The 115343-nt window shown below is 58.3% G+C and carries 92 protein-coding genes and 1 tRNA gene; 26 read left to right on the forward strand and 67 right to left on the reverse strand.

From position 1 onward, the window contains the following. The first annotated feature begins 296 nt into the window (after nucleotides 1-296). A complete protein-coding gene (locus HMPREF2860_RS03825; RefSeq protein WP_239392948.1) occupies nucleotides 297-1661 on the forward strand; it encodes a hypothetical protein in 1365 nt (454 codons plus the stop codon). On the opposite strand, the gene gltX is transcribed toward HMPREF2860_RS03825, so the two are convergent. Both gltX and HMPREF2860_RS03835 read right to left on the reverse strand, forming a co-directional pair. Beyond that, complete coding sequence (gene gltX / locus HMPREF2860_RS03830) at nucleotides 1645-3132, reverse strand: glutamate--tRNA ligase (RefSeq protein WP_038628577.1); 1488 nt, start codon at nucleotides 3130-3132, stop codon at nucleotides 1645-1647. The two genes, HMPREF2860_RS03825 and gltX, sit on opposite strands and share 17 nt — an antisense overlap. Before the next feature lie 57 nt (nucleotides 3133-3189). Continuing rightward, nucleotides 3190-3903 (reverse strand): TIM barrel protein, encoded by a 714-nt coding sequence (locus HMPREF2860_RS03835; RefSeq protein WP_070432192.1) that lies wholly within the window; start codon nucleotides 3901-3903, stop codon nucleotides 3190-3192. Here HMPREF2860_RS03835 and HMPREF2860_RS03840 point away from each other — a divergent pair. Together HMPREF2860_RS03840 and HMPREF2860_RS03845 are read left to right on the forward strand one after the other, a co-directional pair. Further along, complete coding sequence (locus HMPREF2860_RS03840; RefSeq protein WP_070628603.1) at nucleotides 3902-4624, forward strand: SDR family oxidoreductase; 723 nt, start codon at nucleotides 3902-3904, stop codon at nucleotides 4622-4624. The genes HMPREF2860_RS03835 and HMPREF2860_RS03840 overlap by 2 nt on opposite strands. 56 nt (nucleotides 4625-4680) lie before the next feature. After that, nucleotides 4681-5913 (forward strand): isochorismate synthase, encoded by a 1233-nt coding sequence (locus tag HMPREF2860_RS03845; RefSeq protein ID WP_070628604.1) that lies wholly within the window; start codon nucleotides 4681-4683, stop codon nucleotides 5911-5913. On the opposite strand, the gene HMPREF2860_RS03850 is transcribed toward HMPREF2860_RS03845, so the two are convergent. From HMPREF2860_RS03850 to HMPREF2860_RS03860, 3 genes are all read right to left on the reverse strand, one after another. Next, a complete protein-coding gene (locus HMPREF2860_RS03850) occupies nucleotides 5910-6698 on the reverse strand; it encodes a fumarylacetoacetate hydrolase family protein (protein ID WP_005509430.1) in 789 nt (262 codons plus the stop codon). The genes HMPREF2860_RS03845 and HMPREF2860_RS03850 overlap by 4 nt on opposite strands. A gap of 65 nt (nucleotides 6699-6763) precedes the next feature. Further along, nucleotides 6764-7351: a 3'-5' exonuclease gene (locus HMPREF2860_RS03855; protein ID WP_038628573.1), complete on the reverse strand. Its 588-nt coding sequence runs from the start codon at nucleotides 7349-7351 to the stop codon at nucleotides 6764-6766. A 33-nt stretch (nucleotides 7352-7384) separates the two neighbouring features. Continuing rightward, nucleotides 7385-9259 carry a DUF294 nucleotidyltransferase-like domain-containing protein gene (locus HMPREF2860_RS03860; RefSeq protein ID WP_038628571.1) on the reverse strand — a complete coding sequence of 625 codons (1875 nt, stop codon included), beginning with the start codon at nucleotides 9257-9259 and terminating at the stop codon, nucleotides 7385-7387. A 61-nt stretch (nucleotides 9260-9320) separates the two neighbouring features. Here HMPREF2860_RS03860 and HMPREF2860_RS03865 point away from each other — a divergent pair, with 61 nt between their 5' ends. Next, nucleotides 9321-9974 (forward strand): mycothiol transferase, encoded by a 654-nt coding sequence (locus tag HMPREF2860_RS03865; RefSeq protein ID WP_070432188.1) that lies wholly within the window; start codon nucleotides 9321-9323, stop codon nucleotides 9972-9974. A 45-nt stretch (nucleotides 9975-10019) separates the two neighbouring features. Here HMPREF2860_RS03865 and HMPREF2860_RS03870 read toward each other — a convergent pair whose 3' ends face one another. From HMPREF2860_RS03870 to HMPREF2860_RS03880, 3 genes are all read right to left on the reverse strand, one after another. Continuing rightward, nucleotides 10020-11036: a 3-isopropylmalate dehydrogenase gene (locus HMPREF2860_RS03870; RefSeq protein WP_141737498.1), complete on the reverse strand. Its 1017-nt coding sequence runs from the start codon at nucleotides 11034-11036 to the stop codon at nucleotides 10020-10022. Nucleotides 11037-11111: 75 nt separating this feature from the next. Beyond that, a complete protein-coding gene (locus HMPREF2860_RS03875; protein WP_070628605.1) occupies nucleotides 11112-12635 on the reverse strand; it encodes an HNH endonuclease signature motif containing protein in 1524 nt (507 codons plus the stop codon). Between the two features lie 202 nt (nucleotides 12636-12837). After that, nucleotides 12838-14352, reverse strand: coding sequence for an acetyl-CoA hydrolase/transferase family protein (locus HMPREF2860_RS03880; RefSeq protein ID WP_070628786.1), 1515 nt, complete (start codon nucleotides 14350-14352; stop codon nucleotides 12838-12840). A 289-nt stretch (nucleotides 14353-14641) separates the two neighbouring features. Here HMPREF2860_RS03880 and HMPREF2860_RS03885 point away from each other — a divergent pair, with 289 nt between their 5' ends. After that, nucleotides 14642-15718 carry a GTP-binding protein gene (locus HMPREF2860_RS03885; protein WP_038628564.1) on the forward strand — a complete coding sequence of 359 codons (1077 nt, stop codon included), beginning with the start codon at nucleotides 14642-14644 and terminating at the stop codon, nucleotides 15716-15718. A gap of 151 nt (nucleotides 15719-15869) precedes the next feature. Further along, the gene (locus HMPREF2860_RS03890) at nucleotides 15870-17372 is read left to right on the forward strand and encodes an acetyl-CoA hydrolase/transferase family protein (RefSeq protein WP_038628563.1); all 1503 of its coding nucleotides are present in this window, start codon (nucleotides 15870-15872) and stop codon (nucleotides 17370-17372) included. A 98-nt stretch (nucleotides 17373-17470) separates the two neighbouring features. Here HMPREF2860_RS03890 and serA read toward each other — a convergent pair whose 3' ends face one another. From serA to HMPREF2860_RS03915, 5 genes are all read right to left on the reverse strand, one after another. Beyond that, the gene (serA, locus tag HMPREF2860_RS03895; RefSeq protein ID WP_038629526.1) at nucleotides 17471-19066 is read right to left on the reverse strand and encodes a phosphoglycerate dehydrogenase; all 1596 of its coding nucleotides are present in this window, start codon (nucleotides 19064-19066) and stop codon (nucleotides 17471-17473) included. Between the two features lie 239 nt (nucleotides 19067-19305). Beyond that, the gene (locus HMPREF2860_RS03900; RefSeq protein WP_070628606.1) at nucleotides 19306-21030 is read right to left on the reverse strand and encodes a hypothetical protein; all 1725 of its coding nucleotides are present in this window, start codon (nucleotides 21028-21030) and stop codon (nucleotides 19306-19308) included. A 281-nt stretch (nucleotides 21031-21311) separates the two neighbouring features. Further along, entirely contained in the window at nucleotides 21312-22328 is a 1017-nt protein-coding gene (gene ilvC / locus HMPREF2860_RS03905) for a ketol-acid reductoisomerase (RefSeq protein WP_038628558.1), read from the reverse strand. A 53-nt stretch (nucleotides 22329-22381) separates the two neighbouring features. After that, complete coding sequence (gene ilvN, locus HMPREF2860_RS03910; protein ID WP_038628556.1) at nucleotides 22382-22885, reverse strand: acetolactate synthase small subunit; 504 nt, start codon at nucleotides 22883-22885, stop codon at nucleotides 22382-22384. Nucleotides 22886-22919: 34 nt separating this feature from the next. Next, nucleotides 22920-24830, reverse strand: coding sequence for an acetolactate synthase large subunit (locus HMPREF2860_RS03915; protein WP_070628607.1), 1911 nt, complete (start codon nucleotides 24828-24830; stop codon nucleotides 22920-22922). 394 nt (nucleotides 24831-25224) lie between these two features. Here HMPREF2860_RS03915 and HMPREF2860_RS03920 point away from each other — a divergent pair, with 394 nt between their 5' ends. From HMPREF2860_RS03920 to ilvD, 3 genes are all read left to right on the forward strand, one after another. Continuing rightward, nucleotides 25225-26862 carry a mechanosensitive ion channel family protein gene (locus tag HMPREF2860_RS03920; protein WP_239392946.1) on the forward strand — a complete coding sequence of 546 codons (1638 nt, stop codon included), beginning with the start codon at nucleotides 25225-25227 and terminating at the stop codon, nucleotides 26860-26862. A 57-nt stretch (nucleotides 26863-26919) separates the two neighbouring features. Further along, nucleotides 26920-27453, forward strand: a complete 534-nt coding sequence (locus tag HMPREF2860_RS03925; RefSeq protein WP_038628550.1) for a PH domain-containing protein — start codon at nucleotides 26920-26922, stop codon at nucleotides 27451-27453. Nucleotides 27454-27587: 134 nt separating this feature from the next. Further along, nucleotides 27588-29432, forward strand: coding sequence for a dihydroxy-acid dehydratase (gene ilvD, locus HMPREF2860_RS03930; RefSeq protein ID WP_038628548.1), 1845 nt, complete (start codon nucleotides 27588-27590; stop codon nucleotides 29430-29432). A 15-nt stretch (nucleotides 29433-29447) separates the two neighbouring features. On the opposite strand, the gene HMPREF2860_RS03935 is transcribed toward ilvD, so the two are convergent. Both HMPREF2860_RS03935 and HMPREF2860_RS03940 read right to left on the reverse strand, forming a co-directional pair. Then, nucleotides 29448-30332 (reverse strand): hypothetical protein, encoded by an 885-nt coding sequence (locus HMPREF2860_RS03935; protein ID WP_224792292.1) that lies wholly within the window; start codon nucleotides 30330-30332, stop codon nucleotides 29448-29450. A gap of 75 nt (nucleotides 30333-30407) precedes the next feature. After that, the gene (locus HMPREF2860_RS03940) at nucleotides 30408-31778 is read right to left on the reverse strand and encodes a DoxX family membrane protein (RefSeq protein WP_239392945.1); all 1371 of its coding nucleotides are present in this window, start codon (nucleotides 31776-31778) and stop codon (nucleotides 30408-30410) included. A gap of 76 nt (nucleotides 31779-31854) precedes the next feature. On the opposite strand from HMPREF2860_RS03940, the gene HMPREF2860_RS03945 reads away from it, so the two are divergent. Then, nucleotides 31855-32931 carry a glucose dehydrogenase gene (locus HMPREF2860_RS03945; RefSeq protein ID WP_239392944.1) on the forward strand — a complete coding sequence of 359 codons (1077 nt, stop codon included), beginning with the start codon at nucleotides 31855-31857 and terminating at the stop codon, nucleotides 32929-32931. A gap of 12 nt (nucleotides 32932-32943) precedes the next feature. On the opposite strand, the gene gatB is transcribed toward HMPREF2860_RS03945, so the two are convergent. Further along, nucleotides 32944-34452 carry an Asp-tRNA(Asn)/Glu-tRNA(Gln) amidotransferase subunit GatB gene (gene gatB, locus HMPREF2860_RS03950; protein WP_049181176.1) on the reverse strand — a complete coding sequence of 503 codons (1509 nt, stop codon included), beginning with the start codon at nucleotides 34450-34452 and terminating at the stop codon, nucleotides 32944-32946. Nucleotides 34453-34505: 53 nt separating this feature from the next. On the opposite strand from gatB, the gene HMPREF2860_RS03955 reads away from it, so the two are divergent. Then, nucleotides 34506-35339, forward strand: coding sequence for a class I SAM-dependent methyltransferase (locus HMPREF2860_RS03955; protein ID WP_070628611.1), 834 nt, complete (start codon nucleotides 34506-34508; stop codon nucleotides 35337-35339). 26 nt (nucleotides 35340-35365) lie between these two features. On the opposite strand, the gene HMPREF2860_RS03960 is transcribed toward HMPREF2860_RS03955, so the two are convergent. The 7 genes from HMPREF2860_RS03960 to gatC all read right to left on the reverse strand — a co-directional run bounded on the left by HMPREF2860_RS03960 (nucleotide 35366) and on the right by gatC (nucleotide 43000). Continuing rightward, nucleotides 35366-36829 carry a YkvI family membrane protein gene (locus HMPREF2860_RS03960; protein ID WP_038628536.1) on the reverse strand — a complete coding sequence of 488 codons (1464 nt, stop codon included), beginning with the start codon at nucleotides 36827-36829 and terminating at the stop codon, nucleotides 35366-35368. A 143-nt stretch (nucleotides 36830-36972) separates the two neighbouring features. Beyond that, the gene (locus HMPREF2860_RS03965) at nucleotides 36973-38004 is read right to left on the reverse strand and encodes an ATP-dependent 6-phosphofructokinase (RefSeq protein ID WP_038628534.1); all 1032 of its coding nucleotides are present in this window, start codon (nucleotides 38002-38004) and stop codon (nucleotides 36973-36975) included. 53 nt (nucleotides 38005-38057) lie between these two features. Then, complete coding sequence (locus HMPREF2860_RS03970) at nucleotides 38058-39182, reverse strand: ABC transporter substrate-binding protein (protein ID WP_038628532.1); 1125 nt, start codon at nucleotides 39180-39182, stop codon at nucleotides 38058-38060. Between the two features lie 10 nt (nucleotides 39183-39192). Next, nucleotides 39193-39993 (reverse strand): ABC transporter ATP-binding protein, encoded by an 801-nt coding sequence (locus HMPREF2860_RS03975; RefSeq protein ID WP_038628530.1) that lies wholly within the window; start codon nucleotides 39991-39993, stop codon nucleotides 39193-39195. Then, nucleotides 39994-41061 carry a FecCD family ABC transporter permease gene (locus tag HMPREF2860_RS03980; RefSeq protein WP_370547363.1) on the reverse strand — a complete coding sequence of 356 codons (1068 nt, stop codon included), beginning with the start codon at nucleotides 41059-41061 and terminating at the stop codon, nucleotides 39994-39996. Between the two features lie 115 nt (nucleotides 41062-41176). Further along, nucleotides 41177-42691, reverse strand: a complete 1515-nt coding sequence (gene gatA / locus HMPREF2860_RS03985; RefSeq protein WP_049181171.1) for an Asp-tRNA(Asn)/Glu-tRNA(Gln) amidotransferase subunit GatA — start codon at nucleotides 42689-42691, stop codon at nucleotides 41177-41179. A gap of 15 nt (nucleotides 42692-42706) precedes the next feature. Beyond that, entirely contained in the window at nucleotides 42707-43000 is a 294-nt protein-coding gene (gene gatC, locus HMPREF2860_RS03990) for an Asp-tRNA(Asn)/Glu-tRNA(Gln) amidotransferase subunit GatC (protein ID WP_005509328.1), read from the reverse strand. Between the two features lie 227 nt (nucleotides 43001-43227). Here gatC and HMPREF2860_RS03995 point away from each other — a divergent pair, with 227 nt between their 5' ends. Together HMPREF2860_RS03995 and HMPREF2860_RS04000 are read left to right on the forward strand one after the other, a co-directional pair. Continuing rightward, nucleotides 43228-43893 carry an ACT domain-containing protein gene (locus HMPREF2860_RS03995; protein ID WP_038628526.1) on the forward strand — a complete coding sequence of 222 codons (666 nt, stop codon included), beginning with the start codon at nucleotides 43228-43230 and terminating at the stop codon, nucleotides 43891-43893. 127 nt (nucleotides 43894-44020) lie between these two features. Beyond that, complete coding sequence (locus HMPREF2860_RS04000) at nucleotides 44021-46387, forward strand: glycogen/starch/alpha-glucan phosphorylase (RefSeq protein WP_038628524.1); 2367 nt, start codon at nucleotides 44021-44023, stop codon at nucleotides 46385-46387. Here HMPREF2860_RS04000 and ligA read toward each other — a convergent pair. Next, nucleotides 46384-48504 (reverse strand): NAD-dependent DNA ligase LigA, encoded by a 2121-nt coding sequence (gene ligA / locus HMPREF2860_RS04005; protein WP_141752975.1) that lies wholly within the window; start codon nucleotides 48502-48504, stop codon nucleotides 46384-46386. The two genes, HMPREF2860_RS04000 and ligA, sit on opposite strands and share 4 nt — an antisense overlap. A gap of 95 nt (nucleotides 48505-48599) precedes the next feature. Between ligA and HMPREF2860_RS04010 the strand changes: the two genes are divergently transcribed. Continuing rightward, nucleotides 48600-49280 carry a 3'-5' exonuclease gene (locus HMPREF2860_RS04010; RefSeq protein ID WP_070628612.1) on the forward strand — a complete coding sequence of 227 codons (681 nt, stop codon included), beginning with the start codon at nucleotides 48600-48602 and terminating at the stop codon, nucleotides 49278-49280. A 49-nt stretch (nucleotides 49281-49329) separates the two neighbouring features. On the opposite strand, the gene HMPREF2860_RS04015 is transcribed toward HMPREF2860_RS04010, so the two are convergent. Next, nucleotides 49330-51540 (reverse strand): MMPL family transporter, encoded by a 2211-nt coding sequence (locus tag HMPREF2860_RS04015; RefSeq protein WP_239392943.1) that lies wholly within the window; start codon nucleotides 51538-51540, stop codon nucleotides 49330-49332. Nucleotides 51541-51723: 183 nt separating this feature from the next. Here HMPREF2860_RS04015 and HMPREF2860_RS04020 point away from each other — a divergent pair, with 183 nt between their 5' ends. Continuing rightward, the gene (locus HMPREF2860_RS04020) at nucleotides 51724-52410 is read left to right on the forward strand and encodes a TetR/AcrR family transcriptional regulator (protein ID WP_070628614.1); all 687 of its coding nucleotides are present in this window, start codon (nucleotides 51724-51726) and stop codon (nucleotides 52408-52410) included. Here the strand turns inward: HMPREF2860_RS04020 and HMPREF2860_RS04025 are convergent. The 8 genes from HMPREF2860_RS04025 to HMPREF2860_RS04060 all read right to left on the reverse strand — a co-directional run bounded on the left by HMPREF2860_RS04025 (nucleotide 52343) and on the right by HMPREF2860_RS04060 (nucleotide 61090). Beyond that, nucleotides 52343-53383 (reverse strand): uroporphyrinogen decarboxylase/cobalamine-independent methonine synthase family protein, encoded by a 1041-nt coding sequence (locus tag HMPREF2860_RS04025; RefSeq protein WP_049181168.1) that lies wholly within the window; start codon nucleotides 53381-53383, stop codon nucleotides 52343-52345. The genes HMPREF2860_RS04020 and HMPREF2860_RS04025 overlap by 68 nt on opposite strands. A 27-nt stretch (nucleotides 53384-53410) precedes the next feature. Beyond that, entirely contained in the window at nucleotides 53411-54532 is a 1122-nt protein-coding gene (gene mnmA / locus HMPREF2860_RS04030; RefSeq protein ID WP_038628517.1) for a tRNA 2-thiouridine(34) synthase MnmA, read from the reverse strand. Nucleotides 54533-54661: 129 nt separating this feature from the next. Beyond that, the gene (locus HMPREF2860_RS04035; protein WP_080972857.1) at nucleotides 54662-55858 is read right to left on the reverse strand and encodes a cysteine desulfurase family protein; all 1197 of its coding nucleotides are present in this window, start codon (nucleotides 55856-55858) and stop codon (nucleotides 54662-54664) included. A gap of 189 nt (nucleotides 55859-56047) precedes the next feature. Continuing rightward, a complete protein-coding gene (locus tag HMPREF2860_RS04040; protein ID WP_038628515.1) occupies nucleotides 56048-56992 on the reverse strand; it encodes an electron transfer flavoprotein subunit alpha/FixB family protein in 945 nt (314 codons plus the stop codon). A 54-nt stretch (nucleotides 56993-57046) separates the two neighbouring features. Further along, complete coding sequence (locus HMPREF2860_RS04045) at nucleotides 57047-57832, reverse strand: electron transfer flavoprotein subunit beta/FixA family protein (RefSeq protein WP_038628514.1); 786 nt, start codon at nucleotides 57830-57832, stop codon at nucleotides 57047-57049. A gap of 337 nt (nucleotides 57833-58169) precedes the next feature. Continuing rightward, nucleotides 58170-59354: a THUMP-like domain-containing protein gene (locus HMPREF2860_RS04050; RefSeq protein WP_070628615.1), complete on the reverse strand. Its 1185-nt coding sequence runs from the start codon at nucleotides 59352-59354 to the stop codon at nucleotides 58170-58172. 53 nt (nucleotides 59355-59407) lie between these two features. Further along, on the reverse strand, nucleotides 59408-60247 hold the full coding sequence (locus HMPREF2860_RS04055) for an NUDIX hydrolase (RefSeq protein WP_070628616.1): 840 nt from the start codon (nucleotides 60245-60247) through the stop codon (nucleotides 59408-59410). A gap of 6 nt (nucleotides 60248-60253) precedes the next feature. Further along, nucleotides 60254-61090, reverse strand: a complete 837-nt coding sequence (locus HMPREF2860_RS04060) for an ABC transporter ATP-binding protein (protein ID WP_070628617.1) — start codon at nucleotides 61088-61090, stop codon at nucleotides 60254-60256. 141 nt (nucleotides 61091-61231) lie between these two features. Here HMPREF2860_RS04060 and HMPREF2860_RS04065 point away from each other — a divergent pair, with 141 nt between their 5' ends. Then, nucleotides 61232-63262 carry an alpha-1,4-glucan--maltose-1-phosphate maltosyltransferase gene (locus HMPREF2860_RS04065; protein WP_070628618.1) on the forward strand — a complete coding sequence of 677 codons (2031 nt, stop codon included), beginning with the start codon at nucleotides 61232-61234 and terminating at the stop codon, nucleotides 63260-63262. A 180-nt stretch (nucleotides 63263-63442) separates the two neighbouring features. Continuing rightward, on the forward strand, nucleotides 63443-65638 hold the full coding sequence (glgB, locus tag HMPREF2860_RS04070) for a 1,4-alpha-glucan branching protein GlgB (protein WP_070628619.1): 2196 nt from the start codon (nucleotides 63443-63445) through the stop codon (nucleotides 65636-65638). Between the two features lie 128 nt (nucleotides 65639-65766). On the opposite strand, the gene HMPREF2860_RS04075 is transcribed toward glgB, so the two are convergent. Beyond that, on the reverse strand, nucleotides 65767-66939 hold the full coding sequence (locus HMPREF2860_RS04075; protein ID WP_070432178.1) for a serine hydrolase: 1173 nt from the start codon (nucleotides 66937-66939) through the stop codon (nucleotides 65767-65769). A gap of 335 nt (nucleotides 66940-67274) precedes the next feature. On the opposite strand from HMPREF2860_RS04075, the gene HMPREF2860_RS04080 reads away from it, so the two are divergent. Then, complete coding sequence (locus HMPREF2860_RS04080; RefSeq protein ID WP_038628495.1) at nucleotides 67275-67670, forward strand: TIGR02611 family protein; 396 nt, start codon at nucleotides 67275-67277, stop codon at nucleotides 67668-67670. A 35-nt stretch (nucleotides 67671-67705) separates the two neighbouring features. On the opposite strand, the gene HMPREF2860_RS04085 is transcribed toward HMPREF2860_RS04080, so the two are convergent. Further along, nucleotides 67706-68755 (reverse strand): co-chaperone YbbN, encoded by a 1050-nt coding sequence (locus tag HMPREF2860_RS04085; RefSeq protein WP_049181164.1) that lies wholly within the window; start codon nucleotides 68753-68755, stop codon nucleotides 67706-67708. 83 nt (nucleotides 68756-68838) lie between these two features. Next, on the reverse strand, nucleotides 68839-69144 hold the full coding sequence (locus HMPREF2860_RS04090) for a thiamine-binding protein (RefSeq protein ID WP_038628488.1): 306 nt from the start codon (nucleotides 69142-69144) through the stop codon (nucleotides 68839-68841). A gap of 31 nt (nucleotides 69145-69175) precedes the next feature. On the opposite strand from HMPREF2860_RS04090, the gene mce reads away from it, so the two are divergent. After that, nucleotides 69176-69628 (forward strand): methylmalonyl-CoA epimerase, encoded by a 453-nt coding sequence (gene mce, locus HMPREF2860_RS04095; RefSeq protein WP_005509354.1) that lies wholly within the window; start codon nucleotides 69176-69178, stop codon nucleotides 69626-69628. A gap of 364 nt (nucleotides 69629-69992) precedes the next feature. On the opposite strand, the gene nucS is transcribed toward mce, so the two are convergent. The 16 genes from nucS to rho all read right to left on the reverse strand — a co-directional run bounded on the left by nucS (nucleotide 69993) and on the right by rho (nucleotide 85594). Continuing rightward, nucleotides 69993-70685 carry an endonuclease NucS gene (gene nucS, locus HMPREF2860_RS04105; RefSeq protein WP_038628481.1) on the reverse strand — a complete coding sequence of 231 codons (693 nt, stop codon included), beginning with the start codon at nucleotides 70683-70685 and terminating at the stop codon, nucleotides 69993-69995. Nucleotides 70686-70762: 77 nt separating this feature from the next. Further along, complete coding sequence (locus HMPREF2860_RS04110; RefSeq protein WP_038629512.1) at nucleotides 70763-71266, reverse strand: DUF2550 domain-containing protein; 504 nt, start codon at nucleotides 71264-71266, stop codon at nucleotides 70763-70765. A gap of 217 nt (nucleotides 71267-71483) precedes the next feature. After that, nucleotides 71484-71855, reverse strand: a complete 372-nt coding sequence (locus tag HMPREF2860_RS04115) for a F0F1 ATP synthase subunit epsilon (RefSeq protein WP_038628479.1) — start codon at nucleotides 71853-71855, stop codon at nucleotides 71484-71486. A gap of 11 nt (nucleotides 71856-71866) precedes the next feature. Then, on the reverse strand, nucleotides 71867-73306 hold the full coding sequence (gene atpD / locus HMPREF2860_RS04120) for a F0F1 ATP synthase subunit beta (protein WP_038628477.1): 1440 nt from the start codon (nucleotides 73304-73306) through the stop codon (nucleotides 71867-71869). A 2-nt stretch (nucleotides 73307-73308) separates the two neighbouring features. Then, nucleotides 73309-74289, reverse strand: a complete 981-nt coding sequence (locus HMPREF2860_RS04125; RefSeq protein ID WP_070628620.1) for a F0F1 ATP synthase subunit gamma — start codon at nucleotides 74287-74289, stop codon at nucleotides 73309-73311. Between the two features lie 53 nt (nucleotides 74290-74342). Continuing rightward, nucleotides 74343-75986, reverse strand: a complete 1644-nt coding sequence (atpA, locus tag HMPREF2860_RS04130) for a F0F1 ATP synthase subunit alpha (protein WP_038628471.1) — start codon at nucleotides 75984-75986, stop codon at nucleotides 74343-74345. Between the two features lie 54 nt (nucleotides 75987-76040). Continuing rightward, nucleotides 76041-76859, reverse strand: coding sequence for a F0F1 ATP synthase subunit delta (locus tag HMPREF2860_RS04135; protein WP_049180803.1), 819 nt, complete (start codon nucleotides 76857-76859; stop codon nucleotides 76041-76043). Nucleotides 76860-76864: 5 nt separating this feature from the next. Then, complete coding sequence (locus HMPREF2860_RS04140; protein ID WP_038628467.1) at nucleotides 76865-77428, reverse strand: F0F1 ATP synthase subunit B; 564 nt, start codon at nucleotides 77426-77428, stop codon at nucleotides 76865-76867. Nucleotides 77429-77460: 32 nt separating this feature from the next. Continuing rightward, entirely contained in the window at nucleotides 77461-77712 is a 252-nt protein-coding gene (locus HMPREF2860_RS04145; protein ID WP_016422456.1) for an ATP synthase F0 subunit C, read from the reverse strand. Between the two features lie 140 nt (nucleotides 77713-77852). Beyond that, complete coding sequence (gene atpB / locus HMPREF2860_RS04150) at nucleotides 77853-78647, reverse strand: F0F1 ATP synthase subunit A (protein ID WP_016422455.1); 795 nt, start codon at nucleotides 78645-78647, stop codon at nucleotides 77853-77855. A 390-nt stretch (nucleotides 78648-79037) separates the two neighbouring features. After that, nucleotides 79038-79487 carry a Cg1360 family ATP-synthase-associated protein gene (locus HMPREF2860_RS04155; RefSeq protein WP_038628464.1) on the reverse strand — a complete coding sequence of 150 codons (450 nt, stop codon included), beginning with the start codon at nucleotides 79485-79487 and terminating at the stop codon, nucleotides 79038-79040. Next, complete coding sequence (locus tag HMPREF2860_RS04160; RefSeq protein WP_038629508.1) at nucleotides 79484-80725, reverse strand: MraY family glycosyltransferase; 1242 nt, start codon at nucleotides 80723-80725, stop codon at nucleotides 79484-79486. Before HMPREF2860_RS04160 ends, HMPREF2860_RS04155 begins: the two co-directional genes overlap by 4 nt. A gap of 73 nt (nucleotides 80726-80798) precedes the next feature. Then, nucleotides 80799-81455, reverse strand: coding sequence for an L-threonylcarbamoyladenylate synthase (locus tag HMPREF2860_RS04165; protein WP_038628463.1), 657 nt, complete (start codon nucleotides 81453-81455; stop codon nucleotides 80799-80801). Between the two features lie 37 nt (nucleotides 81456-81492). Next, entirely contained in the window at nucleotides 81493-82437 is a 945-nt protein-coding gene (prmC, locus tag HMPREF2860_RS04170; protein WP_038628461.1) for a peptide chain release factor N(5)-glutamine methyltransferase, read from the reverse strand. After that, complete coding sequence (gene prfA, locus HMPREF2860_RS04175; RefSeq protein WP_049180804.1) at nucleotides 82424-83497, reverse strand: peptide chain release factor 1; 1074 nt, start codon at nucleotides 83495-83497, stop codon at nucleotides 82424-82426. Before prfA ends, prmC begins: the two co-directional genes overlap by 14 nt. A 114-nt stretch (nucleotides 83498-83611) precedes the next feature. After that, nucleotides 83612-85594, reverse strand: coding sequence for a transcription termination factor Rho (gene rho, locus HMPREF2860_RS04180; RefSeq protein WP_049180805.1), 1983 nt, complete (start codon nucleotides 85592-85594; stop codon nucleotides 83612-83614). 514 nt (nucleotides 85595-86108) lie between these two features. Between rho and HMPREF2860_RS04185 the strand changes: the two genes are divergently transcribed. Beyond that, nucleotides 86109-87827, forward strand: a complete 1719-nt coding sequence (locus tag HMPREF2860_RS04185; RefSeq protein ID WP_038628455.1) for a long-chain fatty-acid--CoA ligase — start codon at nucleotides 86109-86111, stop codon at nucleotides 87825-87827. Nucleotides 87828-87872: 45 nt separating this feature from the next. Here the strand turns inward: HMPREF2860_RS04185 and thrB are convergent, their stop codons facing one another. The 4 genes from thrB to argS all read right to left on the reverse strand — a co-directional run bounded on the left by thrB (nucleotide 87873) and on the right by argS (nucleotide 93219). Further along, the gene (thrB, locus tag HMPREF2860_RS04190; RefSeq protein ID WP_049180807.1) at nucleotides 87873-88799 is read right to left on the reverse strand and encodes a homoserine kinase; all 927 of its coding nucleotides are present in this window, start codon (nucleotides 88797-88799) and stop codon (nucleotides 87873-87875) included. Then, entirely contained in the window at nucleotides 88800-90134 is a 1335-nt protein-coding gene (locus tag HMPREF2860_RS04195; RefSeq protein ID WP_038628451.1) for a homoserine dehydrogenase, read from the reverse strand. It abuts the gene before it with no gap. Continuing rightward, nucleotides 90131-91549: a diaminopimelate decarboxylase gene (gene lysA, locus HMPREF2860_RS04200; protein WP_049180808.1), complete on the reverse strand. Its 1419-nt coding sequence runs from the start codon at nucleotides 91547-91549 to the stop codon at nucleotides 90131-90133. The genes HMPREF2860_RS04195 and lysA overlap by 4 nt, the downstream gene beginning before the upstream one ends. A gap of 68 nt (nucleotides 91550-91617) precedes the next feature. After that, nucleotides 91618-93219, reverse strand: a complete 1602-nt coding sequence (gene argS, locus HMPREF2860_RS04205) for an arginine--tRNA ligase (protein WP_222867213.1) — start codon at nucleotides 93217-93219, stop codon at nucleotides 91618-91620. 263 nt (nucleotides 93220-93482) lie between these two features. On the opposite strand from argS, the gene HMPREF2860_RS04210 reads away from it, so the two are divergent. Genes HMPREF2860_RS04210 through HMPREF2860_RS04220 form a run of 3 tightly spaced genes read left to right on the forward strand, consistent with a single transcriptional unit; the run spans nucleotide 93483 to nucleotide 96579 of the window. Next, entirely contained in the window at nucleotides 93483-94271 is a 789-nt protein-coding gene (locus HMPREF2860_RS04210) for a (Fe-S)-binding protein (protein ID WP_049180809.1), read from the forward strand. Next, complete coding sequence (locus tag HMPREF2860_RS04215; RefSeq protein ID WP_070560037.1) at nucleotides 94271-95845, forward strand: LutB/LldF family L-lactate oxidation iron-sulfur protein; 1575 nt, start codon at nucleotides 94271-94273, stop codon at nucleotides 95843-95845. Before HMPREF2860_RS04210 ends, HMPREF2860_RS04215 begins: the two co-directional genes overlap by 1 nt. A gap of 2 nt (nucleotides 95846-95847) precedes the next feature. Continuing rightward, a complete protein-coding gene (locus HMPREF2860_RS04220; protein ID WP_049180811.1) occupies nucleotides 95848-96579 on the forward strand; it encodes a LutC/YkgG family protein in 732 nt (243 codons plus the stop codon). 149 nt (nucleotides 96580-96728) lie between these two features. Here HMPREF2860_RS04220 and HMPREF2860_RS04225 read toward each other — a convergent pair. The 10 genes from HMPREF2860_RS04225 to HMPREF2860_RS04270 all read right to left on the reverse strand — a co-directional run bounded on the left by HMPREF2860_RS04225 (nucleotide 96729) and on the right by HMPREF2860_RS04270 (nucleotide 109429). Then, nucleotides 96729-96801: transfer RNA gene (locus HMPREF2860_RS04225), tRNA-Arg, on the reverse strand. A 93-nt stretch (nucleotides 96802-96894) separates the two neighbouring features. Continuing rightward, on the reverse strand, nucleotides 96895-97686 hold the full coding sequence (locus tag HMPREF2860_RS04230) for an ABC transporter ATP-binding protein (protein ID WP_038628441.1): 792 nt from the start codon (nucleotides 97684-97686) through the stop codon (nucleotides 96895-96897). Beyond that, nucleotides 97686-98861 carry a FecCD family ABC transporter permease gene (locus tag HMPREF2860_RS04235; RefSeq protein ID WP_038628438.1) on the reverse strand — a complete coding sequence of 392 codons (1176 nt, stop codon included), beginning with the start codon at nucleotides 98859-98861 and terminating at the stop codon, nucleotides 97686-97688. The genes HMPREF2860_RS04230 and HMPREF2860_RS04235 overlap by 1 nt, the downstream gene beginning before the upstream one ends. A gap of 30 nt (nucleotides 98862-98891) precedes the next feature. Further along, nucleotides 98892-100094 (reverse strand): ABC transporter substrate-binding protein, encoded by a 1203-nt coding sequence (locus HMPREF2860_RS04240; protein WP_070429338.1) that lies wholly within the window; start codon nucleotides 100092-100094, stop codon nucleotides 98892-98894. A 169-nt stretch (nucleotides 100095-100263) separates the two neighbouring features. Next, nucleotides 100264-100716: a MarR family winged helix-turn-helix transcriptional regulator gene (locus tag HMPREF2860_RS04245; protein WP_070437896.1), complete on the reverse strand. Its 453-nt coding sequence runs from the start codon at nucleotides 100714-100716 to the stop codon at nucleotides 100264-100266. Nucleotides 100717-100786: 70 nt separating this feature from the next. Further along, nucleotides 100787-101278 (reverse strand): MarR family winged helix-turn-helix transcriptional regulator, encoded by a 492-nt coding sequence (locus HMPREF2860_RS04250; RefSeq protein ID WP_070437900.1) that lies wholly within the window; start codon nucleotides 101276-101278, stop codon nucleotides 100787-100789. A gap of 14 nt (nucleotides 101279-101292) precedes the next feature. Beyond that, nucleotides 101293-103950 (reverse strand): ATP-binding protein, encoded by a 2658-nt coding sequence (locus HMPREF2860_RS04255; RefSeq protein WP_070437903.1) that lies wholly within the window; start codon nucleotides 103948-103950, stop codon nucleotides 101293-101295. Nucleotides 103951-103953: 3 nt separating this feature from the next. Continuing rightward, nucleotides 103954-105129, reverse strand: a complete 1176-nt coding sequence (locus HMPREF2860_RS04260) for a metallophosphoesterase family protein (RefSeq protein WP_070437906.1) — start codon at nucleotides 105127-105129, stop codon at nucleotides 103954-103956. 2 nt (nucleotides 105130-105131) lie between these two features. Next, nucleotides 105132-106190, reverse strand: a complete 1059-nt coding sequence (locus HMPREF2860_RS04265) for a hypothetical protein (RefSeq protein ID WP_070437910.1) — start codon at nucleotides 106188-106190, stop codon at nucleotides 105132-105134. Beyond that, a complete protein-coding gene (locus HMPREF2860_RS04270) occupies nucleotides 106190-109429 on the reverse strand; it encodes a DEAD/DEAH box helicase (RefSeq protein WP_070437914.1) in 3240 nt (1079 codons plus the stop codon). Before HMPREF2860_RS04270 ends, HMPREF2860_RS04265 begins: the two co-directional genes overlap by 1 nt. Before the next feature lie 593 nt (nucleotides 109430-110022). Between HMPREF2860_RS04270 and putP the strand changes: the two genes are divergently transcribed. From putP to HMPREF2860_RS04285, 3 genes are all read left to right on the forward strand, one after another. Next, a complete protein-coding gene (gene putP / locus HMPREF2860_RS04275) occupies nucleotides 110023-111546 on the forward strand; it encodes a sodium/proline symporter PutP (RefSeq protein WP_083280595.1) in 1524 nt (507 codons plus the stop codon). A gap of 132 nt (nucleotides 111547-111678) precedes the next feature. Then, nucleotides 111679-112284, forward strand: a complete 606-nt coding sequence (locus HMPREF2860_RS04280; protein WP_235191244.1) for an HNH endonuclease family protein — start codon at nucleotides 111679-111681, stop codon at nucleotides 112282-112284. Nucleotides 112285-112392: 108 nt separating this feature from the next. Next, nucleotides 112393-112893, forward strand: a complete 501-nt coding sequence (locus HMPREF2860_RS04285) for a hypothetical protein (protein ID WP_049180815.1) — start codon at nucleotides 112393-112395, stop codon at nucleotides 112891-112893. Nucleotides 112894-113089: 196 nt separating this feature from the next. Here HMPREF2860_RS04285 and HMPREF2860_RS04290 read toward each other — a convergent pair whose 3' ends face one another. Further along, nucleotides 113090-115237 carry a DEAD/DEAH box helicase gene (locus HMPREF2860_RS04290; RefSeq protein WP_083280596.1) on the reverse strand — a complete coding sequence of 716 codons (2148 nt, stop codon included), beginning with the start codon at nucleotides 115235-115237 and terminating at the stop codon, nucleotides 113090-113092. Nucleotides 115238-115343 lie beyond the last annotated feature (106 nt).

Consider the following 115343-nt stretch of genomic DNA (forward strand, 5'->3'; position numbering starts at 1 on the left):
CGAACCTAGAATGACGGTACCAGAAACCGTTGTGTTGCCAATTACACCATAGGCCATCGCTGCTGAACGCAACGAGGAATAATATAGCCAATTAGCGTAAACAAGAGCAAATCACCTGGTCAAAGGTTCGTTGTCAAAGGTTCGTTTAAATTCGCGAGCTCCCCACAGCCCACCTCAGCAGTGCGCATAACTAATGCATAACCAATGCAGTGCATATAGCTAACACAATCCCAGATCGAAAGCCCATTCGATCGCAGCGCAAAGCCGATCCGCCCTTCAGGAGACACTTCGTGGTGATGCGGCTGGCAAACAGCCGCCGCACATCAAAAACAGACCTGAAAGGCAATCATCATGACTTCCCCCACATCCGTCAGTTCGCGAAAATCATCTCGGCCCTCAACCTCGATGCCAACCCACGCGTGTCCCGCACCGGCCGCATCACCGATGCCATCATGGAAACCATCGACACCACGCCGGAGCTCTTCGCCTACAAGTCCAAGGGTGTGCTCCTGGCCTCCACTCAGTTCACCAGTGAAGACAGTCTCTACCGCTTCACCTTCAGCAACCGTCGCATCGAAGGCATCCTCGACGGCGGCCACAACTCGCTGGCAATCGCGCTGTTCGTCCTGGGCAAGCTCACTCCGCCACCTAGCCGCAAAATCAAGACGTGGTCCGAAATGAAGGAGGTCTGGATGGAGCGCTCCGAAGAAATCGAGGAATTGCTTGCCGACAAAAGCCTCACCGAGCTCGATGCCCGAGTTCCGGTAGAGGTACTCGTGCCCGGTGCTCGGGACGAAGACACAGTGCAAGAGTTCTCCGATGCTCTGCTCGATATCTGTGCCGCCCGCAACAACAATGCGGAGCTCAAGGCGGAAGCAAAACTCAATCGCGCCGGCTACTTTGACGATCTGAAACATGCTCTGCCGCAGGGAATTAGCGACAACGTGCAGTGGCGCACCAACGATACTGGTCGACTAAAGGTGGGCGATGTCATCGCTATGGCGTGGATTCCACTGTCCTGTATTGACCTGCCGAAGGATGCCGACGGCAAGCAGATTGAAGCACCGACCCCTACCAGCCTCTACTCCGGCAAGGCCAAGCTGCTTGACCGCTTCGAGGATGTCATGAGTTCCCCGGAGGTCACTAAACCCAGCACTGAAAGCATCAATGAGCGCACCGAAGAGGTCGTTCTCTACAATGAGAAGGTCCGCAGTGCCTTGAACCTCACGCGTGACTTCATCGATATTTTCGAGCGCATCAACGCGGAGCTACCCGATCTCTACAACAAGAGCGGGGGCAAATTCGGCGGCATTGATGCTGTTGACAAGGCCAACAAGAAGAATCCGCGGACTGGCAAGACTTCACAGAAGTACTCGAAGTTCTACCGCCAGCCCATCGGCTACGCGATTCCGGACGGGTTCATCTACCCGCTCGTGTACGCATTTGCCGCACTGCTCAAGCGAAACGAGGACGGCACGGTCTACTGGGGAACCGACTGGCACGAGTTCTTCAACAACCACATGGGGGCGCTGGTCAAGGACTACCGCGAAACCTCCATGAATATGCTGAACCGCGACCCGCAGAAGGTGGGCAAGGAAGCGGGCTCTTACACGAACCTGCTTCGCTCAGCCCAGCTCGCACTCTTTACTGAGCAGCAGTAAAAGGAGTGACCTCGAGAGCCTTGCGCAGTCGACTCAGGCTACGGCTGCGGCCAAGCAGCTCCATGGACTCGAACAGCGGCGGCGATACCTGAGCACCAGTTACAGCCACGCGCACCGGGCCAAAGGCCTTGCGTGGCTTCAGCTCCAGGTCCTCGATGAGGGCCTTCTGAAGTGCAGCTTCGAGCTTCTCGGTGACGAAGTCCTCTTCGCTGAGCGGTTCCACAGCTGCAATGGTGGCCTCCAGGACAGCGACGGCGTCTTCCTTGAAGTTACGGCGTGCCGAGCGCTCATCGAAGGTGAACTCGCCCTCTTCCACAACCAGGAACTTCGAGAGGTCCCAGGCGTCGGAAAGCGTCTTCACACGAGTCTGCAGCAGCGTTGCCAGGAAAGCGAACTTATCCTCCGGGTAGTCGGCCGGGAAGTCGAAGTGGCTTTCCAGGTAGGTGCGCAGACGCTGTTCGAAGTCCTTCGGATCGAGCATGCGGATGTGGTCAGCGTTGATAGCGTCGGCCTTCTTCTGGTCGAAGCGGGCCGGGTTGGACAGCACATCGTGGATGTCGAAAGCCTTGACCATCTCGTCCATGGTGAAGATGTCCTGATCGCCGTCCATGGACCAGCCCAGCAGCGCCAGGTAGTTCAGCAGACCCTCGCGAATGAAACCGTTATCGCGGTGGATGAAGAGGTTGGACTGTGGGTCGCGTTTGGACAGTTTCTTGTTGCCCTCGCCCATCACGAACGGCAGGTGGCCGAACTCCGGAGTGAACTTGGCGACACCGATGCGCTTCAGCGACTCGTAGAGAGCAATCTGACGCGGAGTCGATGGCAGCAGGTCCTCACCACGCAGGACGTGAGTGATCTCCATTAGAGCGTCATCCACCGGGTTAACCAGTGTGTAGAGAGGTTCACCGTTGGAGCGGGCGATGACAAAGTCCGGAACCAGGCCGGCCTTGAACTCAATGCGACCGCGAACGAGGTCCTCGAAGACAATGTCCTCGTCCGGCATGCGCAGGCGGATCACCGGCTTGCGCCCCTCTGCGCGGAAGGCTTCCTTCTGCTCCTCGGTGAGGTTGCGGTCGTAGTTGTCGTAGCCCAGCTTCGGGTCACGGCCGGCGGCCTTGTGGCGCTCCTCAACCTCTTCAGCGGTGGAAAAGGCCTCGTAAGCTTCACCAGCGTCAATGAGGCGCTGCAACACATCGGCGTAGATGTCCTTGCGCTGCGACTGGCGGTACGGGCCGTGCGGACCGCCGACATCGATGCCCTCGTCCCAGTCAATACCGAGCCAATTCAGGGCCTCGATGATTGCCTGATAGGACTCTTCGGAGTCGCGAGCGGCATCGGTATCTTCGATGCGGAAGACCAGCTTGCCACCAGTGTGACGGGCATATGCCCAATTGAACAGGGCGGTGCGGATGAGGCCAACGTGCGGGGTACCGGTTGGCGACGGGCAAAAGCGTACGCGAACATCTGACATGCTTTCCCACGATACCCGCCCTCCCACCTGCAGGCATGCATAGGGTTTTACATAGGGTTACAGAGTCCATTCCCCAGCCACTTCACCGGCGTATCCAGCGGCGCGCAGCCGCTCAACCCAGCTGCGCAGCGGCACCCCGCCGGTGCCCGGCGCGCCGCGGCCTGGGAAATCGGCAATCTGGACGTGCGCCGGCAGACTCACTCTTCCGGCCTCCACATCGGTGAGCCAGGCATCCACGTCCACGCCATTGGCCGCAAAATGGTAAAAGTCCGCGAGCACGCCAGCACCAGTCTGTTGCGCTAACTCCTCGGCCTGCCAGGGATCGGTAATGGGATAATCGCTCATCCCGGACAGTGGCTCAATCAACGCGCGGACACCACTGAGCTCCAGCTGGGCAGTGATCTCAGTTAGCCTCTGCACCTGCAAGTCCGTTAGCTCCCCAGACCGCCCCAGCAGCACATTCGAGCACTTCAACCCCGTGGCACTCGCAATCTGGCTGACTGCTTCCAAGTGTCCGGCAGGCAACCCGTCTGTATCGAGCACTCCCCGCTGTCCCGCTGCCATGTCCCCTCCCCACAGGTTCATGGCATAAAGACCAAGGCTGTCGTCAAAGAGGTCACAAAAAGCGGAAACCTCATCGGGTGCGGGCACTGCGAGGTCAAATGGCCACCAGAATTCCACGGCCGCGTAGCCGTCGTCACGCGCGGCGTTGACGGCGTCGTGCGGGGACATGTGTGCGTAGACCGTAGAACAGTTAATAATGGTGCTCATGACCAAAACGGTAGTAGTAACTGGTGGCGGCGCGGGCATTGGTCGCGAAATTGCTCTGGCTTTCGCCGCCGATGGCTGGCACGTGCATATCTGCGGCAGGCGTATCGACGCGCTCGAGACTGTTGCCGCCGAAGCGGACAACATCACCTACTCCAGGTGTGACATCACCGATCCTGAGCAGGTCCGTGCGATGTTTGAGAACGCGCAGGTGGCTACGGGAACCATCGATGTTGCAGTGCTCAATGCGGGGCTGCCCGGCACGCCCGCGGAGTTCGGAGAGACTGACATTGAGGACTTCCGGGCGGTCATCGATACGAATGTGGTCGGCTCGTACCTGTGTGCACGCGAGGCTTTTTCGCGGATGAAGGCGGGGTGCGAGGGGAAGACAGAGCAAGCGGGCGGCCGAATCCTGGTCAATTGTTCTATCGCAGCGCAGGTGCCGAGAGCGCACACGGCGGCGTACGCGACGTCGAAAAGCGCGCTTGCCGGAATGACCCACGTGCTTGCCCTCGACGGACGCGAGTATGGCATCACGGCAACGCGCATTGATATTGGCAATGCGCAGACTGACCTGTTGGGGACGTTCACAGGCAGCGAGCCGATGTTCGATGCCAAGCAGGCTGCGGAAGCTTTCCTCTACGCCGCGAATCTGCCGGCAGGTGCCGTCATCGATCAGCTTACGATTACCGCTGCGGGTATGCCCTTTTTGGGCAGGGGTTAGCCTGCCCCTTAAACTGGAGCACAATTGGGTTTAGATTGAGGAGGCGGGTTAGGGCGATGTCCATGGAAAACCACCCCTCTCTGGGCGGCGGAAACGAAGAAGAGCAGCAGGAAAAGTCTCACCCGTCGAACGAGCCTGCAGCGACTCCGAAACGTTCGACGCGCTGGGACACGTCCCGCCCAACCACCGCTCCTGATTTTTTGCTCTCCCGTGCGCACGGCTCCATCCGCACGCAAGGTATTGAAGAGCAGATTTCCGACCCCTGGCTCGCAGCCGAGGGACTGCACTCGGGCATTCACAAGATGGTGGTCGGCGCCCTGCCCTTCGACTTGGACAAGCCCGCCGCCCTGACCGTTCCCCGGGAAGTCATCCGCTCCTCGCAGCCGCTGGAGCCACCCGCGCACTACCGCTGGAACGCACCGAAGCCTCACGCCAGCATCGTCGCTTACGATCCCCCGCTCGTTGAGCACGCTGAGCGCATCGCCGCAGCCATCCGCACCATCGAGTACTCGGCGCTGGAAAAGGTCGTGCTCGCGCGCGCTGTGGAACTCGAAATCGATCCCCCGATTGACCCACTCCTTCTCGCATCGCGGCTTATCGACGGATCCCCCAACCGTGATGGCTTTGCCGTGGATCTCTCTCCCGCCGGTTCCGATTATGAGGGCAAGTTGCTCATCGGTTCCTCCCCGGAGATGCTGGTCCGCCGTACGGGTGACATCGTTGAGGCATTTCCCTTGGCCGGGTCGCTGCCGAGATCCCGAAATGAAGAGGCGGACCGGGCGTCGGCTCGTCGTTTAGCGGACTCGCGCAAGAACCTGGATGAACACGCCTTCGTTGTCGATGACATCGCCGACAACCTGGCGCCGCTGTGCAGTTCGCTGGATGTTCCGGACAGCCCCGAGCTGATGAGCACCGCCGAGATGTGGCACTTGGCCACACATATCCGCGGTCGATTGAAGGATCCGTCGCTGTCCGCGCTGGATTTGGCACTGGTGGTGCACCCAACACCTGCCATTTGTGGCACGCCGACGGAATCCGCCTTCGGTGTCATCCAGGCCGTGGAAACCGACCGGGGCTTCTACTCCGGCGCTGTCGGCTGGTGCGATGAGAATGGCGATGGTGAGTTCGTGGTCTCCATTCGCTGTGCCGAAATCGACACTGAGGGGTCCGTGGCACGACTATGGGCCGGAGGCGGCATTGTGTCGCACTCCGACCCAGAAGAAGAAGTCACGGAAACCAGCGCCAAAATGGGCACTGTGCTCCGCGCTTTTGGAGTTAAGGGGGCTTAAGCCCGCTCCACCGGGTTGGCCAGCTTGCCGATACCCGGAATCTCGATTTCGATGCGGTCGCCCGGGAACATCGCAGCGGTACCGGCCGGGGAGCCGGTGCAGATGACGTCACCCGGCAGCAGCGTAATCGAGGCGGTGATGAACTCGATGATCTCCGGGATGGACATAATCATCTGGTTGGAGTTGGAGTCCTGCTTAGTCTCGGTAACACCCTCGTGAGTCAGGTGCGCCTTGATTGGCAGCTCGTTGTAGTCCAGCTCCGTCTGGATCCACGGGCCCAGCGGGCAGAAGGTATCGATACCCTTTGCGCGCGCCCACTGACCGTCGGCAAACTGCAGGTCACGGGAAGAAACATCATTGACGATGGTGTATCCGAAGATTACATCGTGAGCGTTTTCCTTCTTCACGTTCTTGCACGGCTTACCAATAACCAGTGCCAGCTCGCCCTCAAACTCGACGTTAGTGGCGAAATCCGGAATGCGAATCGGCGCTTCCGGACCAATAACGGCCGTCGGCGGCTTAATGAACATCGTCGGCGGCAGCGATTCTGCCGACTTCTTGAACACCTCGGCGACGTGGTCAGCGTAGTTACGACCAATAGCGATGACCTTCGACGGCAGCATCGGGGCGAGCAGACGTACGTCGGCAAGCGGCCAGGAACGACCAGTCTTATTCAGCTGACCGAAAGGGTGCCCTTCGATCTCGTGCAAAGTAACTTCATTGCCTTCGCCCTCGACGAGCGCGAAGCACATGCCCTCTGGGTGGGCGATTCGAGCAATACGCATAAAAATAGGGTACACGTCACATTGCAATAATTATGCAACGACCCCCACTCTCAAACACTTACGATTTAAACTCCGCGCGATTCCTGCGCAAGCCACACCAGTGCACAAGCCAGCGCATCGTTGAACGCGTGATGGGCCTTAAAACGGGGAATGCCGTACTTGTCGCACAGTGACCACAACCGCAGCTCATCACGGACCGGCTCGCGGTTGGCTCGCAGAATCGCGTCGTACTCGCGTGTCATAGTGTCCGCCACCGGCACATCAAAGCGGGCATCAAAGTACTTCCGGCACAACGGATCCAGGAACCCAACTTCCATCCGCGCGTAGTGCGCCAGCAGCTTCCGTCCCCGCAGAGCTTCTAACAGCTTGCCGACGGCTACTTCTGCCTCTACCCCGGTTGCGACCATGTCGTCGGTAAGCCCATGCACCGTCGCCGACTCGCCGACGCTCACCTCCTCGCGCTCTGGGCGAATGAGAAGGTGACCGGATTCCTCCAGCACGATGTCGTGGTCTTCCACCGCAACCCAACCGATGGAAAGCAGCTGATCTTTGGAAGGATCCAGACCTGTGGTTTCCACGTCTACCGCGAGCCAAGCATTGTCGCGGATAGGTGCGTCCAGGATTTTCTTGCGAGGTTTGAAAAACTTCAACATTGCGTGCTCACACAGCTAACTCACACAGCTAAATCACGACATCGCCCGGATGGGATACTTCGCCCCGAGACTCTGCTGCAACTTGCGGATAACACCAAACGCGTCACGCAGGTGCTCTCTTTCCAGGCTTGATAGGCGCTTCGGGTAGATGTGGTTATTCGGCTGGGTGCCGGCGTTGAACTGGGCCTGCTGGTGATGAAGCTGCACCGTGCACAGGAACTCGAACGCATCCGCAAGGTCCTGAGCACCTTGACGACTCACGCTTCCGGCTCCGGCACTTGCCGCCAAACGTTCACGTGTCGATTGCTGTGGCAGACCAGCTGCCACAGCAAATAGACGCGCGATCTGCACCACAGCAGCAGTTCCCCCCTTCTTGATGTCCAGGGTTTCCGCGTGCTCGCCGCCCTTTTCCAGCACCAGGCCACGGAAGAAGCCGAGCGGCGGCTCCCGCCAGGCCGCGAGTTTGGCCAAGTGCGCGTGCAGGCGCTGCGACCCCTGCGCCAGCGGCAGGTAGGCGGCGCGCAGTTCCTCCACTAGTTGCACGTCGCCCGCCACCCCACGCATGTCGAAGAAGGTCTGCGCATGCAACAGGGCTTCCGCCTCCGGCACAGTGATCCACCCGTGGAAAGTGCGCAACCACTGCGACTTAGTCATCCTCCACGCGGGATTGCTGGCCATCATATCCCCTGTACAGAGCGGATAACCGACTCGGTCGAGGTTAGTGCAAATCTCGTCGCTAAGCGCGGCGAAATAGTCAGCGTGAACGTCGGCGTCGTAGTCGTCGGCGAGAACCAGCGCATTGTCCTGATCGGATGCGAGCCCCATCTCTCCGCGCCCATGCGAGCCCAGGACTGCAATCGCGTAGCTGACCGGTGGGGGCCCGAGCTTTTCCTCGGCGAGAGCAACCAGGCGCCGGGTAACAGCATCGGCCACGGCAGTCAGCAGCTTCGAGACCTCCTCCCCCGAATCACCCCGGTCAATGAACCGGCCGACAATTCGTCGCGCGTTCTGGGCAATCTCTGCAATCTCTGAGATATCGCTCTTTCGCGCCAGCGTCGCCGTCGCATACACGGGATCGGTGTGCAGACTGCGCAGGAGGTCACCAATAACAATCATGCCGACCACTCTCGTCCCGTCATGCACTGGCAGGTGGTGGTAACCGCGCTCGGCCATCAGCAGCATGGCCTCGAAAACCAGCAGGTCGGGACTAATGGTTTCCGGGGTCTCGGTCATCACTTCGCTTACGAGCGTCGCCGCGGGCTTGGCCTCTGCCAGGACTCGACGACGGAGGTCGCGGTCCGTGATGATGCCAACGAGTGGGCTCTGATTAGCGCCTGCAGACTCCATCACCAGCAGACTGGAGACATTCCACTCCGTCATAATCTGCGCCGCCTCTTGCACTGTCGCATCGGCGCTGCAGGTCACCAGCGACGTTTCCATTAGGTCCGCAACCCGTGTGCGCAACGACTCCGATGCCGCAGTGCTCCGCAACTTCGAGGCCACTGCGCGAATGCGCGCGTTCTCACCGCCGTAATAGCGCCGGACCTCTACGAACTGGTCATTGAGGTGGTTAAAGACCTCCTTGGAGATCACCAGGAATACGCAGTCCTCCACCGCCGTCATCGTGTATAGCGAAGGGTCACTGCTCAGCAGCGTCGAATAGCCGAAATGATCTCCCACATCTCGTCTGTCCAGCAGTGTGCCAGCTGGGTCGAAGAGATCCACCATGCCGGAGCGAATAATGAAACAGCTATTGTTATCCGCACCCGCCCGGATAATCTCCGTGCCACGACGGGCATAGCGCATGGTCAAAAGCGGTGGGATAGTTGCGCGCTCTTCATCGGTAAGGTCCGAAAACGGGCGAGTTTGGCTGAGGAAGTCTGCGATTTCCGCAAGCTCGACGGTCATGGGGTCAATTATCCCCTATTTTTGGCCCCAATAGGAGTGATTTGCGGGAATACTCGACCTTATGACCGATTCCACACACAGCGCTTCCACAAATCCCGAATGGCCGCTCGATGCCCACATCCTCGGCAGGATGGACAAGCTCGCGGCACTCGTCGCCACGCTTGACGACGATACCTTCAACGCACCCCTCCCCATCCCAGCCATAAACTCCCTGGCCGTGCTGCTGCGTCATGTGACCGGATCAGCGAGGTACTGGCTCGAGCGCGTCTGCCTCGGGCGCGACTATGTTCGCGACCGCGACGGTGAGTTTTCTGCTCATTGCAGTGTTTTGGAAGGGCTGGAGATTTACCACCGTGATCGCGCGGCTATTGAATCCGCGCTGGTGGAGCTGCAAGGCGTGGACCGCGCTGGTGCTCCTGCTGCGATTCCTACCGATAAAGACCGTTGGTGGTGCGGCAGCATCGAAGGCGTGATTGTGCATGTCTTCCACGAGGCGGCTCAGCACCTGGGACATGCGGAGATTACGAGGGATGCGTTGGTGGCAGGGCTGGGAGGAAATGGTTCCAATGGCGGCGCAGGAAGATCATCCCCACACACCCTTGACACCATCATCAATGTGCTTGCCCAGGTCGGACATGCGCCGGACTTCATCGAGCACACCGCCGACAGTAAGACTCACATCACTACCGTCGATGGCAAAACTGTGATTGTCTAGCCCCTCCCCTGTTTTACTGCACTACTGTTTGCACTACCGCATGCACTACTTCAAAGCAGCAGCAATGCGGTCGCCAACTTCACTGGTCTTGATTGGGCCACTACCGCGGGTAGCCATGTCAGCTTCCACAGCAGCTTCGATGCGCTGGGCGTCTTCCTCACGACCCAGATGGCGAAGCATCATGGCACCCGACAGAATGGCTGCCGTCGGGTCAGCGATCCCCTTGCCAGCAATGTCGGGCGCGGAGCCGTGAACGGGCTCGAACATAGACGGGTTGGTATTGGAGGCGTCAATGTTGCCGGACGCTGCCAGACCGATACCGCCCGAAATTGCACCAGCTTCATCAGTAATGATGTCACCGAAGAGATTGTCGGTGACGATGACGTCGAAACGCGAAGGATTAGTGACGAGGTAAATCGTCGCAGCGTCAATGTGCGAGTAATCGACATCTACCTCAGGGTATTCCTTAGCAACCTCGTCGACCGTACGCTGCCACATACCACCGCCGTGCACCAGCACATTGGTCTTGTGGACGAGAGTCAGCTTCTTGCGGCGGGTCATAGCCAGCTCGAAGGCGTAGCGAACAACGCGCTCAGCACCGAAGCGGGTATTGACGGAGGTCTCGTTGGCAACCTCGTGTGGCGTGCCGACGCGAATCGCACCGCCGTTACCGGTGTAGGCACCTTCGGTTCCCTCGCGGACGACCACGAAATCAATTTCGCCCGGATTCTTCAGCGGTGACTCGACACCCGGGAAGAGCTTGGAAGGACGCAGGTTGACGTGGTGATCCAGCGCGAAGCGCATCTTCAGCAGCAGGCCGCGTTCGAGAACGCCCGGAGGAACGTTCGCCGGGTCACCGATGGCACCGAGCAGAATAGCGTCGTGCTCGCGCAGGGAGTCAAGGTCGGCGTCGGTGAGCAGTTCGCCATTGCGCAAGTAGCGACGCGAACCGAGGTCATACTCGGTGGTGTCGAACTCGCCGATAGCAGCCCCCAGCACCTTCAGTGCCTCTGCCGTAACTTCCGTGCCGATGCCATCACCCGGGATGACGGCGATCTTCAGCTTTCCTACCTCAGTCATTTTTTGAGATACCCTTCTCACTATATGGACACAAATGAGTGTAGCAGAACCTAGCACTCACTCCCCATCGCTGTCTCCGCGGTTTTTACCATCTCCTTCGCTTTCACAATCCACCCCGTCTACTGCCCTCTCCTTTTCCAAATCCCTCCGCACCTTATCCACTAGACTGCGGAGGCTGTCATGCAGTTTGCGACGTTTCTCATTGTGCTCGGCCAGCGCAGCGGTTTTCTTTTCAGTCTGCGAGGCAAAGGTGTAACGACCATGCCCAGTGTGCTCTTTGTCCGAGTGCGCAAACGGCCCCTCATCACAAGAGAGGAACGTCCAGGCTTCAGTCCCATCATCACCTCGAACAACTCGCCATATACCAGCAGTTTTAAGGTTGTGGTGCCGTCGACAAAGACAATGGAGATTATCCGTGTGCGTAGCCCCTTCCATTTGCCGCTCACCACCGGAAAGACTGTGATCAAATTCCACAATATGGTCGATATCGCACTTTTCCGCAGGGATATCGCATCCAGGAAAACTACACACACCGTCACGGGCACGCACGAATGCACGCTGCGACTCGGAGGGTCGATAGCCCTCAACGGCACTATCCCCCAGCACCCGCAATGTCGATACCCGTTTCAGCCAAGACTCGGCCACCAGCGTAGAAAGCCAACCAGCACCAGCGAGCCACACTGGAGTGTTTTCCGGTTCGCCATCCTCCCCGAGAGAGAGCACTCGGAAGAGCTCCAGATTCACCTCCACCTCACAAGTACCGCGTAGCGCATGCATGAAAGCTGCCGCGCGACTCACCTTCATCTGCTTAGCCACTGCGTCGATAATTGCAAGGGCTTCCACCGCATGATGTCGCTCGAGCACAGTAGTCAGCGTTGCCACTCCAGCGTCACCATGTTCATCAACCGCGATAAACTCCTTAGCCGTCATGCGATCGCCAAAGTAATCGAGAGCCGCAGCTTGAACCTCCTGCACCTCAGGCGACTCCGCGGGATCCTCCGCAGATTCCCCATCCTTCTCGACTTGATATGCCGCCGCATCAATTGCAGCATCTACGGTCGCTTCCACATTCCGGGCCAGGACCCTATCAGTGTGCAACCCAGCGACATCCACATCGCGTGGCCGGACTTCCGGAGCACACTCACCAATCACTCGCTGCACCCGCGTTGCCATCGCCCGCACTCCACGGAGCGCTTCCCCGTCTCGCCTTGGCTTAACGACATCCACGAGACCCGACTCAACTGCGTCAACTTTTTCATCGACTACAGGGCGTGTGTGTTTTCCGAGCATTGTCAAATGCTTCATTGACAAGTGCCCGCGCTCCCGACACATTTCCGCCAATTGCGGCATGCGCCCAAGCATGTAGCCAATTTCCATATATTTATTCACTTCGGTGCGCGAGATGCCCAGCACCACCGACCAATAAGCCAGATGAGCTTCAACATCGCCATCATCTGGTGGTGCGACCCGCTGAGCGATAACCACTTGCAAGCGATTAATCTCCCGCATCACTTCAGCGAGCGGATGAGCCCTCACCTCATGACTGAAGCGAAATTCCCCACACGATTCCAACTCCGACATTGCACTGCCCCCTCCCTAACGAGGTCCCCTAACGAACAGTTCTTTATCAATTCGCCCACACCATATCCCTCACCCCGGATTCAAACCGCCACCCAAGCCCAAGAATCACCGCCAAATTCGAACACTCTTTCGAGACGATACTAAAAGCAAATCCCGCCCTACGACGCAAACTTCGTCGTAAAGCGGGAAACGCGCTAGAACCTTAATCGACCGGCTTCATCGAGCCGTTCTCAAGGAAGCGACGGTGGAAGTCGTAAGAAGTACCCAGGTCATGCGGAGTGTGCAGGTACGGAGTGGCCTTCTCGGCACGCTCAACGTACTCGAGCAGCGCCTCCTTGTACATCGGGTGAGCACACTTCTCGATAATAAGGCGGGAGCGCTGACGTGGGGCCAGACCACGGAGGTCAGCCAGACCCTGCTCAGTGATGATAACCATCACATCGTGTTCAGTGTGGTCAACATGGGAGACCATGGGCACGATAGCAGAAATATTGCCATTCTTAGCCAACGACGGAGACACGAACGACGAAATGTAGGCGTTGCGGGTGAAGTCGCCGGAGCCACCAATACCGTTCATCAAGCGCGAGCCAGCCACGTGAGTGGAGTTGACATTACCGTAGATGTCGGCCTCAATCATGCCGTTAGTGGCAATCAGACCCATACGGCGAGTCAGCCCCGGGTTATTAGAGAGATCCTGCGGACGCAGCACAATCTTGTCACGGTAGTCAGCAGCATTCTCATTCATTCGAGCTGCATATTCCGGAGACAGCGAGAAAGCAGTGCCGGAAGCCATGGTCAGCTTGCCAGCATCCATCAGGTTAATCATTCCATCCTGAATAACCTCAGTAAAGGAGGTCAGGTTCTCATACTTGGAGTCAAGCAGCCCCGCAAGCACAGCGTTTGGAATGTTGCCGACACCCGACTGCATCGGCAGCAGGTTCTCCGGCAGACGTCCGGCCTTGACCTCACAATTGAGGAAGTCGAGCAGGTAACCCGCAATGGCCTTAGAGTCATCATCCAGCGGCTTGAACGGCGAGTTACGATCCTCGGCGTTAGTCTCAACGACAGCAACAACCTTGTCGACATCAATCGGAACATACGGGGTGCCAATACGGTCACCCGGAGTCAGAATCGGAATCTCCTTGCGGTTCGGAGGCAGGCCGACACTGTAGATATCATGCATGCCCTCGAGGTCCTCAGATTGCCAGGAGTTGACCTCAATGATGATCTTCTCGGCGGCATTCAAATATGAAACACTATTACCAACCGAAGAGGAAAGAATCAGGGAGCCATCGGCCTTAATGCGAACGGCTTCAACGACGGCAACATTGACCGGACCAAAGAAGCCCTGCTCCGTCATCGGACCAGAGTGCGAAAGGTGAATATCACTGTAGTACGCGTCGCCCGCATTAATGAGGCTACGCATTGTCGGATCAGACTGGTATGGCATGCGCCACTCGACACCATTGGCCCTTGCCAACACACCATCGAGTTCCGGAGCGGTAGAAGCACCGGTCAAGACCTTAATCTTGAACTCGTCACCCCGTTCGTGAGCGGCCTCCATGCGCTCAGCGAGAGCCGGCGGAACAACCTTCGGATAACCGGCGCCGGTAAATCCGGCAAAGCCCACCATATCTCCGTGATTGATGAACTGTGCCGCCTCCTGCGCGGTCATCACCTTGGATTTGAGGCCAGCATGGGCAATACGATCTGACATGAACTCACCTTTCTGCATCCCCCAACGCGACTATCGGGGGTAGCACTTCGAACACCGAAGCACACCCCCAACCCTATCAACGAAGCGGTTAGCACCCTTCATTCAGAAGCCCGAAAGCGCCCCCGTTTTAGGCACGCTCCATGCGCCACTAAAACCGACTACAACACCGTTTTATGCCCTACGTCACAACTGGCCAATAATCAGCCATACGACACATTTACAACCTTCCCCGCACCTTAATTTACGCACACGTTATTGATAATCATTTTCAGTACGCTAGTCTTGTTGGGTGACTTCTACCGAATTTTCTGATATCACCACCCCGACCACTCCCGTCACCGTCCTGTCCGGATTCCTGGGCGCCGGCAAGACCACGCTCCTGAACAACCTCCTGGCAAACTCACAGGGGCGCAAAATCGCGGTTATCGTCAACGACTTCTCGGAAGTCAACGTCGACGCCGCCCTGATCGAGCAGGGCACATATCTCGAGCGCGGCGAAGACCGTTTCATCGAAATGTCCAACGGCTGCATCTGCTGCACACTGCGAGATGACCTCGTTGAAAACGTCGGCAAGCTCGCGCGCAGCGGCAAATTCGAGCACATCGTCATCGAATCCACCGGCATCTCCGAACCCATGCCAGTCGCCGCTACCTTCGAGTGGGAATTCGACGACGGCCGTCGCCTCGCCGACATCGCCCCCATCGACACGATGGTCACGCTCGTCGACGCCTCCACATTCCTCGACAGCCTCCGCCAGGGGCGTGCACTGCCTGACGACGAACGCACGGTCGCCGACCTCCTTGTCGACCAGGTGGAATTCGCCGATCTCATCCTCATCACCAAATCCGATCTCGCAGGCGAAAAGCTCACCGGCGGTACCGAGGAAACCATCCGCGCAATGAACCCTCGTGCACGCATCGTCCGCGTGACTAACGGAGAAATCGCCACCTCCGCCATTCTCGACGCATCGCTTTACGACGAAGGCACGGCGGCCACTTTCCACGGATATGCAGAAGAACTTGCGAATCCCCACACGCCGGAGACCGAAGAATACGGTATTTCTTCGGTTGTTTTCCGAGGCAACCGCCCCTTCGACCGCGAACGACTAATCAAGGCCCTCCGCGGCACAAAGGGCCTCGTACGATCCAAGGGGCACTGCTGGATTTCCGACCGCCTCGAAGTCGCCCACGTGTGGAGTCAGGCGGGACCGAACCTGAAGATCACCCCTGCTGTCATGTGGGCACAAACCGATGTCCCACCATCCAATGAGGTCGTACTCATCGGTGTGAAATTTAACCCAGAGGCCACACTGCAAGCATTCGAGGATGCCATGCTGACCGACGAAGAAGTGCGGGAGTTGCTGTAGCAAAGCCCCTGGAAGAGCGCCGATAAACAACCAGCTGAAGCGATTACTATGCCATGAATCACTTCCCAACCTGCGGGTGTGGCAACACACTGTTAGCGCATGCTAGGTTAGGCGACAAAACTAAAGTCGAACAGTCAATCTAGGAGATGACATGTCTGATCGCATCGCACATGCCGGTTTGCGCGGCAAAGTAATGACCGCCGACGAGGCGGCACAGTTTATCAATCACGGTGATGCCCTCGGCATCTCTGGCTTCACCGGTGCTGGCTACCCGAAGGCTCTGCCGACTGCGCTGGCAAACCGAGGCAAGGAACTCCACGCCAAGGGTGAAGAATTCGCTGTCGACATCTACACCGGCGCTTCCACCGCCCCGGACTGTGACGGCGTGATGGCAGAAGCTGACATCATCCGCTACCGCATGCCGTACCAGGGAGATCCGGCACTGCGTAAGTCCATCAACGCCGGCAAGGCAAAGTACCAGGACATCCATCTCTCCCACTCCGCGCTGTACATCGAGCAGGGCTTCCTGCCGATTGACGCCGCAATTGTAGAGGTCACTCGTATTACGGAAGATGGACACCTCATTCCGTCGTCAAGCGTTGGCAACAACGTCGAGTGGATGGACAACGCTGACAAGATCATCATTGAGGTCAACTCGTGGCAGTCCGAGGAACTCGAGGGCATGCACGACATCTACCGCATTCAGCACCTGCCTAACCGCACGCCGGTGCCGATCAATGCCCCGGGTGATCGCATTGGTACCCCTTACATCGACATCAACCTGGACAAGGTTGTCGCAGTTGTCGAGACCAACGCGCCGGACCGCAACTCCCCGTTCAAGCCGTTGGATGAGACCTCGAAGGCCATTGCTGGCCACTTCCTCGACTTCCTCGAGGGCGAAGTTCGCGCGGGTCGCCTGGCTTACGACCAGTACATCATGCAGTCGGGCGTCGGTAACGTGCCGAACGCTGTGATGGCAGGTCTGTTGGACTCCAAGTTTGAGAACATCAAGGCCTACACCGAGGTTATTCAGGACGGCATGATTGACCTGATTGACGCAGGTAAGATGACCGTCGCTTCGGCTACCTCCTTCTCCCTGTCTCCAGAAGCAGCCGAGCGCATGAACAACGAGGCTGCTCGCTACCGCAAGAACATCATCCTGCGCCCGCAGCAGATCTCCAACCACCCGGAGGTTGTCCGTCGTGTGGGCCTGATCGCCACCAACGGCATGATTGAGGCCGACATCTACGGCAACGTCAACTCCACCCACATCAACGGCAGCCGCATGATGAACGGCATCGGTGGTTCCGGTGACTTCACCCGTAACGCCTTCGTTTCCTCGTTCATCTCGCCGTCGCTGGCGAAGGACGGTGCGATTTCGACAATCGTTCCGTTCGCTTCGCACATTGACCACACCGAGCACGACGCCATGGTCATCATCACCGAGCGTGGATTCGCTGACCTGCGTGGCCTGGCACCGCGTGACCGCGTGGCTAAGATGATTTCCGTTGCACACCCGGAGTACCAGCCACTGCTGGAGGAGTACTACGAGCGCGCGCTGAAGACCGCTCCGGGCATGTCGACCCCGCACGATCTGCGCACTGCCTTCGACTTCCACGTCAACATGATTGAGAAGGGCTCGATGAAGGGCTAAGGCTTGTAAAACTAGCAGGCAAACAAAAAAATCCCCTCCGGTTGGAGGGGATTTTTCATAGGCTAGGAAGTAGCTCTAAAACGCCTAGGCGCTCAAAACTAGTCCAGCTCAAGCTGCAGAGCGTGGGTAGCGGAGATTTCCTCGGCAATCTTCTCGACGAGCTCCTCCGGAACCTCCTTGGAAACACGCAGCACCAGGATGGCAGTCTGATCTGCTTCCTGCGGAGACAGAGCAGCAGCCTCGATGTTGATGCCGGACTCACCCAGGGTGGTAGCTACGCGGCCCAGAGCACCCGGAACGTCCTTGTACAGCAGGAAGAGGTTACGGCCCTGAGCACGCATGTCGATGCCGCGGCCATTGATACGAACAATCTTCTCAACGCGGTTCAGGCCAGTGAGAGCACCAACGACGGTAGCGGTGGAGCCATCAGCGCCGATGACCTTGACCTCGAGGACGGAGCGGTGGGAGACGGACTCCGGCTCAGTCTCGACAGTGAAGGTCACACCCCGCTCTTCTGCAATACGCGGAGCGTTAACGAAAGTGACAGGCTCTTCCACCATGAGGGAGAACAGTCCACGGATTGCTGCCATCCCCAGAACGTTAACGTCCTCAGTGTGCAGCTCACCGCGAGCGGTGACCTCAACAGCGGCCGGAGCGCCCTCCAGCAGACCACCAGCAACCAGACCCAGCTCACGAGCCAGCTCGAGCCACAGGGCCACCTCTTCGCCAACAGCGCCACCGGAAACGTTGACGGCATCCGGGACGAACTCGCCAGCCAGTGCCAGCAGTACGGACTTAGCGACATCGGTACCGGCGCGGTCCTGAGCCTCAACGGTGGAGGCGCCCAGGTGCGGAGCACAAACAGTTTCCGGCAGGCCAAACAGCGGGGAATCCGTGCACGGCTCGGTCGCGTACACATCGAAGCCAGCACCGCGGATGTTGCCAGCCTTAATCGCGTCGGCAAGCGCCTGCTCGTCGACGAGACCGCCGCGGGCAGCGTTGATGATGATCTGCCCCTTCTTGGCCTTGCCCAGGAGCTCAGCATCGAACATGCCAGCGGTTTCCTTGGTCTTCGGCAGGTGGATGGTCACGAAATCAGCGCGAGCCATCAGGTCTTCCAGCTCAACCAGCTCAACACCGAGCTGAGCAGCACGGGCCGGGTTCGCGTACGGATCGTACGCAATGATGTTGGTCTCAAAAGCAGCGAGACGCTGCGCAAACAACTGGCCGATGTGACCGAAACCGACGATACCGACGGTCTTGCCGAAGATTTCGACCCCCTTGAAGGAAGAGCGCTTCCACTCCCCCTCACGCAGGGACGCGTCCGCAGCCGGCAGCTGGCGAGCGGTGGCCAGCAGCAGCGCGATTGCGTGCTCACATGCAGAGTGAATATTGGAGGTCGGAGCGTTGACAACCATGACGCCGCGCTTGGTAGCGGTATCGATGTCGACGTTATCCAGGCCAACGCCGGCACGGCCGACGATCTTCAGATTCGGAGCCGCTTCGAGGACTTCCTGATCCACGGTGGTAGCGGAGCGGACGAGCAGTGCGTCAGCGTCACCAACCGCAGCCAGGAGCTCAGCGCGGTTCGGACCATCTACCCAACGGACCTCAACGGAATCCCCCAATGCGTCCACTGTGGACTGTGCCAGCTTGTCGGCGATGAGGACAACGGGGCGAGCGTTCTGGCTCACAAGCATCTCCTGGTTTGTCTCGAAAAATTTATGCAGTATGTGCGGTGTCACTTAAGAAAACTACTAAAGCGTGCACGCGCATTACGTCTCATCATAAACTCTGGGGGTGAGGCGCGGGGGTACTTACCTAAGCAAAACGGCGCTTACTACCCTTTGTTTAGGGAGTAAGCGCCGTTGCCCCCGACATTCAAGTCGGCAAAATCTTTCGCGTTATATTTTTATTTCTGCTGGTCTATAACCTACTGGTACGTAACCAACCACGGACGCGGCTCAATGTTCATGGTCTCCTCAGGAGTAAACATCGGCTGGTCCTCGTCGATGAAGTTCTTCCACGCCTCGAAAATCTCCGGCTGCAAATCCTGCAGCATGACATTCCAGGTCTCAAACTTTTCCTGCGGGCTGCCGTGGCCGTCGGCATGCAGAACGAATACGAGCTCCGGGTGCGACAGGTCCAGCGTCTCGCGGTCGCGAATCATCTGTAGCTGGAACTGGTGCAGCATCAGCATCTTCTGCGGAAGGTTGTTCTTACGAGTCAGCTCAGCCAGCCAATCAGCAACGCGGTTGACCTCTTCAGCCTTAACGTGACCAACCTGGGTCGCCGGAACCTGCCCCGGTTCCATCTTCCACTCCGGATCCAGCGCCAGACCGACGTTTGGCATCTTCAGCAGTTCTTCGTAGAACTTGGCCTGGTCCAGGAAGTCTGCACTGCCCGGCTGCAAGTCGATGATGACGTAGCCGCCGGCCTTGGTCATGGCCTCGACGTACGGCTTCAGAGTCTCAACCGGAGCCGGCTCGGAGTAGTCACCACGCGGGCCCGGATCAGCCTGTGCGACCGAAGCAATAATCTCAAAGGCCGGCAGTACCGGGTCATCGGCGAACTTCTCGTACTGCTTGACGTAGTCCTTCGCACGTGCGACGGCATCCTCCGGATCATCCTCGCCCATCACACCCAATGGAGCGACACCTGGGTGACCATACGTTGCAATCAGATGACGACCGGGGAACAGCAGCGTGCCTCCACCCGGCAGCTCCTTGACCTTGTCATCCTTGGCCAGCTCGATGGACTGATCGAACTTGTCCTGATCGCCGAAAACCTTACCCAGAGCAATCAGGGACTCGCCGTCACGAGCAGCCGAAATCGACTCAGAGGTAGCACGCGCGTCGCCCACCGGCAGCCAACTGACCTTCAGGCCAGCTGCTCGAGCAGTAGCAATGGAAGCCAGGCCGGTACCCGGTGCAGCCAATGCCAACTTGTCCTTAACCTCCTTCGGCGATCCCTTCGGCAGGGTGATGCTCTCCTGCCCCTTGTCATCCTGCCCATCGCTGGCGCGATCCTGCGCCTCCTGGTTGGCGCCCCCATCCTTCGTTGCGTCACCCTTGACGACAGTGGGCTTCTCCGGATCCATCTCAACGACAGCGCGAGTCGGCTTCGACTCCGTCTCTTTGAGAACCTTGAATTCAGTACCGACAAGCTCCTTGAGGCCATCGGTCGTACCCGGATCTGCAATAACCTGACGCTCCTCTCCCCCGGTCAGGTCAACTGCCCCCACTGTAAGGACTGTCTTTGCGCCCAGGCGGTCAATCTCTTTTTCCACATCGGCGATATCAGCGCCAGTATCGTGGCCACGAGCGTCCTTCTTGGGACTCTTGGCGGTACTGTCATCTTCCGCATCTTCGGCAGAACCAGCCACCAGCATCGGCAGCCCAGCAGCAACCGCAATGCCTGCCGCCCGACGCTGCTCAGCTGCACCAGCCGAGGAAACGACAACTGCTTCCGAACTGTCGATCAGGCTTTCCGACGCTGCGATGTCGTCGCTAAGCACCGTCGACTCACCGTCCACCTTCTTCGTGGAAACAGCGCTGTCGGAATTACCACACGCGACCAGGGCGCTCGATCCCAGCGCCAGACTTACCGTCAGAGCAACGGTTGCCGTCACGCGCCGCGTCATTGCGGATACTCGCACATTTACCTCCGTGAAATGATTTGATTGCAACGATTAGACTATCGAACGTCTTTGTTGAGGGAGACCCTTCAACCCAGATTAGAACCCCGGATACGACTGGGGCTACACCCGTTTGGCCGTAGTTGCTTCTATCTCAGACGTTTATCCCACCCGTCTACCCCACACGTTTCAGTGAAAGAAAACGAGTAAGAGAGATACGAAAAGGGCCTCATCACGGCGGTGAAGCTCAGTGATGAAGCCCTACTTCGCGAACAAGCGAAGGATTCGCTTAAGCAACAAACTTAGGCGGTCTCAGCGCGAGCGTCGACCTTAACCCAGCTCATCAGGTCGCGCAGCTTGGAGCCGACCTCTTCAATCTGGTGGTTGTTGTAGGAAGCGCGCAGGTCCTCGAGCTCCTTGTTGCCGCCCTCGACGTTGGCAATCAGACGCTTGGTGAAGGTGCCGTCCTGAATGTCAGACAGAATCTCGCGCATGTGCTGCTTGGTATCAGCGGTAATAACGCGTGGGCCAGACAGGTAGCCACCGAACTCAGCGGTGTCGGAGACCGAGTAGTTCATGTTGGCAATACCGCCCTCGAACATCAGGTCAACAATCAGCTTCAGCTCGTGCAGGCACTCGAAGTATGCCATCTCCGGCTCGTAACCAGCTTCAACCAGAACCTCGAAACCGACCTTGACCAGTTCCTCGGTGCCGCCACAGAGAACAGCCTGCTCACCGAAGAGGTCGGTCACAGTTTCTGCCTCGAAGGTGGTCGGGATAACGCCAGCGCGGGCGCCACCGATAGCTGCAGCGTAAGACAGAGCCAGGTCGCGGCCCTCGCCCTTCGGATCCTGGTCAACGGCGATCAGGCACGGAACGCCCTTGCCATCGACGAACTGACGACGAACCAGGTGACCCGGCCCCTTCGGAGCAACCATACCGACGGTGATGTTGTCAGCCGGCTTGATGAGGTCGAAGTGGATGTTCAGACCGTGGCCGAAGAACAGCGCGTCGCCGTCCTTCAGGTTCGGCTCGATGTCCTCGCTGTAAACCTTTGCCTGGGTGGTGTCCGGAACCAGCACCATAATGACGTCTGCCCATGCAGCGGCATCTGCGTTGGACTTAACCTCAAAGCCAGCTTCCTGGGCCTTCACAGCGGACTTGGAGCCTTCACGCAGACCGATAACAACCTCGACACCGGACTCGCGCAGGTTCTGAGCGTGAGCGTGGCCCTGGGAACCGTAGCCCAGGATGGCAACCTTACGCCCCTGGATGATGGACAGATCAGCATCGTCGTCGTACAGCAGTTCAATAGCCATTAAAATTAGCCTCTTTTCGAATCGGATTCGTTAAAAATCTTAGCGTTTAGTTGTTAGCGGGGCTGGAGCATCGGCTTCGGCCCGCGTGCCATTGCGACGGTACCGGACTGAATGAGCTCACGGATACCAAACGGCTCGAGGACCTCCAGCAGGGCTACAAGCTTCGAGCGCTCACCCGTCGCCTCAATGATGACAGACTCTTGAGAGACGTCCACCACGCGGGCACGGAAGAGATTGGCGGCATCGACGACCTGCGGACGATTGGTGTTGTCGCAGGAAACCTTCACCATTAGCAGTCCGCGCGACACCATGGTCTCTGGGGGCTGGCGAACCACCTTCAGCACGGGCACTAGCTTGTTGAGCTGCTTAGTGATCTGTTCGATCGGCAGCGTCTCCGTCTCAACCACGACAGTGATGCGGTTGACTCCCTCGGTCTCAGTTTCACCCGAGGTAATCGACTGGATGCTGAAACCTCGGCGGGTGAACATGCCCGCAATGCGGACCAGAATACCTGGCTCATCGAGGGTCAACACGGATAGAGTGTGCAGTTCAGCCATTTTGGGACTCACTTCCTGTTGCTTCGGATCCCGATTAGCGGGTCTTCATGGACGGGTGGTTAGCGTCGGGCTGCTTCGCGGCGTCCTCGGCGTTGTCCACAACAGTGCCGTGGATGTCAGCCGGGGTTTCGGCCGCTGAGTTCTCATCGTTGAACAGCGGGCGCAGACCACGGGCGTATTCGACCTCATCATTGGATTTGCCAGCTGCCACCATCGGCCACACCTGAGCATCCTCACCGACAATGAAGTCAATAACCACCGGTCGGTCATTAATCTCGCGTGCCTTCTTAATTGCGGCCGCGACATCTTCCTTCTTGGTCACGCGAATCGCCACGCAGCCAAGCCCCTCGGAGAGCTGGACGAAGTCTGGCAGGTAGGAGTTGTCCTCCGGGCGCAGCTTGGTGTTGGAGTAGCGCTGATCGTAGAACAGCGTCTGCCACTGACGAACCATGCCCAGGTTACCGTTGTTGATCAAGGCAACCTTGATGGGAAAACCTTCCATTGCACAGGTGGTTAGCTCCTGATTGGTCATCTGGAAGCAACCGTCACCATCAATGGCCCAGACTTCCTTTTCTGGAGCAGCCGCCTTGGCGCCCATCGCAGCCGGGATTGAGTAGCCCATCGTGCCGGCACCACCGGAGTTAAGCCAGGTGCGCGGGTTCTCGTACTGGACGAACTGCGCTGCCCACATCTGGTGCTGGCCGACGCCAGCGGCATAGATGGCCTCCGAGCCAACGATGTCGGACAGGGTCTGAATTACAAACTGCGGAGCGATTGCACCATCAGCGGGCTCTTCCCACCCGAGGGGGAACTCGTCGCGGAGACCGTCGAGAAGCTTCAGCCAGTCGGCAATCTGGGGGCGACTAAGACCGAGCTTGGTGTAGGACTCGCTAAGTGCGGCAAGGACCTCGCGGGCATCGCCGACGATGGGAACGTCAACTTCACGGAGCTTGCCAATCTCTGCCGGGTCAATGTCTGCGTGGATAACCTTCGCGTTCGGCGCGAAGGAATTCAGATCACCGGTAACACGGTCGTCGAAACGCGCACCGATAGTGATGAGCAGGTCGGACTTCTGCAGAGCAGCGACGGCGGACACCTTGCCGTGCATGCCCGGCATACCCATATGCAGCGGGTGCGAGTCCGGGAATGCGCCGCGAGCCATCAGCGTGGTCACGACCGGAACTCCAGTCTGCTCGGCGAACTCGACCAGCTCCGTGGAAGCATCAGCCTTAATGACGCCACCACCGATGTAGAGCACCGGACGCTTGGCTGCAGCAATCATCTCAGCGGCCTCGTCAATCTGACGCTGGTGCGGAGTCGTCACAGGACGGTAGCCCGGCAGGTCAATCTCCGGCGGCCAGGTGAAGTCAATCATCGTATTCTGGAGGTCCTTCGGAACATCGACCAGAACCGGGCCTGGGCGACCAGAAGAAGCCAGGTGGAATGCCTCAGCGAGCGCGCGCGGGATGTCCTCAGCTTCGGTGACCATGAAGTTGTGCTTAGTGATCGGCATGGTCACACCGCGGATGTCAGCCTCCTGGAAAGCGTCAGTACCCAGCAGCGGGCGACCGACCTGACCGGTGATGGCGACAACCGGAACGGAGTCCATCTGAGCATCCGCGAGCGGGGTAACCAGGTTAGTAGCACCCGGGCCGGAAGTCGCGATACACACACCGACCTTGCCGGAAACCTGCGCGTAACCAGTGGCAGCGTGACCAGCTCCCTGCTCGTGGCGCACGAGGACGTGGCGGAGCTTTTCCGAGTCATAAATCGGATCGTAGAGCGGAAGCACTGCACCACCGGGGATACCGAAGGCTACCTCAACACCAAGCTCTTCAAGAGATCGGACAATGGCTTTTGCACCAGAAATTCGCTCGGGGGCGCTGGTGCGCGCCTTAGCTGCGAATTGGGCGGGCGATGGGGTGTGCTGCTCGTGCGCGTTCACGATTTCGCTCCTGGGTCATGGTGGGCAACTACTCAACTCACATTCACGCGAAGAAGCTACGAATGTGGCGTTGACTACAACCTTAACGTCCACATAGTGAGAAGTCAATCCCGCCAATTGGACACCCCCGCCCGCTTAACACCCGAGCGCCTACCCACTTCCCACCCGTTTCCCCACAGCAGTCCCACCCCAGCTTTGGGAATCACTTTACCCAGAAACACCCCCACCCCCGATACGCTGGTGCACCCGAGACGGTGCAGAGGCGGTGTATCCGAGTCGGCACGCCAGAGCGGCTCACCTCGAAGCTCCTCTTTATGCATAATTCCTTATCTTTAAACTCAGCCCATCTTAAGGCGAACGACCTACGGTGGAGAGCATGGAATTTTTACAATTCATGTTGTTACGGGCATGGCAATGGATAGCCAGCAACGGTCTTGCCCTTGCAAGCCTGGCCATTCTGCTAATTCTTGTTCCCCGCATCCGACGTTTCGTTCTGGCAATCGCAGACGGAAATATCTCCTCTGAGGACGAGCAAGCCAAGGGACGACGCGCGCTCATTGGCGCTGTTGTTTACATCGTCGAAGTTATTGCGTACTTCGTCTTAATCATCGCGATTCTGTCGAAATTCGGAATCTCGCTAACCGCCGCCGCCATCCCCGCAACGGTTGTTTCCGCTGCTGTTGGTTTTGGTGCCCAGGGAGTCATCGCCGACTTCCTCGGAGGCATGTTCATCATTGCCGAGAAACAGTACGGCATCGGCGATTGGGTTGAGTTCCATTCCCCTTCCGGCACCGTGCAGGGCGACGTCGTCAATATGACATTGCGCGCCACGACCATTCGAACCCTAAACGGCGAGGAAATTATCGTGCCGAACTCCGAGGCACGTATGTGTATCAACTACTCCTCGCAGTGGTCGCGTGCCGTCGTCGAAGTACCGGTACCGATGACCGCCGGTGGTTCCATTAAGGATTTGGAAGAGCGCACCGTCGCCGCTGCTAAGCGCGCAATCACGCTGGACTCAATCAAGGACTCCGTTCTCTCCGAAATCAAGATGCAGTCCTCTACAGAGCTCAATCCACCAACGGTTATGGGGCTGCCGTGGACCGTCACCATGCGCTTGATTGTCGACTGCAAACCGGGCGACCAATGGCTTATCGAGCGCGCCATCCGCGCCGCAGTCATCGACACCTGGTGGGATGACTACGGCGAGCGCGCCCAACAGACCCCGTTTGCTCCCGCCGAAGAAATCACCGGCCACGTCCGCGATGACACGATGATTGAACAGCTCAAGCAGGCCGACGCTAAGCGCGAGAACAAGCAGGCGCTTGACGACGTCGACAGCGCTCCAACCGAGGTTGTCGAAATGGTACCGGACACAGCAGTCGAGCCAGTCACCGCGGAAACTAAGCTGATGGAAACTCAGACCGTCGACAAGCAAGACGAGAATGAGCGATCCGATCTTCCGCACGCGGGAGCCGATCTTGACGATGCGCGACGCGAGCAGGAAGACAGTGAAAGCAACAGCGCCATCCGCAAGCTGATTAACCACCCCGATTGGAAGACACTCACGACGCGCCAGAAGGTTCGTCGAACCCTCTCCGCAGGTGGGCGCGCTCGCGTTTCGACGATTGTACTCCTGGTAACCTTACTGATTCTCTTCATTTTGAACCTGATGACACTCGAAACTGAGGACGGCCCATCTGGATGGTTGGCACCGAGCAGGTGGAACGATCGCGTAGCGACACAGGAAGAGGACTCGGAAGAGTCGTCGGCACCACAGTCATCCAACCAGCCGACTAGCACCACACAGAATGTGCAGCCCACCGAGACCACTCAGCAGAATCAGACATCTCAAAACCAGCCAACGGAGACTTCTCAGCAGCCGCAGAACACACAGAACCGCGCACCTTCGACCACCACCTCCACCCAGTCAAGCTCCGAGCAGAGCAACACTGGCAACGAGGACACTGGTGGATCACAGTCGACGGACTCCACTAACAACGCGGAACCGAACTCGGCTGATACGCAATAACGCGCAACCGCCTACCGTGCACTAGCCAATCCGAACTACCCGCTACAATCAATAGCCATGACTGACTCGACTCCACAGCCAAAAATTGCGACGCAGCGATTTCGCCCACAGAAGACGCATCTGTTCATCGTTGCGTTCATGGTCGTGCTGTGTGTAATTGCCGCCGGCTTTACCCCGTGGCTGGCCGTTACCTTCCTGGCACCGTTGATTTATACGCTTTGGATTTTCCGAGTACGCACCACCGTGGGGTCACGCGGCATCACTGCGGTTTATCTACTGTCCCAGCGCCGTTCGGTGCCCTGGAGTGATTTTGCAGGCATCTTCTTCAACAAGGGCGGTCGAGCCTTTGCGGTCACCAAGTCAGATGAGCGTATCGCGCTGCCGGCCATCTCTTTTAATTCACTGCCCGAGCTAAAGGAAGCCACCGGCGGTCTGATTCCGGATCCGATTACTTCGGCTCGCATGGCGGAAAATGACAAGGTCGAGGTCTTTGACCGCGATGGCTACTCCGTAATGAAGAAGGCCAGTGAGGTTGAGGCTGACGCCAAGGTTAAAGGCGCTAAGGCTAAAGGCGAAGCCTCTGCTGAGTAACATCTAAGCAGTCCACAAAAGCCCCTAAATCTCATTATGCGGACACTAGTGACCGCGAAATGAGACATTAGGGGCTTTTGTGATTAGTATGGACAATTAGTTACCTTGCACCCTATCTAGGAAGGGCAGCCCACATGATCCCCCTTCGCTCTAAAGTCACCACTGCCGGACGAAATGCCGCTGGCGCTCGTTCCCTATGGCGTGCGACTGGCATGTCCGATAGCGACTTCGGCAAGCCGATTATCGCAATTGCAAACTCTTACACCCAGTTTGTGCCAGGGCACGTGCACCTGAAGGATGTTGGCGACATCGTTGCGGAAGCTGTAACCGCGGCAGGTGGTGTCCCCCGTGAGTTCAACACCATCGCCGTCGACGACGGTATCGCAATGGGACATGACGGCATGCTCTACTCGCTGCCATCCCGTGAAATTATTGCCGACTCTGTGGAATACATGGTCAACGCTCACACCGCTGACGCGTTGGTGTGTATTTCCAACTGTGACAAGATCACGCCAGGCATGCTCAATGCGGCTCTGCGCCTGAATATCCCGGTGGTCTTCGTTTCCGGCGGGCCGATGGAATCGGGGTCATCGGTTGTTATCGATGGCGTCGTCAAGCCTGGCTCTGACCTAATCTCGGCTATTTCTGCATCCGCGAATGACAAGGTCGATGACAAGAACCTGCTGGACATCGAGCGCTCGGCGTGCCCGACCTGTGGTTCTTGCTCGGGTATGTTCACCGCAAACTCGATGAACTGCCTGACCGAGGCCCTCGGCCTGTCCCTGCCGGGCAATGGTTCTACGCTGGCGACTCAGCAGGCTCGCCGCGACTTGTTCACCCGCGCCGGTGAGCTAATCGTGGACCTGGCGAAGAGCTACTACAACGATGGCGACGAGTCCGTGCTGCCGCGCAACATCGCCAACCGCGACGCATTTGTCAACGCCATGACGCTCGATGTTGCCATGGGTGGCTCCACCAACACCGTGCTGCACATTCTCGCTGCCGCGCAGGAGGGCGAGATTGACTTCGACCTCTCTGACATCGACGCGATTTCCCGTCGTGTTCCGTGTCTGTCTAAGGTAGCGCCGAACTCTGACTACTACATGGAGGACGTCCACCGCGCCGGTGGTATTCCAGCCATCCTCGGCGAGCTGCGTCGCGCCGGCCTGCTGCAAATGGATGTCCGCTCTGTACACTCCCCGTCGTTGGAGGAGCACCTGGATAACTGGGATATCCGCGGCGGCAAGGCCACTGACGAGGCCATCGAGCTGTTCCACGCAGCACCGGGCGGTGTGCGCACCACCGAGCCGTTCTCCACTTCCAACCGCTGGGAAAGTCTGGACACGGACTCCGAAAATGGCTGCATCCGCGACTTCGACCACGCCTACACCAAGGAAGGCGGTCTCTGTGTCCTGCGCGGCAACATCGCCGAGGACGGCGCTGTCCTGAAGACCGCGGGTATTGGCGAGGACCAGTTCCACTTCGAGGGCACCGCTCGCGTCGTAGAGAGCCAGGAAGAGGCTGTCTCTGTCATCTTGAACCGCACCTTGCAGCCGGGCGAAGTTCTCTTCGTCATCTACGAGGGGCCGTCAGGTGGTCCGGGCATGCAGGAGATGCTGCACCCGACCGCATTCATCAAGGGTGCTGGTCTGGGTAAGGTTTGCGCCCTGGTCACCGACGGCCGCTTTTCCGGCGGTTCCTCTGGACTGTCGATTGGTCACGTTTCCCCGGAGGCCGCTGCAGGTGGCGCAATCGGTCTCGTCCGCAACGGCGACCCAGTGTACATCGATGTCGCAGAACGACGCCTCGAAATTCAGGTGTCCGACGAGGAGCTTGCGGCCCGCCGTGATGAAGAGCTCAAGCGCGATAAGCCGTTTACTCCCCACAAGCCACGTCCGCGCAAGGTGTCCAAGGCGCTGCGCGCATATGCCAAGATGGCGTCCAGTGCGGATAAGGGCGCGGTCCGCATTGTCGACTAGCTAGATCAAACCCGCTTAAAGGCCTGTGCTTACCGCACGGGCCTTTGGCGTTTCTAGGGTAGCTTTGCGCCCAGTCTTCCGCGTGGGCTTCACCAAATCCCGGTACTCGACGTCGGCAATCCCCTCAGCGACGTCCTCGGTGTGTGCATATTTGCTGCCCTCGGTAATGGCCGCCATTACATATCCGGGGCCAAAAACAACGGAAGAGTGCCACGAACGCCGGTTGGACCAGCCCATCTTCGCGCCTTCAGAACCGGGCAGGCCGGCAAGACCAAAATTCTGTCGATAGCCATCGGCAGCAATCGGCGACCAGTGTCGCATCGCCTCAAGCACCTCAGAATTAGGATGCTTCAGACGAAGCTGGGAAATAAAAGACACCACATCTTCCGCAGTGGTCCTCGATACTCCCCACTTTTCTCCGCCGGAGGTGTTGAACAGGCCGTACTCGGTCGCAACGGAATCGACCGATTCCGGGTACTTCCGGTAGAAGTCGGCTGCCAAATCGTCGTCGGAACGCGAAATCATCTTTTCGACGCGCTCGGCATCGTCGGCAGTGCCGTGTTCGAGCACATACTGACCGATATACAACTTAATCAGGGATAGCGCCGGCAGCGGGCGTTGCGATGCCTGGCTGCTGTACCCCACGCCCACCGGCTCGTAGCTCACCGCCATTTGCGTGCGTGGGTCAACCTCAATCAACCCTTCGGCGTTGAGGTCCATGCGTGGCAGACTCACCTGATGTGTCGGCCAGACGCTTGCCGACGAGACGGAGGCTGCAACCTCACTGTGCTCGTCGGCAGCAGCTGTCGATGGTGAGTGGATCGACGTTGTCGCGCCTATCGAAGACATGAAAAAGACCACCGCAAGGGTGGTCTTTAGTGCGTGTCTCGACTTTGGCATAGGGGGCATTGTACCCCGGCCCTAACCGAGAACCTAGTTTAGGCCGCTCGACTGTTTGTGTAGCTGCGAGCTGCCTTAGCCGATAAACGGCAGCGTGCCGGTCGTCAGCCACCACAGGCCAATTGCTGCAGCGATGGACAGAATTCCGAAGATCCACGACGATGCCAGTGGGCGACGAGCCCAGCCGCGTCCGAAGTCGATGCCGATGCGGCCCGGGCCGGTGAACTGCAAGCCAAGTGCCATGGCGGTCATCAACAGTTGTAGCTGAAGGTTGCTGGAATCCTGGCCGACGATATTCACGCCATTGGCAGAGGTAGCCACATCAAACATGCTGAGGTAGGCGGACAATGCCAGCGCCAATGCTGCGGCCAGCGGTGTCGCAAGCCCTAAGATGAGCAGGGCACCCGCGATGAGCTGAACCGTTGGGATGGCAGTGGCCATCACAGGGCCGAGGGCGAAGTTGTTCTGGCTAAACTGTGTCTCCAGCGCAGTGGTGCCACCGGAGCTGCCCCAGCCGAGCAGCGTTGTCAGGCCATGGACCAACAGCAGCGCACCCAATCCAAGACGCAGCAGCAGGAGGCCGAAGTCGGTGGTACCGCGACGGAACTCCGGTTCGTTGTCGTCGTTGAAGTCCGTGTCTTCATCGTCGTCAGCAGCGGCGGTAGTCGTAGCCGCAGTTGCCCCGGCGGCCCCTACGCCTGCTCCTGCAACACCAGCGGCACCAGCGGTATCGCGAGAGGCAGCCGGTTCAGCGAAATCCGATTCATCGAAATACTGAGTCTCAGCTGCGGAATTGCGTGCAGAGCCATAGGTTGACTCCGCCTCATCGTCGAATGCTGACTGTGCTTCCGACTTATTTGCGGCAGTTCCCGCTGTGGACGCTGCTGCCGCTTCAGAAGCCGAGAAGGCTTGCGTCGGCTGGCTGAAATCCTCATCTGAATCAACGCGCTCGCTACGGGCCGGCTGCTCAAAGATCTCGGTCGCCTCCGACTCCGGGGCTACCTCCGACTCTTTATCGGCCGCGGGTGCCAATTCAGTTTCGGCCTGTTCATCCCGCGGCGAAGGCTTACCGGCAGGGCTAATCACCTGAGGTGCCGTGCGGCCTGCAGCGGCGTAGGCGTCGTAGCGCTTCTTCGGGGTTTCCTGAACTTCAGGCTCCGGTTCCAAGCTCGGCTCAACCTCTGTCTCTGCCACTGTCTCTGATGCAGCGGCGGATTCCGGCGGCAGGTTTTCTTGGTCTGCCTCCGCCTCCGGCTCCTCCTTTACGCGCTTTTCCGGCACACCCGGAAAAATCTGCGTTGCGGTGTTGTCGCTGTCATCGCGGTTGGTTTCTTCGTTCATTGGCTCAGCGAGCTTGCGGTAGGTCGGGACGTCGAGATCGTCATCGAATCCGTCCTCCACATTCTCGAGGGCGCGGTCGTTCGGGTACTTCTCTGAGTCGCTCACATCGTCCACATTAAAACTACTGCCTCACTTTTGGCCGCAGGCGTGGCCGTAAAACGAGGCTGTATTGTGTATGCCTATGGGATTCCACCTCGTCCACACCAGCAGTGCACAGGCTCGCGCTCGCGGGCGGCATCGTCGTACTGCGCTCGCTGCTGGTGTCGTCGGGATGGTCTCTCTTTCCGGCTGCATGAGTGCCTCGAGCGCGCTTGAGTCACCGTTTACTGAAGACAAGTCGGAACCGACAGGCATTGCCATGCCGAAGTTTTCCTCCCCTGATTTGCCCTCTACCCCGGTCCCAACCACGGAAAGCAAAGCCAAAGACAAAGGTCCCTGCGACCTCGACGATGTCACTCTCGCGGCCTGCCTACCGCTTACCACCGCGCTAGCCTCAACCGGCCCTGGGGAGGCTCTCGTCGCCACCGACGACGGTGCACTCACCGTTGTCGCACCGGGTAAGACACCGCGTGAGGTCGCACGGCTCGGCGCCCCTGCAAAACAACTGCTGCCCAGTCCCTCGGTTGAAGAGGACCGTCAGGTCTTTGTTTTGCGTAACGACGACACCATTGCGCGCGTCACCCTCGTGGAGGGCAGCACCGCTGATGTGCGCGAACTTCCGGACCTCAGCGAGCCCGGCATTCTCGGAATCTATTTTGACCGAACTTCGGACACCCTGTCCCCGCGCAAATTGCTCGTGGGAGATCCAGGCATTGAGTTTCAGCAGTTCTGCCATGGTCCGGACGGAATGCCGCCGTTGGCAACCGCCATTCTCGACGGCACCCCACAGCTGGTTCAGCTCACCGGCCCTGTGATTAATCCCCTCGGCGGTGTGGACCTGAACGATTCCATCGGTGGATGCGCAGTGATGGGTGACCGCGTGGTCATTGCCATCCCAGACGCGCAGAAGGTCATCTCCATGCCGGTGGGTCCGAAGTCAAGTGGGCCCGACGCGGCGTGGGAGGTCAAGGGTTCCCCTGAAGTGCTTGTCGACGGCGACTTCGGCCACATCTCGTATGTAGCGGCTGTCGCAGCAAATCAGGGTATTGAAGTTTGGGGTGCCACGACCAACAAAACCGCCGGGGCACAACCGTCGGAGTCCGACGAGCGCGTCGTCAGACTGCCGAGCGATGGTGCCGCCGGCGGTTCCCCGGATTAGCTTTCAGGGAGGCTAGCTCAGCTTCTTCGCAATCAGCTGGTTGACCTGAGCCGGGTCTGCCTTGCCGCGGGTGGCCTTCATGACCTGCCCCACGATGGCACCGACGACCTTCTTGTTGCCAGCTCGGTACTTCTCGACGATGTCCGGGTTAGCAGCCAGTGCATCGTCGACGGCCTTCTCAATAGCACCGTCGTCGCGAACGACCTCCAGGCCACGGGCAGCAACGACCTCATCAACATCGCCCTCGCCTGCGAGCACGCCGTCAACGGCCTTACGGGCCAGCTTGTTGGTCAGCTTGCCCTCTTCAATCAGTGCAATCACACGTGCAACCTGTGCCGGGGTAATCGCGAGCTCAGCCAGCTCCACGCCTGCCTCGTTGGCCTTCTGCGCCAGGTAAGCGACCCACCAGGAACGAGCCTCAGCCGGGCCGGCACCAGCCTCAACGGTGTCGACAATCAGGTCGAGAGCGCCGGCGTTAACCAGGTCGCGCATTTCCTCGTCCTTCAGACCCCACTCTTCCTGAATACGGGCACGACGCACCCACGGCAGCTCCGGCAGAGTTGCGCGGATTTCCTCCACCCACTCACGCGGCGCAATCACAGGTGGCAGATCCGGGTCGTTGAAGTAGCGGTAATCCGACTGCGATTCCTTCGGGCGGCCCTTGGAGGTCGTGCCGTCGGTCTCCTGGTAGTGGCGGGTTTCCTGAACGATCTCCTCGCCATTAGTAATCGCAGCAGCCTGGCGCTGCATCTCGTAGCGAACAGCCTGTTCAACCGACTTCAGGGAGTTGATGTTCTTAGTCTCGGTACGAGTGCCGAACTCCTCCTGGCCGATTGGGCGCAGGGAAACGTTGGAGTCCACACGCATCGAGCCCTGGTCCATGCGGGCATCGGAGACACCGAGGGACTTCACCAGGTCACGCAGCGCAGAAACGTACGCACGAGCAACCTCTGGGGCACGCTCCCCTGCACCGAGAATTGGCTTAGTAACGATCTCAATCAGCGGAATACCTGCGCGGTTGCAGTCCACCAGCGAACGCGTGGCGCCGTGAATACGACCATCGGCACCGCCCAAGTGCGTCAGCTTGCCGGTGTCCTCTTCCATGTGAGCGCGCTCGATTTCGACACGGAACTCCGTGCCGTCGTCAAGCTGAACGTCAAGATATCCGTCGTAGGCGATTGGTTCGTCGTACTGCGAAATCTGGTAGTTCTTCGGCTGGTCCGGGTAGAAGTAGTTCTTGCGCGCGAAGCGGGAGGACTCAGCAATCTCGCAGTTCAGCGCCAGGCCAATCTTGATGGCCCACTCAACGCCCTGACGGTTAACCACGGGCAGCGCGCCAGGTAGGCCGAGGCTGCAGGGATCGACGTTGCTATTCGGCTCGGCACCAAAGTGCGCCGAAGAGGGGGAGAACATCTTGGTATTCGTCGAGAGCTCGACGTGAACCTCCATGCCCATTACCGGATCAAAACGTTCGAGGACCTCATCAAAGTCCATCAAGTCATCAGCGTATGCAGCGGTCATGTTTGTAGAGTCTACTAGCGATGGCCCCGCAGGCGTGCCCTAGGGTATAAGTCGTGCCCGGAGTTAACGAACACCCACCGATTCCACCGACGTCAGCACGCGAAACGCCAACGTTCCGTGACGCCGCTGACCGCTACCGCGCAGGCGCTACTTTCGACAACGACCTGCAAGAAAGCGATGACGGCGCCTCGGGCTACCACCGCGTGCGTCCCGGATATCCTCCAACCGTCAGTGAAGCGCTTGCCCGTCTTGCACCGCGCCCACAGGTAGTCGCCGATATCGGCGCCGGCACGGGAAAGCTCACCGCCTCGCTTGCCGACGTCTACCGCGATGCCACCCTGCTGGCACTCGATCCCTCCACCGCTATGCGGCAAGCACTGATGCACAATGTGCCAGCGGCGGAATGCCTGGAAGGCACTGCGGAGCACACGGGACTGGAGTCCAACAGCGTCGATGTAGCAACATGTGCGCAGACGTGGCACTGGGTCGACCCGACAGCTGCCAGTAAAGAACTCACTCGGGTGCTACGCGCGGATGGCGTGGCTATGTTGGTGTGGAACACCTTGGATGTTTCCGTACCGTGGGTGCATCGGCTCAGCCGCATCATGCACGCCGGCGACGTGTTGCGCCCCGGCTTCTACCCCGAGGTTGGCCCGGAGTTGGAATTAATCGATGAGGTACGTCTGGCCTGGGAGCAGACACTGACCATCGAGGACATCGTGCTGCTGGCACGAACCCGTTCTTATTGGCTTCGTTCCAAGCCCTCCACTCGCGCCAAGGTGGAGGCGAACTTGCATTGGTATCTCCACGAGCACTTGGGGCACACATACGAAGAAGGCATCGCCCTTCCCTACCGGTGCGATGCCTTCTATTTTCGAGCCACCTAAATTTTCGAGCCGCCTAGTCGCGCTAGTTACTTTTCTTTCTTCGGCTTAGGGTGAGCCACACGCTTCAATGCGTTCTTAGTCTGTCCGGCAAGCTTCTTCGGCGCAGTAGCCGTGACCTCGCCTGGGAAGGAGTCCCTCGCGGTCTCGCGAGGATTGTCCTCATCGGAGGCTTCCTCGATTTCGGAAAGTTTCTCCAGGCGCTCATTATCCTTTTCTACGATGCGCTCGGCGTCATCCTCGGTGAATTCAACATTATCGTCGCTAACCAGTTCCTCGACGATGTCGTCGCGGACGCTCTCCTGAAGATCGACGTTGGAAATGTTGGAGTTGGCCAAAGCGCGGTCGAGCTTCTTCTGATCGGCGGTGGTGAACTTCTTGTTCGGATGCATCTTCCGGCGTGCGAGCTTACGGATACGGCCGCGACGCTTCGACTCCTCCATCAGCTTGTTACGTCCAGCCAGGTACGCACCACACAGAATCACGATAAGAGCGATACCGACGTAGCCAAGGGCCGGGTAGATGGAGCCAACCAGGGCCTTGAAACCGAAGAAGCTCAATCCAAAACCAATCAGCACCGTCACGATGAATACCAGTCGGAAACGCTGCGGAGTATTGCGTGTCAAGCGGCGACCCAACGCGTAGAACATACCGATGGCGGTATTGAAAATCATGGCGTAGATGATGATCGCCATCACCGTACCCAGAACCGGATGAATTTCATTGACAATTGCCAGAGTCGGCATATCCTCATGGCCAACGGACTCGACCTTGAAGAAGAGGGCAAAGGTCACCAACGTCAGCAGACCTGCGTAAATGGTGCCGCCCATGAGACCACCGATGCCAGCTTCACGCGGGTTCAGGTAGCTACCGCCAATGACGATGGACATCGATACGGCCACCATCACGCAGAAACCAACATAGTTCAGGGCAGAAACAGACCAGTGCGGCAGCGAGGTCGACAGTTCAGTGGTGTACTGCGCGGCCTCCGACATCGAAGTATCGGTGGTGAACAAAGTGTAGATACCGGCTCCCAGCAGGAACACGATAATGAATGGAGTGATCATGCCGATCACTCGGCTGACCTTGTCCGCATCCAGCATGCCTACACCCAAAGTCAGGGCAACCATGATGACGGCGCCGATCCACACCTCAAGTCCGAATTGCTGATTCAGGTTCGCACCGGCACCGGCGAACATGACGAAGCCGGTACAGAACAGCGTGATCATCACGGCGATGTCCAGAATCTTCGAAACCCAATTGCGGGTGATTACGTCGAAGACCTCGGAGTGCTCATCAGCCTGCAAGTAACTGGCAATTGACAGTACCGCCAAACCACTGGCAATCATCACGACGGAAGCGAGTACAACGCCCCACAAGCCGTTAGTGCCAAATGCCACGAAGTACTGCATCATTTCCTGGCCGGATGCGAATCCGGCACCGACAGTTAGGCCGACAAAGGCCATCGCGATTGTTGTGGCTCTTTTCCACATAACGAAAAAATCCTAAATATAAGTCTATTTTTCAAAACCGGAACCTTACAAAGCATACTGCCCGAGCTGGTGATTGATACACCAGCTCGGGCAGTATGCCTATTTTGTTACGAAGATGTGCCTAAATGTTTAGCAACGCGTGCTTAACCAAACAGCGCAGCAGCGGCACGGTAACGGCCATCCGGCACAACCTTCAACTCAGCAACCGCATCGTCGATGTCGATACGCTCGATGTTCTCACCGTGCAGAGCGACAATCTTGCCGAAGTCCCCCTCGTGTACTGCTCGGGTGGCATGGACACCGTAGCGGGTAGCTAGCACGCGGTCGTACGCAGTCGGCGTACCGCCACGCTGAATGTGGCCCAGAACCGTGGTGCGAACGTCGTACCCGGTGCGCTTCTTAATCTCCGCGCCAATGACCTGACCAATACCGTTGAAGGTCTGGTGACCAAACTGGTCAACACCGCCCTCTTCGTACTCCATGGTGCCCGGCTTCGGGGTGGCGCCCTCAGCGACGACGATAATGCCGTACTTCTCACCCATCTGGAAACGGCGCTCCATCGACTTCACAATCTCGTTGATGTCGAATGGCTTTTCCGGAATGACAATGTGGTGAGCACCGCCGGCCATACCCGCATGCAAAGCAATCCAGCCCACGTGTCGACCCATGACCTCAACAATCATGACGCGCTGGTGGGATTCCGCAGTGGTGTGCAGACGGTCAACCGCGTCGGTGGCAACAGCCACAGCCGTGTCGAAACCGAAGGTGTAGTCCGTACCGTTGACGTCATTATCAATAGTCTTCGGAACACCGACAACCGGCACCCCATTGTCCGAAAGCCACTTGCCGGCCTTCAGCGTACCTTCGCCACCGATTGGGATCAGGGCATCGATGCCCGCATCAGAGAGATTTTCCTTGATGCGGTCGAGGTTAGACATGAGAATGTCCGGATGCACGCGGCCGGTGCCCAGCATCGTGCCGCCACGCAGCAGCATGCGGTCAATCCGCTCATCGTCGTAAAGCTGGACCCTACGGTCTTCCATAAGACCAATCCAACCGTCCTCAAAACCGACGACGGTTGAGCCGTACTCGCTCGAGCTGGTACGGACAATTGCACGGATAACGGCATTCAGACCGGGACAATCTCCACCGGAGGTAAGGGTCGCAATTCGCATGATGCCCACCTTAGTCGTGTTAGTCAGTTCGTGCTTGACGGCCTTGGTCGAAACTACTTCTGCAGGTACTCCTGCCCTGGTAGCTCGGACGGTAGCTCCATCTTCGTCGTCACCTCCGATGTCGGCAGAAGACCATATTCCTCGAGCGTCTTGCGCACGTACTCTGCGGCATCGACGTTCAGCGGAGACTCCGTCCACAATGCAATCGGTAGGTTAATAAAGCGATTCTCCTTGACCGCCTCGAGATCCTTCGTTGCCGGATTCGTGCGCAGAACCTTGATCTTCTCTTCAAAGGTCTGACCCGGATAGTCCACAATCGCGATGAAGTCTGGATTCATCTCCGCGACATGCTCCCAGGAGGTCGTAGTCCAGGTGTCCTTAATCGACTCGGTCGCATTGGTCGCACCAGCCTTGTCCAGGATGCCCTGCGGGGCACCAAAGGAACCCGAGGTAAACGGGGCGTCACCAGCAGAGTCAAAGAGGAAACCCACCGGCTTCTTGTCGCCCTTCGGTGCGGTATCCAGGGCATGTAGACGGTTATCAATATCCGCAATAACCTTGTCGCCCTCACCGTCGTGGCCAGTCAGGGTAGCGATGTTCTTCAGATCAATTTTGACAGCTTCCCACGGATCCACCAGACCACGAGTATGCCCCGGGTCGCCACTGCCTTCCTTGCCCGCCGAGGCTGCGTCACCAGTGCGGCAAGATTCCGTCAGGGTGTAGGCGCCGATACCGTGCTCGGAAAGCGATTCCGGGGTAATACCCTTATCCTCGCTAAACCCATAGCCCCATCCCGCCAGCATCACATCCGGCTCGGCCGCAATAACTTGCTCCAGATTCGGGTACTCCTTCGCGACCTCCGGCTTCTGCGCGATTGCATCGCCGTAAGCTGCGGTCAACACCGGCAGATGCGAGGCCATAGAGCTCACCGCTGTGATCTCATCCGCAGCCCCCACCGCCAGCGCCAGCGAAGCAATATTGCCGTCATTGATTAGCAGTTTCTTAGCCACACCCGGGTAGCTAACTTCTTCACCGCAGTTGGTGAGAGTAAGGCCTGACGACGAGGCCTGCGTTCCCTCATCAGAGCCACAGGCGGCGGCTCCGAATGCCAGAGCAGCCACAGCGATACCAGCTGCTGAGGCACGAAGAGGACGTCGGAAAGTGTGTCCGTAATTCATGGGAATACTCCTAGTTGATGGTGACAGCATCCAGCTCGCTATCGATTGCGAGGTGGCGGCGGCCAGCGGGGGAATTGAGCTGACAGGATTCAACCTGAAAGATTTGGGCGACAAAGTCGCGGGTAAGCACTTCTGTGGGAATGCCGTCGGCCGCGATACCGCCGTCCGCGACCACGATGACGCGGTCGAAGTGGTTCATCACCAGGTCCAAGTCGTGGATCGCGGCAATGACACACGCTCCGCTGGAGCGGGCCAGACGGAGGACGGATTGTTGATGGCGCACGTCGAGGTGGTTAGTGGGCTCGTCGAGAAGCATGATTGGCGAGTCCTGGGCGATGGCACGCGCCAGACACACGCGACGGCGTTGCCCACCCGAGAGTTGCCCACACAGGCGTTGCGCAACCGCTTCCAACCCCACGAGCTCCAGCGCACGGTCGACGTGGGAATTGTCCTCGGCAGTGTTGCCACCAAAAAGGCGCTGGTAGGGCAAGCGCCCCAGGGAGACAAAGTCGCGCACGCGCATTTCGGCGGGTGGAACCTCGTTCTGCGCGACGAAAGCCAGATCGCGGGCGCGGTGCTTCGAGCTGATTGAGCTCATCGATTTGCCGTTAATCTCAACCTCGCCCGTGGCCGGTTTCGTGATTCCACCGAGCGCACGCAGCAACGTGGATTTGCCCGCGCCGTTAACACCGATGATGGCGGTCATGGGTTCTGCACCGAAGTTGAGGTTGACTCCGCTGACAATGGTGCGCCCAGCGATATCGCAGCGCACATCTTTAGCGGCGAGTACAGATTTTTGTGGGGCGCTCATTTACTCGGCACCTCCGTAGCTGTAGTGCGAACGGCTCATGAGGTATAGGAAAAGTGGTGCACCAACCAATCCCGTGACTACTCCCAGCGGCATTTCCTGGCTTCCGCCCACTACGCGCGCGATGATGTCCACCCAGATGAGAAACAGTCCACCCATGAGTGCAGCAACCGGTAGGACAACGCGGTGTGTGGCCCCTACCAAGATGCGGGTCAAGTGTGGAATCACCAGGCCGACAAACCCGATGCCACCCGAGACCGCAACAAGCGTGCCAACGAGGACAGCCTGGAGCACAAATACCTGTGTGCGTAGCCGAGAAACGTCAATACCTACGGCCGCTGCAGTGCTCTCACCAGTTGCCAACGCATCCAGATGACGGGCTTTGACCAGGAAAAACAACAGTACTGCGATGAGGACAATGAGCGGGAAGAGCGTCTTCAGCCATGTCGCACCGGCAACAGAGCCCAGCATCCAAAACATCACGGACTGCGCGGCCCTCGGGTCTGGCCCAGCGAAGACCATGAAGCTACTCAGCGCGGAAAACGCAGCGGAGAGCACAACGCCAGAGAGCACCAAGCGCAGCGGAGTCAGCCCACCGCCTGCAGTGGCGAAAGCACCGACTGCGAGGGTGGCCATGACTGCACCGAGGAGTGCGCCGAATGTCAGCGGCGCGATGGGGCTACCGGAGAAAGCACCAAAGATAATCACCGCGGTCGCACCAGCGCCGGCGCCGGCAGAAATACCTAGCAGATACGGGTCTGCCAACGGGTTACGGACCAATGTCTGCATAGCCACACCGGAGACAGCTAGCCCCGCCCCTACAATCGCTGCGAGAATTCCCCGGGGAGCGCGGAGGTTCCAGATGATGGTGTCCGAACTGGCGGGCACAGATTCATCGAGCTCAGTGCCGAAGATGTGATGCGAGATGACCTGTGTCGTGGTGGACCAGGTGATATCCGCCGAGCCGAAGACCACCGCAGCGACCAGACTGACGGCAATGGCTATGACAATGACCAGCCCATAGATCCACGGCATAAACCGCGGTGGGTTTTTAAATCTAACTCTCTCCATGTTTGCGTTCCTGCGCATGTATGAAACTCTCCCCGACACGACAACAACCGCCGCTCTCCCACTTCAGTGAGAAAACGACGGTTGCAGAAAACCGACTAAGGCTTATTGAACGCTTTTATGCAATCGAGCCGCGAACCTTTTCGTAGGCAGCGCCGACCTTGTACAGACGATCATCACCGTGGCGCGGAGCCATAATCTGCAGGCCTACCGGCAGGCCGGTGTCTTCAGCCAGGCCCGACGGCACGGACATGCCACACATGCCGGCCAGGTTGAGCGGCAGAGTACACAGGTCGAACATGTACATGCTCAGCGGGTCGTCAACCTTCTCGCCCAACTTAAACGCAGTGGTCGGAGTGGTCGGCGAGATCAGGACATCCACCTGTTCGAAGGCCCGCTCGAAGTCCTGCTGAATCAGGGTACGGACGCGCTGTGCCTGGATGTAGTAGGCGTCGTAGTAACCGACCGATAGCGCATAGGTACCGATGATGATGCGTCGCTTAACCTCATCGCCGAAACCAGCGGCACGGGTCATAGCCATGACCTCATCGGCCGAGTGCGAACCGTCATCACCAACACGCTGGCCGTAACGCATGCCGTCGAAACGAGCCAGGTTGGAGCTGACCTCACACGGCAGAATCAGGTAGTACGCGCTCAGTGCGTGGTCGAAGTTCGGGCAATCGACCTCGACCACCTCTGCGCCAGCTTCCTTAAGCTTGTCGACGGCCTCGTGGAAGCTGTCCAGTACGCCGGCCTGGTAACCCTCGGTGCGGTCGAACTGCTTGACGATGCCGACCTTAACCCCCGTGAGGTCACCGGTAGCACCTTCCTTGGCAGCAGCAACCACATCGGCAATCGGCTGCTCCGTGGAAGTCGAGTCATTCTCGTCGTGACCAGCAATGATTTCGTGCAGCAGCGCGGTGTCCAGAACGGTTCGCGCGGTCGGCCCACCCTGGTCCAACGAGGAGGCACAAGCGACCAGGCCGTAGCGGGATACCGTGCCATAGGTCGGCTTCACGCCGACCGTTGCGGTCAGAGCTGCTGGCTGACGAATCGAGCCACCGGTGTCAGTACCGATAGCCAGCGGAGCCATACCGGAAGCCAGCGCCGCGGAAGAGCCACCACCGGAACCGCCTGCGGTGCGCTCAACATCCCACGGGTTGTGAGTCGGGCCGTAAGCGGAGTTTTCAGTCGACGAGCCCATGGCGAACTCATCCATGTTGGTCTTACCCAGGATTGGGATGCCAGCTGCACGCAGCTTGGCAGTAACCGTTGCGTCGTAAGGGCTCATGTAGCCCTCGAGCATCTTGGAAGCACAGGTGGTCGGCGCATCGGTGGTAGTGAAGACATCCTTCAGTGCCAGCGGAACACCGGCCAGCGCGGAGGCCGGCTCCTCGCCAGCATCCAGCGACTCATCGACCTTGCGAGCTGCAGCCAGGGCCTCTTCGGCACCGACGTGCAGGAATGCGTGAATGTCCTCATCAATTGCCGCGATACGGTCGAGGAACGCCTGGGTGACCTCTACCGAGGTCAGCTCACGAGCGTGAATCTTCTGTGCGAGCTCGAAAGCGCTCAGCCCCAGAATCGGGTCCTCAGCAACAGCGGCATGCAGATTCGGGTTAGCTGCAGTCATTTCTTCCACGTACTCCTACTCGCCGAGAATCTGGGGAACTTCAAAGCGCTGGCGGTCCTGCGACGGCGCCTGGTCCAGCGCCTGCTCCGCAGTCAGCGTCGGCTTGACGACGTCCTCGCGCATCACACCGGACAGCGAAGAGGGGTGACTCATCGGTTCCACATCATCCGCAGCCACCTTTTGAACGGCCTGGACGTGGTTAATAATGCCGTCGATCTGACCGGCGAACTCGTCGAGTTCCGCGTCAGTCAGAGCCAGACGGGACAATCGCGCTAGGTGTGCGACCTCATCGCGTGAGATAGCTGGCACGCTAGTACCCCTTTCATTTCTTCGTACGAAGCTAGTGCACAGAAGTTTAGTTGAAACTGATTTTGAACCGCGCGAGCGGGCTGTACTTGCCAACAGTAGTCGTTATCGTTGAGTCGTTGTCCGCAGGGTCTTACATTTCAGAGGTTTACCCTGTAACCTAAATCACTACTTCTATAGTTACACCGCAAGAATCACTCTCAATTATTCGAAAGGTTGTACACACAGCCATGAGTTACCTCCTTCGCATCCAGCTTCCCGACGAACCAGGCGCACTTGGCTACGTCGCGGCTGCCCTGGGCGAAGTAGAAGGTGATATTCGCAGTGTCGACGTCGTAGATTACGGCGCTAATGGCGTTGTTGTCGACGACATCGTGGTTGACCTGCCTATGGGCCTGCTCCCAGACACACTGATTACAGCGGCTCAGTCCATTAGCGGAGTGGAAGTCGATTCAATTAGACCTTTCTCCGGCTCGGTTGACCGCCGCGGACAGATTGCGCTGCTGGCCAAGTTCTCACAGCACACGAAGAACTTGGATCGTGCCCTCGGAGATGTCGTCGACGGCCTGCCTCAGACTATGACTGCAGGCTGGGCTATCGTCCTCGGCGAACAGAGCGATGGCCACTGGGTGCGTCGCGCTTCCTCTACCGCTGCTCCAGAGGATAACGGCCGGACTCTGCCGGAAGCCCCGATTGACTCGCCACGAAACCTGGATCCGGACGAAGAAACGTGGCTGCCGGAGGACTGGACGGTTATGGACTCCTCCATTGCCGCTACTCCAATGGGCGAGGGTCTGGTTCTCGTTATTGGCCGGCCCGGCGGGCCGGACTTCCTGCCAAGTGAGGTTGAGCACTTGGGACGTATTGGCACGATTGTCGGCGCGATTATCGACTAGCAGCGACTAGTGGGCTGCTCCCTTCTGCTCGAAGCTCTTACCCTATGGCTCCTCCCCTATGGAGCGCAGTGATTCACGCTTAGCGGTAAAGTCTGGAAATGATACCAGTCAATAAGGAGCTTCTTTGATGTCGAACTTGAGTGACCTCGTCGGATCCCACGTTCGTGCCGAATCCGGCCGTGTCCCCCAGTCGTCCACTGAGATGGAATTCTGGTCCGGTCTGTCACGGGTTGTTGTCGATGACCTAGCGGACAACTGGCAGCGCACCACGGAGGCATACGCTGCTACCCGCCAGCAGCACTACTTCTCCGCCGAGTTCCTCATGGGTCGCGCCCTGCTGAACAACCTGCTCAATGCAGGCCTGGTGGATGAGGCCTCCGCTGCGGTGGAAAAGTACGGCAAGAATCTGACAGACGTGCTCGAGGCCGAACACGACGCCGCTCTCGGTAACGGTGGCCTGGGTCGTCTGGCCGCCTGCTTCCTGGATTCCTGTGCCACGCAGAATCTGCCGGTGACCGGTTATGGCATCCTCTACCGCTACGGTCTGTTCAAGCAGAGCTTTGAAAACGGCTTCCAGGATGAGCACCCGGATCCGTGGATGGAAGAGGGCTACCCCTTCGTCATTCGTCGCGAGGAACTGTCCAAGATTGTCACCTTTGATGACCTGGTCGTGCGCGCTGTTCCATATGACATGCCAATTACCGGCTACGGCACCGATAACGTCGGCACGCTGCGCCTGTGGCACTCGGAGCCAATGCGTGAGTTCGACTATGACGCCTTCAACTCGCAGCGTTTCACCGACGCCATTGTCGAACGGGAGCGCGTCCATGACCTGTGCCGCGTGCTCTACCCGAATGACTCGACCTATGACGGCAAGGTGCTGCGCGTTCGCCAGCAGTACTTCTTCGTCTCGGCTTCGCTGCAGACAATGATTGATTCTTACATCGAGAATCACGGCGAGGACCTGCGCGATTTCCACAAGTACAACTCCATTCAGCTCAATGACACCCACCCGGTGCTCGCGATCCCAGAGCTGATGCGTCTACTCCTGGATGAGCACGATATGAGCTGGGACGACGCCTGGAACGTCGTTTCCAACACCTTCGCCTACACCAACCACACCGTTCTGGCAGAAGCGTTGGAGACCTGGGAATACTCCATTTTTGACCGTCTCTTCGGTCGCGTTCTGGAGATCACCCGTGAGATCGACCGCCGCTTCCGCGAAGACCTGGCGGGGCGCGGCTTCGACCAGGGCAAGATTGACTACATGGCGCCGATTTCCCACGGCCGCATCCACATGGCGTGGATCGCCTGCTACGCTGCGTACTCCATCAACGGTGTGGCTGCCCTGCACACGGAAATCATTAAGCGCGAAACGTTGAAGGACTGGCACGATATCTGGCCGGAGCGCTTCAACAACAAGACCAACGGAGTCACCCCGCGCCGCTGGCTCAACCAGTGCAACCCGCGCCTGTCGGCGCTGCTGACTCGCCTGTCGGGTTCGGATGCCTGGGTCACCGACCTGGACAAGCTCGCTGAGCTCGAAAAGTTTGCTGACGACGAGGCCGTGTTGCGTGAGATTCTCGACATCAAGCACGAGAACAAGAAGGACTTCGCCACCTGGCTGGAGCACCGCCAGGGTATTTCGGTGAACCCGGACGCCATCTTCGATACCCAGATTAAGCGTCTGCACGAGTACAAGCGCCAGCTTCTCAACGCGCTCTACATCCTGGATCTCTACTACCGCATCAAGGAAGACCCAGCGCTGGACGTGCCACCGCGCGTGTTCATCTTCGGTGCCAAGGCCGCCCCAGGCTACGTTCGCGCGAAGGCCATCATTAAGTTCATCAACGCTATCGCGGACAAGATCAACAACGATCCGGACATGGACGGTCGCCTGCAGGTCGCCTTCGTTGAAAACTACAACGTCACCCCGGCAGAGCACATCATCCCAGCCACCGACGTCTCCGAGCAGATTTCCACTGCCGGTAAGGAAGCTTCGGGTACCTCGAACATGAAGTTCATGATGAATGGCGCACTGACGCTGGGCACCATGGACGGTGCAAACGTCGAAATCGTCGACGCCGCCGGCGAAGAGAACGCCTACATCTTCGGTGCGCTGGAAGAGGAACTGCCGGAGCTGCGCCGCACCTACAGCCCACGTGGCACTTACGAAACGGTGCCGGGGCTCAAGCGCGCTGTCGATTCGCTTGTCGACGGCACTTTTGATGACGGTGGCAGCGGAATGTTCCACGACCTGCACTTCTCGCTGCTAGAGTCCAACGGGTACGAGCCGGCCGACGTTTACTACGTCCTCGGCGACTTCGCTGACTACCGCGAAACCCGTGACCGCATGGCCGAGGACTACCGCGACGAGCTGGCGTGGGCCAAGAAGTGCTTCCTGAACATCATCCGTTCGGGCCGCTTCTCCTCCGACCGCACCATCCGCGATTACGCCAACGAGGTCTGGAAGCTAGAAGAGACCAAGATTTAGGCCTGACCAGTTTCCAGCAACCGCTTGAACCCATCCTCATCGAGGATGGGCAAGCCCAGTTCCTCGGCCTTTGTGGCCTTGGAGCCGGCGTTTTCGCCAACCACCACGTAGTCGGTCTTCTTCGACACCGACCCCGCGGCCTTACCACCACGGGAGATAATGGCTTCCTTCGCGCTATCGCGTGTGAAGTCCTCCAAAGAGCCGGTGACTACCACGGTCAATCCCTCTAGCACCTGGTCTGGGCGATCGGTGACCTCATCGGCCATGCGCACACCCGCAGCTTCCCAGCGCTCAACAACCTCGCGGTGCCAGTCCACCTCAAACCAATCGGCTACGGAATCGCCAATAATCTCACCGATCCCGTCAATCGCCGAAATCTCCTCACGGCTCGCAGCCCGCAGCGCCTCCATCGAGCCGAACTTCTGCGCCAAGGTCCGCGCTACCGTCGGGCCCACATGGCGAATAGACAGACTGACCAATACACGCCACAGCTCTTTATCCTTGGCTGCCTCAATATTGGCCAGCAGCTTCTTACCATTGGCATTCAGCGTTTTGCGCGAAGCCGTGGTGTAGACCTCAGTGCCGAGCAAATCTTCCTCGGTGAGGTCGAAGAGCAGGGACTCGTCGTCAAGCACGCCGCGATGAATCAAGTCGGCAGCACCCCTCTCCCCCAGGTTTTCGATATCAAATCCGGATCGGGACGCGAGGAATTCAATTCGACGACGCAGCTGACCTGGGCAGTAGCGGGTATTGGGGCAACGCCAATCGGCATCGCTGTCCTTTGCCGGAGCCAAACGAGTACCGCATTCGGGGCAGAGAGTCGGGTAAATGTACTTTCGCTCACTGCCATCTCGGAGATCGGCCACGGGGCCGAGTACCTCTGGAATCACGTCACCGGCCTTGCGGATGGTCACGCGGTCCCCGATGAGCACGCCCTTTCGGTGCACCTCGGAAGGGTTGTGTAGCGTCGCCATCTCGACGGTTGACCCGGCCACGAAGACCGGCTTCATCACGGCATAAGGCGTCGCACGACCAGTTCGGCCAATGGAGACTCGAATGTCCAGCAGGTCCGTCGTGACCTCTTCTGGCGGGTACTTATACGCAATCGCCCAGCGTGGCGCCCGCGAGGTCGCGCCCAGCGCGCGCTGCTCGGAAAGGGAGTCAACCTTGACCACAAGCCCATCCATCTCGTGGATAGCATCGTGGCGGTGCTCTCCCCAGTACTGCATCTGCTTGACGACGTCGTCCGCGGAATGAACCTGCTTTGTATACGGCGACACGTGGAAGCCCCACTCGTCCAAAGCCCGATAGGCCTCGTGTTGGGACTGCGGACGCCATCCCTCGATATGGCCAATTCCATGGCAAATCATGGACAAACGGCGCTTTGCCACTTCTGCAACGTCCTTTTGTCGCAGTGAACCCGCAGCTGCGTTACGCGGGTTCGCGAACGGCTTCTGGCCTGCGTCGACGCGGTCGGCATTGATGCGTTCGAACTCTTCCAACGAGATAAAGACTTCACCACGTACCTCGAGCACGTCGGGGATGTTCTCGCCGCTGATTTCATGCGGAATATCTTCGATGGTGCGCGCATTAGCGGTGACGTTCTCCCCCACGCGGCCGTCTCCGCGGGTGGCCGCCCGGACAAGGCGACCTTTCTCATAGACCAGGTCAATTGACAGGCCATCGATCTTCAGCTCAGTCAGGTATGTGCTGGCCGGAGTGCGGGCCAGCCAGCCGCGCAACTCCTTCTCATCGAAAACATTGTCCAAGCTGTAGAGGCGCTCGAGGTGCTCAACGGGCTCGAAAACTTCCCCGTCGGCAGGCGCTTCGACCTGTGCGCCGACCTGCTGGGTGGGACTGTCCGGCACCACCAGGTCGGGCCACTTCTCCTCTAAGTGCTGCAATTGACGGAACATCTCGTCGTACTCAGCATCGGAGATAACCGGCTGTGCGGTGTAGTACAGCGCAGCGTTTTCACGAATGCGAGTTGCTAGATCTTGCCAATTCTCCCGGACGTCCGCCGGCGCTGGTTCGGAGGCGGGGGCGCTGGAAAACGAAGACAAATCGGAGGTTGACAGGTCGGAGTTCTCATCGGTCGAGGAAGTCACGTCGCTCATTCTATGTCATTGCCCGGATGCGCCGGTCGAACTGAAATTCTCTTAATCCGTTCCTGTCACGTCAGAGAATCCGCGCTCTCCGCTACAGTTGAGACATGCATAATTTCGATCCGCGACGCATGCTCGCGTTTGATCTGGAGACTACCGGCACGGATCCTCGCACCTGCAAGATTGTCACTTCCGCATTGGTCCGGCTGACTGAGCAGGGCAAAGATTCCACCATCATGCTCGCTGATCCCGGTGTCGAAATTCCGCAAGCTGCGTCTGACGTGCATGGCATCACCACTGAAAAAGCTCGCGCGGAGGGGCGTCCGCATGATGAAGTGCTAGCGGATACCATTGCGGGTCTTCGAGCTGCCTGGCGCGATGGTCTGACCGTAGTGGCCTATAACGCGGCCTATGATCTGACGGTACTGCGCTCGCAGGATCCCAGTTTTACTGTTGACGGCCTCGTCGTCGATCCCTTTGTGCTGGATAATTACTTCGACCCGGAACGTCGTGAAAAGCGCACTTTGACTGATGTCTCCCGCCATTATCAGGTACGCCTGGACGGGGCACATGATGCCACCGAAGATGCCCTGGCGGCCGCGCGCATCGCATGGGTGATGGCGCGCCACTACCGGGAGCTAACCGAAAAATCGGGAGAAGAGCTGATGGAGCTGCAGGCCGTCGCGTACTACCAGTACAAGAAAAACCTGCAGCGTTGGCTGGCGGACAAAGGCCGCGACGTATCTAACTTCACTTTCGGGTGGCCGACCGACGTTACTGACGCTTAAGGTCGGCTCACCGTACTTGCACACGGAAGGGCTGGTTAGCCACTGCCCACTAGTGTTCGGCTGACACTATTTCTGCCTGCGGCTGTTCCTTTGCTTCGGCGAGCAACTTGCTCGGCTTTGTCGGCCACAGTGCGTTGTCGCCAATCAGTCGGACAATGGCCGGGACAATGAAGGGGCGGACCACGAAGGTGTCCAGCAAAATACCAAGTGCCAGGCCCAAACCGAACTGGTAGAGCTCACGGATTGGCTGAGTCATCAGCACTGCGAAGGTAGCAGCCAGAATCAGACCTGCCGATGAAACCACACCGCCAGTTCGGGCAACGGCAATCTTCATTGCCTCACGCATATCGTGGTGCTTCAGCTCCTGCCGCAGCCTACTCATCACAAAGATGGTGTAGTCCACCCCCAGCGCAATCAAGAACACCAGAATGTAGGCAGTCACGCGGTTACCAATTCCCTCATCTCCCTGAATATTCAGTGCAATTAGGACGGTTAGCCCCATCGTGGCGACGAACGACAGCAACAGTGTCGCTGCCAAGTACAGCGGCGCTAGTAGGGATTTGAGTAGCACTGCCAACACAATTGCCACGATGACAATCATCACTGGCACCAGCATCTTGATATCGCGATCGAGGTCAGCGCGGACGTCGCTAAGCTCAGCGGTTTCGCCCGTGGCAGTCACTGTCGTGTCTGCGGAAGCACCAGCCGTCTTCAGTGCATCGCGCACATCATTGCTGATGGGTTCCAGAGCTTCCATGGATTCTGTGATGTATGGATCCTGATTGAGCACAACAGTCATGCGTGCCGTCTCACCGTCATCGGTGACATCACGGGCAGCAACACTAATTCGGGCGATATCCGCAGAATCCTTCTTTGCCACCTCTTCAGCGGCCTGCTGCAGCTGCGGCAAGTCGAGATTCTTCCCTTCGATAAGCAAGGTAGTCGGGGCAATTTCGCCCGCACCAATATCGCGGGCCGCAATCTCCTGCCCCGCCGCCGAGTCGGTATCCACGCGGAAGCCAGTGAGGAAGTTGAAAGACTCCTTGTAATTCAAGGCACCCAGCGACATCACAATCAGCAGCGCCAGACCTGCGGCCAGAACAGCCTTTGGCTTCTTGTCGACGGTATTGGCGACCTTCGTCCACATCTTCGAGTCGACCCGCTGGAGTGCCTTGTCATATCCGCCCGGCCAGAATGCAGCCTTGCCCACCGCAATGAACAACGCCGGTAGGAACACGGCAGCAACGATGGCCATTGAAGCGACACCGATAGCGAGATACGGGCCGAAGCCTTGCAACGCGGGCGACTTGGTGAATAGCAGCGCCATCATTGCCAGGATGATGGTGCCTGCGGAGCTAGCGAGAACCTCGCCAGTACGCCCCATTGCATCCACCATTGCAGCATTACGGTCTAGCTCTTGTCCCTTTTCTCGCTGAGCAGCCAGTGCTTCACGGTAGCGGGCATTGATAATCAGCGCATAGTCAGTACCGACACCGAAGAGCAACACTGTCATAATCGATGCGGTCTGCGAGCTGATCTCAATGGCACCGGCATCTGCGAGCAACGCGCCGACGCTCTGCGCCAGCCGCATTGCGACGCCCACGGCCAACAGTGGCAGGATTGCGAGTACAGGCGAGCGATAGACCAGCAGCAGAATAACCAGCACCAAAAGGATGGTTCCGAGCATGAGCACCCGGTCACCAGAGGAAAAGACCTTCACGGTATCGGTGACGATGCCCGCTGGGCCGGTGAGGTGAGTTTCCACGTTGCCGTTTTTGTCGGCATTATCTGCAATGGCGGCGATATCCTCGCGCAGTGCATCAATGTCATCGCGGTAGGACTTCTCAGTAGCATCGCCCACCGTGGGGACAACGATGGTTACGGTCTTTCCATCCTCGCTGCGGGTTCCTTCCGGTGAACCCGGGATACACTTGCCTTCACGAAGCACCTGGCTTCCCAAGCTGGTACACACGGGGCTAATCGGCGCCCGAGTAAAACCACCGTCCCGCTCAGCTAAATCAGCGAGAACGTCGTGCGCGGCTTTCTCAGTGGTCTTTGCCGAGTCTGAGGTCAGCACTACGACGGCAGGAAGAAGATTTGGTTCTGTGGGAAATGCCTCATGGAGACGCTTCTTCGCTTCCACTGACTGCGCAGTTTCCGACGGACCGTCGCCGGAATTCGTCTTTACGTCCTCCACAGAGGGCGCTACTGCTGACAGCAGCCCCACTACCAGCAACGAAACAACGATGGTGAGCCACATGCGTCGTTTTGTGCCAAATAAAGCGGCGTTGAATCGCCGATACATGACGCGGGTGTCCTTTCTAGGTGACTATCTGCGTTTTCTTGTGGATTATCTCCAGTTCCTGAGATTATGAGAACACCGTGACTTATAAAATCAGGGGAACGAACGCTCCATTTCTTCTCAGAATCCGAGGATTTCGCCATGCCTAGAATTTCTGCGGCCACCGTTGTCGAACACCGTCGACAAGTCAATGAAAAGCTGATGGATGCCGCTAGCAGCCTGCTCGCAAAACAAACACTTAGCGACATCGAGGCACCCCTTAAGGTGGGTGAGATTGCAAAGGAAGCCGGAATTGCTCGGTCCAGTTTTTATCGCTACTACAACACTGTCGATGATCTGGTCGCAGCGTTGGTCCTACGCGACTTCCCCGAATGGAAAGCCACCGTCGGCACTTCCGTGAAAGAGGCAAAGGACCCTATTTCCGCAGCTCGCGCATTTGTCCGCACCAACATCAGTATGGCCAGCGACTCAAAGCACGCGTGGCGCACCGCTGTCTTTTCCTACCACTTTCACCAAGATGCACAGCGCGAAATCGGTGCGATTCACTCGGAACTGCATGACATTCTCGTCGTGGCAATCACTAAGCTCGACAGCCTCGCCGAATCTCAGGGCTATCTCGTCGCACGCACAATCCAAAACATTGTCAACTCCGCCGTCACTGCCGTAGAGGCACTTTCGCTTAACGACGAACAGTTGGATACCTACATTGCGTGGCATGAAGAAGCTGTGGAAGCGATATTGGTCTCCGCTACCGCGCAGGCTACAAATCCCCCGCAGCGCGACGCATCAACTCAGCTGTCTCCCGACCCGCACGAAGCTGAGCAATAGTTTCATCAATGTCGCTGTGCGCAAACCCTGACACTGGGGCAATGGAGAGTTTGCTTGCGCGGTTCTGGTGGGAATACCCCAATTCCTCCCACAACCGTGCAGCCTGCTCAGCTACTCCACGCGGAGAGCTACCGATAGCTGCTCCGGTAAACTCTTCCCGCTCCGCTACATGCACGGGCACGATGCCAAGCTGCAGCTCTATTCCCTTATCGACCGCCGCAGCAACAAAGTCCAGGTTTGCATTCGTCGAGAGTTCAGTATGCGGAATCCACAGCCCGGTAACACCGGAGTCTGCAATTGCGCTGAGCTCCACACCCTCAATTTTCTCCACGGCGATTGCGGTCTCGATTCCATCGTTAAGCAATTCGGACGTGAGACGGCGGTACTCTTCGGCGATCTCACGCGATCCGACAGCTGGAAGGTAGCCGTTGATACCAAGCATCATTGAAGGGGCGCGTACTGTCCCGCTGGCAACTGCACTGAGCATCGGCTCAACGAGAAGGACTTCCACGGCGCAATCAAAGCGACGTCGCACATCGGCAGCCTGGTCGATGAGGCCAGCAGCCAGAGATTCGGCGAAGTAGGAAACTGCACCAGGGTCTGTTGCCACTAACCTGCCACCGGCAGTTTCCACGGAAGCTGCCATAGTCCAGGGGCCAGCTGCTACCAGGCGAACCAGCTGAGGCGCCGTTTCCCACAGTTCTTCGCAGGCATCAATGTCTCGAGCGAGGAAATCACGGGCCCGGGATTGAAGCCGGCCGACTCTGTCAGCTATCTTCCAGCTGCGCGCTCCCCTATCCACGTTCAGGTCGGCCATGAGTACAGCCGTGCGGCCAATCAAATCAGCACCGAGGCCGCGCGCAGGAAGTAGCGGCAGCGCTACATGTCCGTCCAAGCATTCACCTATAATAATCTCTGCTGCTGCACGGGGATCGATACCCGGCATGGGGCCTAAGCCGACAAAAGATGTCACGGTAAACGCGCTCTCCTGAATGAGGAATTAACAAGTAGCAATAATCGTGCCAGAACCGAGCACATAGTCTCCGGCCGGATCAGCGTGATACAGCACCGCCGCCTGGCCTGGAGCGATACCGCGAAGCGGCTCGGAGAGCTTTAGCTCAAAAGCACCACCTCGGCCGGTGAGTGCATCCTCTGGACCTGCCTTAACGTCGACAGTGCAGTCCACAGGCTGACCGTGGGCACGTACCTGCACCTGTAGTTTCCCTGCATCTGCCGCTGCCACAACCTCCGAAGGCTCAACCAACCAAATAGCTCGGTCCGCCTGCAGCACATTGACCTTCAGATCTTCGGCAGTGCCAATGGTCACCGTTGCGGTATCCGCATCGATTCCAGTGACATAGCGTGGCTTGCCGTCAGCCATAGGCCCGGGCAGGCCAATGCCTTTGCGCTGGCCGATGGTGAACCCATAAACACCATCGTGCTCAGCGACGGTATCGCCGCTCTCCTTATCAACGATAAGGCCCGGCCGACGCCCAATTTTAGCGCCCAGAAAAGCCTGGGTATTCCCATCCGGAATGAAACAAATATCGTAAGAATCTGGCTTATTTGCCGTGCCCAGCCCCATATCGCGCGCTTCTTCGCGGATCTCGGGCTTTTCAGTATCGCCGACCGGGAAAAGGGAGTGGTTGAGTTGCTCACGGTCGAGCACTCCAAGGACGTAGGACTGATCCTTTTTCATATCGCGGCCACGGCGCAACAGACCATCGTCGCCAAGCAAAGCGTAGTGACCAGTCACCACCGCGTCGAAGCCGAGCGCCAGACCGCGTTCCAACAGGGCTGCGAACTTAATCCGTTCGTTGCAGCGCAGGCAGGGGTTGGGGGTTTCGCCACGTTCGTATGAGTCGTAGAAGTCGTCCATGACCTCTTCTTTGAAGCGCTCGGAGAAGTCCCATACATAGAACGGAATCCCCAATTCGTCGCATACCCGTCGCGCGTCGCCGGAGTCTTCCAGTGAACAGCAACCCCGGGAGCCAGCGCGAACGGACTGCGGATCCTTCGACAGGGCTAAGTGCACACCCACAACCTCGTGTCCTGCTGCCAATGCGCGAGCAGCTGCCACCGAAGAATCGACGCCACCACTCATAGCCGCCAAAACACGCATAGTGAATCCTTTCTGTGATTTGTACACCTAGTTTTGCCACCGTTGGAAAGCTCGTGTCACCGTACCATCGTTGAGCGGACCTGTAGTGATCCGCCGTAGTGGCCCCGCGCCCGTGAGACCAAACAACTACTACGCCATGCCGGCCTTGCGTGCTCGCATCACTGTTTCGGGCAGTGCTGCGATAACGGCATCGACATCGTCCTGCGTCGAGGTCCACCCCAGCGTAAAGCGGATGGCAGAACGCGCCTCGGGCTCACTCACGCCCATGGCTGAGAGCACATGAGAAGGACGATTAACGCCTGCACTACATGCCGAACCGGTCGAGCAATCGATACCAGCAGCGTCGAAAAGCATAATGAGGCTATCTGCTTCTGCACCGGGAAAACTGGCATATACGTGACCAGCTAATGCCGGCTGAGTTGTGTGCACGATTGCACCGTCAATGCCGGCAATCGCATGAGTCAGCTGTTCAGTGAGATTCTTGACCCGGTCATGTTCGGCTTGCATGTCAGAGACCGCCGCGCGCAAACCGGCCGCCATCCCCGCTGCCGATGCAACATCCTGGGTACCGGAACGCAATCCGCGCTCCTGGCCACCACCGTTGTTGTGGGGACATAGCGTTATATCCCGGCGCACTAATAACGCTCCGATGCCGCGGGGTCCGCCAAACTTATGGGCTGAGATTGCCATCGTCGCGGCACCCGAAGAATGAAAATCGATAGGCACATGACCAGCGGCCTGCACAGCGTCAATGTGGAAAGGAACCCGCGTTTTTCTAGCGAGCGCTGAAATCTCACTAATCGGTTGTACAGCCCCTGTTTCATTGTTGGCCCACATACAAGTCACCAGTGCAGTGGAGTTTCTGTCCAGCGTGGGAAAGGCTTGTAAATCCACCCTTCCCGTAGAGTCCACCGGGGCAGGGACAATTCGCGCCCAGTGTTCCTTCTCCAAATGACGACAGGTCTTCAACACTGCGTCGTGTTCAATTGGGGGAACCACAATGTCTGAACCTGTCGCCTTGAAGTACAAGCCGGAAACTGCCAGATTGTCAGCCTCCGTGCCTCCAGAGGTAAAAACTACCTCAATAGGGTCGGCACCAAGCAGCTCCGCTATTTCTTCGCGCGACTCCTCCAGAACTTTCTTAGCAACGCGAGCGGTAGTGTACTGCCCCGATGGGTTGGTCAAACCCAAGTTATCGACCATTGCCGTGCGTGCTTCTGGGCGCAGTGGTGTGGTGGCGGCATGATCCACAAAGTGGCGCGTCTTCGCAGAAGAATTCACGCCACTCTTTTTACGCGGAGCGGCAACATTGCGGTCATTAGACATGCAGGCAGTATAACGCCGGGCACGCCTAAAACTCACTACGCACCATCACCGAGGTCCTCTCACCACATCGGGTGAGATCAGTGGCGAATAAAAACCGTCCCATATAAAAACGCTCGGGGCGGGAACAGACGTGGAAATCTGTGCCCACCCCGAGCGGGTAGTTGCTAGCAGCCTTACGGCAAGTGCGTATTACTTCAGGTTCTCGATAGCCTGCGGGACAACGTCGAACAGGTCACCGACGACACCGAAGTCAGCAATCTCAAACAGCGGAGCCTCTTCGTCCTTGTTGACCACGACGATGGTCTTGGAGGTCTGCATACCGGCCTTGTGCTGAATTGCACCGGAGATACCCAGAGCAAGGTAGAGGTCCGGGGAAACGGTCTTACCGGTCTGGCCGACCTGGAACTGGCCCGGGTAGTAGCCAGCGTCAACAGCGGCACGGGAAGCACCAACAGCAGCGCCGAGAACGTCTGCCAGCGGCTCCACAACGTTCTTGAAGCCATCCTCGGATGCGACACCGCGGCCACCGGAAACAACCAGCTTAGCCTCGGTCAGCTCCGGACGGTCGCCGCCCTCAGCCGGTGCGAAGGAAACGATTTCGACAGCGTTGTTGCCGATCTCCGGGAATGCAATCTCAGTGACGTCAGCGGAACCGGACTTCTCCTCCGGGTCAACGGAACCCGGGCGCAGAGCGTAGACCGGGGATGCGCCGTAGCCGACACCGTCGACGATGTACTCGCCACCGAAGATGGAGTACTTAACGGAAGCGTCGTCGTTGATGGCAACAACGTCGGACAGCAGACCGGAACCGGTCAGTGCTGCAACGCGGCCAGCGATTTCCTTGCCGGTTGCGGAAGCGGAAACCAGCACCGGAACCTCACGCTCGGAGGCCAGGCCGACGAGAACGTCAACCTCAGGGGTGATCAGGTACTTAGCGGCATCGTCCGACTCAGCAGCGAGAATCTCGCCAGCGCCGTAGGAAGCCAGGGTCTCTGCAAAGCCAGCAGCGGTACCCGGGGTGCCCACGACAACTGCGGCCGGGGTACCGAATGCGGAAGCAGCAGTCAGCAGTTCAGCGGTGGTGTTCTTCAGCTCGCCATTTGCGTGCTCGACGAGAACGAGGACGTCGGTCATAGTGATCTTTCTCCTACTTGTATCTCTATTTGTCTTCTATTCGCGTCAAGCGCCTTAGATGAACTTCTGGGCCTTGAGGTACTCGGCCAGCTTGGCGCCGCCGTCTCCCTCATCGTTAATGCGCTCACCAGCGGTCTTAGCAGGCTTCGGAGTGGAGCCAGTGACACCGGTAGCAGCGTTTTCGAGACCAACCTGCTCTGCCTCAGCAGCAACATCGTCCAGGGTCAGCTCGGTGACCGGCTTCTTCTTAGCGGCCATGATGCCCTTGAAGGATGCGAAGCGCGGGCTGTTTGCCTTCTCAGTGACGGAGACGACTGCCGGCAGGGATGCCTTGAGCTGGTAGATGCCGTCTTCAACCTCGCGCTCACCTGTGATGGAGTCACCCTCGATAGCCACAGAGCGCAGGTGAGTCAGAACCGGGAGGTCGCGGTAGACACCGAGGACAGCCGGGACGGAACCGGTGCCGCCGTCAGTGGAGGCGTTACCGGTGATGATGAGGTCAACATCCTCGAGGGTGTCAATGATATTGGACAGAGCCCATGCAGTCTGGACTGCGTCAGAGCCCTCAAGTGCGTCGTCCGAAAGAATGACGGCGTCGTCAGCACCCATGGACAGAGCCTTGCGCAGTGCCTCGATGGCACGATCCGGGCCAACAGTTGCGACGGTAACGTTACCGCCGTGTTCTTCCTTCAGCTGCAGGGCAGCCTCAACAGCGTTCTCATTAATTTCGTCGAGAACTGCGTCTGCAGACTCACGATCGAGGACAAACTTGTCGTCGGTGAGCTTACGCTCGGACCAGGTGTCCGGAACCTGCTTGACCAGAACCACAATGTTCGGCATTTTTCTGTCGTCCTTACTGGTTGATTACTGGTGAACGTTTATCTGACCTTACTTCGCAAGCCACCTCACAATAAAGTGAACCAGGCCACGCTCTAGGTCGTCTGTGTTGAAGATAACAGAACCTGTCGGGAATGCGAAGGTGATCCAGATAACAATGTCGTTATTTTTTTAAATTTTTTCTCACGCCACGAGCCCACCCCACCCGCTAACATGCCATTTCCGCATGTCAGAGGTTAATAATACGCAACCGATCGCAGTTGTCTCCGTGGTATTCGCCAACAGCAAACACCGATCCCCAACAGGCTACCCCCACCAATTCTCCGTCGTAACGCGGTCCTTAACCGACCTCTCGAGGCTCACAGATAAACGCCGTCGCGCTCCGCCCAATACGCGTGATCACCACCGCCAATGCCCTGGCACCTTTCAGCTTCCACTGCTTGCGCAACACGTCAGGGTTCACGTCCACACCGCGCACGAGAATCTCCGCCGCCCCGCAATCCAACGCCGCCAGCGCCTTGCGAACCTGCTTCAAACTCACTTGCTCAATAACTTCAAACCCGGCAATGCCCTGTGGCAACGCATCACCGCTAAGATGCGCAATCCGTTCATCGAGCTGCCACAGCCCATGTGCCGCCGCAAAATGCCGCACCAGCCCGGCGCGCACGATTGCTCCGTCCGGGTCAATGATGTACCGACCGGCCGCCCGTACGTCGATGTCGTCAGGCATGGTGTCGTCGTATGTCTGCACGTTCACCGCCGACAACTCTAACGGCCTGTGCTTATCGACGGTCTGGACAACCATCGCCGACCGCGTTACGGATTGCCCCTCGGTAACTCTGACCAGCCCCGGCGTATATAGACACGCCTCCTTGACCGCACCGTCAACCGAAGTGACAGCTACTTCCCCGCTCCACTCGCTGAAGTCGAGCCCCGGCGCGCATTTGATAGCTAGTTCTCTATCTGGCCAGGCGGCTATGAGCGCCGGCAGCGACGGGAGCAAATCCTCCGGGTTGGTGATCCTACGCCCACCGGAACGGCGTGCAGGGTCAGCGACAATGACAGGTACGTCAAAGGCCGGTTGCAAAGCATCGGCCTGCGCGAAGATGTTCTTGCCGACGTTATGCCGCGCCATGTCCAGCCGTGCAAGGTCGAGATCAGACCCGACAACGGTCAGACCCTCGTGGTCAATCGCTGCCACTTCAGTACCAATGGAGCAGGTCACATCGGCCACTGCTTCGACACCGAGATGCGAAAGCCTACGAGCGCGAGCCAGCGCGACGACAAAGGGCGTGGCCTGTTGCGCTGCTTCGGAAGAGAAAATCCAGTCCCCTGGCAGTTTGCTGACCGCCGAACGCCGAGCTGTTGCGACTTCAATGACCGCGCGACCAAACTCGCCACAGTGCCCGCGTAGATGCGCGGAGTCTGCAATCAGAGACTTTTTAGTAAGCGCGAGTTGGTCGGCCTCATCTAGCCACTCCGGGTGAGCCGCAACAGCGGCCACCTCTGCAGCGGACAGGGACACTCGTTATCTCCTTCCAATTAGGGGTTAGCCGATTAGCGGGGTTGAGTAGTCGATTAACGGTTCATACCTTTTCGCAAATGCCCCATGTGGGTGGCAACGGCAAAGTACTCATCCATAAAAGGTTCCCCGAGGAAGTCACTACTGGTGCGTCGCACCGGAGTGTTTCTAGCTGCCTCGAGAGCCTCCGCCACAGTACTGACACCGTCCAAGCGAGTCAGTTGCGCCCAGGTCGGAGGCATGAGGCCAAGTAACCCACGGCGCCATCCATCCAAAATCGTAGTCGGGCGGAACCAACCCGAAGATGACGCCTCAGAGGTGTCACCGTCGGCCCTTTGACCGTCGGGAAGCGCGGCGAGGAAGAAATAGGTGTCGTAGCGAATGGGGTTGGACTCGGGTGTCACCCAGTTAGCCCAAGGACTGACGAGTTCGGCATCGAGCACCAGATTTTCATTGCTAAGGAAATCCGTCAATGACAACTCGTGGGCTTCCAACTGTCGTCGCTGACGGTGGAAGCAGTGGCCATCTGCGACAATCTCACCGCCAGCATCGCGAACCAACAGAGTGCCTGTTTCCTCAAAGGTCTCACGCACGGCCGCGCAGGTGAGCGCGTGCGCCCGCGCGCGGTCGACGTTAAAAGCCTGTGCAATCCGCGACTCGGGGTCGGCTTCCGACGGCTCGGTCACGGTCATGCCCTCATTTGCGACAGCGGGGAAATCACGTCGGTCTACTCCACCGCCGGGAAACACGGTCATATTGGCCGCAAAGCGCATTGAGGGTACACGTTCTTGAACGTAGACCTCGAGCCCGCAGTGGGTGTCACGGAGCAGCAATACAGTCGCTGCCAGTTTCGGCGACGCGGGCGTATTCGGAGTTTCAGGTGTCGGAACCGCCATGAGCGTCTACTTCTTCCGGTGCTTTCCAGCAGGCCGTGCCCGGCGCGCAAAGTAGCGATCATCGATGCGATCGACGACGATTTCCTGGTGGAAAGCCTTGGTCAGGTTCTCACTGGTCAGGACGTCGTCAATAAGCCCCTGTGCAATGACATTGCCTTCGTCAAGGAGCATCGCATGGGTGAAGCCGTACGGAATCTCTTCCGGGTGGTGCGTAATCATCACCATCGCCGGCGCATCCGGGTCGAGCGCGAGTTCGCCTAAGTAACCGACCAGGTCTTCACGACCGCCCAGGTCGAGCCCAGCGCCCGGCTCGTCGAGAAGCAGCAATTCAGGGTTGACCATCATGGCTCGTGCGATGAGCACGCGCTTTCGCTCTCCCTCACTGAGAGTTCCCCAGGTGCGGTCGGCAAGATGCTCAGCTCCCATGCGCTCGAGAATCTCGGAGAGCTGTTCGAAATCCATCTTTTCATAGGTCTCACGCCAGCGGCCCAAGACGGAGTAACTGGCGGAAATAACAAGGTCCGCGACCTTTTCATCATTGGGTATGCGGTGAGCAATCGACGACGACGTCAAACCGATCATGGTGCGCAAATCACGCATGTCGGTGCGACCAATCTGCTCTCCCATCACATGGGCCACCCCTGAAGACGGGAACTCCTCCGCTGCGGCAATGCGCATTAAAGAAGTCTTGCCTGCACCGTTCGGCCCCATGATGACCCAGCGCTCGTCAAGTTCTACTTGCCAATCCACCGGCCCGACCAGCGTACGGCCACCACGGATGAGGTGTACGTCGCGAAAGTCGATTAACAAATCTTCGTTAAAGTCTTCTTCCAATTCAGCCACACATCCATGGTGCCCTAACTTTGCCCAAATGTGCGCTCGGACATTCTCATCTATCCTCGGTAGAGAGCAAATCGAGTTCACTCGAGATGGTTTTTGCTTCGATTTTCACCTAGCTCGCCGACAATTAGGAGAACGTCTTTTATGACTGGTCGAATCGGTATTGATGACATCCGTCCTCAAATCAACGGTGGTGCAACTCCATCGAAGGCCGTAGTGGGTGAAGTCGTCCCAACCTTCGCCGTCATTTGGCGAGAAGGCCACGACGCGATGAACGCTACGCTCAACGTTAAGGGGCCGAAGGAATCAGCTTTTGCTTCCCGCTCACAGCGCATTCCAATGCACTTTTCTGACCACGATCCAAATCAGGTCAATGCCACCTTCGTCCCAGACGTCCCCGGACTGTGGACCATTCGCATTGATGCCTGGTCAGACCCGATGGCAACATGGCGCAACGCTATCACCAAGAAGTTCGAGGCCGGTCAGAGCGAAGCTGAGCTTTCTAATGATCTAGAAATTGGTGCCGCTCTCTTCGACCGCGCCGCCGCTGGTGCCGCTGCTATCCACCGCAACCACCTACGTTCCATCGCCGCAGGTCTGCGCGGCGACGGCGATCTTCGCGCCCGCATCGCAGCCGCGCTTTCCGACGAGACCCGCGCCATTTTGCAGGCGCACCCGGTACGCGACCTATTGACCCGCGGAAAGACCCGCAAGATCAAGGTTGACCGCCGCGAAGCCCTGTACTCCTCTTGGTACGAGTTCTTCCCCCGTTCTAACGGTGGTTACGGCGAAAACGGCGAGCTGCTGCACGGCACGTTCAAGACCGCGGTTGCACAGCTTGATCGCGCACAGCGCATGGGCTTCGACACGGTCTATCTGCCACCGATTCATCCAATCGGTGAAATCAACCGCAAGGGTCGCAACAACACCCTGACCCCGGAACCGGGCGATGTCGGTTCTCCGTGGGCTATCGGCTCCGCAGAAGGTGGCCACGACGCCATCCACCCGAGCCTCGGTGACGAAAAGGACTTCAAGGAGTTCATCAAGGCTGCTAAGGAGCGCGATCTAGAGGTCGCTATCGACCTAGCGCTGCAGTGTGCACCGGACCACCCGTGGGCTAAGGCTCACCCGGAGTGGTTCACTGTGCTGCCGGACGGCACCATTGCCTACGCCGAGAATCCGCCGAAGAAGTACCAGGACATCTACCCGCTGAACTTCGACAACGATGCCAAGGGCCTGTACGCAGAGGTTCTGCGTGTAGTGAAGTTTTGGGTCAAGCGTGGAGTCAAGGTCTTCCGCGTGGACAACCCCCACACCAAGCCGGGCAACTTCTGGGAATGGCTGATTGAAACGGTTCACGAAACCAACCCGGAGGTCATCTTCCTCGCCGAGGCCTTCACTGCCCCGGCCCGTCTCTACGGCCTGGCCAAAGCTGGCTTCACTCAGTCCTACATCTACTTCCCGTGGAAGACTACGAAGGAAGAGCTGACCGAATTCGGCGAGGAGATTACCCGCCATGCGGACATCGCTCGCCCATCCCTATGGGTTAATACCCCAGATATTCTGCATGATTTCCTGGTCAAGGGCGGCCGTGGCGCCTTCGCTATCCGCGCCGCGCTGGCTTCAACCCTTTCTCCGCTGTGGGGCATGTACTCCGGCTTCGAGCTGTTTGAAAATGTCCCGGTCAAGGAGGGCTCCGAGGAGTACCTCGACAGCGAGAAGTACCAGCTCCGCAGCCGCGACTACGACCAGGCACTGGCGACCGGCAACTCGCTGGAACCGTTCATTGCCACGCTGAACAAGATTCGCCGGGAGCACCCGGCTCTGCAGCAGCTGCGCAACCTGCACTTCCACGACATCGACAATGACAACCTGCTGGCTTACTCGAAGCACGATCCGGTCACCGGCGATGCCATCCTCGTTGTTCTCAACCTCGATCCATGGAATGCCCAGGAAGCTACCGTGCACCTCGACATGGATCGCATTGGGCTCCGCAACCACGACCGCATGGATGTCACTGACCTGATTACCGGCAACCAGTTCAACTGGGGCAAGGACAACTACGTCCGCCTGGCACCGTGGGAAAACGTCGCGCACATCATCAAGCTGCCGGAAATCGATGTCAAGCTCCGCCACAAGTTGGCTTGGCGCAACGTCCCCGACTACGAGGGCTAAAACGCTTGCTGGGAACTTTCGGGGTTAGTGGGCCGCTGACCTGGCCACTGTCGCAACGATTCGTCGTTAGGCTGGCAGGTGAGTTAGCAGCCCACTGTCCCCTACCTCCCTCTATTTCTTTAGCACTGAACTCAACAACTTCACATTCACCTACCTAGAAACGCTTCGGAAGGACCTTCCATGGGAGCCCACACAGATCCCCGCCTCGCAATTGATTCTGGCGATATGGATCGCCTGCGCTACTGCACCCATCACGATCCGCACAGCATCTACGGCGCACACGTCGTGGACGGTGACACGGTAATTCGCACGAGGGTCTTCGGCGCTCAGACAGTTACTATCGTCAGCACTCGCGGCGAATTTGAGGCGGAAAACCTGGGCGACGGTTTCTTTACCGCCCTCGTCCCAGGCGGCGATGACTTCGACTACCGCCTGCGTATTACGTGGGACTCCGGCGAAACCGTAGAGCGTGCCGACGGCTACCGTTTCCTCCCCACTATTGGCGCTGGTGACCTGCACCTAATCGGCGAGGGACGTCATGAGGAACTGTGGAAGGTCCTCGGTGCTCACCTTCGCAGTTACGACACCGAGCTGGGTACGGTCGAAGGCACCTCGTTTACGGTCTGGGCTCCGAACGCACGCGGCGTCGCCGTGGTCGGTGACTTCTGTATGTGGAACGGTGCGCAGTACCCAATGCGCTCTATGGGTGGCGCAGGTATCTGGGAACTGTTCATCCCGGGTGTTGGTGAGGGCGATGTCTACAAGTTCGCCATCACAACACCGGAGGGACAGCGCCGCGATAAGGCCGACCCGATGGCGCGTGCTGCGGAACTGCCACCAGCTACCGGATCGATCGTTGCGACCTCCGACTACACCTGGGGCGACCAAGCGTGGATGGAAAAGCGCGCTAACACAGACTGGGCCGAAGAGCCCATCTCTATCTACGAGGTCCACTTGGGTTCCTGGAAACAGGGCCTGAGCTACGAGGTTATGGCGGAGAAGCTGGTGCGCTACGTGGTCGACATGGGCTACACCCATGTGGAATTCATGCCAGTATGTGAGCACCCGTTCACCGGTTCCTGGGGTTATCAGGTTTCCGGCTACTACGCTCCGACCAGCCGCTACGGCACCCCAGATCAGTTCCGCGGTCTTGTTGATGCCTTCCACGCCGCTGGCATCGGTGTCATCATGGACTGGGTTCCGGGGCACTTCCCGAAGGACGAGTTCGCACTTGCCCGCTTCGATGGCACGGCTTGCTACGAGCACCCGGACTGGCGCCGCGGCGAGCAGCGCGACTGGGGCACCTACGTTTTCGACTTCGGCCGCAACGAGGTACGCAACTTCCTCTATGCCAACGCACTGTACTGGGCGGAAGAGTTCCACATCGACGGTCTGCGCGTCGACGCAGTGGCTTCCATGCTGTACCTGGACTACTCCCGCAATGAAGGCGAGTGGCTGCCGAACCAGTACGGTGGCCGTGAAAACCTCGATGCTGTTCAGTTCCTGCAGGAATTCAACGCCACTGTACACAAGCACAACCCGGGCTTCCTCACCGTGGCCGAAGAATCTACTTCCTGGCCGGGTGTGACCGCACCTACCGAACACGGTGGCTTGGGCTTCTCTATGAAGTGGAACATGGGCTGGATGAATGACACGCTGGAGTACTTCAGCAAGGAGCCGATTTACCGCTCCTACCACCACCATGAGCTCACCTTCGCTATGGTCTACGCTTACTCGGAAGAGTTCATTCTGCCGATTAGCCACGACGAGGTCGTGCACGGCAAGGGCTCGCTGTGGGAGCGCATGCCGGGCGGTGACTGGGATAAGGCCGCAGGCCTACGTACTTTCCTGGCCTTCATGTGGGCGCACCCGGGCAAGCAGCTTCTATTCCAGGGTCAGGATCTTGGCCAGAACCACGAGTGGAACCACGATGAGTCCGTGGCTTGGGACAACCTCGAAGGTTGGGGCGGCGAATTCCACCGCGGCATTCAGCTTCTGGTTAAGGACATCAACGCCATCTACAAGGAAAACCCGGCGTTCTACACCCAGGATGACCGCCCAGAGGGATTCCAGTGGATTAACGCGGATGATTCCACAAACAATGTTGTGTCCTTTGTCCGTTACGGCACCGATGGCTCGGTCGTCGCCTGCGTCTATAACCTGTCGGGAACCACGCAGGAAATCTACAAGATTGGCGTACCGCGCGGTGGTCAATGGACGGAGATTCTGAACACAAATGCATCACGTTACGAGGGCTCCGGCTACGGTGAAAACGGTACGGTAACCGCGGTCGAGCACGGTTGGAACGGCCAGGCTCACTCGATTGATTTGGTACTGCCGGCCAACACCGCCGTTTGGCTGAAGTGGCAGGGCTAATCCCGAATCCACCCGAATAGAAGACAATCGCATAGGAATTGCCCGTGTTGCACGGTTTTCAGTGACCTGAGTTTCGGCCTGAAAACCTGACCCACGGGCAATTTTGTTTTGGGGAGCGTATCCAGGTCCTATCCTCGGAACGGATTGAACCAGTCAGGTTCCAAAGATTCGTTGTAATTCGCAGAATCTGAATCATCGGTGTACGCGGATCCATCCATGCTGTCGGTTCCGATGCGATCCGGAATGCCGTCGCCATCCTCATCCGCGCTCCACGTTGCAGCCTGCTTGGCAGTCAGTGGCTTTCCATCCTTACCAAGGCGATTGTAATCCGGCAGAAGCGGGGCGATTTGGGAACCCAGCTGGCCGAGCAGGCCGTCGGTAAGCTCATTGAGCGGCACCCCATCAAAGCGCGTCGTAATTGCGTAAGCGATAGGTCCGGCCGCGGTGTACAAAATACCGTGGTCATTAACGCCCTCGGCAGTGTCACCGGTCTTCTGTACCGCGGATCCGACGTACATCACAAACTTCTGCGAACCACCGTAGGTGAGGTAGGTCAATGCAGTTTGTGCCGTGTCCTTGGTAATGAAGTTGTGCTTTGAGGTGCCATCGGCCACTTCCTGGAGACGTGCCATGAACAGCGCAGCCTGAGAGGGAGTAAACCAGGACCGATCACCGCTGGGATTGGGGATGTTGAACTTGTTGCCCAGGTGGTAGCGCTTGTCATCAACACCGGCTTCCTTGATGGTTTTATTGACCTCGTCGAAACCACCGACAGCGTCAATCAACCCATTCGCCGCGGTGTTGTCCGAATACCGCATCACGTATTGCAACAGCCCGTCGAGCGTGTATTGACCAGGACCAATCACGCTTCCGCCAACACCGTTGCCCCAATCGACCGTCACCGTCTTGTCTAGCTCATCGCCAAATTTCTTCAGCGCAGTAACCACCAACGGAGCCTTAATGGTCGATGCGGAGTACTCCTTCGTGTCCTCGCCTACCGACGCCGTGAGCCCCTTGTACGGACCGTCAATGACGCGCAAATAGGCGCCCAATTCGATGCCATAGTTGTCGGAGAAATTCTTAGCTGCGGTATCGAGGGCGTCCTGGGCATCAGACCAGGCGACTTCCTCGGAAGCATCCCAACCGTTATCTGGAGCTTTTGGCTTTGCGGCAGCAGTGGTGGCCTTGGCCCCGGTGGCGTTTGAGCCATCGATGGTGCATCCCACCAACAGAGTCGAGGCCGAAAGCGCAACAAGGACCGAGGCGGAAGTAGCGCGAAGGACTTTGGGGCGAAGTCGCATGCAAAACTCCTGGCTGCAGAAAACTGAAGACCAAAGGCACCTAGCGCAGTATGAACTGTCTGAGGTGAATAGGCGGATGAAAGGCAGTGGTAACTGCTGTAAACCACTATGAACTGTTGGAAGATTACCACCTTCCGAAAAATCTCGTTGCACTGGGGCGCAACTTTTGTGCAACAATGGATTAAATATAGACATGATTAAAAATAGTCAATGTCCAACGGTGCACCCAGGCAGTTGAACTGCACATTTGATGTTTGTTGTGTCAACGATGCCTTGTTTTGAGACCGCTGCTAGGAGTACTACACGGCACCGAAAATCGGAGGAAGTGAATCGCAATGGAAGAAAAGGTACATCGCTTGATGGACCGCATGCAGATTCGCCATGCCCATATGCGTAACACCTGGTACGGACCGGTGCTCTCCCCAGTTCTTCTCGTCGCAGGCTTCGCACTGCTCATTGTTGGCATTATCATTTTGCCAACTCCTGCCCCCGGATGGCTCTGCATCTTTGTTGCACTGGGAATTCTCTCGTTGGTCCACCCACCGACACGTCGCCTGAACATCTGGTTGGCAGCAAAATTGGACGCCTTTTACGCCTGGTATGCGCAGCGCCATGTGGCAATGAAAGCAACGCTTTTCCTGTTGCTGATGGCGTTTATGGCCGCTGTAATGGGCAGCGTCTACTACTTCATGGCTCCGGATGCCTGGCCGTACACCGACGCTTCTAGCTAGGAGCCTGCGCTTTCAAGGCTCCTAGTACAGTGCTCCTAGTACAGTGCGCTAGCCATCCTCCGGCGCGCATCCAATGCCACTGGATCCGTGGTATCGAATAGCACAAGCAGCTCTAGTAGACGCGACTTGATGGTCTCACGGTCATCGCCAAACACCTGCGGGAGCAACTTCAACAAACGATCGAGCGCCTTCGCTGGGTCGTCGACAAGCATCGTGACATCCGCGGCATCGAGGGCGAGCGCGACGTCCTTCGGCGCTGCGTCGGCTTTTGCAATTGGATCTGCACTGCGATCAATTTTGGCAGCGCGGGCGAAGAAGGACACATTCGCGTGAGCGCGCTTCAGACCCTGATTTGCGGGCTCGGACTGCAGCATAGCGTCATACAACTCCAACGCCCCGTCGAAATTGCCCTCCTCGAGCAACTCTTCGGCCTGCTCCAAACGCGGGTCATCGGTGGGTACGGGATTGCCGAAGAAGTCAGTCGGCTCGGGAGCCTCCGGCTCGCTGCCCTCCCCAGCCATACGAGTTCCCGCCGGCAACCCCTTGAGACGCCCCCGAGTGGCCTCCATAACCTGCGCCAGCCACTGCTCCAGCCAATCCCTGGTTTTCTCGCCTACAAACATGCCAATGGGACTGCCCATAGCCACAGCCGTGACTGTCGGCACTGCCTGCACACCGAATGCCTGGGCCAGCTGCGGATGCTCCTCAGCATCCGCCCACGCCAGAATCCAGTTCAAATTGGCCTCACGGGCCATGCCTTCTAGCTCAGCCCGAAGACGTAGCGAATCAGCTGCTCCCGCCATGCCGATTAAGACAATTACCGGTACCTGCTCCGAGCGCAGAACGACTTCTGCCTCAAGGGTCTGCGGGGCAATCTCCACCACAGGAGGAAGCCCGTCTCCCTGATCACTGGTTGCCCGCTCGATTTCCTCTCGGTGCTTACGTTCGGCTTCGGCGCGCTGGTGGAGCTGCTCCAAATCAACCGTACCGGGCGGTGGTGGCGGGGTCGAGCACTCGCGGTGACCGTGTGCTCCATGCGAGTGACCATGCGAATGGCCATGTGCGTGACCATGTCCAGCTGGCATCGTAAAAGGGTTCCTCTCCAGTGTCGTCGTAAAGCCTATGTAAAGACCTATGTAGAGCCTACGTGTCCAAGCCGAACAAGAGACTAGTCGGTAGCTTTTAGCGCATCCTCCACCGCATCGACTTTCGCACGCAGCTGCCCGGTGTACCCGTTGCGAATGTCCGCTTTGATGACGAGAGAAGTGCGCGGACTGACACGGCTGACTGCTTCCGTGGCTCGCTTAACCACGTCCATGACCTCATCCCACTCGCCTTCAACAAGGGTGAACATGGCATTAGTTTCGTTGGGCAGGCCAGATTCGCGCACAACACGTACGGCTTCAGCAACGGCCTCAGCCATTCCCTGCTCAGGATCGGAGAAAGTGGGGGCAACAGAAAATGCGACAATCATGGCGCCGATAATAGCGAGTACTCTGGAAACTATGAGTGAGACACAGATTCCCGTTCCCCATAAGTACGTAGTCGCTGTTGATCACGTCGGCGTCGCGGTCCCAGATTTTGATGCCGCTATTGAGTGGTACCGCGCAAACCTGGGGTTCATCAACTACCACGATGAGGTCAATGAAGAGCAGGGCGTCCACGAGGCCATGGTCGGCCCGGCCGACAAGGTTGAAGGTGGCACTCTGGTTCAGATTCTCGCGCCGCTGAATGACCAGTCCACCATTGCAAAGTACCTGGACAAGAAGGGGCCGGGAATCCAGCAGTACGCAGTTCGCGTCACTGATTTGGAGGCTCTGATGGCACATCTGAAGGAGCAGGGCACCCGCGTGCTCTACCCGGAGCCGAAGATTGGCACCGCAGGTTCGCGCATCAACTTCATCCACCCGAAGGATGCCGGTGGCGTCCTGCTGGAGCTCGTTGAGCCGGCAAAGTAAATCTATCCCCAGCGGCGCGTGATAGTGCGGTGAGCTCTGTTGCGCCAGCAGTTAGTGTGCCAATGGCGCCGGTCATCGGCGCCGGCACCATAATCCTGTGGCCATGCCACAATGTGAGAGGTCCCAGGCATGATTTCCTGGTCGCACCCCGGACAGCGATAAATCTTATTGGACTGGCCAGCGCTGATGTTACGCACCGCAAAGTCCACGTCCTGCCAACCGGCAGGCCCGGATTCAGTGCGAGTGTTTTGAAAAGAACTGCCAAATGCGGGCAGGCTGCCGCGATTCTGGCCTTGGTTATTACGCCTGCCGCGTTGATTACCCCGTTGATTGCCGCGCCGCTTGTGGTTTCGCCTAGGCATGACTAAAACAACCGCAATTCGTTGGACTCCAGGCCACGCAGCGCGTCGTAATCCACGGTCACACAGCGAATACCACGGTCCTCTGCCAGAGTCTTGGCCTGTGGCTTAATCTCCTGGGCAGCAAAAATCCCCTCTACCGGTGCCAGCAGCTCATCGCGGTTCAGCATCTCCAAGTAACGGGTTAGCTGCTCGACACCATCGATACCACCCCGACGCTTAACCTCCACTGCTACAGTGGCTCCGTTTTCATCGCGGCCAAGCAGATCCACCGGCCCAATCGCGGTTGGGTATTCGCGCCGAATCAGGGTGTAGCCCTCGCCAAAAGTTGTGAACTGATCTGCAAGCAGCTCCTGTAGATGCGCTTCTACACCATCCTTCTCCAGGCCGGGATCCTCTCCCAGCTCGTAGGTGCTATCAGCTAACACCTTGCCGATAGTGATACGAAGCTGCTCGCCCTTCTTGTTCTCAACGACCCAAAGCTTTTCACCAGTGTCCTCACCCGACTCGTCGAGAATATCCTTCTCCGTCAGCGTGCACGGCGGTGTCATCCAGTTCAGGGGCTTATATGCACGGTCGTCGGCATGCACAGAGACAGACCCATCAGCTTTCACCAACAGCAAGCGCGGAGCATGAGGCAGATGGGCATTCAAGCGACCGACATAGTCGACGGTGCATTCAGCAATCACAAGGCGCATTCCCCTACCCTAACGTGACTGCCGCGCGGGAGAAAACAATACCCACTAGAGGCTTCGCAATAACCTGCCGTCGCAGCCTAATACTGGCTTCCCCGGCCGCGGTTATAAGCCGAACGAAAACGTCGCTCAATATCTGTAGGAAACTCACGAGTCTGGCGTGACGACGGCTTCGACTCCACCCACGCCACCAGCGCGGTGTCCGAGGACGAGTCCACGGCAAACTCCCATTCGGTATTTTTCCCCGATTTAATCCTGACTACCCGAAGCCCGGGCGCGAAAAAACCCGCCTCGATGTCAGTCGGATTTCGGCGATCCACAATAGTGACATCGTGACGGGCAAATTCGGCATCACAGCCAGGACGCAGCGAACGTAGCTTGTACATCTTCAACGTCGACTCTGAATAAACCATGACTCCATGGCGCCAGTGACTGCCATCACCGGCAGGAAGACGACGAGCGATAACAGGGGTACCTTTTGCATGCAGGCTAGCAAAACGCCACAGGGCAAGCGCCCCGCCGACGATTAACATCGCACCGATAATCATGAGCATCATTGACATCATGGTTACGCTTGAAAACACTATCTGCCAGCCTCGCATCCGGGTGAATAGACGACGAACCTTGGTCCAAAAGCGCATTAGAGGCTTTTTACAAACCCTACCCGATTGTTGCACTGACATGAAAAATAACTAAGAAAAACGGGGCGGGGAGCTTGCAAGATTTCTCTTGCGAGCTCCCCGCCCCGTTTAAAGAAGCAGGAAGAATACGGTCGTGCGACCGGATGTTCAGGCGAACAGACTACTTGGTGGAAGCGCGACGAGCCGCGCGAACCTCCGACTCAGCCTGTGCCTTTACTGCAGGGTCATCCGAAGTCAGGTTGGACTCGGCCTCGGAGAGGTTAACCTCGTCAGCCCAGATTGCCTTATCCGCGAGGATCGAAACCTTCGAGGTAGACACGGAAATGAACCCACCCTGTACCGAAGCGACAAGAACCTTGCCGTCTGCGGTCTTGATGGTCACCGTACCGTTGTTGACCAGCTGGCCAAGCAACGGCTGGTGTCCGGGCAGCACGCCGATCTCACCCTCGGTGGTCTGAGCAGAGACCAAAGTGGCCTTACCCTTCCAGAGCGGTCGCTCAACAGCAACCAGTTCAGCGGTGATTTCAGCCATGAGGATGCCCCTTACTTCTTCTGCATTTCAGCGTACTTCTTCTCGACATCGTCGAGGCCACCCAGGCCGTCGAAGGCCATCTCCGGGTAATTGTCGAAGTCACCCTTGCAGATGCGGTCGAAGGCAACAATGGTGTCCTTCAGCGGGACGTACGAACCAGGCAGACCCGTGAACTTCTCAGCAACGAAGAAGTTCTGACCCAAGAATCGCTGGATACGACGTGCACGCTGCACGGTCACCTTGTCCTCCTCAGACAGCTCGTCCATACCGAGGATGGCGATGATGTCCTGGAGTTCCTTGTTCTTCTGCAGGATGTTAATAACCTGCTGGGCAACGCGGTAGTGCTCCTCGCCGACGATCGACGGCTCGAGGATACGAGAAGTCGAAGTCAGCGGGTTCACTGCCGGGTAAATACCCTTCGATGCAATTGAGCGGTCGAGCTCGGTGGTTGCATCGAGGTGGGCGAAGGTCGTTGCCGGAGCCGGGTCGGTGTAGTCATCGGCAGGCACGTAGACGGCCTGCAGAGAGGTAATCGAACGGCCCTTGGTGGACGTAATGCGCTCCTGCAGAACACCCATCTCGTCAGCCAGGGTCGGCTGGTAGCCCACGGCGGAAGGCATACGACCCAGCAGGGTCGAAACCTCAGAACCGGCCTGGGTGAAACGGAAGATGTTGTCAATGAAGAGCAGCACGTCCTGGTGCTGAACATCGCGGAAGTACTCTGCCATGGTCAGACCCGACAGCGCGACGCGCATACGGACTCCCGGAGGCTCGTCCATCTGGCCGAAGACGAGGGCGGTATCCTGGAGAACGCCCATCTCTTCCATTTCCAGGAAGAGGTCGGTGCCCTCACGGGTACGCTCACCAACACCGGCGAAGACCGAAGTACCGGAGAACTCGCGTGCAATACGCGTAATCATCTCCTGGATCAGAACGGTCTTACCGACACCGGCACCGCCGAACAGACCAATCTTGCCGCCCTTAACGTACGGGGTCAGCAGGTCGATGACCTTAATACCGGTTTCGAGAATCTCGGTCTTACCCTCGAGCTGGTCGAAGGCCGGCGGCTCACGGTGGATGCCCCACTGCTCACCATCGCGACCCAGGCCCGGCTCGTCCAGGCAGTCGCCCATTGCGTTAAAGACGTGACCCTTGACGACGTCACCAACCGGAACCGAAATCGGCTTACCGGTGTCCTTGACCTCTGCACCGCGGACCAGGCCGTCGGTCGGAGCCATAGCAATGGTACGAACCATGTTGTCACCGAGGTGCTGTGCAGTCTCGAGGACAATGGTCTTGGCGACCGAAGGAAGGGAAACTTCCACGGTCAGCGCGTTGTAAAGTGCCGGCAGTTCGTTACGCGGGAACTCCACGTCGACGACGGCACCGATGACACGCACAACACGGCCCACAGCCGTGGTGGTGTTCTGCTCACTTAGAGCTGTGCTCATATCTAGTCACTTTCTCCGCTGTCGTCGAGCGCACCGGCGCCACCGACGATTTCTGTGATTTCCTGGGTAATCTGTGCCTGACGTGCCTGGTTAGCAACACGCGAGAGGTCCTTGACCAGCTCGGTAGCGTTGTCCGTCGCAGACTTCATAGCGTTACGACGGGCAGCGGACTCAGAGGCAGCGGCCTCGAGCATCACTGCGAACAGGGCGCGGGACACGTACTGCGGCAGAAGCTCTGCCAACAGGGTGTCTGCATCAGGCTCGAATTCATAGTCCGGCTTGAGGTCATCTGATCCATCGGACAGCATGTCCTCGCCCTGAGCAATCTCGACATCCTCGTACACAGGCTCAATCGGGAGCATCTGGTGTGCACGCGGAATCTGAGAAAGCATGGACACGAATTCCGTGTAAACAACGTGGACCTGGTCAAAGCCCTGAACGGCCTCGCCGTTGGTGCCACGCAGGCCTTCGCGGTACTTGGCAGTGCCCTCGGCCGTAGCGTTGAAACCATCAATGAGGTGACGACGCACGTCGTGGGTTGCGGCGTAGTCCGGATCCTGGGAGAAGCCCTCCCACGTACCGGCGAGCTCGACACCACGGAAGTCGTAGTAGTCGGTGCCCTTACGGCCAGTCACGTAGAGAACGACCTCATGCCCTTGCTCTTCCAGAGCGGTACGCAGCTCTGCAGCTTTCTTCAGGACGTTGTGGTTGTAGCCGCCACACATGCCGCGGTCACTGGTGACAACCAGGACTGCAACACGCTGGTTACCCTCACGCTCTACGAGCATCGGGTGATCCAACGACGAAGCCGATGCGAGACGTCCGATGACTTTCTCGATTTCGTCGGCGTACGGCTGGGAGTCTGCCACGCGACGCTGCGCCTTGGTGATGCGCGAGGTTGCGATAAGCTCCTGGGCCTTGGTGATCTTCTTGGTCGAGTTCACCGACTTGATTCGGGCTCGAAGTTCACGAAGATTCGCCATGTCCTATTCCCTCCCTTCAATTGCGAAAACGGTCATTGAATAGCTCAACCTGCCTAGTTCTGGGCAGTCTTGCGGGAGACCGTAATCTGCTGCTTCTTGAGCTCGTCCTCGTCGAGTGCCTCGACCGGGGCCTCGGAAGCCAGCGGTGCGCCCTCAGAAGTCTGGAAGGACTTCTTGAAGTTAGCGGTAGCGGACTTCAGAGCCGCCTTGGACTCGTCAGAGAAGGCAACGCCGCCGTCAATCTGCTCGAAGACTGCAGGCTGAGTGTCCTGCAGGTGCTCAAGCAGCTCGGCCTCGAAGCGACGGACATCCTCAACCGGGACATCGTCGAATTCGCCCTCACCAGCGAGGTAGATGGAGGTCATCTGGTACTCGACCGGCTGCGGGTGGTTTTCCTTCTGCTTCAGCAGCTCAACCAGACGCTGACCGCGCTCCAGCTGACGCTTGGAGGCATCGTCCAGGTCGGAAGCGAACATTGCGAATGCTTCCAGGTCGCGGTAGGACGCGAGGTCCAGACGCAGGTTACCGGAAACCTTCTTCATGCCCTTGGTCTGTGCGGCACCACCAACACGGGAAACCGACACACCGACGTTAATAGCCGGGCGGACACCCTGGTTGAACAGGTCGGACTCGAGGAAGACCTGGCCGTCGGTAATGGAAATGACGTTGGTCGGAATGAAGGCCGACACGTCGTTTGCCTTGGTCTCGATGATCGGCAGTGCGGTCAGCGAGCCTGCACCCATGTCGTCGGAGAGCTTCGCAGCACGCTCCAGCAGACGGGAGTGGAGGTAGAAGACGTCACCCGGGTAAGCTTCGCGTCCCGGCGGGCGACGCAGCAGCAGCGAGATGGCACGGTAGGCCTCTGCCTGCTTAGTCAAATCATCGTAGATGACCAGGACGTGCTTGCCCTGGTACATCCAGTGCTGACCCAGTGCGGCGCCTGCGAATGGTGCAAGCCACTTGAAGCCTGCGGCATCCGACGCCGGGGCAGCAACGATGGTGGTGTACTCGAGTGCGCCCTGCTCCTCGAGGGTCTGACGCACACCAGCAATAGTGGAGCCCTTCTGACCGATAGCAACGTAGATGCATCGCACCTGCTTGCTCGGGTCACCGGACTCCCAGTTAGCCTTCTGGTTCAAAATGGTGTCCAGGCAGACCGCGGTCTTACCGGTCTTACGGTCACCAATGATCAGCTGACGCTGACCACGACCAATTGGGGTCATTGCGTCGATGGCCTTAATACCAGTAGCCATCGGCTCTTCAACCGGCTGACGCTGCAGCACGGTCGGTGCCTGCAGCTCGAGGACGCGGTCCTCTTCAGCCTCAATGTCGCCCAGGCCGTCAATCGGCTGGCCCAGGGGGTTAATTACGCGACCGAGGAACTTGTCCCCGACCGGAATCGAAAGGACGTCACCCGTCCGCTTTACCTCGTCACCCTCTTTAAGCGACTCGAAGTTACCCAGCACCACAACGCCGACCTTGTCGGTGTCGAGGTTCTGAGCGACGCCAATAACGCCGCCCGGGAACTCCAGAAGCTCATTCGTCATGACCGACGGCATTCCCGAAACCTGGGCGATACCATCAGCTGCACTGATAACAACGCCAACCTCCTCGCGGGAGGCCTCCGGGGAGTAGCTCGAGGTGTAGTTCGCAATCGCGCTACGGATCTCGTCGGAGGAGATCGTCAGCTCCGCCATGTTCTTCCTGCTCTCGGTAATATTCTTCCAGTGATTAATCGTCTAAACCATCCGTCAGCCGAGGCCGACGCGCAGCTTCTCAAGCTTTGTTGAAAGGCTACCGTCGATGACCTCGTCGCCAACCCGGATGACCAGTCCACCGAGAATCGACTTATCGATCACGGTGTGGATGGACATCGCCTTGCCGTAGACTCGGCCGAGCTTGTCCGCCAGTGCTCGCTCTTGCTCGTCAGAGACGGCCGTGGCACTGGTCACGCGAGCGACGACGTGGTTCCGCAGGCCGGCGGCTAGCCGGGACAGGGAGTCAATGTCGTCCGCGGGGCGCTTGGATGGGCGACCAACAGCCTGCAGTGCCAGGGTCTCGGTCACGGAAGTGACCTTGCCGTACAGCACAGAGGCGAGGAGCCCACGCTTGGCTTCGGGGGTTGCGGCCTTGTCGGCCAGCAGCTGTTCAAGCTGCGACTGCTCAGCCAGGATGTGTCCCAGTTGGAACAGCTCAGACTCAACAGTCTCAAGCTGTCCCTGGCCTTCGGCAGAGCGAAGGAGGGCGCGACGGCCCAGCTCTACCAAACCCTCACGCATTTCACGCGGGGTGGACCATACCTGCGCGGCAGCATCCACGACGAGGTTAAGAGTCGTCTCAGATACCTTGCCCGCGAACAGGCTCCGGACAAGGCCGGAACGCTGTTCCGCAGTCGCCGAGGTGTCGGCGACAGCGACACGCAGGCCGCGGTCGGAGTCCAGGACCTCGACGATGTCGAAAAGCTCGGAACCAGTCTGAGCAGCCTGAGTAACAGCAACATTGTCGCCACCGATAGCGGCGTCCAGTCGCTGGCTAAGGGCTGCCAGGGATTCGCGGCTTGCTGCGTGCATGTCGCCTACTTTCCGGCCGGGGCCACGGTGTCAAGGTTGGACAAGAAGTTATCAATCGTCGACGAGTTACGAACGTCGTCGGAGAGCTGCTCGCCCAGAAGGCGCTCAGCCAGATTGATGGAGTTCTGGCCCATTTCCTTGCGCAGCTCTGCGACTACCTGCTCACGCTGGGCAGCGAGCTGCTTTTCACCGGACTCGATGATTCGTGCGCTCTCGTCATTGGCCTTGGTCGTAGCGTCTGCAATGATGCGCTGGCCCTGTGCACGGGCTTCGTCGCGAATCTTTGCTGCTTCAGTACGGGCCTCTGCGAGCTGACTGTTGTACTTTTCCAGAGCGGCCTTCGCCTCGGCCTGTGCAGCCTCAGCGCGCTCAATGCCGCCCTCAATCCGGTCCTCCCGCTCGGTCAGGACCTCCTGGAACTTCGGAAGAACGAGCTTCCAGAAGAGAACCAGGATAACTACCAGCGGGACAACGGACCAGACGATGTCATAGGTCTTTGGCAGCAACGGGTCAACGGACTCTCCCATCGGGAGGTCACCCGCCGCTAGCAAAAAGGTGAAATCTGTCATGGTTTACGTGTTCTCCGCTTGAAGGTCCGGACTTAGAAAACGAAGCCTGCGACCAGGCCGATCAGGGCGAGAGCCTCAGTGAAGGCGATACCCAGGAACATGGTGGTACGCAGCTGGCCGGCCATCTCAGGCTGGCGTGCCATACCCTCAACGGTCTTGCCGGCGACGATACCGATACCGAGGCCCGGGCCCAGGGTGGACAGACCGTAACCGATGGTCTTCAGGCCAGCGTTGGTGTCGACAGCCTGGACAGCGTCCTGGGCGGAGAGGATGACGTCGTTCATTATGAACCGTTCCCTTTCTTAAAGGATGGCCCCGGATTAAAGATTGTTCTAAGTAGGCCCGGGGCTTTGTGGGTCAAGTGGGTCTTGCTATTAAATTGGCGAGGCCTTGTTGCCGAATGTGCGGCCTCATTAGTTATGGGTTAGTGCTCGTCTGCGTGCAGCGACAGTTCGATGTAGACGGCGCTCAGCAGGGCAAAGATGTATGCCTGCAGGAAAATCACCAGCATCTCGAACAGCGTGAATGCTACCGCAGCGACAAGGGTCAACCCGGACAGGGCGGTCCAACCATTCAGCTGCCAGAAGAAGAAGTTCGTGGCACCGAAAAGCAGGACTAGAACCATGTGGCCCGCCAGCATGTTGGCCATCAGACGGATGGTCAGCGTAACTGGGCGGAGAACGAAGTTGGAGAAAATCTCGATCGGCACCACGATGAGGTGGAGTACCGGTGGCAAGTTCGGAATAACAACTGCCGACTTCACAAACTTGAAGAAGCCCATCTTCTTCGAGCCTGCGTAAATGAAGGCAACGTATGCGAACAGGGCCAGAACCAGTGGCATACCGATTCGGGCGTTCGGCGAAATATTGAGGCCAGGAATAATAGCCGCAATATTCATCGAGATAACAAGGAAGAAGATGGTGGCCAGAACCGGAAGGAAACGACGCCCCTCCTTCTTACCCAGAATCTCCTCCGCGATGTGGATGCGGACGAAGTCCAGCATCAACTCCGCAACGTTCTGCAGACCAGTCGGCACGAGCTTCGGACGACGCATTGCGACGACGAAGAACACGGCGACGATCACGGCCATCAAAAGACGAACAATCATCAGACGATCCATGGCGTACCAGTCGCCACTGCCACCTAAGATGAAGTCGCCAAATTGTTCACCCGGGAAATACTCCTCCTGCAAGTTGGGTGAGTGAAACTCACCCCGCATCTCGGCAAGTGTTGTAACGCTCAGCGTTCTCTCCCGTGATTGGGCCGCTAGAACTATTGTCAAGCGGTGCGAAGGACGTCATTTAACGTGTCGCGCCGCGGATTCCATTCGCTCATCAGCACGGCGCTCACGGGGACCGTACCTGTGGAAATGATAGTTATTTCGATACAGGCCGTCTTACCCGAAACTCAGGATAACAGTTCTGACTCATTTTCCCCACCCGGTACACCCCCGTGTTTCCGACCCCGAAACCAACAAAGAGGCCGACACCCTCTGTGGGTTTCGGCCTCTATTTGTGGCATCTTCTGCACAAACTCGGCAATCTGCTTATTACCTGCGGTTTTAGAAGCGCATTACAGCCTCTCAGCAGGTCAACAAGTTATTAACGAGCTATTCGTCCTTCATTGGTTGCACATAAGTGAGGTTAGATTGCGACATTCCCCACACTTCTGCGCCAAGCGTCACCATCAGCGTAAGTACAACAGTGACGAAGAAAGTCATGTTGTCATAAAACTCAAGATTTCTAATAACGACCAAGACGCCAATTAGCACCACAATCTTCAACAGCCAGCCCCCCAGCACAACAGCGAGCGTGACAGACGGGGAAGTTCGAGCAGTAAAGAGGATGCCTAGAACGGTAAGCAATACGAAGGTTCCGCTAATGCCCGCGCCAAGGAGTACGCCCCACACGCCGGGCATACCGTTTTTTCCACCCCAGACCAGCAGCGAAAGCACGGTAATCACAGCGAGCGCAATTGCGCCCGAGCGAGCAGCAGCCAGCAGCGGTCGCCGCGAATCGTCGTATTTAGACTCGGGCTCCGGAGTTGTTTTTTCAGTCACGGTCGAAGATTGTACCTTCTGCGTCCACGTCGACGTCCCATAACCTGCCGGCCCCCACTTCCCCGTCTTGGACGCGCTCCGCTTGAACGGTCGTCGGCAAGCGCATTGCGACGGCGGAGGGTGAAGATAACCGCAACAATGAGCAGGAACCCAAAGGTGAGAGCAACGAATTCGAAGGGGAAAACGGTGGTGGCAACGGCGGCGTACGCGACGACCGACACCCATAGGTAGAGCACCAATACCACGCGGCGGTGACTGTGTCCCATCGACAGTAGTCGGTGGTGAATATGCATTTTGTCCGGCGAGAAGGGTGACTTGCCCTGGCTAACGCGGCGAACAACAGCCAGCAGCAAGTCGAGCATTGGCACACTAATTGCGGCGATGACGACCACAATCGGTGAGATCAGGGCGATGACGTCGGCAGTGCCGTACATGGAGGGCGCGATGCGTCCCGACGCCGACACCGATGCCGCTGCGAGAAGCAGGCCAATCATCATGGCGCCGGAATCACCCATAAAAATGCGTGCCGGCTCGAAGTTGTGCGGCAAGAAGCCCAGGCAAGCGCCAAGGAGACACGCGGAAATCATCGCGGGTGGATAGGCAGAGACGGTGCCGCCTTGGTCGTGGAGCATGACCATCGAATAGACAAGGATTGCCGCCGCGGCAATCATACCGAGTCCCGCCGCGAGACCATCGATGCCGTCTACAAAGTTGAAGGCGTTAATCAGCGCCACAGTAAAGAGAACAGTCAAGACTGTGGACATGATTGGGTCGAGAATAAGCGTGGCACCACCACTAAATGGGATATAGAGCAAATACCAGTTGACACCCATAAATGACATCAAAAGTGCCGCCGCAACCTGCCCTATAAGTTTAGTGATGGCATCTAGGTCAAAGAGATCATCCCAAATACCGACAATCAGCAATAGCGACGCAGCCGCCACAACTGCCCTCATATCTGGAGTCATGGGCGGAAAACCACGGGTGAGAGCCGGCATCACCGAGGCAAGGGCGATAGCTGCGACCACCCCGGAGTACATCGCCACGCCTCCGAGCCTGGGCTTCGGAATATCGTGGACATCGCGCGTGCGGGGCGCATCCAACCAGCCCGAGCGAACCAGCACATAACGCACTACTCCAGTGAGCAAATAACTGACAGCAGCGGAAACTAAAACGAGCATGGCGAGCTCTCGGATGGGCACACCTGCCCCACCCGACTGGGCTGCCAATAAGCTCATGTCCGCCACTAGGTACTACTCACCCACACAATCGCTGCAGATACTAAACAGGAAAGACTTTAGGTAGCCAAGATTACTGCCCCAGCAGTCGCTCGGGTGTCGTACTCAAAACCTCGGCAACCGCCGCAGCCGACACAGCGCCTTCGCGCAGAATTCTCGGCACCGGAGTCGAGATATCGACAATCGTCGATGGGGTGCCAATCGTGGCTTCGCCGCCGTCGACGTAGACAGCCGCTTCCCCACCGAGCATCTGCTTGGCACGCACGGCATTGGTGGCCGGTGCCTGGCCGGAGATGTTCGCGCTGGATACCGCCATCGGACCGGTTCGGCGCAGAATCTCGATGGCGATTGGGTGCAGCGGCATGCGCAGCATGACCGTACCCGCGGTATCACCAAGGTTCCACGGCAAGCTCGGCGCCTGGTTCACAACCAGCGAAAGGCCACCCGGCCAGAAAGCCTCCACCAGCGTGCGAGCAGCTGGTGAGTATTCGCGGACGAGTCCCTCAATCGTGCTCCAGGAACCCACCAGCACCGGCACCGGCATATCTGGGCCGCGGTGTTTAGCACGCAGCAAGGAGGCAACGGCCTGGTTATCAAAGGCATCGCAGCCAAGGCCGTAGACGGTATCGGTAGGCATTACGACCAGCCGTCCTGCCTTCACAGCATCTACTGCTGCTGCAATTGCGCGTTCGCGGTTTTCATCTGTGCTGCAGTCCATAATCCTGCTCATCAGATTTTTGCTCCTGCTTCAAAGTTTGCTTTTAAGATCAATTCTTGCGTCCCACCGTAAAACGATCACGGCCTGCAAAGTCACGGCGGACCTCTACATCAGCGTAATCCCAGGTTTCCTTCAGCAGTGAACTGACGTCACTGCCCGAAGAGTCATCGTGCTCAATGCCGATGACTCCACCCGGCCGCACCAGCGCATCCACTAGGTTAATCATAGGTCGAATGACATCTAGCCCATCGTCGCCGCCAAAGACCGCAGAGTGCGGATCAGCTCTCACCTCGGGGTCAACCTCCGTGTCTTCGGGCACATATGGAGGGTTGGACACAACAATGTCGGTCTCGCCTACCCAATCTGCGAGCTCACCGCCATCATCAATCAGCTGAACATCCGTGACATCGCCAGAAACTAGGTGCACACGCCCATTGCCATACGTCTCGATGTTCTTCGCAGCCCACGCCCGTGCCCGCTCAGAGAGCTCTACAGCCACCACGTCCGCTTCGGGTACGGCGTCGGCAATCGCCAACGCCAGCGCCCCAGATCCGGTACACAGGTCAACGATTTTCGGCTTGACGACGCCACTTGCGACCAGTTCACGGGCTCGATCGATTGCCCACTGCGCAAGCAGTTCCGTCTCTGGCCGGGGCACAAAAACACCGGGCCCAACCTGTAGTTCCAGGCTCATCATCGGCGCTGTACCGATGATGTGCTGCAGTGGCTCACGAGCCACTCTGCGGGCCAGCATCTCTGCCAAATGCTTGCGACCGGCCTCATCGGTGTACGGTTCGTCTCCACGGAAGATAATGTCTGCCGGTCCCGCATTGACTGCGGCTGCAAATAGCGCCCGTGCGTCGGCATCCGGAGAAGCCAGCGCCGCGTCGTTAAGCGTGCGACGCGCATAGCGAAACAGCTCGCCGAGAGTACGGACGGAATCCGGTAACGTCGGCGAGCTATTTTCTGCGGGCGTGGGACTACTCGGCTTCAAGACGCTCAGCGCGCTCCGCGTCGTGGAGGGCCTTGAGCAGGTCATCCATGTCGCCGCCCAGCACCGAGTCCAGGTTATGAGCCTTGTAACCGATGCGATGATCGGACACGCGGTTCTCCGGGAAGTTATAAGTGCGGATGCGCTCGGAGCGATCCATGTTGCGCACCTGAGACTTACGCTGGTCAGAGGCGGCCTCGGCGATCTCCTCCTCCTTCATCTGCTGCAGTCGAGCAGCAAGGACCTGCATAGCGCGGGCCTTGTTCTGAATCTGAGAGCGTTCCTTCTGACAGGTAACAACCAAACCAGTCGGCAGGTGCGTCAGACGAACCGCGGAGTCCGTGGTGTTAACACCCTGACCGCCCTTACCGGAGGAGCGGTAGACGTCGACACGCAGATCCTTCTCATCAATCTGGATGTCTTCGACCTCGTCGGGCTCCGGGTAAACCAGAACACCAGCGGCGGACGTCTGAATACGGCCCTGCGATTCGGTGACCGGAACGCGCTGCACGCGGTGGACGCCACCTTCAAACTTGAACACGCTCCACGCACCGTCGCGGGACGGAGTCTTAGCTCGGATGGACATAGTCATGTCCTTCACACCGCCGAGATCAGACTCGGACAGGCCGAGGATCTCGGTGGTAAAGCCGTGCTTTTCGGCATAGCGCTGGTACATGCGAGCGAGCTCACCTGCGAAGAGCGCTGCCTCCTCACCGCCGGCACCGGACTTGAGCTCCATCACGATGTCATCGCTGTCGTGCGGATCGCGCGGAGCCAGCAGGTCAGCGAGCTTCTCCTCGAGCTCCTCTGCCTCGGCAGCGAGACGCTCAGCCTCAGCTGCAAACTCGGAGTCCTCGTAAGCCATCTCGCGCGCTGCCTCCAGGTCATCCTGGACTTCAGTCAACTTCTTGTGAGTCTGAATGACCGGCTGCAACTCATTGAAGCGCTTGCCGACCTTACGGGCAGCCTTCGGGTCGTTGTGCAGTTCGGGGTCAGCCAGCTGAGCCTCGAGCCCGTGATACTCGGAGAGGATGTCGTCAACTGCGGAAGCCTGATTAGCCATTGAATATTCCTTCAGATTGTGATGGGTGAAATGCTGGTTGGTGCTGTGGTTTCGGACGGGGTGGCGCTGTCGCACCGCTGGCACTGTGGCACCGCCCCTTGTGGCTAACCCCAGCTAAAGCATGTCGTCCACATCAACGTCGGCGGCCATTGGTGCAGAAGAAGCCACCTGCATCAGGAATTCCTTGTTATTTCGGGTCTTCTTCAGCTGCTTAATCAGCAGGTCGATAGCAGCCTGCGACTCCAGCGCGGAGAGGATGCGACGCAGCTTGTGCATAATGCGTGCCTCCTCGGTGCTGAGCAGCAGCTCATCCTTACGAGTACCCGACGGGTTGACATCCACTGCCGGGAACACGCGGCGCTCGGAGATTTTACGGTCGAGCTTCAGCTCAGCGTTACCGGTGCCCTTGAACTCCTCAAAGATAACGGTGTCACCTGCGGAACCGGTCTCTACCATCGCGGTGGCGATGATGGTGAGGCTGCCACCTTCTTCGATGTTTCGAGCAGCACCCAAGAAGCGCTTCGGTGGGTACAGAGCGTTGGAGTCCACACCACCGGAGAGGATTCGTCCCGATGCCGGCGAAGAGTTGTTGTACGCACGTCCAAGGCGGGTAATGGAGTCCAGCAGTACGACGACGTCCTGCCCCTGTTCCACCAGACGCTTTGCGCGCTCGATAGCCAACTCGGCCACTGCTGTGTGATCTGACGGCGGGCGATCGAAGGTGGAGGCAATGACCTCGCCACGGACACTACGCTGCATGTCGGTGACTTCCTCCGGGCGCTCGTCGACAAGCACGACCATCATGTAGCACTCGGGATTGTTAGTCGCGATAGCGTTCGCGATGTTCTGCAGGATCGTGGTCTTACCGGCCTTCGGCGGCGAAACGATGAGCGCACGCTGCCCCTTACCAATCGGCATAATCAGGTCGATGACGCGAGTGGTGAGAATCTTCTGCTCGGTCTCCAGACGCAGGCGACGGTTCGGGTACAGCGGGGTGAGCTTAGCGAAGTTCGGGCGCTGCTTTGCCTGCTCCAGATCGAGGCCGTTTATGGTTTCGACCTTGACCAGTGGGTTGTACTTGCGACGATTACGGCCGTTGCCATGAGTGACCTGGCCTGAGCCATTCTCGCGCGGCATGCGGACCTGCCCCGTGACGGCATCGCCCTTGCGCAGGCCGTACTTACGAACCATTTGCGCGGAGACCAGCACATCGTTAGAGCCCGGCAGGTAGCCGGACGTGCGCACGAATGCGGTCTTGTTATCTAGCACATCGACGATGCCAGCCACCGGCTGGAGAACGTCATCCTCACGGATCTCGTCCTGACCACCGTGTCCCCCACCGTTGTTATCGCGTCCGCGACGGTCGCGGCGATTGCGACGGTTGCGGCGGTTACGGTTGCCACGACCTTCATCGTCATGGTTGTTGCGATCGTTATTTCGATTGTTGTTGCGGCCACGACGGTTGTTGCGGTTGCCACGACCGTCATCGTCGTTGTCTCGATCGTGGTTGTTGCGATCGTTGCGGTCGTTGCGATCACCGCGTTCATTACGATCATTACGATCATTGCGGTTGTCCTTACGATCACCGCGATCACCGCGATCATTACGATTGTCGTTACGCTCACCGCGGTCGTTGCCGTTATCGGAATCGTCGCGGCTATCGTTACTGCGATCGTCCTGATTCTCCTGGTCGCGCTGACGAGCACGGTTACGACGATTTCGACGCTGCTGAGAGCGGGACATCTCCTCGCGACCATCCGCGTTGGCGTCGTCACGCTTGTCGTTGCCCTTGTCGCTCTTGTCGGCGCTCTTGCTGGAATCCCTGTCCGCGCTTTCCGACGGCGATTCCTTGGCATCCTTCACCTTGGAACCGGTATCCGCAGCCCCAGCCGCAGCCTTCTTCGCGCGGGATTTCCGAGCAGGCGCGGAACCAGCAGCCGGGGCACCATTCTTGATGGCCTCAATCAGCTCATGCTTGCGCATGGCGGAGATGCCGCGAATGCCCTTGCTGGAAGCGATTTCACGCAGTTCTGCCATTCGGAGGGCCGCAAGATTCTCTGGGCCGCCTGCCGTGGCAGTGGTGTCCGTATCGGTCACGGATGTCCTTTCATCGACCTTCCCTGCAGTCACTCTCTACAGGGGCTATGTCATTGACACTTTTTCGTTCTTACTGCCCGCCACCGCGTGTGCTCCGTCGTCGAACCTTTACCACGGGCGGAAAAATATCCGCAGCTGGCGGGAAATTATCGAAAAAGCCAGGCAAAAGGCCTCGACGTTGAAACTAAACCGAGGCATCTTGCCTACATTATTTCCGCATCTCAAACCCGAGCGTCCAGGTCGAAGATAGTTAGGAAATTTTAGGTCCACAGCACCGCAAGACTATGTAGTCGCACTACTGATTTATGTGTTTTCAATGTCACGTTGCGCCATCGCGTTGTGTGAGCAACAGCGAAGGTCAACGGCATGCGGAGTACATGAAGAAGTACGTATCTAACCGCGTATTGAAAACGACCTATTGCCCAAGGATAGTCACCAAATAGTCAGGTAGCAACACTAGTTCTCACCTGCGTTTCGCTAGGTCGCGCGGCTGCGAGTCGGTACTGTAGAGCTTATGCGCAGTACGATGCCTCATATTCCTCTCAATATCGCTCAGATTGTGGAATACGGTCGCACCATTCACGGTCGGACTCCGGTGACCTCCTGGAACAGTGACGGACCCGAGACCACCACTTTTGCCGCCATCGCCGCGCGCGCAAGTGCGCTGGCACATGCACTTCGAGATGAGCTCGGTATCGACGGCGACCAACGCATCGCTACCCTGATGTACAACTGCGCAGAACACTTCGAGGTCTTCCTCGGCGTTGCCTCTATGGGCGCAGTATTCCAGCCGCTGAACAAGCAGCTCATGCCGGATCAGATTGTGCACATTATCAATCACGCCGATGACCAGGTCATTATCGCGGACCAGACCGAGATTGAACTGCTCGCCGAAGTTCTTCCGCACTGCCCGTGCGTCCGCGCTGTCATCATTATCGGTATCGGAGATCTGTCCGACGTGGCCGAGCACCTGCCAGATGGCATCCCGTGGTACTCCTACGAATCACTCATCGACGGACGCCCTAGCCGCTTCGACTGGCCTGAGCTCGACGAAAACTCCGGCGCAGCCATGTGCTACTCGACGGGTACCGAGGGCGCACCTAAAGGTGTCGTCTACAGCCACCGCTCGCTGTACTTGCACAGCCTGAATATGCGCACCACTGACTCCTTTTCAATTTCGCACGGAAACCCGTGGCTGTGCTGTGTGCCCATTTATCACGTCCTGTCCTGGGGCGTGCCGCTGGCCTCCTTCATGTGCGGGGCATCGCTGATTTTCCCCGGCGCGGACCTCTCCGCGCCACGTCTGGCAGAAATCATCGAATCCTCAATGCCACGCGTAGCTCAGGGTGTGCCGACGCTGTGGATTAACCTCATGGCGCACTACCTCAGCAATCCTCCGAAGCGCATGAGTCTGCAGGAGATTTTCTCGGGCGGGTCCCCTGTTCCACCTGCGCTGATTCGACTATGGGAAGAGCGTTACGGTGTCGACGTCATCCACTTCTGGGGCATGACCGAGACTTCGCCTATCGGTACCGTGGCACGCCCTCCATACGGAGCCTCCGGTGAGGCCCGCGAACGCTACCGTGTCAGCCAAGGGCGTTTCCCGGACATCATGCAGTTCCGCATTGTTGATGACAACGACCGCGTGCTCGACCTGCATGACCGCAACCAGGGGGAGCTGCAGGTGCGCGGCAACACGGTCACCGGAGGCTACTACAGCTCTCCGGAGGCTCAAGCTGGAGGCACCGCTCACTTCTTCCGCGGTGCGGAGGTCGACGAGGCTAGCGAACAGTTCACCGAGGACGGCTGGCTACGCACTGGCGATGTCGGCTCGATTACTCACGACGGCTACCTGACTATTCATGACCGTGCTCGCGATGTCATTCGCTCTGGTGGCGAGTGGATCTACTCTGCCCAGCTGGAGAACTTCGTAATGGAAAGCCCACAGGTACTCGAGTGCGCGATTATCGGCATGCCAGATAAAAAGTGGGGTGAGCGCCCGCTGGCAATTACGGTGCTGATGCCGGAAGTTGAACCGAGCAAAGAGACCGCGGAAATGCTCCGCGATGAGCTGCGGCCAAAGCTGCCGAAGTGGATGCTGCCGGAATACTGGGCCTTCGTGGACTCAATCGATAAGACCTCAGTGGGCAAGTTCGACAAGAAAGACCTGCGCTCGCACTTGAGCGCAGGCCAGTACAGCATCGTGAAACTGAAAGGGCCGGGCGAAAAGTAGGTGGCAGGCTAAGCCACCGGCTCGGCAGCTGTCCGCAGTAACGGCTTAGCCGTCGACCACGACCTTAACCGGCTCGCCGATTCCCAGCTCCATGACCTTGATGCCAGCCTCGCGGGCATCGTCCAAGATCTTCTCATCCACTGCAGTAGTTCCCAGAACCATACAGGTCGGGCCAGCGCCCGAGAGGAATGCCGCGTAGCCACGGTTGCGCAGGCGGTTGACCCACTCTGCGGTCACCGGCAGCACGTCGGAGCGGTACGGCTGGTGCAGGCGATCTCGCGTTCCCTCCCACAGCAGTTCCGGGTGGGACTGCAGCGCTGCGGTCATAACCGCAGTACGGGAGACATTGAAACGAGCGTCGACATGCGAAACATCGCTCGGCAGCACCTGACGGACCGCATTCGTGGAGGCGTGAAATGCCGGTACGAGTGCAGTCGCCTGAATGGATTTATGCACCGGAATGCTCACTGCTCGGTACTGAGGTGCAGTGCGACCATCGACAGGCTTGTCAGTCCAGCTGACCACTGCTCCGCCGCGGACGGATGCGCCAGCGTTATCCGGGTGGCCCTCGAAGACCGAGGATTCCTGGATTACCTGGTCGTCGGTAAGCGGGAAGCCGGCCAGACCGTTAGCTGCAGCGACACCAGCGACGGCGGCTGCTGCGGAAGAGCCCAGGCCGCGCGACTGCGGAATGGTGTTATGGCAAATAACCTTCAGCCCCGGTGCCTCGACACCTGCGGCGCGAAGGCCCGCACGAATCGCGCGCACTACCAGATTAGACTCGTTGCGCGGCAGGTCGACTTCGCCCTCACCGTGAATCTCAACGACGACACCCGATTCGATGACCTCGACCTCGACAATGTCGTAGAGCGCGACGGCCAACCCCAGGGTGTCGAAGCCCGGGCCCAAGTTCGCTGACGAACCTGCAACCGTGACAGTGACCTTCTGCCCCGGGAAAAGCTCCTGTGCCATTTAGATATCCATTCCTTCGATACGAATGACGTTGTTGACGGCCAGAACCGCGTCGTTGGCGCGCAATTCGTCGACCGTTGCTTCCAAATCCTTCTCCAGCGCCTTGTGAGTCACGATGACCAGGCGAGCACCGTTGGCGCCCTCTTCCTGGCGGACGGTGCGCAGGGAGATGTTGTGATCAGAGAAGGTGCGAGCGACATCGGCAAGTACTCCGACTCGATCGTCGACGTGCAGGTCGATGTGGTAGCGGGTGCGAACGTCACCGAAGTCGAGAATCGGCAGGTTAGCGTAGGTGGAATCCCCCGGTGCGCGACCACCGTGGACAATGTTGCGAGCGGCGGCAACAAGGTCACCGAGCACTGCGGAGGCTGTCGGGTTACCACCGGCGCCGTTGCCGTAGAACATCAGGCGACCAGCGGCCTCGGCCTCAATGAATACAGCGTTGAAAGACTCACGCACAGTTGCCAGCGGGTGACGACGTGGAATCAGCGCTGGGTACACGCGGGCGGAAATGGACTCCTTGCCATTCTCGTCCGTGACCCGCTCACAGGTAGCCAGCAGCTTAATGGTGCAGTCTGCGCTCTTGGCGGCTGCGATGTCATCAGCGGTGATCTCGGTAATGCCCTCGCAGTGAACGTCATCAGCAGTCACGCGGGTGTGGAATGCCAGGCTGGCCAGAATAGCTGCCTTGGAAGCGGCATCGTGGCCCTCGACGTCTGCAGTCGGGTCGGCCTCGGCATAACCCAGGCGGGTGGCCTCTGCCAGCATCTCGTCGTAGTCCGCACCGGTGGAGTCCATCGCATCAAGGATGAAGTTAGTGGTGCCGTTGACAATGCCCATGACCGTATTGACAGTGTCACCGGCCAGCGAACGGCGCAGCGGCCCGACGACCGGAATAGCTGCAGCCACAGCAGCCTCAAAGAAAAGGTCGACGCCTGAGGAATCGGCAGCCTCAGAGAGCTCCTCGCCGTGAGCTGCGACAAGTGCCTTATTGGCCGTCACGACCGACTTGCCCGCACGCAGTGCCTCCAGCACAACGCGACGTGGGTAATCAATGCCACCGATGACCTCGACTACCAGGTCAACGCCATCGCGCTGGACCAGCGAAAAAGCATCGTCGGTAAGAAGATCCTGATCCACATTCGGACGCGGCTTGGTCTTGTCGCTCACAGCAATACCAACGACCTCGACCGGGCCGCCGATGCGGCGCTCGAAGTCCTCAGCCTTCTCGTTGAGCAGGCGGTAAACCTCAGTACCGACTGTGCCAAGACCTAAAATAGCGACACCAACTTTGTGGCCCTCGCCCTTTCCAGGATTATTCGTTGCGGCAGTCATCGTGGCGTTTCACACTCCAGGCTTAGTAAGTCTTGTACGGTTTCTCGTCTTAATATTTGGGTCACTTGACCATCGCATACCGACACTACTGGTGGTCGCGTCAGCATGTTGTAGCGGCTGGCCATTGCGTAACAGTATGCCCCAGTAGCAGCCAGCGCGAACAGATCACCCTCAACAATGTCGTCCGGGTAGTTCGCGTCATTAATCAGAATGTCTCCCGATTCACAGTGCTTTCCGACGACACGGGTGGGAATCCTGGAACCTGATACTTCGCGATTAACGACGCGACCATCATAGTTCGAGCCGTAAAGCGCCGGACGAATATTGTCGCTCATTCCACCATCGACCGATACATAACGACGGGTCATGCCTTCATCGATGGTCACATCCTTCAAAGTGCCCACTTCGTACACCGTGACCATGGACGGGCCAACGATGGCACGACCCGGTTCAACAGCCACTGTCGGAGTTTCAATGCCGATACGCTGCGCAAGCTTGTCCACAGCAGTGAGGATCTCGTCGGCAAGCGGAGCAACGTCAAGGGGCTGCTCGCCTGCGGTGTATGCAATACCGAAACCGCCACCGAGGTCAAGGGTGTTGAAGTGTTTCGAGATTTCAGTGCCGTGGCGTTCGACGAGCTTTTCCACCAGCGAGAACACGCGCTCGGCCGCGAGAATGAAACCGTCGGAATCGACAATCTGGGAGCCGATGTGACAGTGCAGACCAATCAGGCGCAGATTGTCGTCCTCTTCTACGAGGTTGGCAGCTTCCAGCGCTGAACCGGACGCGAGGGAAAAGCCGAACTTCTGATCCTCGTGCGCGGTAGCGATGAACTCATGGGTGTGTGCTTCCACACCGGGCTTCACGCGGACGAGCACGTCCTGCACCACGCCTGCTTCAGCCGCCACCTGGGACAGGCGACGCAGCTCCGAACGGGAGTCAAGCACAATTTTGCCGACGCCAGCTGAGATAGCATCGCGCAGCTCTGCGGTGGACTTGTTATTGCCGTGGAAGGTCATGTCCTTGGCTGGGAAGCCCGCAGCAAGAGCGATAGCCATCTCGTTGCCCGAGGCGACATCGAGATGCAGCCCCTCCTCCATTACCCAGCGGGCAATGGTCTTCGACAGAAAAGCCTTGGACGCGTAGTGGACATTCTCCGCGCCGCGGAAGGCCTTGGCCATCGAGCGGCAGCGGGAGCGGAAGTCCTGCTCATCGACGACAAAAACCGGAGTGCCAAATTCTTTGGCAATGTCGATCAGGCTCACTCCGCCAATTTCCACTGAGCCGGGATTCTCTTCGTCATTACCCCGACGACGGGCGGTAGTTGGCCAGACATGCGCTGGTAGTTCATTAAATTGAGTGGAATCGGGCCGGGTGTAGCCACCCAGCTCGAAACCATTGCCGTCGATAGGCACGAAACAGCTCTCTTTCTCCGTTACCCGGGCGGAGCAACGGGGTGTAGTTTTACTACGGGCGCGTTCGACTACATGCGCTCAGGTGCGGTAACACCGAGCAGCTGCAGAGCATTGGCCAGCGTCTGGCGGGTAGCCTCAGCCAGGCCGAGACGAGCACGGTGCAGCTCGGATACCTCTTCGTCGGCCTTAGGCAGAATCTGGCAGGTGTCGTAGAAGCGGTGGAAGACACCGGCGAGCTGCTCAGCGTAACGGGCAATGCGGTGTGGTTCCCGCAGGTCAGCAGCGGACTTGATGATCGCCGGAAACTCACCGATAGTGCGGATGAGCTCACCTTCACGGTCCTCTACCAGCAGGGAGAAGTCGGCATCTTCGCTGGTCACACCAGCCTCTTCGGCACGGCGGCCGATTGAGCACAGACGAGCGTGGCCGTACTGGACGTAGTAGACCGGGTTGTCGCTGGACTGCGAAGCCCACAGCCCCAGGTCAATATCCAGGCTGGAGTCCACGGAGGAACGGATTAGCGAGTAGCGAGCAGCATCGACACCGATTGCCTCAACCAGGTCGTCCAAGGTCACTACTGTGCCCGCGCGCTTGGACATCCGGACAGCCTTGCCGTCGCGAAGCAAGTTGACCATCTGACCGATGAGCACCTCGACACCGTCTGCGTTGTAGCCGAGCGCGGCAGCGGCGGCACGCAGACGTGCGATGTAGCCGTGGTGATCGGCACCCAGCATGTAAATGCACAGGTTGTGGCCGCGGTCGAACTTGTTCTTAACGTATGCGATGTCACCCGCAATGTAGGCTGCATCGCCGTCGGACTTGATGACCACGCGGTCCTTATCGTCACCGTAATCGGTGGACTTCAACCACCACGCGCCGTCAGCTTCGTAGAGTTTGCCGTTTTCCTTCAGGGAGTTGACAGCTGCTTCCACCTGACCGGACTCGAACAGCGAGTTTTCGTGGAAGTAAACATCGAAATCGGTGCCGAACTCGTGCAGAGACTCCTTGATGTGCTCGAACATCATGTCCACACCGATGACGCGGAAGTGCTCCTGGACCTCCTCCTCAGAGCCCTCGAGTGCCTGCGGATTCTTCTCCAGCACAGCAGCAGCAATGTCCTGGATGTACTCTCCGCCGTAGCCATCCTCCGGGGTCGGCTGGTTCCGAGCGGCGGCAACCAGGGAGTCGGAGAAGCGGTCAATCTGGCGACCGTGGTCATTGAAGTAGTACTCGCGGGTGACCTTGGCGCCCGTGGCGGACAGGACACGACCAAGAGCGTCACCGACTGCTGCCCAGCGGGTACCACCCAGGTGAATCGGCCCGGTCGGATTTGCGGAGACAAACTCCAGGTTCACGTCGAGGTTGGAGTTGAAATCGGCATGACCCCACTTCTCCCCCGCTGCCAAGACGTCCTCGACGATCTTGCCCTGGGCATCGGAGGCCAGGCGGATGTTAATAAAGCCCGGGCCTGCGATGGTTGCTTCATCGATACCCTCAGAGGCGCCGAGCGCTGTGGCAATTTCAGTTGCCAAGTCACGCGGCACCATACCGACACGCTTGCCCAGCTGCATAGCGATATTGGTTGCATAGTCGCCGTGCTCAGGGTTACGCGGACGCTCGACAGTCGGGTTTTCCGGCACGATAGAGACATCGGCATCGTGGGAAGTCAAAACCTCGACGGTGACTTTTCGGACTAGTACAGCAAGATCAGCAGGATTCACGATTGCCTATCCTATTAGGTCAATCGCAGTCGTGGAAACATCAGCCACCAAAAGATTCATTTGAGGGGCATCTGCAGGTCGTGGAGTCCGACTGCAACTAGCCATTTTCACGATCCAGGCGAATTTGCGTTGAGAACAGATTTAATCCGGGCCTAGGCGTAGCATTCAGGTAGGAAATTATTGCCTTATCCTCAACCCATTTTGGAGCGACCGTGAAAGTAGCACTTTTCGCGACCTGCATCGGGGACATGATGTTTCCGGATGCAGTGAGTGCGACAGCCAGAGTTCTCACGCGGCTCGGATGTGATGTGGTCTTTCCGCCACAGCAAACCTGCTGCGGACAAATGCACGTCAACACCGGATACCAGAAGGAAATCCTTCCTCAGCTAGACACCTACGCTGATGCTTTTGCGGATTCCTCGATTGACTACGTTGTCGCCCCGTCCGGTTCCTGCGCCGGCGCCGTTCGCCACCAGCATCCGATGATCGCGGGCCGCTACGGTACCCGTGCCCAAACCCATGCGGCACAGGCCTGCGCGAACAAGACGCTGGATCTCTCCGAGTTCATCACCGATGTCGCTGGTGTGACTGACGTCGGTGCTTACTTCCCCCACTCAGTGACCTACCACTCCACCTGCCACAGCTTGCGGGTGCTCAAAGTGGGTGACCGTCCGTGGCGGCTACTCAGTGCAGTCGATGGAATCGATTTGCGCGAGCTGCCCGGCGCGGCGGAGTGCTGCGGTTTCGGCGGCACCTTCTCGGTGAAGAATGCGGAGACTTCCGCTGCAATGGTTGCCGACAAGACAGCCAATATCCGCGCTACGGAAGCGGAGTTCGTGACCGCTGGCGATGCCTCCTGCTTGCTCAATATCGGTGGTGCGCTGCGTCGCCAGGACTCTGGCGTGCATGCCATCCATATGGCCGAGATTCTGGCCTCCACCAAGGAGACCCCGTTTGAAGTGGACAACCGTCAAGAAGCTTCCCTGCGAGGTGAGCAGTAATGGTCGCAATTAACGTCGGCATACCAGCCCTTCCTCCACGCGCGCCGCACAACGTCGGGCATCTGCGCGGTACGCGCGGGTTCACGGCCGCGGCGCACGAGGAACTCAAGAACACTCGCATGCGTGAAAATGTCGGTCATGCCACGCGTTCGATTCGTAAGAAGCGCGCGCATGTCGTAGCGGAGAAGAATGACTGGGAGCAGCTGCGGCTCGCGGGCAGCCACATCAAGCGCGATGTGATGGCGCGTCTGCCAGAACTGTTGGAGCAGTTCGAAGAGTCAGTGACGAGTGCCGGCGGTCACGTCCACTGGGCGCGGGATGCCGCTGAAGCAAACCGCATCATTACGGATTTGGTGAAAGAGACCGGCGAAGAAAAGGTCGTCAAGATTAAGTCGATGGCCACGCAGGAAATCGGCTTGAACGAAGCGCTTGCCGACGCCGGCATCACCGCCCGCGAAACCGACCTGGCGGAACTCATCGTTCAGCTTGCCGACGACATGCCGAGCCACATCCTGGTTCCTGCTATCCATCGCAATCGCGAGGATATCCGCGAGATCTTCCTCAATGGAATCCCCGGAGTCGACCCGGATTTGAAAGCCAATCCGGCCGATCTGGCCGAGGCATCCCGTAAGTTCCTGCGCGAGCAGTTTATGGAGGCCAAGGTCGCGATTTCCGGTGCCAACTTCGGTGTGGCCGAAACCGGTACGGTGGCCGTCGTCGAGTCAGAGGGCAATGGCCGCATGTGTCTCACGCTGCCGGAAACACTGATTTCGGTGATGGGTATTGAGAAGCTGCTTCCCACTTTCCAGGACTTGGAAGTATTCTTGCAGCTGCTGCCACGGTCGTCGACAGGCGAGCGTATGAATCCCTACACCTCCCTGTGGACGGGAACCACGGACGGCGACGGCCCGAAGAATTTCCACATTGTGTTGCTGGACAATGGGCGCTCGGCCACCCTTGCCGATCCGATTGGGCGTGAAGCGCTGAAGTGCATTCGCTGCTCGGCATGCCTGAATATCTGCCCGGTGTACGAGCACGTGGGCGGGCACGCTTACGGTTCGGTCTACCCGGGTCCGATTGGTGCAATTTTGTCCCCGCAGCTCACCGGCATGGACTCCTACGATGATCCGAATGCCTCCCTGCCCTATGCATCCTCGCTGTGTGGAGCTTGCTTTGAGGTCTGCCCGGTGCGAATTGATATCCCCGCGGCGCTGCTGGAGCTGCGACACCGTAAGGTCACGGAGCACCGCCCGCCGGTGGAGGGCAAGCTCTTTGCCACGCTCGGGTTCATCATGGGCAATCAGAAGCTGTGGGACATGAGCGCTAAGATGACCTCCCTCGCCCGCGTACTCGGGTTGAAGAACGGCGAGATTCACACCCTGCCACTTTTCCTCAGCGGGTGGTCGGATGTGCGTGATACTCCGATTCCGCCGAAGAAGCCGTTCCGCTCACTGTGGGGTTCGGAGGATTTCTCGGCGCAGCTGTCCCGTGAATCGGCAAATCAGGTTCCGACGAAGATTAATGGACTGTCGGATGACAACAAGCAGCCCGACACGTCCGGCAAGGAGGCCTAGCGATGTCCCATTCCTCAGCATCCGCGAACATTGCCAAAAGCGAAATCCTCGAGCGTATCCGCAATGCTCAGAAGATCGCCTTCGAAGGCCGTGACTTGGCCTCTGACGCAGGCATCGTCACCGGCGAGCCCGGTACACATTTCAACATCCCCCGCGATTACGAACGCTCCTCCGACCTGACGGCCAAGGAGATCATTTCGCTTGCCGACGAACGCATCGCCGATTACAAAGCCGATGTACGCCGCTGTGGGAGCTCGGCAACTGAAATCAATGAAGCTGTGAAGAAGGCAATTGCTGATGTCGGGGCTTCATTGATTGGTATTCCCGAAGGCCTAGACCGCGAGTGGGTTGCGGGGTTGGAGTCTGGTGGGGGTAAGGCCACCACCGAGATTCGCGTCGATACAGGTTTCACCGCCGAAGAGCTGGACGAGCTCGACGCGATTGTCACCAGCTCTGCTGTTACCTGCGCCGAGACCGGCACCATTTTTCTGGACGGTTCGGCCACTTCTGGCCGCCGCGCGCTGACCTTGGTGCCGGATATTCACATCTGCGTTGTGCCGGCTTCCACGGTTGTCTACGGCATCCCGGAGGCAATTTCCCGTCTACGCGAGAGTAATCCCACCGCTCCCATCACCATGATTTCGGGGCCTTCTGCAACCTCGGACATCGAGCTTGCCCGAGTCGAAGGTGTCCATGGGCCACGCACGCTGATTGTGATTATTGCTGGCCAGTAGCACCAAGGTGAATTGTCATGGGCGACTCGAATTCCTCCGCCAGGCTGTTCCGCTGGAAGAACGGTAACTAAACGTTTCCGCTAGGTGGCCGCTAAAACAAAAATCCCTCAAGCAACCAGGAAAAACCTAATCACTTGAGGGATAGAACGTGCCCCCGAGAGGAGTCGAACCTCCGACCTTCGGTACCGGAAACCGGCGCTCTATCCACTGAGCTACGGGGGCGTGTGGCACAAGTACAACAAGTGCAACGAGAAAAGATGTTACCACTTGGCTGGGGCGATTAGCGAAATGCCCCGCGCCCCAGCCAAATCTCCACTACGCGGCTTCAGAAACCTGGTCTTCCTCAATAGGACACACCACGGGCACGCCCTCGTCATCGAGTACGCGGGCTCGAATTCCATAGACGCGGGCCAAAAGGTCCGGAGTGAGAACGTCAACAGGACTCCCCTGGGCAACCACGTGGCCGTCGTGAAGCATGACAAGCTCATCGCAGTAGCGGGCGGCGAGATTCAGATCGTGGATTGCGACGAGTGCCAAGGAGCTCCGTGAGGCGACCTCCGCACGGACGAGTTTTAGGAGTTCCACCTGGTGACGCAGGTCGAGGGCGGAGGTGGGTTCGTCGAGAAGCATGATCTCGGGATCGCGGACAAACATCTGCGCGACGGCGACGAGCTGCCGCTGACCGCCGGAGAGCTCGCCGACGAATCTGTCGGCAAGGTGTTCAATGCCAACCTTTCGGAGAGCTACCGCCGTGTGCTCAATCTCTGAGCCACGTACCCGCAGACGCCCGGCGCGCCGCCCGGAGACCAGTACCGATTCGAATGCGGTCAGCGAGGCGCTGGCCGGTAGATCCTGCGGTACGTAGCCGACGACTTCGCGCAGTTCGGAACCGATAACCCGTTCATTGTCACGGGTCAGAACAATCTCCCCGGACATGGGCTTTCGAATCCCCGCCAGCGTGGTCATCAGTGTGGACTTGCCCGCAGCGTTTGGCCCGAGCAAACCCGTCACCGTACCTGGCTTCAGCGTGCGTATTGACGCCCCGCGCAGCACCTTTCGCTTGCCATAGCCTGCAGCTACGTCATTGACATCGAGAAATACGCCCATTAGTTCCACACCGTCCTCTTACGCAGAAAAACCAAGCCGACAAAGAATGGGACACCGACGATTGCGGTAATGATGCCAATCGGCACTGCCACACCCGGCACCACCGTGATGGATACCGCATGAGCTGCCGCAAGCAGCGCCGCGCCCGCCGCCATCGATGCCGGGGCAAAGAAGCGCTGTTCTTCACCGACCAGCATGCGTGCAATGTGTGGGCCGACCAGTCCGATGAAGCCGATGATGCCGGCGAAGGCCACTGCGGTTGCTGCCAGCAGCGAGGCTACAATCAGCGTCGCAATGCGCAGCCTATCCACATTGATGCCCACGGCTTTTGCTCGGGCATCGCCAAGCCGCAACACCGTCAGCGCCCACGCATAGCGGATAGTGAACGGAATAGCGATTAGCAGCGCCGCCGCAATGATACCGTTGGCCACCCAGTTCGCGCGCTGTAGCGAGCCCATCGTCCAGAACACAATCTGCTGGAGCGCCTCGGTAGTCGCGCGGTATTGCAACAGCGCCAACAGCGCTTGGAATAGAAACACCAGACCAATGCCGAGCAGAATCATCGATTCCTTACCCGAGCCGCGCCATACCGACGCCGCCGCCACAATCGCCACAGCGACGACGGATGATACCCAGGCCACGGCCGCCAGGTTGAACTGCGCATGCGGAATAATCACCCAGCCCAGCACAATCGATGCCGCCCCACCGAACGCCGCTGCAGCCGAGATACCGAGCGTAAACGGCTCCGCCAGAGGGTTATCGAGGATTGTCTGCATCTGTGCACCGGCAAGCGACAGCGCTGCACCAATCAGCACTGCCATCACCGATGCAGGCAGACGCAGCTTCCACAGCACCGTACGAGTGGTTTCGTCCACATCATTCGGGCTCACGATGCCACGGACGACGTCCCCCACGCTCAGTGCCATCGGCCCCACAATCGTCGCCACCACAAACGCGCACACGGCCAGCCCCACCAGCACCGCAATGATGGCGATTTTCCGTGCCGAGCGTCGTCGGTACTGTCGCGCAGAGTCGTAGGTCGTGCTTGACGACGGACACTCGTGCTGTTCGGTGGCGGGCTGCGACTCTTGACCTCCACTGCCGTTGGTGGAGGTGGACTCGCGGGGTTCGTCGTCAAGCCCTGACGCGGGAGCGTGCAGATTGGTGTAAGTCATCGGATTCCTTCTTCGATGGTGGAAGATGGGTTACTTGGTCGGCTCCAGCGCGGTGAAGAAGGTGCCGCTGAGTTCGAAGGGCAGGTAGTCCTTGTGGAACTTGGCGAAGTCAGCGACCGGGTCGAGGTCAGCGAACTCCTCTGGGTGAATCCACTTGGCGAATTGCTCGAGCGCGAAGACGTTGTACGGCGAGTCGTAGAACTGGTGGAAGGCGGCGTACAGATCACCCTTCTTCGGCGCGGTCAGGGTGTCAAAACCCGGAGTCTTCAGCAGGCCTTCCAGAGTGCGCTGTGCGGTCTCTGGGGTGGCGGTGTAGCCGAGTTCGACGTGTGGCAGCACTTCCGGCTTCTTCGGATCGAGCGCCCAAGAACCACCGGTGGCGATGATCTTCTCCGGCTGGACGGACAGGACCTTCTCTGCGGTCACGTCGCCCGATTCGGTGTCGAGGAGGCTGTCTCCGAGGTTCTCACCGCCGGCTGCTGTGACAAGGTCACCGAGGTTGGACTTGTTGACGGTCGAGCAGCAATCCTTGAGACCGGCTGCTCGCCAGACGAAGGTCTTTGGCTTGTCTTCGAGCTTGGCGGCACGTTCGGTGATCTCGTTGACGCGCTTTGTGTAGAAGTCGGTGAACTTCTTGGCATTGTCCTGCTCATCGACGATCTGGCCGAGGAGCTCGACGGACTTGGCGGTATTCTCCAGGGGCTTTTGCCGGAAGTCGGTGAATACGTACTTCAGACCTGCCTGATCGAGCTTGGTGAGGAAACCGGACTGCTCCGCGGCCTTCTTGTGGTCAAGGGTCATGACGACCACGTCTGGGTCGTGGGAGATGAGGTTTTCAACTGTGACATCGCCCTTGGCGATATTGCCGATGGTCGGCATGTCTTTCAGCTCGGGGTTCGTCTCGAAAAGCTTGGTTTCAAACGACGGTGCGCCCGAATGCAAATCGCTGCCCATGGCGACAACGTGGTCACCCGGGTTTTCTTGGTCAAGCATCGCGGTGACAAACATGGCGCGGCCTTCACCGAGCACGACTCGTTCTGGCTGCTTGTCGAAGGTCACAGTGCGACCTGCGACATCAGTGACAGTGAGTTCTCCTTTGTTGTCGGCAGCCTCGTTCGACTCTGCGTCCGCACCGCATGCTGTAGCGACGAAGCTCAGCGCTGCACACCCGATTGCGGCCAGAGTTTTGGTCTTTGGCGCGGTTTTAGCCTTGGCGAAAATATTGACTCTCATGCGTTTCAGTTTCTGCCTTGTTTATTTCTGCGTAATTTTTGGTACTTAGGGTGCACAAAGAGAAGTGAACAGTCACCCCTTTGCTTTAGGCACGCCTTACCTTACAGCTTGAAACGTAGAGAAAAAAGCGCCCTGCTAGTGGTTGTTTTACTAGCAGGGCGTGGAAGTCTTACTTCCTTTCGAGAACCGACTGGAAGCACCTCAGCATCACTTCGCGGTCTTCATTAGCAAGTGGTGAAATAACTTCCTGGCGAACAGTGTCTACATAATCCGGCGCCGCCTCGGCAAACACGTGCCGACCAACGCCTGTTAAGACGACGACATAATCCGAGTCCGGGTCTTCGCCGTGGTCTTCGGTGTGAATAAATCCGCGCTTTTCCAACCTGTTGGTATGCAGCAGCGCGCGGGGATGGTTCCACTTCAGTCGATCACAAATCTTGTCAACATGCAGAATCCCATCCTCTACCTCATGCAGAGCGATGAGCAGGGTAAAGTCCGCGAACGTCAGCCCGGTTCGAGTGCGTAGGCTTCGCTCGATATTGCGCTCTACCTCGCGAAAAGCAGCTACCATCGACTGCCAAAAGAGCTGTTCATCATCACTCAGCCATTCAAATGAGTTCATACTGCTCTAGGCTAATGGTGAGAGCCTCGTAGCGGAGACAAATGAGAAAACACTCACAAAAAACTTCTGGCTACTCTGCTTTTCCGTCGACTGAATCGGTGACCGTAGCATTGGCGGTCTCTGCAATCTTATCGAGCACAGCGGAAATCCCCTGATAGTCGATATTCTCACCGAGCACATCAAACAAAACATGGCGCACAAGCTTCACATGGTTCGGCGCCGCCTTCTCAATCACGGTTCGACCGTGTTCAGTAAGCGTGACATCAATACCACGGTTATCGCAGGCGCAGCGTTCCTTAGTTACTAGCCCGCGTCGCTCCATGCGAGTAATTTGATGCGACATTCGGCTGCGGTCCCATTCCAGGGATTCGCACAGGGTGCGCATGCGCACTACATTGTCTTCAGCCTCGGAGAGAACAACCAGAACCGAAAAATCTGCAGTGGAAATATCGAGAGAATCTTGCAGCTGAAGGTCGATTGACCTGTCAACGGCCCGTTTAGCGTTCAGAATTGAGCGCCATAACCGCTGCTCTTCATCACTTAACCACGGAACATCTTGCATATGTACAGAGCCTACTATCTTGAAACCAAATCCTGAATTTTCATAAACTCCGCTCCTGTCACACGATCAAAGCGGGCTTCATCGCACGTCAGGACTAATACCTGCATATCGCGCCCCGCTTTGGCAAGAGCATTATTCATCCGCCGCAAACGGTGTTCGTCTGAATAACCTAATGCATCATCAATAATCACCGGAGCGCCCTGCCCGCCCTCCATGACACCGGCAACGGCCAAGCGCAGCAGAATGTCCAGCTGCTCCTGCGCTCCACCAGATAGCTCATCGACATCGAACTTGCCATCGGCATTGGACCGTGACTCAATCTGCAAGTCCTCATTCATCGTGAACTGAGTTCCCGCACCGAACACACCGCCACCGTACTCTTCGAGCTTGCGCAGCAAGGGGTCAGCCAGCGCATTCCGCGATGCCACGCGTGCCTGTGTCATTACCTCCATGAGAGTCTTGGCGGCAGCTGCACGTCGACGCATTGAATTCCGATCTCGCTGTGTTCGCTCCACTACTCCCTCAGCTGCTGCCAGTTTCTCATTCGCGCTGTCGAAATAGTCCAAGTGCACCCGAATCTCTTGCCGACGCTTTTCCAGCTCAGCCAGGCGATTCTCAACTGCATCCCGTCGCTGCTTAGCGCCCGCGAGCGATGCTTCCACGTCGTCGGCATCCCGCTGCGCCAGCTCCTTCTGAGCCGCAGCCAGTTGCTCTTCTGCCGCCTCATAGTCCTTGCCTCGGTTTTCCACCGCAGCAAAGATCTCGGCGTCCGAGGCTTTTTCTCGCGTCGCCGTGAGCGAATCTTCGCGGACCTTCAGAACGGACCGAGCCCCTTCAAGCTCGCTGCTGGCCTTCGTATAGTTGGCGTGTGCAGGACGCTTCTCCAGCTTCGATAAGCGCATATCAGCACTGTCGCGCTCCGACTCGGCATCCCTACGCCCCACTGCAGCTTCTTCCAGCCGGGACTTTGCCGATACCAAGTCAATCTCCGTCGGCGCTTCCTCGCCCGCAAGTTCCTGATACCGCTCGCCGTGTACTCGTGCTTCTTCCTTCGCATCGTCCAACTCTGCTGTGAGCTGGTGATACTCCACACCGTCGGACACCGCAGTTATGGATGTCTCCACCTGGAATTTTGCTTTTTCCGCTTCCCGACGTCGTGTGTATGCCTTTTGTGCTTCCGCGACGGAATCAGCGCCTGCAACCTCAAGCTGTTCTTTGAGCGATGTCTCTGCTTTTTCTAGCTTGCGCTGCTGCGAATCTGAGCCGTCTCCGGGCTGTATAGCAACCGTGACGTCGCCGACTTCGATGGCCAATGGCTTAGTAACCGCGCGTTGAACTGTCTCAGCCTCCGGAGCTAGCCCCACTTTCTCGCCGTCGACCGTGACCTCCTGCGCACTACTAGCCGAGAGCTGCACACTCGGGCTCGATGCCTCCAGCACAGCGGCGGCTGTTGCAACTTCGCGTTCGCAGGTCAACAGTTTTTCCATTACCTCTTCGGTAACGGAATTCCGAGTAACTATCTCCTTGTGCTCTGCCAATTGCGCGCGGAGCGCATCGAGTTTCTTCACTCGCTTCGACAGAGCTTCAACCAAACCGCGCTTCTCTCCCAATGCAACTTCAGCTGCGGCCAGTTCTTCTGCCTTTCGAGCTTCGCGGTACGTGTTTACAACCGCATCGCGATCTTCCTGCGCCTTCTTTAAAGCTGCGACCTCCTTATCGAACGCTTCCTTAAATTCAGCAACTTTCTTCTCTGCAGCAGAATGCTGATCCTTGGCTTCTTGTGCCTGCTGAATGAAAGCTTCGCGCTCTTGCTGAGCCTGTTTAGCTAAGTCCAGCTGCTGCTTCGCCGCTGCAGAGACCTCCTGTGCCTGGGAGACGGCAACCCTGAACTTTTCGAGTTCTTCTAGTGCCTGGCCCCAGTGCTCGACTTCGTTTTGGGCTTCTGGCAACGATGCCCGCTGCGTTTGCTGGCTTTCTTCATTACGAGCAGCTTCCTCATTGAGCGCTTCGAATTCCCGGACCTTTTTCGCCGCTTCGTCGCGCACCTGCTGGGCTTCCGCCAGCTCCTTGTCTACGTCGGTAACCTGCTTGCGCTCTTTGCCATTTTTTTGGAAATAGTTGCCGTATTCGGCTTCAACGGCTTCAAAAAGGCCTACCTCTTCTGCGGTTTCCGCGCGCTGCCCCGATGCCGACTGCAATGCGCTAGTGACTTGTACATAACCGCCCAAGGAGAGGGTCTTTTGTGCTTGCCCCTGTTCAGCAACGAAAACCTGCCACAGGTTCTTGGTATCTGCATTGTGCATTCGGGCGGCCAGCCACTCCTCCGCCTGGTCATCTTTGAGAACCTCGGCTGTCGGAGAGTGGACGGTGACGATTGTGCCGGTGTCCTTGGTGCCACCAAAGATCTTGTCCAGCGTAAATTCGTAGCCGTCAAGCTCCAGCCGGAGCTTAACCTGCGGCTTTTCCTGGCTGGAGTGACTGTTCAGACTAAGCGCTTCGCTTGACCTGGACTTCCATTTTGTCGTCAGTGCAACGTGAATAGCTTTGGCGATTGTCGTCTTACCCGACTCATTTTCACCGGAAATCACTACCACGCCGCGCTCGGCGAGCCCTGTGATTGAGAGTGAATCAATCGCACGTACATTGTGTAATTCGATGTCGTGAAAACGCATGATCTATTCCTTCTCTCCGGCTAGGCGAGCCAGCAAGCGAAGCGCATCAGCTGCTGCGGTGGTTTCAGATTCTGATAGGGGTCTACCGCTCTCGGTTCGCCCTGTACTCAAGACCGTTAGTTTTTCTGCAGCTATGAGCGGATAACCGGTGAGATTGAGATTAGAGATATCCCCTTCGGACGGAACCACCGTTAAATCGGAGCCACTTTCCCGGCGATAAAGTGCAGCGAAAAGCTGTTGGTACTGCTCAAGTCGGTTTTCAAAGGTAGTCGACTCTGACAGTGTCACGGTTCCTCGCAATGAATACTTCACCGCTGTGTCTGTCTTCGTCTCTATACCGTCCAGTTCAGCAAAGAACTCATCGAGGTCTTCCGCGCCAGTGATATCCATGTCGATGGCATGAAAAGCCCACTGCCCCACTCGGTGGGAGGCCACGGTAACTGAGCCCTTTTCGGGGTCGTCCTCTGCGATGTCGACGACTAGCGCATTGCCGGAATCCCGTTCTTTGTCGTCATACGCTGTGGTTTCGTGCGCGCCGGAGAAATAAACTCTGCCAGCATGGTCAAGTTGGCTCGTGGAGTGGGAATCCCCCAGCGCCACATAGTGCAGCGCCCCACGGTCAATAGCCTGTTCCAAGCTGGTCAGATCAATGGTGGCTCCCGCATCAGCACCAAAGCCTTCTACTTGGCCGTGTGCGACCATCACTCGGATTCCATCGGCCGGCTCAAGCTCCGTGGCTACTTCCGCCACGATGTCGTCTGCCGAATACTTGCCGTGTACTGGCACACCGATGAGTTCCACCCCGTCACGGATGGAAATGGGCTCGCTGTCGCGAATTACGTAAACTCCTCGGTCTTCCAAAGATTCGAAAGCGCTACGTCGATAAATGGAAGAAGCATCAAGCGCATCATGGTTGCCGGGCAGGAGATACACCGGCACGGGTAGCTTGGCTATTCGCTCAAGAGCCCGCAAGAACACCTTGTCCGGCAGTGTATTGGAATCGAACACGTCTCCAGCGACGACGATGAATTCAGCGCCTTCGCTGGTCGCCAACTCACCGATGCGGTCGATGGCGTTGAGGCGACTTTCGTGGAACCTAGCTTGGGCTTCACCGCCATCGAGCTCTAGGAACCACCGAGTCATTCCCAGTTGCCAATCTGAGGTGTGAATGAATTTCATGACTAGCGCTCCTTTTGTCCCAGGCTCAGCGATTCCTGCAGATGTTGCCAACAATCTTCCAAATCGGCGACTGCACGAATGGTCTCTCTCGAAATTACGCAGGTTGGCTGCAATGCTTCATGCAGCAAACTACGGTCGGTAACTGTTAGTGGGTCAATAACCTCGAGCGAAGGAACACTGACTCGTTCCAAATCATTGCCCCAGTAGTCGGCTTCGACCGCGAAAAGCTCGGCAACCTTTTTCTGCTCGTTGTCACCGCCATCATTTCCACCAGCGCCATCCGCCTTCTGGGCGATTTTATTGGGATCCTCCCGAACCGCGCCGCCAAGCCCGAGGCGCTTTGGCGCAGTCCGGTTTCGCAGCTGTGTTAGTTCCTGAAGCCGGCGTTGCAATTCGCGCTGCGGATAATCGCGCAGCTGCATTAGCGACAGCGGATCACGGTCAATATCAGCGACAAGTTGAGCGGCGACTGCAACGGTGTGCTTACACACAGGTGCCGGGTCCGGGCAGGTGCATTCGCTATAAATGTGCTCTTCACCATCGCACAACAGCATTTCCATCTGCTCATACGGCAACTCGCCGTGCTCAAACTCTGTGAAGGCCGACGGATTGTTCACCAACCACCGCAGTACGTCGTCAGTTTGTTTCTGCTCCCGCCGTGGGAACCGAATAAAGACTGAAAATGGTTCCGGCTGGCTGCCCTGCACTTCCCCGATGATGTAACCATCCGCGATTCGAAGCCCGAGCACATTGCCGTCGAACCTGTACTTCTCGCCTCTGTGAACACGACCCGAATCGGCGCCACGGATGATGAACTCCCACACCCACCGGGCAAAGCTAGTACGTGGCTCGACCGCCACACGCGCTGAGGTTCCACGTCGCTGCTGCCCGGTAAATGCACCAGCCCAGTCCTGGGTGGCCAGGAGCTTTTCAATCGTCGAGCTGGTTGCTGGTGCGCTTCGCGCCGTAGTCCTTTTACGACCGCGCTTTCCAGAGGGACCCTTGCCAAACTCGGCAAAGATGACATTGTCGCCCCATGTCACGTCTCCGTCACCGGCCATTAGTACCACCTCTTCTGGACTCTAAACGGTGTCACATTGTTGGGAATCGAATCGTCATCCGAGGTTGCGGAATCCAATGCCGTGGCCTCCGGGTTCACCCGACCGGTCACCGTCCCACCGGACTTTGACTCCGCTGCGTCCATCGATTCACGCAGTGACTGAATCTTGTCCTTGTCCAATTGCCACAGTGACCGCAAACGGTGAAAATCCATCTCCGTCAGCTTGATTTCACCAGCGCGCACAACTGCATCCGCCAATTCTGCTTTTTCAAAAATCAGCTCGTCGATGCGTTCTTCAAGCGTTCCAACACTGACCAGCTTGTGCACATGGACGTCTTTACGCTGACCGATGCGGTAGGAACGGTCCGTGGCCTGGTTTTCAACCGCTGGATTCCACCACCTGTCAATATGAATGACGTGGTTGGCGGCAACTAGGTTGATGCCGACACCTGCCGCGAGAGTCGACAGCAAAATGATTGGTGGACCGTCCGGAGCATTAAACTCTGCCACTACTTTTTCGCGCTGTGCCGGAGTCATTGCCCCTTGAATAAACGGAATGTCCACGCCCAAGCGCTTGCTGAAATGAGGGGCAAGCATCTTGCCAAATTCCACGAACTGCGTGAACACAAGCGCGCGTTCACCGTTTTGCACAATCTCATCGACGAGCTCTTCCAACCGTGCGACCTTGCCCGAGCGATGCTGCCCATGATTAAGCAGCCCCGAGCCGTCGTGCTGGTAGTGCGCTGGGTGGTTGCAAATCTGCTTCAACTTCATGATGCCGCCGAGGATGATGCTCTTTCGCCCGAAGCTGCCAGAACGATTCCGCTTCGAGCGCTTAAGCTTGTCCTCGATATCCTTCACGGCCTCCTGATACAAGAAAGCCTGCTCCGTCGTGAGAGGAACCATCTCCACCTGCTCATTCTTCTTGGGCAGGTCCGGCGCGATAGCTGGATCCGACTTGAGTCGGCGCAGGATAAAAGGTGCTGTAATCGACTGTAATTGCAGCAGCATTTCCGCATTCCCATCACGCTCGATGGGAATCGCAAACTTGTTGCGAAATGCATTCGCTGAGCCCAGCATGCCTGGATTACAGAAATCCATGATGGTGCGCAGTTCGCCCAAGTCATTTTCCACCGGAGTACCAGTCATGGCGATGTTGTGTCGCGAGCCCAGGCTCCGCAGCGCTCTGGATACCTGTGCGTTGGGGTTCTTAATTGCCTGTGCTTCGTCAGCAATCACATGATCCCACTGCACTTGGGCGAGTTCGTTCACATCTCGGGTAGCAACACCATAGGTCGTCACAACAACATCGTGTTTCCCGATAAATTCTTGTAGTTCTCCACCATGAGGGCGGTTTGAACCATGCAGCAGCCCAACCTTAAGCTCTGGAGTGAACTTTGCCGCTTCTGCTGCCCAATTGCGCAACACACCTGTCGGAACCACCAGCAGCGAAGTCTTGTGCTCTTGAGCCGTAGCATCTGCTTTCCGACGGCAGCGCTCATACTCCAACAGCGCCAGAATTTGCACAGTCTTACCGAGCCCCATGTCATCCGCGAGAATGACACCAAAGCCGCGGTTGGACATATCCGCCAGCCACTCCACACCGCGCTGTTGATACTCCCGCAGCTCACCGACAAAACTCGGTGGCACCTCGACCGACTCTGCGAGGGCCGTGGAACCGTCTGAGTACTTCGACACCAACGCCTTGAGCCAAGAGGGATCCCTCGGGGCGACTGGCACTGCTGCTGGAGCTTGCGACTCCAAACCACCATCGAAGACCAGCTCTTTCAGGGTGGCTTGCCCCTTACCGGTTTCCTCCCCGGCCTTGGTCTGCTCCACCAAAAACTTCAGGGCTTCCCTAGCTACCTCTGGGTTCGCGTGCACCCAATGGTCTCGCAGATGCACTAGCCCCGTACTCGATGCAGCGAGCTCACGCATTTCCGCTTCCGTCAGTACGGCATCCCCCACGGCCAGCTTCCACTCGTAATCAACCAGTTGGTCAAATCCGAGTTTCGGTTCCGAACGGCGCCCAGCAGGCCCCGTCGGATCTAACTGGACGACTTCAGTGTGCAACTGCAGGGTGGTCTCCACTGACTTCCAGTTCGGCGGCAGCATCACATCGATATCAACCTTTGCCAGCTGCGAGATGCCATCAGTCATAAGCTCTATCAGCTGCTCTGAGGTCAGCAGCAGATCCAAGCCCGGGTGGCCCGCTGCCTTCGCATATTTGAGCGTTGGGAATGCCTCCTGTGCAGCCAATAGCTGCGGGCGAAGCAGCGACAGCACGGACCGGCGACACATTTCTGGATTCAGGCGCTCCGGAGCTGCGACGCCGATGCGGTAGTACATCCGCAATGGCCATAGAGTCTCATGTTCCACCGCAGCTGAACGAGGATTGAAGCGAGTTACTGAGCCCCCTTCTTCATCCGCTCGATCCTGCAACTCCAACAGCTGCGGAAGATCCACATCCGACAAGTCTTCCAGCTGGCCTTCAAAACCAACAGGTTCCTGCACCATTAGCTGCAGACGAACATCCTCACCATCGGCCGACAGTCTCCACTTTGCCAGTGACTGCGCCACCCCCGGCGTCGCACGCCCCAGGGACTGAGACTGCAACAACGACCGCACGAAACTCTGACGCTGTTCTGCCGGTTCATCCAGATCGGCCAGGAGCGCGTTGGTGACCCAATGAAACATCCGATTGATGAAGTCCTCAGCCACCGTGGCACCTCCGTTATCAATCAACACCGGTGGTGTACGGGAAATGACCTGACTCTGCCAAGCAATCTCACTCAGCCCCTCCGACATCCGCCACGTCGGCCACCACTCATTGTCTTCCCATGTCAGCGCCACCAATGCCCGCCCAGAGCGTGCGAAAGCATCCAATCCCTGTACAACATCCACAAAGAACCGAAGATCCGGTGCCATCGCCGCCGAGGCAACTTCCTCCTGCAATTGCACCAGTGCCGTCACCGCAGCCCATGGCGGGAACACCCATGTGGGTACCGCTTTCTCTACTGCCCGCCCCTTCGGTGTGCGCAGTTTTAGCGTCAGTTGCGCTCGACTCCCCTGGTCCAGCACTGCAAAAAGCCGACGCTGATGCGCCGGGACTTCCAGCAAATCCACGTCCGCAATAATCCGGTGCCCCTCTGGCCGCTCCACCCATAGGTGAAGACCCGAATCATCCTTCCAGACCGCGTGCAGCAGCAACGGCACCGCTGACTTAGCAACTTGATCCATTACTTCCTCCCCACTGCTTGCTCAGTCATCGCCTGCTCAGTCATCACCGTCTAATCACCCGGCGACTTCGCCACCAGATATTTGTTCAATGAAGATTCTGCCACGCACCCCGGATCAGCTTTTCCACCACACCACAATATTAGCACACATGTTCGAATTATGTATCTTGCAAAAATTACTCCCCTTCTGCCCAAATATCCCTTTTCCCAGGTAATTTGTCGCACTTAACCGATTTTTAAAAGCTTTTTCAACGCTTCTTATCTTGCAATGCAGCGCATCACATGAAAACGTCGTATAGGCCACAAGAATTAAAAATGTGTGACTCGTGCAATAGTTCTGCCATGGTTCGCATGTGCCAGTAGGCTCCGATGACTGTCGAAGATAGTCCGGAAGCTGAAGCTGTGTTGAATCGCGAACCGCAGGTTCCACCGTGGACGTCGGCCACTTTTTGGCTCGATGCTGCCGCGTCGCTGTGAACGTCGTCAAGCAGACTTGATTAAGCGAAATTGAGTTGTGCGCCGAAAATGCTTTTTGGTGCGCTAGGTAGTGCGCGAGTCCGACTGTACGATTAATAAATAATGAGGAGTTGCCCTGTGGACCAACACACATGGTTCATCATCGCACTAGTCATTTATCTGCTGTTGATGGTCTACATCGGTTGGACCGGATGGAAAAAGACTGCAGAGTATGACGAATACATGATTGGCGGCCGCGGCCTACATCCGTTCGTCGCGGCACTGTCAGCGGGTGCATCGGACATGTCCGGCTGGCTGCTGATGGGTCTGCCCGGCGCGATTTACCTTTCGGGTCTGAACCAGACCTGGATTGCAATCGGCCTGGTCGCAGGAGCATGGCTGAACTGGAAGTTCACCGCACCACGCCTGCGTAGTTACACCAAGATTGCTCGTAACTCGATTACCGTGCCGTCGTTCCTGGAGAATCGTCTGCACGATACATCGAAGGTGCTGCGCGTTGCCGCAGGCCTGATTATTTTGCTGTTCTTCACCTTCTACGTGTCCTCGGGCATGGTGGCAGGTGGCCGTTACTGGGAGTCGACGTTCGGTGGCAACTACCTCGTCGGCATGCTGTTGGTAGCGGCTATCACTGTCGCGTACACCCTGTTCGGTGGCTTCCTGGCTGTGTCTTACACAGACACGGTGCAGGGCATCATTATGTTCATCGCGCTGCTGACGGTTCCGACTGTCGGCATCATCTACCTAATCAACAATGGCAACTCCGCCTCGGACATCTTCAGCTTCGCTGCAAACGACCCCTACCCGGGCAGCGAGGGACAGCCGGTCGAGACCTTCTTCGATCCGTTCGCTGGCATTCCGCTAATCACGATTATCGGTCTGCTCGGTTGGGGTCTGGGCTACTTCGGCCAGCCGCACATTATCGTTCGCTTTATGGCTCTGCGTAGCGCGAAGGACGCAACCGAGGGCCGCCGCTGGGGCGTTGGCTGGCAGGCACTGTGCATGCTCGGCTCGGTCCTCGTGGCTCTGACCGCGACTGTTTTCTTCGCTACGAACCCAGATGCTTCGGTCACTGATGCGTCTTCCTACGAGACTATCTTCCTGGACATGACCCGCATCCTGTTCCACCCGCTGATTGCAGGCCTGATTCTGACTGCGGTTCTGGCAGCAATCATGTCCACCATTTCCTCGCAGCTGCTGGTGTCTTCCTCCGCGCTAATCGAGGACTTGTTCAAGGCAATGGTCAACAAGTCCCTGCGTCCGAAGACCTACATGGCTCTCTCCCGCGTCGCGGTTGCGCTGATTGCCATTATCGCCGCAATCATCGCTGCTAACCCGAACAGCTCCATTCTGGATCTGGTTGGCTTCGCGTGGGCCGGCTTCGGCTCGGCATTCGGCCCGGTGCTGCTGGCCGCCCTCTACTGGTCGCGCCTGAACACGCCAGGTGCTGCTGCCGGCATGATCACTGGTGCGGTTGTCTCCTTCGCATGGGGCATGAGCTCGCTCAGCGACACTCTCTACGAGATCGTCCCGGGCTTCGCCGCTGCAACTGTCGTGATGATCATCGTCACGCTGGCTACGAAGGAACCGAATGAGAAGATCAAGGAAGAGTTCGACCACGCAGCAAAGCAGGCTCTGGTCTAACACTTCGATTTAGGCTTGGCCTCCGCTAGCCCCACAGGCTAGCCCCGGCGCATACCTACAAGGAACCGAAAAAGTATTTTTCGCGCCCAACTAGGTATGCGCCCTTTTTTATTTGCCATCCTAGCCGCCGTCTTGACCGCCGCCTTTGTCTCATCCTTTGCACTTACGCGAGTTCTCGTCACATCCTCCCCCGCTGGGCCGGACGCCGAAGCCGTCGTCAAACAACTGCGCACTGTGCGCGTCGTCGCAGGCCGCCCCACCGTCACCGGGTACAAGCGCGAGCGCTTCGACGTCTGGGCAGGTTCTGCCGATTGCAATACACGCCATAAAGTGTTGGCGGCGTGGTTCGGGGGCTCTGTATGTTCGCTTGACGACGGCGCCCTGCGCGAAATCCCCGACCCTTACACGGGTGACCCGGTGGGTGCGCATGAGGTCGATATCGACCACATTTATCCGTTGGCAGCGGCGTGGGATTTCGGAGCCTACGCCTGGGATGCCGAGCGGCGTCGGCGATTTGGCAACGATATCGAGGCCAACCTCGCGCCCACCCGAAGTGCGGTCAACAGGGATAAAGGAGATGCCAGCCCGGCGGAATGGCTTCCCGAAGATGCGAAGGCGTGTGACTATTCGCAGCGTTACTTAGCGGTGGCCATTAAATGGGACCTGCCCGTATCTTCGGCAGACTGGACGGCGCTGGCAGCTGCGTGTGGGATCCGCGCTGGGAAAGGCACGAAATAGAGAAAATAGTGCGAGCACGTTAAGTTAAGGACTGGTCTTAATAAGGAAATATCCAGGCCACTCCTCGCTTGAACGCGAGGCCTACATTCAGTCGTGGAAAGGTAATACGTGCAAAACGTAGTTCTTATGGTTCACGTCCTAGCGGCAATTCTGCTGCTTGGACCGGTGACTGTCGCAATTTCGATGTTCCCGAAGCTCGCGCTTGCAGCCCGCGGCGGAGAGGCTGGAACGGTCGGCTCCGCGCGCACCATGCACGCCATTTCGCGCACCTACGGCATGTGGTCGCTGCTCGTGCCGCTGCTCGGCTTCGGTGTCATGTTCACCGATGTGTCGACCTACATGAAGTCCGGGGCAATGCACGCCGCAATCCTGCTGGCAATCATCGCCTGGGCACTGCTGTTCTTCCTGATCATTCCGCGTCAGCGTCTGATGATGGCCGGCCTCGGCATCGCTGATGAAGACGAGGATGTTGACGATCCGGAGTTCATCGAGCGTCGCAAGAAGGCTGACGAGCTCGACTGGGACAAGCAGAAGGGCCAGCTGGCCATGTTCTCCGGCATCTTCTCCCTGCTGTGGGTTGTCGCCGGCATCCTGATGTTCTTCATCTAAGGATTGAGCTCTAGCGCTTAGGCCCCGCGCCTACGCACACGCTCAGACACAATAAAACTGCCGGTGCGCCTGTACGTTTCGGCCCGACTTTTAGGGCTGGGAAGTACATGCGCACCGGCAGTTTTTTTATTTTCTAGGTCAGCGCCACGGACAGTGGTCGCGTGACGACGACCCCCTGCTCGCCTGCCTAACAGGTCTAGCGGCGTCCGCCTCGGTAACCACCGCGGCGGTCATCCCGGTCACCACGGTAGCCACCGCGACCGCGGCCGCGACCACGACCGCCGAAACCGTCACCGTCATCGAAGTTTCCACGGTAGCTACCCCGGCCACGTCCGCCACCACGGCGGTCATCGCGGCCACGACCACCACGGTATCCTCCGCGACCGCGACCGCCATCACGACGATCGCCACGGTAGCCACCACGGCCACCGCGGTAGTCATCGCTGTCGTCGACCGAGGTGCCGTCGTCAAGCTTCAGCCCAATGAGCTGGCCGGAAATGCGGGTATCGGAGAGGTTGTTGATGACTTCTTGCGGCAGGTTGGCCGGCAGTTCGACCAGGGTGTGGTCGCCACGGATGTCGATGTGTCCGAAGTCCTTTGATGACAGGCCGCCCTCGTTGGCGATGGCGCCCACAATGGCACCCGGGCGGACGTGCTGGCGACGACCGACGCTGATGCGGTAGGTTGCGGTGCCCTCGCGTTCGAATTCGACCAGGTCGGCGCGCTTGCCCTGACCGCGCTCACCACGGGAGCGACCATCGCGGCCACGGTTGCGGTCGCGGTCGAAACGATCACGGTCACGATCATGACGACGGCCACGCGGTGGCTCCTTCATCAGGAAGTCGCCCGACTGTGCCTGCGCAGCGATAGCAGCGGCGATATCGACCAGCGGAGTGTCGTGCTCTTCAGCGTACTCCTCGATGAGCTCGCGGAAGACCGGAACCTGCGAATCGGCAAGTGCCTCAGTCAAATCATCAGCGAACTTCTGCTTACGGGAGTCGTTGACCTCATCGACGGTCGGCAGCTTCATCTCGTGCAGCTGGGACTTGGTCGCACGCTCAATCGAGCGCAGCAGGCGCCCCTCACGCGGAGTGACAAACAGCAGCGCCTCACCGGAGCGGCCAGCGCGACCGGTACGACCAATGCGGTGGACGTAGGACTCGGTGTCGTGCGGAATGTCGTAGTTGACCACGTGGGAAATGCGGTCAACGTCCAGGCCACGAGCAGCCACATCGGTTGCCACCAGGATGTCCAGGCGGCCGTCCTTGAGCTGATCAATCGTGCGCTCACGCAGGGTCTGCGGGATATCGCCGTTGATGGCGGCAGCGGAGAATCCGCGGGCACGCAGCTTCTCAGCGAGCTCCTCGGTCTCGTGCTTGGTACGCACGAACATGATCATCGCTTCAAATTCCTCGACCTCGAGGATGCGGGTCAGCGCGTCCAGCTTGTTGCGGTGGCTGACCATCAGGAAGCGCTGGCGAATATTGTCCGCAGTGCGAGTCTGGGACTTGACGGTGATCTCTTCCGGCTCCCTCAGGTACTGCTTGGACAGGCGACGAATCGAAGCCGGCATGGTAGCCGAGAACAGTGCGACCTGCTTGTCATCCGGAGTGTCGGCAAGAATGCGCTCGACATCCTCCTGGAAACCCATCTGCAGCATCTCATCGGCCTCGTCCAGTACCAGGAAGCGCAGGTCGGAGATGTCCAACGAGCCCTTTTCCAGGTGGTCAATGACACGACCCGGCGTGCCGACGATGATCTGTGCACCTCGACGCAGACCCGACAGCTGCACTCCGTAGGACTGACCACCGTAGATTGGCAGGACCTGAATCTTGCCCAGGTGATCAGCAAACGACTGGAAGGAATCCGCAACCTGCAGTGCCAGCTCACGGGTCGGAGCGAGCACCAGCGCCTGCGGTGCGCGGACGGAGCGATCAATGCGAGCCAGAATCGGCAGCGCGAACGCCGCGGTCTTACCAGTACCAGTCTGAGCCAGGCCGACGACGTCGCGGCCGCTCATCAGAGTCGGGATAGTTGCAGCCTGAATTGGGGAAGGAGTCTCAAACCCAACCTTGCGAACTGCATTGACAATGTCATCCGGCAGCTCGAGCTCATCGAAGCCGACGGTGTCGTCGTCGTTGTCGTGTTTGTTCTTTTCGGCCTTCTTTTCGGCCTCGGCAGTCTTTTCTACCTTCTCGGTCTTTTCCTCAGCGGCCTTCTCTCCGGCCACTGGTGCTTCCTCGGCCACTACATCCTCGGCCTTCACAATTGCGTCCTCGCGCTGGTTTTCGCGCTGATCCTCGCGATTTTCCTCGACGCTGCCATTCATTTCATTATTAGCCATTTGGGGCTCTTCCTGGGCCTTTTCGCCCGCACACTCAATATTCAACAGTTGATTACTCACAGTTGGGTCGCACATACATGACCCGCCCAATTTACGTTCTTGTTTT

The organism is Corynebacterium sp. HMSC064E10, assembly GCF_001812505.1.
Taxonomy (GTDB): domain Bacteria; phylum Actinomycetota; class Actinomycetes; order Mycobacteriales; family Mycobacteriaceae; genus Corynebacterium; species Corynebacterium amycolatum.

What these genes read in the sequence shown, in the direction of transcription:
- HMPREF2860_RS03825 (WP_239392948.1), top strand. Translation starts at nt 297, where the DNA reads ATGCGGCTGGCAAACAGCCGCCGCACATCAAAAACAGACCTGAAAGGC.
- gltX (WP_038628577.1), bottom strand. Translation starts at nt 3,132, where the DNA reads ATGTCAGATGTTCGCGTACGCTTTTGCCCGTCGCCAACCGGTACCCCG.
- HMPREF2860_RS03840 (WP_070628603.1), top strand. Translation starts at nt 3,902, where the DNA reads ATGACCAAAACGGTAGTAGTAACTGGTGGCGGCGCGGGCATTGGTCGC.
- HMPREF2860_RS03835 (WP_070432192.1), bottom strand. Translation starts at nt 3,903, where the DNA reads ATGAGCACCATTATTAACTGTTCTACGGTCTACGCACACATGTCCCCG.
- HMPREF2860_RS03845 (WP_070628604.1), top strand. Translation starts at nt 4,681, where the DNA reads ATGTCCATGGAAAACCACCCCTCTCTGGGCGGCGGAAACGAAGAAGAG.
- HMPREF2860_RS03850 (WP_005509430.1), bottom strand. Translation starts at nt 6,698, where the DNA reads ATGCGTATTGCTCGAATCGCCCACCCAGAGGGCATGTGCTTCGCGCTC.
- HMPREF2860_RS03855 (WP_038628573.1), bottom strand. Translation starts at nt 7,351, where the DNA reads ATGTTGAAGTTTTTCAAACCTCGCAAGAAAATCCTGGACGCACCTATC.
- HMPREF2860_RS03860 (WP_038628571.1), bottom strand. Translation starts at nt 9,259, where the DNA reads ATGACCGTCGAGCTTGCGGAAATCGCAGACTTCCTCAGCCAAACTCGC.
- HMPREF2860_RS03865 (WP_070432188.1), top strand. Translation starts at nt 9,321, where the DNA reads ATGACCGATTCCACACACAGCGCTTCCACAAATCCCGAATGGCCGCTC.
- HMPREF2860_RS03875 (WP_070628605.1), bottom strand. Translation starts at nt 12,635, where the DNA reads ATGTCGGAGTTGGAATCGTGTGGGGAATTTCGCTTCAGTCATGAGGTG.
- HMPREF2860_RS03880 (WP_070628786.1), bottom strand. Translation starts at nt 14,352, where the DNA reads ATGTCAGATCGTATTGCCCATGCTGGCCTCAAATCCAAGGTGATGACC.
- HMPREF2860_RS03890 (WP_038628563.1), top strand. Translation starts at nt 15,870, where the DNA reads ATGTCTGATCGCATCGCACATGCCGGTTTGCGCGGCAAAGTAATGACC.
- ilvC (WP_038628558.1), bottom strand. Translation starts at nt 22,328, where the DNA reads ATGGCTATTGAACTGCTGTACGACGACGATGCTGATCTGTCCATCATC.
- ilvN (WP_038628556.1), bottom strand. Translation starts at nt 22,885, where the DNA reads ATGGCTGAACTGCACACTCTATCCGTGTTGACCCTCGATGAGCCAGGT.
- HMPREF2860_RS03920 (WP_239392946.1), top strand. Translation starts at nt 25,225, where the DNA reads ATGTTGTTACGGGCATGGCAATGGATAGCCAGCAACGGTCTTGCCCTT.
- HMPREF2860_RS03925 (WP_038628550.1), top strand. Translation starts at nt 26,920, where the DNA reads ATGACTGACTCGACTCCACAGCCAAAAATTGCGACGCAGCGATTTCGC.
- ilvD (WP_038628548.1), top strand. Translation starts at nt 27,588, where the DNA reads ATGATCCCCCTTCGCTCTAAAGTCACCACTGCCGGACGAAATGCCGCT.
- HMPREF2860_RS03935 (WP_224792292.1), bottom strand. Translation starts at nt 30,332, where the DNA reads ATGCCAAAGTCGAGACACGCACTAAAGACCACCCTTGCGGTGGTCTTT.
- HMPREF2860_RS03945 (WP_239392944.1), top strand. Translation starts at nt 31,855, where the DNA reads ATGGGATTCCACCTCGTCCACACCAGCAGTGCACAGGCTCGCGCTCGC.
- gatB (WP_049181176.1), bottom strand. Translation starts at nt 34,452, where the DNA reads ATGACCGCTGCATACGCTGATGACTTGATGGACTTTGATGAGGTCCTC.
- HMPREF2860_RS03960 (WP_038628536.1), bottom strand. Translation starts at nt 36,829, where the DNA reads ATGTGGAAAAGAGCCACAACAATCGCGATGGCCTTTGTCGGCCTAACT.
- HMPREF2860_RS03965 (WP_038628534.1), bottom strand. Translation starts at nt 38,004, where the DNA reads ATGCGAATTGCGACCCTTACCTCCGGTGGAGATTGTCCCGGTCTGAAT.
- HMPREF2860_RS03970 (WP_038628532.1), bottom strand. Translation starts at nt 39,182, where the DNA reads ATGAATTACGGACACACTTTCCGACGTCCTCTTCGTGCCTCAGCAGCT.
- HMPREF2860_RS03975 (WP_038628530.1), bottom strand. Translation starts at nt 39,993, where the DNA reads ATGAGCGCCCCACAAAAATCTGTACTCGCCGCTAAAGATGTGCGCTGC.
- HMPREF2860_RS03980 (WP_370547363.1), bottom strand. Translation starts at nt 41,061, where the DNA reads ATGGAGAGAGTTAGATTTAAAAACCCACCGCGGTTTATGCCGTGGATC.
- gatA (WP_049181171.1), bottom strand. Translation starts at nt 42,691, where the DNA reads ATGACTGCAGCTAACCCGAATCTGCATGCCGCTGTTGCTGAGGACCCG.
- HMPREF2860_RS03995 (WP_038628526.1), top strand. Translation starts at nt 43,228, where the DNA reads ATGAGTTACCTCCTTCGCATCCAGCTTCCCGACGAACCAGGCGCACTT.
- HMPREF2860_RS04000 (WP_038628524.1), top strand. Translation starts at nt 44,021, where the DNA reads ATGTCGAACTTGAGTGACCTCGTCGGATCCCACGTTCGTGCCGAATCC.
- ligA (WP_141752975.1), bottom strand. Translation starts at nt 48,504, where the DNA reads ATGAGCGACGTGACTTCCTCGACCGATGAGAACTCCGACCTGTCAACC.
- HMPREF2860_RS04010 (WP_070628612.1), top strand. Translation starts at nt 48,600, where the DNA reads ATGCATAATTTCGATCCGCGACGCATGCTCGCGTTTGATCTGGAGACT.
- HMPREF2860_RS04015 (WP_239392943.1), bottom strand. Translation starts at nt 51,540, where the DNA reads ATGTGGCTCACCATCGTTGTTTCGTTGCTGGTAGTGGGGCTGCTGTCA.
- HMPREF2860_RS04020 (WP_070628614.1), top strand. Translation starts at nt 51,724, where the DNA reads ATGCCTAGAATTTCTGCGGCCACCGTTGTCGAACACCGTCGACAAGTC.
- mnmA (WP_038628517.1), bottom strand. Translation starts at nt 54,532, where the DNA reads ATGCGTGTTTTGGCGGCTATGAGTGGTGGCGTCGATTCTTCGGTGGCA.
- HMPREF2860_RS04035 (WP_080972857.1), bottom strand. Translation starts at nt 55,858, where the DNA reads ATGTCTAATGACCGCAATGTTGCCGCTCCGCGTAAAAAGAGTGGCGTG.
- HMPREF2860_RS04040 (WP_038628515.1), bottom strand. Translation starts at nt 56,992, where the DNA reads ATGACCGACGTCCTCGTTCTCGTCGAGCACGCAAATGGCGAGCTGAAG.
- HMPREF2860_RS04045 (WP_038628514.1), bottom strand. Translation starts at nt 57,832, where the DNA reads ATGCCGAACATTGTGGTTCTGGTCAAGCAGGTTCCGGACACCTGGTCC.
- HMPREF2860_RS04055 (WP_070628616.1), bottom strand. Translation starts at nt 60,247, where the DNA reads ATGGCGGTTCCGACACCTGAAACTCCGAATACGCCCGCGTCGCCGAAA.
- HMPREF2860_RS04065 (WP_070628618.1), top strand. Translation starts at nt 61,232, where the DNA reads ATGACTGGTCGAATCGGTATTGATGACATCCGTCCTCAAATCAACGGT.
- glgB (WP_070628619.1), top strand. Translation starts at nt 63,443, where the DNA reads ATGGGAGCCCACACAGATCCCCGCCTCGCAATTGATTCTGGCGATATG.
- HMPREF2860_RS04075 (WP_070432178.1), bottom strand. Translation starts at nt 66,939, where the DNA reads ATGCGACTTCGCCCCAAAGTCCTTCGCGCTACTTCCGCCTCGGTCCTT.
- HMPREF2860_RS04080 (WP_038628495.1), top strand. Translation starts at nt 67,275, where the DNA reads ATGGAAGAAAAGGTACATCGCTTGATGGACCGCATGCAGATTCGCCAT.
- HMPREF2860_RS04085 (WP_049181164.1), bottom strand. Translation starts at nt 68,755, where the DNA reads ATGCCAGCTGGACATGGTCACGCACATGGCCATTCGCATGGTCACTCG.
- HMPREF2860_RS04090 (WP_038628488.1), bottom strand. Translation starts at nt 69,144, where the DNA reads ATGATTGTCGCATTTTCTGTTGCCCCCACTTTCTCCGATCCTGAGCAG.
- mce (WP_005509354.1), top strand. Translation starts at nt 69,176, where the DNA reads ATGAGTGAGACACAGATTCCCGTTCCCCATAAGTACGTAGTCGCTGTT.
- nucS (WP_038628481.1), bottom strand. Translation starts at nt 70,685, where the DNA reads ATGCGCCTTGTGATTGCTGAATGCACCGTCGACTATGTCGGTCGCTTG.
- HMPREF2860_RS04115 (WP_038628479.1), bottom strand. Translation starts at nt 71,855, where the DNA reads ATGGCTGAAATCACCGCTGAACTGGTTGCTGTTGAGCGACCGCTCTGG.
- atpD (WP_038628477.1), bottom strand. Translation starts at nt 73,306, where the DNA reads ATGAGCACAGCTCTAAGTGAGCAGAACACCACCACGGCTGTGGGCCGT.
- HMPREF2860_RS04125 (WP_070628620.1), bottom strand. Translation starts at nt 74,289, where the DNA reads ATGGCGAATCTTCGTGAACTTCGAGCCCGAATCAAGTCGGTGAACTCG.
- atpA (WP_038628471.1), bottom strand. Translation starts at nt 75,986, where the DNA reads ATGGCGGAGCTGACGATCTCCTCCGACGAGATCCGTAGCGCGATTGCG.
- HMPREF2860_RS04135 (WP_049180803.1), bottom strand. Translation starts at nt 76,859, where the DNA reads ATGCACGCAGCAAGCCGCGAATCCCTGGCAGCCCTTAGCCAGCGACTG.
- HMPREF2860_RS04140 (WP_038628467.1), bottom strand. Translation starts at nt 77,428, where the DNA reads ATGACAGATTTCACCTTTTTGCTAGCGGCGGGTGACCTCCCGATGGGA.
- HMPREF2860_RS04145 (WP_016422456.1), bottom strand. Translation starts at nt 77,712, where the DNA reads ATGAACGACGTCATCCTCTCCGCCCAGGACGCTGTCCAGGCTGTCGAC.
- atpB (WP_016422455.1), bottom strand. Translation starts at nt 78,647, where the DNA reads ATGCGGGGTGAGTTTCACTCACCCAACTTGCAGGAGGAGTATTTCCCG.
- HMPREF2860_RS04160 (WP_038629508.1), bottom strand. Translation starts at nt 80,725, where the DNA reads ATGAGCTTATTGGCAGCCCAGTCGGGTGGGGCAGGTGTGCCCATCCGA.
- HMPREF2860_RS04165 (WP_038628463.1), bottom strand. Translation starts at nt 81,455, where the DNA reads ATGAGCAGGATTATGGACTGCAGCACAGATGAAAACCGCGAACGCGCA.
- prfA (WP_049180804.1), bottom strand. Translation starts at nt 83,497, where the DNA reads ATGGCTAATCAGGCTTCCGCAGTTGACGACATCCTCTCCGAGTATCAC.
- HMPREF2860_RS04185 (WP_038628455.1), top strand. Translation starts at nt 86,109, where the DNA reads ATGCGCAGTACGATGCCTCATATTCCTCTCAATATCGCTCAGATTGTG.
- thrB (WP_049180807.1), bottom strand. Translation starts at nt 88,799, where the DNA reads ATGGCACAGGAGCTTTTCCCGGGGCAGAAGGTCACTGTCACGGTTGCA.
- HMPREF2860_RS04195 (WP_038628451.1), bottom strand. Translation starts at nt 90,134, where the DNA reads ATGACTGCCGCAACGAATAATCCTGGAAAGGGCGAGGGCCACAAAGTT.
- HMPREF2860_RS04215 (WP_070560037.1), top strand. Translation starts at nt 94,271, where the DNA reads ATGGTCGCAATTAACGTCGGCATACCAGCCCTTCCTCCACGCGCGCCG.
- HMPREF2860_RS04220 (WP_049180811.1), top strand. Translation starts at nt 95,848, where the DNA reads ATGTCCCATTCCTCAGCATCCGCGAACATTGCCAAAAGCGAAATCCTC.
- HMPREF2860_RS04230 (WP_038628441.1), bottom strand. Translation starts at nt 97,686, where the DNA reads ATGGGCGTATTTCTCGATGTCAATGACGTAGCTGCAGGCTATGGCAAG.
- HMPREF2860_RS04235 (WP_038628438.1), bottom strand. Translation starts at nt 98,861, where the DNA reads ATGACTTACACCAATCTGCACGCTCCCGCGTCAGGGCTTGACGACGAA.
- HMPREF2860_RS04240 (WP_070429338.1), bottom strand. Translation starts at nt 100,094, where the DNA reads ATGAGAGTCAATATTTTCGCCAAGGCTAAAACCGCGCCAAAGACCAAA.
- HMPREF2860_RS04245 (WP_070437896.1), bottom strand. Translation starts at nt 100,716, where the DNA reads ATGAACTCATTTGAATGGCTGAGTGATGATGAACAGCTCTTTTGGCAG.
- HMPREF2860_RS04250 (WP_070437900.1), bottom strand. Translation starts at nt 101,278, where the DNA reads ATGCAAGATGTTCCGTGGTTAAGTGATGAAGAGCAGCGGTTATGGCGC.
- HMPREF2860_RS04255 (WP_070437903.1), bottom strand. Translation starts at nt 103,950, where the DNA reads ATGCGTTTTCACGACATCGAATTACACAATGTACGTGCGATTGATTCA.
- HMPREF2860_RS04260 (WP_070437906.1), bottom strand. Translation starts at nt 105,129, where the DNA reads ATGAAATTCATTCACACCTCAGATTGGCAACTGGGAATGACTCGGTGG.
- HMPREF2860_RS04265 (WP_070437910.1), bottom strand. Translation starts at nt 106,190, where the DNA reads ATGGCCGGTGACGGAGACGTGACATGGGGCGACAATGTCATCTTTGCC.
- HMPREF2860_RS04270 (WP_070437914.1), bottom strand. Translation starts at nt 109,429, where the DNA reads ATGGATCAAGTTGCTAAGTCAGCGGTGCCGTTGCTGCTGCACGCGGTC.
- HMPREF2860_RS04290 (WP_083280596.1), bottom strand. Translation starts at nt 115,237, where the DNA reads ATGGCTAATAATGAAATGAATGGCAGCGTCGAGGAAAATCGCGAGGAT.